General features: G+C 73.5%; 120 protein-coding genes, 2 tRNA genes and 1 pseudogene (1 of these 123 cut by a window edge). 91 read left to right on the top strand and 32 right to left on the bottom strand.

Annotation, left to right across the window (positions count from 1 at the left end; genetic code table 11):
* The 3 genes from Q0858_RS05810 to ilvC all read left to right on the top strand — a co-directional run.
* Positions 1-1,240, top strand: the 3' portion of a protein-coding gene (locus Q0858_RS05810) for an acetolactate synthase large subunit (protein ID WP_299051914.1). 587 nt of this gene lie to the left of the window's left edge; 1,240 of the gene's 1,827 nt are visible here — the last part of the coding sequence; its start codon lies off the left edge, out of view; its stop codon occupies positions 1,238-1,240.
* Positions 1,240-1,782 (top strand): acetolactate synthase small subunit, encoded by a 543-nt coding sequence (gene ilvN / locus Q0858_RS05805; RefSeq protein WP_299051913.1) that lies wholly within the window; start codon positions 1,240-1,242, stop codon positions 1,780-1,782. Before Q0858_RS05810 ends, ilvN begins: the two co-directional genes overlap by 1 nt.
* Positions 1,783-1,862: 80 nt before the next feature.
* Positions 1,863-2,894, top strand: coding sequence for a ketol-acid reductoisomerase (gene ilvC / locus Q0858_RS05800; protein ID WP_299051912.1), 1,032 nt, complete (start codon positions 1,863-1,865; stop codon positions 2,892-2,894).
* 69 nt (positions 2,895-2,963) lie between these two features.
* Here ilvC and Q0858_RS05795 read toward each other — a convergent pair whose 3' ends face one another.
* Positions 2,964-3,911 (bottom strand): hypothetical protein, encoded by a 948-nt coding sequence (locus Q0858_RS05795; protein WP_299051911.1) that lies wholly within the window; start codon positions 3,909-3,911, stop codon positions 2,964-2,966.
* 189 nt (positions 3,912-4,100) lie between these two features.
* Between Q0858_RS05795 and Q0858_RS05790 the strand changes: the two genes are divergently transcribed.
* The 3 genes from Q0858_RS05790 to Q0858_RS05780 are packed head-to-tail and all read left to right on the top strand — an operon-like array spanning position 4,101 to position 5,570.
* Positions 4,101-4,652, top strand: a complete 552-nt coding sequence (locus tag Q0858_RS05790) for a dihydrofolate reductase family protein (protein WP_299051910.1) — start codon at positions 4,101-4,103, stop codon at positions 4,650-4,652.
* 1 nt (position 4,653) lies between these two features.
* Complete coding sequence (locus Q0858_RS05785; RefSeq protein ID WP_299051909.1) at positions 4,654-5,223, top strand: dihydrofolate reductase family protein; 570 nt, start codon at positions 4,654-4,656, stop codon at positions 5,221-5,223.
* Positions 5,220-5,570: a nuclear transport factor 2 family protein gene (locus Q0858_RS05780; RefSeq protein WP_299051908.1), complete on the top strand. Its 351-nt coding sequence runs from the start codon at positions 5,220-5,222 to the stop codon at positions 5,568-5,570. Before Q0858_RS05785 ends, Q0858_RS05780 begins: the two co-directional genes overlap by 4 nt.
* Here the strand turns inward: Q0858_RS05780 and Q0858_RS05775 are convergent.
* Entirely contained in the window at positions 5,551-7,155 is a 1,605-nt protein-coding gene (locus Q0858_RS05775) for an ABC-F family ATP-binding cassette domain-containing protein (protein ID WP_299051907.1), read from the bottom strand. The genes Q0858_RS05780 and Q0858_RS05775 overlap by 20 nt on opposite strands.
* Before the next feature lie 123 nt (positions 7,156-7,278).
* Positions 7,279-8,004 carry a hypothetical protein gene (locus Q0858_RS05770; RefSeq protein ID WP_299051906.1) on the bottom strand — a complete coding sequence of 242 codons (726 nt, stop codon included), beginning with the start codon at positions 8,002-8,004 and terminating at the stop codon, positions 7,279-7,281.
* 89 nt (positions 8,005-8,093) lie between these two features.
* Between Q0858_RS05770 and efeU the strand changes: the two genes are divergently transcribed.
* The 3 genes from efeU to efeB are packed head-to-tail and all read left to right on the top strand — an operon-like array spanning position 8,094 to position 11,444.
* On the top strand, positions 8,094-8,975 hold the full coding sequence (gene efeU, locus Q0858_RS05765) for an iron uptake transporter permease EfeU (protein WP_299051905.1): 882 nt from the start codon (positions 8,094-8,096) through the stop codon (positions 8,973-8,975).
* Between the two features lie 12 nt (positions 8,976-8,987).
* On the top strand, positions 8,988-10,157 hold the full coding sequence (gene efeO, locus Q0858_RS05760; protein ID WP_299051904.1) for an iron uptake system protein EfeO: 1,170 nt from the start codon (positions 8,988-8,990) through the stop codon (positions 10,155-10,157).
* 12 nt (positions 10,158-10,169) lie between these two features.
* A complete protein-coding gene (efeB, locus tag Q0858_RS05755) occupies positions 10,170-11,444 on the top strand; it encodes an iron uptake transporter deferrochelatase/peroxidase subunit (protein WP_299051903.1) in 1,275 nt (424 codons plus the stop codon).
* Positions 11,445-11,926: 482 nt separating this feature from the next.
* On the opposite strand, the gene Q0858_RS05750 is transcribed toward efeB, so the two are convergent.
* Positions 11,927-12,496, bottom strand: a complete 570-nt coding sequence (locus Q0858_RS05750; protein WP_299051902.1) for a class I SAM-dependent methyltransferase — start codon at positions 12,494-12,496, stop codon at positions 11,927-11,929.
* 404 nt (positions 12,497-12,900) lie between these two features.
* On the opposite strand from Q0858_RS05750, the gene Q0858_RS05745 reads away from it, so the two are divergent.
* The 7 genes from Q0858_RS05745 to Q0858_RS05715 are packed head-to-tail and all read left to right on the top strand — an operon-like array spanning position 12,901 to position 17,890.
* A complete protein-coding gene (locus tag Q0858_RS05745; protein ID WP_299051901.1) occupies positions 12,901-13,026 on the top strand; it encodes a hypothetical protein in 126 nt (41 codons plus the stop codon).
* A 21-nt stretch (positions 13,027-13,047) separates the two neighbouring features.
* A complete protein-coding gene (locus tag Q0858_RS05740; protein ID WP_299051900.1) occupies positions 13,048-14,145 on the top strand; it encodes a 3-isopropylmalate dehydrogenase in 1,098 nt (365 codons plus the stop codon).
* A gap of 33 nt (positions 14,146-14,178) precedes the next feature.
* Positions 14,179-15,255 carry a branched-chain amino acid aminotransferase gene (locus Q0858_RS05735; protein ID WP_299051899.1) on the top strand — a complete coding sequence of 359 codons (1,077 nt, stop codon included), beginning with the start codon at positions 14,179-14,181 and terminating at the stop codon, positions 15,253-15,255.
* 26 nt (positions 15,256-15,281) lie between these two features.
* On the top strand, positions 15,282-15,950 hold the full coding sequence (locus Q0858_RS05730) for a YoaK family protein (protein WP_299051898.1): 669 nt from the start codon (positions 15,282-15,284) through the stop codon (positions 15,948-15,950).
* 17 nt (positions 15,951-15,967) lie between these two features.
* Positions 15,968-16,594 carry a DUF1684 domain-containing protein gene (locus Q0858_RS05725; protein WP_299051897.1) on the top strand — a complete coding sequence of 209 codons (627 nt, stop codon included), beginning with the start codon at positions 15,968-15,970 and terminating at the stop codon, positions 16,592-16,594.
* A 1-nt stretch (position 16,595) separates the two neighbouring features.
* A complete protein-coding gene (locus tag Q0858_RS05720; RefSeq protein WP_299051896.1) occupies positions 16,596-17,633 on the top strand; it encodes a hypothetical protein in 1,038 nt (345 codons plus the stop codon).
* Positions 17,630-17,890 (top strand): hypothetical protein, encoded by a 261-nt coding sequence (locus Q0858_RS05715; RefSeq protein WP_299051895.1) that lies wholly within the window; start codon positions 17,630-17,632, stop codon positions 17,888-17,890. Before Q0858_RS05720 ends, Q0858_RS05715 begins: the two co-directional genes overlap by 4 nt.
* A gap of 73 nt (positions 17,891-17,963) precedes the next feature.
* Here Q0858_RS05715 and Q0858_RS05710 read toward each other — a convergent pair whose 3' ends face one another.
* On the bottom strand, positions 17,964-18,320 hold the full coding sequence (locus tag Q0858_RS05710; RefSeq protein ID WP_299051894.1) for a DUF2200 domain-containing protein: 357 nt from the start codon (positions 18,318-18,320) through the stop codon (positions 17,964-17,966).
* Between the two features lie 46 nt (positions 18,321-18,366).
* Between Q0858_RS05710 and Q0858_RS05705 the strand changes: the two genes are divergently transcribed.
* From Q0858_RS05705 to cimA, 4 genes are all read left to right on the top strand, one after another.
* A complete protein-coding gene (locus Q0858_RS05705; protein WP_299051893.1) occupies positions 18,367-18,906 on the top strand; it encodes a DUF1990 family protein in 540 nt (179 codons plus the stop codon).
* 13 nt (positions 18,907-18,919) lie between these two features.
* The gene (locus tag Q0858_RS05700; protein ID WP_299051892.1) at positions 18,920-19,318 is read left to right on the top strand and encodes an MmcQ/YjbR family DNA-binding protein; all 399 of its coding nucleotides are present in this window, start codon (positions 18,920-18,922) and stop codon (positions 19,316-19,318) included.
* A gap of 64 nt (positions 19,319-19,382) precedes the next feature.
* Positions 19,383-21,254, top strand: a complete 1,872-nt coding sequence (locus Q0858_RS05695) for a serine/threonine-protein kinase (RefSeq protein ID WP_299051891.1) — start codon at positions 19,383-19,385, stop codon at positions 21,252-21,254.
* Positions 21,255-21,441: 187 nt separating this feature from the next.
* On the top strand, positions 21,442-23,043 hold the full coding sequence (cimA, locus tag Q0858_RS05690; RefSeq protein WP_299051890.1) for a citramalate synthase: 1,602 nt from the start codon (positions 21,442-21,444) through the stop codon (positions 23,041-23,043).
* Between the two features lie 97 nt (positions 23,044-23,140).
* Here the strand turns inward: cimA and Q0858_RS05685 are convergent, their stop codons facing one another.
* Positions 23,141-23,731, bottom strand: coding sequence for a TetR/AcrR family transcriptional regulator (locus Q0858_RS05685; protein WP_299051889.1), 591 nt, complete (start codon positions 23,729-23,731; stop codon positions 23,141-23,143).
* Between the two features lie 101 nt (positions 23,732-23,832).
* Here Q0858_RS05685 and Q0858_RS05680 point away from each other — a divergent pair, with 101 nt between their 5' ends.
* The 4 genes from Q0858_RS05680 to Q0858_RS05665 are packed head-to-tail and all read left to right on the top strand — an operon-like array spanning position 23,833 to position 26,015.
* Positions 23,833-24,381 (top strand): NAD(P)H-dependent oxidoreductase, encoded by a 549-nt coding sequence (locus tag Q0858_RS05680; protein WP_299051888.1) that lies wholly within the window; start codon positions 23,833-23,835, stop codon positions 24,379-24,381.
* Positions 24,382-24,438: 57 nt separating this feature from the next.
* Positions 24,439-24,987, top strand: a complete 549-nt coding sequence (locus Q0858_RS05675; protein WP_299051887.1) for an NUDIX hydrolase family protein — start codon at positions 24,439-24,441, stop codon at positions 24,985-24,987.
* 21 nt (positions 24,988-25,008) lie between these two features.
* The gene (locus tag Q0858_RS05670; RefSeq protein WP_299051886.1) at positions 25,009-25,557 is read left to right on the top strand and encodes a GNAT family N-acetyltransferase; all 549 of its coding nucleotides are present in this window, start codon (positions 25,009-25,011) and stop codon (positions 25,555-25,557) included.
* 50 nt (positions 25,558-25,607) lie between these two features.
* Positions 25,608-26,015 carry a VOC family protein gene (locus tag Q0858_RS05665; RefSeq protein ID WP_299051885.1) on the top strand — a complete coding sequence of 136 codons (408 nt, stop codon included), beginning with the start codon at positions 25,608-25,610 and terminating at the stop codon, positions 26,013-26,015.
* Positions 26,016-26,201: 186 nt separating this feature from the next.
* Here the strand turns inward: Q0858_RS05665 and Q0858_RS05660 are convergent, their stop codons facing one another.
* From Q0858_RS05660 to Q0858_RS05650, 3 genes are read right to left on the bottom strand one after another with little or no spacing between them, the layout of a single operon-like run.
* A complete protein-coding gene (locus tag Q0858_RS05660; RefSeq protein ID WP_299051884.1) occupies positions 26,202-26,810 on the bottom strand; it encodes an energy-coupling factor transporter transmembrane component T in 609 nt (202 codons plus the stop codon).
* Between the two features lie 7 nt (positions 26,811-26,817).
* Positions 26,818-27,516 carry an ABC transporter ATP-binding protein gene (locus Q0858_RS05655; protein WP_299051883.1) on the bottom strand — a complete coding sequence of 233 codons (699 nt, stop codon included), beginning with the start codon at positions 27,514-27,516 and terminating at the stop codon, positions 26,818-26,820.
* Positions 27,513-28,118, bottom strand: coding sequence for a biotin transporter BioY (locus Q0858_RS05650; RefSeq protein WP_299051882.1), 606 nt, complete (start codon positions 28,116-28,118; stop codon positions 27,513-27,515). The genes Q0858_RS05655 and Q0858_RS05650 overlap by 4 nt, the downstream gene beginning before the upstream one ends.
* Before the next feature lie 99 nt (positions 28,119-28,217).
* Between Q0858_RS05650 and Q0858_RS05645 the strand changes: the two genes are divergently transcribed.
* On the top strand, positions 28,218-28,766 hold the full coding sequence (locus tag Q0858_RS05645) for a TetR family transcriptional regulator (protein ID WP_299051881.1): 549 nt from the start codon (positions 28,218-28,220) through the stop codon (positions 28,764-28,766).
* Positions 28,767-28,866: 100 nt separating this feature from the next.
* On the opposite strand, the gene Q0858_RS05640 is transcribed toward Q0858_RS05645, so the two are convergent.
* From Q0858_RS05640 to Q0858_RS05615, 6 genes are all read right to left on the bottom strand, one after another.
* Complete coding sequence (locus tag Q0858_RS05640) at positions 28,867-30,666, bottom strand: IucA/IucC family protein (protein WP_299051880.1); 1,800 nt, start codon at positions 30,664-30,666, stop codon at positions 28,867-28,869.
* Positions 30,663-31,214, bottom strand: a complete 552-nt coding sequence (locus Q0858_RS05635) for a GNAT family N-acetyltransferase (protein ID WP_299051879.1) — start codon at positions 31,212-31,214, stop codon at positions 30,663-30,665. Before Q0858_RS05635 ends, Q0858_RS05640 begins: the two co-directional genes overlap by 4 nt.
* On the bottom strand, positions 31,214-32,527 hold the full coding sequence (locus tag Q0858_RS05630; protein ID WP_299051878.1) for a SidA/IucD/PvdA family monooxygenase: 1,314 nt from the start codon (positions 32,525-32,527) through the stop codon (positions 31,214-31,216). Before Q0858_RS05630 ends, Q0858_RS05635 begins: the two co-directional genes overlap by 1 nt.
* Positions 32,524-33,981, bottom strand: a complete 1,458-nt coding sequence (locus Q0858_RS05625; RefSeq protein ID WP_299051877.1) for a pyridoxal-dependent decarboxylase — start codon at positions 33,979-33,981, stop codon at positions 32,524-32,526. Before Q0858_RS05625 ends, Q0858_RS05630 begins: the two co-directional genes overlap by 4 nt.
* A gap of 105 nt (positions 33,982-34,086) precedes the next feature.
* Positions 34,087-35,409 (bottom strand): MFS transporter, encoded by a 1,323-nt coding sequence (locus Q0858_RS05620; protein ID WP_299051876.1) that lies wholly within the window; start codon positions 35,407-35,409, stop codon positions 34,087-34,089.
* A gap of 37 nt (positions 35,410-35,446) precedes the next feature.
* Positions 35,447-36,373, bottom strand: coding sequence for a 3-methyladenine DNA glycosylase (locus tag Q0858_RS05615; protein WP_299051875.1), 927 nt, complete (start codon positions 36,371-36,373; stop codon positions 35,447-35,449).
* Between the two features lie 387 nt (positions 36,374-36,760).
* Between Q0858_RS05615 and Q0858_RS05610 the strand changes: the two genes are divergently transcribed.
* The 6 genes from Q0858_RS05610 (at position 36,761) to Q0858_RS05585 (ending at position 40,901) form a co-directional block, all read left to right on the top strand.
* Positions 36,761-37,153 (top strand): hypothetical protein, encoded by a 393-nt coding sequence (locus Q0858_RS05610; protein ID WP_299051874.1) that lies wholly within the window; start codon positions 36,761-36,763, stop codon positions 37,151-37,153.
* 47 nt (positions 37,154-37,200) lie between these two features.
* Complete coding sequence (locus Q0858_RS05605; protein WP_299051873.1) at positions 37,201-38,013, top strand: fumarylacetoacetate hydrolase family protein; 813 nt, start codon at positions 37,201-37,203, stop codon at positions 38,011-38,013.
* 27 nt (positions 38,014-38,040) lie between these two features.
* A complete protein-coding gene (gene gltX, locus Q0858_RS05600; protein WP_299051872.1) occupies positions 38,041-39,510 on the top strand; it encodes a glutamate--tRNA ligase in 1,470 nt (489 codons plus the stop codon).
* A gap of 31 nt (positions 39,511-39,541) precedes the next feature.
* Entirely contained in the window at positions 39,542-40,621 is a 1,080-nt protein-coding gene (locus Q0858_RS05595) for a type II CAAX endopeptidase family protein (protein WP_299051871.1), read from the top strand.
* Between the two features lie 56 nt (positions 40,622-40,677).
* Positions 40,678-40,749: transfer RNA gene (locus Q0858_RS05590), tRNA-Gln, on the top strand.
* A 79-nt stretch (positions 40,750-40,828) separates the two neighbouring features.
* Positions 40,829-40,901: transfer RNA gene (locus Q0858_RS05585), tRNA-Glu, on the top strand.
* 105 nt (positions 40,902-41,006) lie between these two features.
* On the opposite strand, the gene Q0858_RS05580 is transcribed toward Q0858_RS05585, so the two are convergent.
* Complete coding sequence (locus Q0858_RS05580; protein WP_299051870.1) at positions 41,007-42,023, bottom strand: site-specific integrase; 1,017 nt, start codon at positions 42,021-42,023, stop codon at positions 41,007-41,009.
* A gap of 96 nt (positions 42,024-42,119) precedes the next feature.
* Complete coding sequence (locus tag Q0858_RS05575) at positions 42,120-42,656, bottom strand: helix-turn-helix transcriptional regulator (protein WP_299051869.1); 537 nt, start codon at positions 42,654-42,656, stop codon at positions 42,120-42,122.
* 88 nt (positions 42,657-42,744) lie between these two features.
* On the opposite strand from Q0858_RS05575, the gene Q0858_RS05570 reads away from it, so the two are divergent.
* From Q0858_RS05570 to Q0858_RS05545, 6 genes are all read left to right on the top strand, one after another.
* On the top strand, positions 42,745-42,921 hold the full coding sequence (locus tag Q0858_RS05570) for a helix-turn-helix domain-containing protein (RefSeq protein ID WP_299051868.1): 177 nt from the start codon (positions 42,745-42,747) through the stop codon (positions 42,919-42,921).
* A gap of 9 nt (positions 42,922-42,930) precedes the next feature.
* Positions 42,931-43,743 carry a hypothetical protein gene (locus Q0858_RS05565; RefSeq protein WP_299051867.1) on the top strand — a complete coding sequence of 271 codons (813 nt, stop codon included), beginning with the start codon at positions 42,931-42,933 and terminating at the stop codon, positions 43,741-43,743.
* A gap of 95 nt (positions 43,744-43,838) precedes the next feature.
* A complete protein-coding gene (locus Q0858_RS05560) occupies positions 43,839-44,072 on the top strand; it encodes a hypothetical protein (RefSeq protein WP_299051866.1) in 234 nt (77 codons plus the stop codon).
* Positions 44,073-44,250: 178 nt separating this feature from the next.
* Positions 44,251-45,042, top strand: a complete 792-nt coding sequence (locus Q0858_RS05555) for a hypothetical protein (RefSeq protein WP_299051865.1) — start codon at positions 44,251-44,253, stop codon at positions 45,040-45,042.
* A 137-nt stretch (positions 45,043-45,179) separates the two neighbouring features.
* Positions 45,180-45,593, top strand: coding sequence for a hypothetical protein (locus Q0858_RS05550; protein WP_299051864.1), 414 nt, complete (start codon positions 45,180-45,182; stop codon positions 45,591-45,593).
* Positions 45,590-45,994, top strand: a complete 405-nt coding sequence (locus Q0858_RS05545) for a hypothetical protein (RefSeq protein ID WP_299051863.1) — start codon at positions 45,590-45,592, stop codon at positions 45,992-45,994. The genes Q0858_RS05550 and Q0858_RS05545 overlap by 4 nt, the downstream gene beginning before the upstream one ends.
* Positions 45,995-46,452: 458 nt before the next feature.
* Here the strand turns inward: Q0858_RS05545 and Q0858_RS05540 are convergent, their stop codons facing one another.
* A complete protein-coding gene (locus Q0858_RS05540) occupies positions 46,453-47,310 on the bottom strand; it encodes a hypothetical protein (protein WP_299051862.1) in 858 nt (285 codons plus the stop codon).
* 433 nt (positions 47,311-47,743) lie between these two features.
* Between Q0858_RS05540 and Q0858_RS05535 the strand changes: the two genes are divergently transcribed.
* Both Q0858_RS05535 and Q0858_RS05530 read left to right on the top strand, forming a co-directional pair.
* The gene (locus Q0858_RS05535) at positions 47,744-49,372 is read left to right on the top strand and encodes an Ada metal-binding domain-containing protein (RefSeq protein WP_299051861.1); all 1,629 of its coding nucleotides are present in this window, start codon (positions 47,744-47,746) and stop codon (positions 49,370-49,372) included.
* Entirely contained in the window at positions 49,360-49,851 is a 492-nt protein-coding gene (locus Q0858_RS05530; protein WP_299051860.1) for a methylated-DNA--[protein]-cysteine S-methyltransferase, read from the top strand. The genes Q0858_RS05535 and Q0858_RS05530 overlap by 13 nt, the downstream gene beginning before the upstream one ends.
* Before the next feature lie 178 nt (positions 49,852-50,029).
* Here the strand turns inward: Q0858_RS05530 and Q0858_RS05525 are convergent, their stop codons facing one another.
* The gene (locus Q0858_RS05525) at positions 50,030-50,749 is read right to left on the bottom strand and encodes an IclR family transcriptional regulator (protein ID WP_240236629.1); all 720 of its coding nucleotides are present in this window, start codon (positions 50,747-50,749) and stop codon (positions 50,030-50,032) included.
* 123 nt (positions 50,750-50,872) lie between these two features.
* Here Q0858_RS05525 and leuC point away from each other — a divergent pair, with 123 nt between their 5' ends.
* From leuC to Q0858_RS05505, 4 genes are all read left to right on the top strand, one after another.
* Complete coding sequence (gene leuC / locus Q0858_RS05520; protein WP_299051859.1) at positions 50,873-52,294, top strand: 3-isopropylmalate dehydratase large subunit; 1,422 nt, start codon at positions 50,873-50,875, stop codon at positions 52,292-52,294.
* A gap of 12 nt (positions 52,295-52,306) precedes the next feature.
* Positions 52,307-52,906: a 3-isopropylmalate dehydratase small subunit gene (gene leuD, locus Q0858_RS05515; RefSeq protein ID WP_299051858.1), complete on the top strand. Its 600-nt coding sequence runs from the start codon at positions 52,307-52,309 to the stop codon at positions 52,904-52,906.
* A 47-nt stretch (positions 52,907-52,953) separates the two neighbouring features.
* Complete coding sequence (locus Q0858_RS05510; protein ID WP_299051857.1) at positions 52,954-53,553, top strand: hypothetical protein; 600 nt, start codon at positions 52,954-52,956, stop codon at positions 53,551-53,553.
* 81 nt (positions 53,554-53,634) lie between these two features.
* Entirely contained in the window at positions 53,635-54,453 is an 819-nt protein-coding gene (locus Q0858_RS05505) for an alpha/beta hydrolase (protein WP_299051856.1), read from the top strand.
* A gap of 7 nt (positions 54,454-54,460) precedes the next feature.
* Here Q0858_RS05505 and cofC read toward each other — a convergent pair whose 3' ends face one another.
* Positions 54,461-55,099 (bottom strand): 2-phospho-L-lactate guanylyltransferase, encoded by a 639-nt coding sequence (cofC, locus tag Q0858_RS05500; protein ID WP_299051855.1) that lies wholly within the window; start codon positions 55,097-55,099, stop codon positions 54,461-54,463.
* Between the two features lie 100 nt (positions 55,100-55,199).
* Between cofC and Q0858_RS05495 the strand changes: the two genes are divergently transcribed.
* Together Q0858_RS05495 and Q0858_RS05490 are read left to right on the top strand one after the other, a co-directional pair.
* Positions 55,200-55,991 (top strand): lysophospholipid acyltransferase family protein, encoded by a 792-nt coding sequence (locus Q0858_RS05495; protein ID WP_299051854.1) that lies wholly within the window; start codon positions 55,200-55,202, stop codon positions 55,989-55,991.
* On the top strand, positions 55,988-56,989 hold the full coding sequence (locus Q0858_RS05490; RefSeq protein ID WP_299051853.1) for an NAD(P)H-dependent glycerol-3-phosphate dehydrogenase: 1,002 nt from the start codon (positions 55,988-55,990) through the stop codon (positions 56,987-56,989). Before Q0858_RS05495 ends, Q0858_RS05490 begins: the two co-directional genes overlap by 4 nt.
* Before the next feature lie 232 nt (positions 56,990-57,221).
* On the opposite strand, the gene Q0858_RS05485 is transcribed toward Q0858_RS05490, so the two are convergent.
* Entirely contained in the window at positions 57,222-58,316 is a 1,095-nt protein-coding gene (locus tag Q0858_RS05485; protein ID WP_299051852.1) for a PLP-dependent aspartate aminotransferase family protein, read from the bottom strand.
* A gap of 38 nt (positions 58,317-58,354) precedes the next feature.
* Here Q0858_RS05485 and Q0858_RS05480 point away from each other — a divergent pair, with 38 nt between their 5' ends.
* Entirely contained in the window at positions 58,355-59,488 is a 1,134-nt protein-coding gene (locus tag Q0858_RS05480) for a D-alanine--D-alanine ligase family protein (protein WP_299051851.1), read from the top strand.
* Between the two features lie 2 nt (positions 59,489-59,490).
* On the opposite strand, the gene Q0858_RS05475 is transcribed toward Q0858_RS05480, so the two are convergent.
* From Q0858_RS05475 to Q0858_RS05455, 5 genes are read right to left on the bottom strand one after another with little or no spacing between them, the layout of a single operon-like run.
* Entirely contained in the window at positions 59,491-60,480 is a 990-nt protein-coding gene (locus Q0858_RS05475; protein WP_299051850.1) for a zinc-binding dehydrogenase, read from the bottom strand.
* 8 nt (positions 60,481-60,488) lie between these two features.
* Complete coding sequence (locus Q0858_RS05470; protein ID WP_299051849.1) at positions 60,489-60,848, bottom strand: hypothetical protein; 360 nt, start codon at positions 60,846-60,848, stop codon at positions 60,489-60,491.
* On the bottom strand, positions 60,845-61,708 hold the full coding sequence (locus Q0858_RS05465) for a hypothetical protein (RefSeq protein WP_299051848.1): 864 nt from the start codon (positions 61,706-61,708) through the stop codon (positions 60,845-60,847). Before Q0858_RS05465 ends, Q0858_RS05470 begins: the two co-directional genes overlap by 4 nt.
* On the bottom strand, positions 61,708-62,541 hold the full coding sequence (locus Q0858_RS05460; protein ID WP_299051847.1) for a citryl-CoA lyase: 834 nt from the start codon (positions 62,539-62,541) through the stop codon (positions 61,708-61,710). Before Q0858_RS05460 ends, Q0858_RS05465 begins: the two co-directional genes overlap by 1 nt.
* On the bottom strand, positions 62,538-63,716 hold the full coding sequence (locus Q0858_RS05455; RefSeq protein ID WP_299051846.1) for a CaiB/BaiF CoA-transferase family protein: 1,179 nt from the start codon (positions 63,714-63,716) through the stop codon (positions 62,538-62,540). The genes Q0858_RS05460 and Q0858_RS05455 overlap by 4 nt, the downstream gene beginning before the upstream one ends.
* A 172-nt stretch (positions 63,717-63,888) precedes the next feature.
* Here Q0858_RS05455 and Q0858_RS05450 point away from each other — a divergent pair, with 172 nt between their 5' ends.
* Both Q0858_RS05450 and Q0858_RS05445 read left to right on the top strand, forming a co-directional pair.
* Positions 63,889-65,364 carry an amidohydrolase family protein gene (locus Q0858_RS05450; RefSeq protein ID WP_299051845.1) on the top strand — a complete coding sequence of 492 codons (1,476 nt, stop codon included), beginning with the start codon at positions 63,889-63,891 and terminating at the stop codon, positions 65,362-65,364.
* A gap of 40 nt (positions 65,365-65,404) precedes the next feature.
* Entirely contained in the window at positions 65,405-66,235 is an 831-nt protein-coding gene (locus tag Q0858_RS05445) for an IclR family transcriptional regulator C-terminal domain-containing protein (RefSeq protein ID WP_299051844.1), read from the top strand.
* Positions 66,236-66,245: 10 nt separating this feature from the next.
* Here Q0858_RS05445 and Q0858_RS05440 read toward each other — a convergent pair whose 3' ends face one another.
* Positions 66,246-66,749, bottom strand: coding sequence for a DUF3515 domain-containing protein (locus tag Q0858_RS05440; RefSeq protein ID WP_299052947.1), 504 nt, complete (start codon positions 66,747-66,749; stop codon positions 66,246-66,248).
* A complete protein-coding gene (locus Q0858_RS05435) occupies positions 66,746-66,982 on the bottom strand; it encodes an Lrp/AsnC ligand binding domain-containing protein (protein ID WP_299051843.1) in 237 nt (78 codons plus the stop codon). Before Q0858_RS05435 ends, Q0858_RS05440 begins: the two co-directional genes overlap by 4 nt.
* A 133-nt stretch (positions 66,983-67,115) precedes the next feature.
* Between Q0858_RS05435 and Q0858_RS05430 the strand changes: the two genes are divergently transcribed.
* A complete protein-coding gene (locus Q0858_RS05430; RefSeq protein WP_299051842.1) occupies positions 67,116-68,096 on the top strand; it encodes a thiamine-phosphate kinase in 981 nt (326 codons plus the stop codon).
* On the opposite strand, the gene Q0858_RS05425 is transcribed toward Q0858_RS05430, so the two are convergent.
* Positions 68,019-68,999, bottom strand: coding sequence for an EamA family transporter (locus tag Q0858_RS05425; protein WP_299051841.1), 981 nt, complete (start codon positions 68,997-68,999; stop codon positions 68,019-68,021). The two genes, Q0858_RS05430 and Q0858_RS05425, sit on opposite strands and share 78 nt — an antisense overlap.
* 71 nt (positions 69,000-69,070) lie before the next feature.
* Here Q0858_RS05425 and Q0858_RS05420 point away from each other — a divergent pair, with 71 nt between their 5' ends.
* On the top strand, positions 69,071-70,048 hold the full coding sequence (locus Q0858_RS05420; protein ID WP_299051840.1) for a LysR family transcriptional regulator: 978 nt from the start codon (positions 69,071-69,073) through the stop codon (positions 70,046-70,048).
* 123 nt (positions 70,049-70,171) lie between these two features.
* Here Q0858_RS05420 and rpmB read toward each other — a convergent pair whose 3' ends face one another.
* Positions 70,172-70,357, bottom strand: coding sequence for a 50S ribosomal protein L28 (gene rpmB, locus Q0858_RS05415; RefSeq protein ID WP_299051839.1), 186 nt, complete (start codon positions 70,355-70,357; stop codon positions 70,172-70,174).
* 125 nt (positions 70,358-70,482) lie between these two features.
* Here rpmB and Q0858_RS05410 point away from each other — a divergent pair, with 125 nt between their 5' ends.
* From Q0858_RS05410 to Q0858_RS05315, 20 genes are all read left to right on the top strand, one after another.
* A complete protein-coding gene (locus Q0858_RS05410; protein WP_299051838.1) occupies positions 70,483-72,153 on the top strand; it encodes a DAK2 domain-containing protein in 1,671 nt (556 codons plus the stop codon).
* Positions 72,154-72,162: 9 nt separating this feature from the next.
* Positions 72,163-74,412, top strand: a complete 2,250-nt coding sequence (locus Q0858_RS05405; protein ID WP_299051837.1) for an ATP-dependent DNA helicase RecG — start codon at positions 72,163-72,165, stop codon at positions 74,410-74,412.
* Complete coding sequence (gene rsmD, locus Q0858_RS05400; RefSeq protein WP_299051836.1) at positions 74,409-74,993, top strand: 16S rRNA (guanine(966)-N(2))-methyltransferase RsmD; 585 nt, start codon at positions 74,409-74,411, stop codon at positions 74,991-74,993. Before Q0858_RS05405 ends, rsmD begins: the two co-directional genes overlap by 4 nt.
* Positions 74,994-75,464: a pantetheine-phosphate adenylyltransferase gene (coaD, locus tag Q0858_RS05395; RefSeq protein ID WP_299051835.1), complete on the top strand. Its 471-nt coding sequence runs from the start codon at positions 74,994-74,996 to the stop codon at positions 75,462-75,464.
* Positions 75,465-75,644: 180 nt separating this feature from the next.
* Positions 75,645-76,193: a DUF177 domain-containing protein gene (locus Q0858_RS05390; RefSeq protein WP_299051834.1), complete on the top strand. Its 549-nt coding sequence runs from the start codon at positions 75,645-75,647 to the stop codon at positions 76,191-76,193.
* 141 nt (positions 76,194-76,334) lie between these two features.
* Positions 76,335-76,520 (top strand): 50S ribosomal protein L32, encoded by a 186-nt coding sequence (rpmF, locus tag Q0858_RS05385; RefSeq protein WP_299051832.1) that lies wholly within the window; start codon positions 76,335-76,337, stop codon positions 76,518-76,520.
* 19 nt (positions 76,521-76,539) lie between these two features.
* Positions 76,540-77,259: a ribonuclease III gene (gene rnc, locus Q0858_RS05380; RefSeq protein WP_299052945.1), complete on the top strand. Its 720-nt coding sequence runs from the start codon at positions 76,540-76,542 to the stop codon at positions 77,257-77,259.
* Between the two features lie 12 nt (positions 77,260-77,271).
* Positions 77,272-78,147 (top strand): bifunctional DNA-formamidopyrimidine glycosylase/DNA-(apurinic or apyrimidinic site) lyase, encoded by an 876-nt coding sequence (gene mutM / locus Q0858_RS05375; RefSeq protein WP_299051830.1) that lies wholly within the window; start codon positions 77,272-77,274, stop codon positions 78,145-78,147.
* 169 nt (positions 78,148-78,316) lie between these two features.
* Positions 78,317-78,511 (top strand): hypothetical protein, encoded by a 195-nt coding sequence (locus Q0858_RS05370; protein WP_299051828.1) that lies wholly within the window; start codon positions 78,317-78,319, stop codon positions 78,509-78,511.
* Positions 78,512-78,654: 143 nt separating this feature from the next.
* The gene (gene smc, locus Q0858_RS05365; protein WP_299051826.1) at positions 78,655-82,230 is read left to right on the top strand and encodes a chromosome segregation protein SMC; all 3,576 of its coding nucleotides are present in this window, start codon (positions 78,655-78,657) and stop codon (positions 82,228-82,230) included.
* A 59-nt stretch (positions 82,231-82,289) separates the two neighbouring features.
* Positions 82,290-82,910: a LysE family translocator gene (locus tag Q0858_RS05360; RefSeq protein ID WP_299051824.1), complete on the top strand. Its 621-nt coding sequence runs from the start codon at positions 82,290-82,292 to the stop codon at positions 82,908-82,910.
* A 59-nt stretch (positions 82,911-82,969) separates the two neighbouring features.
* The gene (locus tag Q0858_RS05355) at positions 82,970-84,331 is read left to right on the top strand and encodes a TrpB-like pyridoxal phosphate-dependent enzyme (protein ID WP_299051822.1); all 1,362 of its coding nucleotides are present in this window, start codon (positions 82,970-82,972) and stop codon (positions 84,329-84,331) included.
* A gap of 367 nt (positions 84,332-84,698) precedes the next feature.
* Positions 84,699-84,896, top strand: a complete 198-nt coding sequence (locus Q0858_RS05350) for a hypothetical protein (RefSeq protein WP_299051820.1) — start codon at positions 84,699-84,701, stop codon at positions 84,894-84,896.
* An 83-nt stretch (positions 84,897-84,979) separates the two neighbouring features.
* Positions 84,980-86,164 (top strand): signal recognition particle-docking protein FtsY, encoded by a 1,185-nt coding sequence (gene ftsY, locus Q0858_RS05345; protein WP_299051818.1) that lies wholly within the window; start codon positions 84,980-84,982, stop codon positions 86,162-86,164.
* A 200-nt stretch (positions 86,165-86,364) separates the two neighbouring features.
* The gene (locus tag Q0858_RS05340; protein ID WP_299051816.1) at positions 86,365-87,672 is read left to right on the top strand and encodes an ammonium transporter; all 1,308 of its coding nucleotides are present in this window, start codon (positions 86,365-86,367) and stop codon (positions 87,670-87,672) included.
* Positions 87,669-88,007, top strand: a complete 339-nt coding sequence (locus Q0858_RS05335) for a P-II family nitrogen regulator (protein WP_299051815.1) — start codon at positions 87,669-87,671, stop codon at positions 88,005-88,007. Before Q0858_RS05340 ends, Q0858_RS05335 begins: the two co-directional genes overlap by 4 nt.
* Before the next feature lie 126 nt (positions 88,008-88,133).
* A complete protein-coding gene (locus Q0858_RS05330; protein WP_299051814.1) occupies positions 88,134-90,374 on the top strand; it encodes a [protein-PII] uridylyltransferase in 2,241 nt (746 codons plus the stop codon).
* An 89-nt stretch (positions 90,375-90,463) separates the two neighbouring features.
* The gene (ffh, locus tag Q0858_RS05325; RefSeq protein WP_299051812.1) at positions 90,464-92,020 is read left to right on the top strand and encodes a signal recognition particle protein; all 1,557 of its coding nucleotides are present in this window, start codon (positions 90,464-90,466) and stop codon (positions 92,018-92,020) included.
* Between the two features lie 137 nt (positions 92,021-92,157).
* The gene (locus tag Q0858_RS05320) at positions 92,158-92,409 is read left to right on the top strand and encodes a hypothetical protein (protein WP_299051810.1); all 252 of its coding nucleotides are present in this window, start codon (positions 92,158-92,160) and stop codon (positions 92,407-92,409) included.
* A gap of 728 nt (positions 92,410-93,137) precedes the next feature.
* Positions 93,138-94,211, top strand: a complete 1,074-nt coding sequence (locus Q0858_RS05315; protein ID WP_299051808.1) for an amidohydrolase family protein — start codon at positions 93,138-93,140, stop codon at positions 94,209-94,211.
* A 3-nt stretch (positions 94,212-94,214) separates the two neighbouring features.
* On the opposite strand, the gene Q0858_RS05310 is transcribed toward Q0858_RS05315, so the two are convergent.
* On the bottom strand, positions 94,215-94,850 hold the full coding sequence (locus Q0858_RS05310) for a hypothetical protein (RefSeq protein ID WP_299051806.1): 636 nt from the start codon (positions 94,848-94,850) through the stop codon (positions 94,215-94,217).
* Between the two features lie 197 nt (positions 94,851-95,047).
* On the opposite strand from Q0858_RS05310, the pseudogene rpsP reads away from it, so the two are divergent.
* From rpsP to Q0858_RS05210, 21 genes and pseudogenes are all read left to right on the top strand, one after another.
* A pseudogene (gene rpsP / locus Q0858_RS05305) lies at positions 95,048-95,506 on the top strand (30S ribosomal protein S16); the annotation flags it as partial.
* Positions 95,507-95,670: 164 nt separating this feature from the next.
* Positions 95,671-95,913 (top strand): RNA-binding protein, encoded by a 243-nt coding sequence (locus Q0858_RS05300; protein ID WP_299052943.1) that lies wholly within the window; start codon positions 95,671-95,673, stop codon positions 95,911-95,913.
* A 22-nt stretch (positions 95,914-95,935) separates the two neighbouring features.
* The gene (gene rimM, locus Q0858_RS05295; RefSeq protein ID WP_299051804.1) at positions 95,936-96,496 is read left to right on the top strand and encodes a ribosome maturation factor RimM; all 561 of its coding nucleotides are present in this window, start codon (positions 95,936-95,938) and stop codon (positions 96,494-96,496) included.
* 10 nt (positions 96,497-96,506) lie between these two features.
* A complete protein-coding gene (gene trmD / locus Q0858_RS05290; protein ID WP_299051802.1) occupies positions 96,507-97,676 on the top strand; it encodes a tRNA (guanosine(37)-N1)-methyltransferase TrmD in 1,170 nt (389 codons plus the stop codon).
* A gap of 225 nt (positions 97,677-97,901) precedes the next feature.
* Positions 97,902-98,252 (top strand): 50S ribosomal protein L19, encoded by a 351-nt coding sequence (rplS, locus tag Q0858_RS05285; RefSeq protein WP_299051800.1) that lies wholly within the window; start codon positions 97,902-97,904, stop codon positions 98,250-98,252.
* Positions 98,253-98,307: 55 nt separating this feature from the next.
* Entirely contained in the window at positions 98,308-99,138 is an 831-nt protein-coding gene (gene lepB, locus Q0858_RS05280) for a signal peptidase I (RefSeq protein WP_299051799.1), read from the top strand.
* Positions 99,135-99,833, top strand: a complete 699-nt coding sequence (locus tag Q0858_RS05275) for a ribonuclease HII (RefSeq protein ID WP_299051797.1) — start codon at positions 99,135-99,137, stop codon at positions 99,831-99,833. The genes lepB and Q0858_RS05275 overlap by 4 nt, the downstream gene beginning before the upstream one ends.
* 127 nt (positions 99,834-99,960) lie before the next feature.
* The gene (locus tag Q0858_RS05270; protein ID WP_299051796.1) at positions 99,961-100,338 is read left to right on the top strand and encodes a YraN family protein; all 378 of its coding nucleotides are present in this window, start codon (positions 99,961-99,963) and stop codon (positions 100,336-100,338) included.
* Position 100,339: 1 nt separating this feature from the next.
* Positions 100,340-100,609: a magnesium chelatase domain-containing protein gene (locus Q0858_RS05265; RefSeq protein ID WP_299051795.1), complete on the top strand. Its 270-nt coding sequence runs from the start codon at positions 100,340-100,342 to the stop codon at positions 100,607-100,609.
* A 12-nt stretch (positions 100,610-100,621) separates the two neighbouring features.
* A complete protein-coding gene (locus tag Q0858_RS05260) occupies positions 100,622-102,025 on the top strand; it encodes a recombinase family protein (protein ID WP_299051794.1) in 1,404 nt (467 codons plus the stop codon).
* The gene (locus Q0858_RS05255; RefSeq protein ID WP_299051793.1) at positions 102,025-102,585 is read left to right on the top strand and encodes a hypothetical protein; all 561 of its coding nucleotides are present in this window, start codon (positions 102,025-102,027) and stop codon (positions 102,583-102,585) included. The genes Q0858_RS05260 and Q0858_RS05255 overlap by 1 nt, the downstream gene beginning before the upstream one ends.
* A gap of 321 nt (positions 102,586-102,906) precedes the next feature.
* Positions 102,907-103,116, top strand: a complete 210-nt coding sequence (locus Q0858_RS21510; RefSeq protein WP_366915993.1) for a DUF6011 domain-containing protein — start codon at positions 102,907-102,909, stop codon at positions 103,114-103,116.
* Positions 103,117-103,124: 8 nt separating this feature from the next.
* On the top strand, positions 103,125-103,430 hold the full coding sequence (locus Q0858_RS05250) for a hypothetical protein (protein WP_299051792.1): 306 nt from the start codon (positions 103,125-103,127) through the stop codon (positions 103,428-103,430).
* Positions 103,427-103,747, top strand: a complete 321-nt coding sequence (locus Q0858_RS05245) for a hypothetical protein (protein ID WP_299051791.1) — start codon at positions 103,427-103,429, stop codon at positions 103,745-103,747. Before Q0858_RS05250 ends, Q0858_RS05245 begins: the two co-directional genes overlap by 4 nt.
* Complete coding sequence (locus Q0858_RS05240; protein WP_299051789.1) at positions 103,747-104,319, top strand: hypothetical protein; 573 nt, start codon at positions 103,747-103,749, stop codon at positions 104,317-104,319. The genes Q0858_RS05245 and Q0858_RS05240 overlap by 1 nt, the downstream gene beginning before the upstream one ends.
* Positions 104,316-104,543 (top strand): hypothetical protein, encoded by a 228-nt coding sequence (locus tag Q0858_RS05235; RefSeq protein ID WP_299051787.1) that lies wholly within the window; start codon positions 104,316-104,318, stop codon positions 104,541-104,543. Before Q0858_RS05240 ends, Q0858_RS05235 begins: the two co-directional genes overlap by 4 nt.
* Positions 104,540-104,923, top strand: coding sequence for a helix-turn-helix domain-containing protein (locus Q0858_RS05230; RefSeq protein ID WP_299051785.1), 384 nt, complete (start codon positions 104,540-104,542; stop codon positions 104,921-104,923). Before Q0858_RS05235 ends, Q0858_RS05230 begins: the two co-directional genes overlap by 4 nt.
* Before the next feature lie 113 nt (positions 104,924-105,036).
* Positions 105,037-105,393 (top strand): hypothetical protein, encoded by a 357-nt coding sequence (locus Q0858_RS05225; protein ID WP_299051784.1) that lies wholly within the window; start codon positions 105,037-105,039, stop codon positions 105,391-105,393.
* 532 nt (positions 105,394-105,925) lie between these two features.
* Positions 105,926-106,531, top strand: coding sequence for a hypothetical protein (locus tag Q0858_RS05220; RefSeq protein WP_299051782.1), 606 nt, complete (start codon positions 105,926-105,928; stop codon positions 106,529-106,531).
* On the top strand, positions 106,531-106,929 hold the full coding sequence (locus Q0858_RS05215) for a hypothetical protein (protein WP_299051780.1): 399 nt from the start codon (positions 106,531-106,533) through the stop codon (positions 106,927-106,929). The genes Q0858_RS05220 and Q0858_RS05215 overlap by 1 nt, the downstream gene beginning before the upstream one ends.
* 192 nt (positions 106,930-107,121) lie before the next feature.
* The gene (locus Q0858_RS05210) at positions 107,122-110,106 is read left to right on the top strand and encodes a hypothetical protein (protein ID WP_299051778.1); all 2,985 of its coding nucleotides are present in this window, start codon (positions 107,122-107,124) and stop codon (positions 110,104-110,106) included.
* 124 nt (positions 110,107-110,230) lie between these two features.
* On the opposite strand, the gene Q0858_RS05205 is transcribed toward Q0858_RS05210, so the two are convergent.
* Positions 110,231-110,968 (bottom strand): hypothetical protein, encoded by a 738-nt coding sequence (locus tag Q0858_RS05205; RefSeq protein ID WP_299051776.1) that lies wholly within the window; start codon positions 110,966-110,968, stop codon positions 110,231-110,233.
* Between the last annotated feature and the right edge of the window lie 504 nt (positions 110,969-111,472).

Here is a 111,472-nt window from a genome sequence, read left to right as displayed (position 1 = left end):
CGAGCTGCACCTGCCCGGCTACCGCCCGGTCACCAAGCCGCACGCCAAGCAGATCCGCGAGGCCACGCGGCTGATCCTCGAGGCCCGCCGCCCGGTGCTGTACGTCGGCGGCGGCACGATCCGCGCCGGCGCGCACCGCGAGCTCGCCGAGCTGGCCGCGCTGACCGGCATCCCCGTGGTCACCACGCTGATGGCGCGCGGCGCGTTCCCCGACTCCAACCCGCAGCACCTCGGCATGCCCGGCATGCACGGCACCGTCGCCGCGGTGGCCGGTCTGCAGCGCAGCGACCTGATGATCAGCCTGGGCGCCCGCTTCGACGACCGCGTCACCGGCAACCTGGACTCGTTCGCCCCGAACGCCAAGGTCATCCACGCCGACATCGACCCCGCCGAGATCGGCAAGAACCGCCACGCCGACGTCCCCATCGTCGGCGACTGCCGCGAGGTCATCGTCGAGCTGATCGCCGCCCTGCGGTCGGCGTACGACCAGGGCGAGTCCGGCGACTACGAGGCGTGGGTCGAGTTCCTCGCAGGGGTGAAGAAGAAGTACCCCCTCGGGTACGACGCCCCCGCCGACGGCAGCCTCGCCCCGCAGTACGTCATCGAGCGCCTCGGCGCCATCGCCGGCCCCGACGCGATCTACACCTCCGGGGTGGGCCAGCACCAGATGTGGGCGGCGCACTTCATCGACTACGAGAAGCCCAACACCTGGCTGAACTCGGGCGGTCTCGGCACGATGGGCTACTCCGTGCCCGCCGCCATGGGCGCGAAGGTCGGCTGCCCCGACACCACCGTCTGGTCGATCGACGGCGACGGCTGCTTCCAGATGACGAACCAGGAGCTCGCGACCTGCGCCATCGAGGGCATCCCGATCAAGGTCGCCATCATCAACAACCAGTCCCTCGGCATGGTCCGGCAGTGGCAGACGCTGTTCTACAACCAGCGCTACTCCAACACCGACCTGCAGCGTCAGGGCGGCCAGTCGAGCGGGCCGGTCCGCATCCCCGACTTCGAGAAGCTCGCGGAGGCGTACGGCTGCGTCGGCCTGTCCTGCGACACGCCCGGTGACGTCGACGCCACCATCAACAAGGCGATGGAGGTGGACGACGTCCCGGTGGTCGTGGACTTCCGTGTGCACCGCGACGCCATGGTCTGGCCGATGGTCGCCGCCGGCACCAGCAACGACGACATCAAGTACGCGCGCGACATGGCGCCGGAGTTCGAGGAGGACGACGTCTGATGTCGACCCACACCCTGAGCGTCCTGGTCGAGGACAAGCCCGGCGTCCTGGCCCGGATCGCCGGCCTGTTCAGTCGCCGCGGCTTCAACATCGACAGCCTCGCCGTGGGCCCGACCGAGCACGCCGACGTCTCGCGCATGACGATCGTGGTCAGCGTCGAGTCGTTCCCCCTCGAGCAGGTCACCAAGCAGCTCAACAAGCTCGTCGAGGTCATCAAGATCGTCGAGCTCGAGCCCGCGCAGGCCGTGTCCCGCGAGCTGCTCATGGTCAAGGTCCGTGCCGACGCGACCACCCGCGGCCAGGTGCTGGAGTGCGTGCAGCTCTTCCGCGCCAAGGTCGTCGACGTCGCCCCCGACGCGGTGACCATCCAGGCCGTCGGCAACGTGGACAAGCTGGCCGACTTCCTGCGGGTGCTCGAGCCCTTCGGCGTCCGCGAGCTCGTCCAGTCCGGGATGGTCGCCATCGGCCGCGGCTCCCGGTCCATCTCGGAGCGCACCATGCGCCCGGTGCCGACCCCGGCGCCGCCGCCGCGCGCGGTCTGACACGGTTCAGACCACCCGGATCACCCAGACCCGCGTCGCCCACCCCGACGTACGCACCCAAGAAGAAGGAGCCCACCCTCGTGGCGCAGATGTTCTACGACGACGACGCCGACCTCTCCCTGATCCAGGACAAGTCCGTGGCCGTGATCGGCTACGGGTCCCAGGGACACGCCCACGCCCTGTCGCTGCGCGACTCCGGCGTCGACGTGCGGATCGGTCTCCAGCCCGGCTCGAAGAGCCGCGCCAAGGCGGAGGCCGAGGGCCTGCGGGTCGTCACGCCCGCCGAGGCCGTCGAGGAGTCCGACGTCGTCGTGATCCTGGCTCCGGACCAGCACCAGCGGAAGCTGTACGCCGAGGAGATCGAGCCCCACCTCGCCGAGGGCGACACCCTCGTCTTCGGCCACGGCTTCAACATCCGTTTCGGCTACATCACCCCGCCCGAGGGCGTGAACGTCTTCATGGTCGCCCCCAAGGGCCCCGGCCACCTCGTGCGCCGCGAGTACGTCGACGGCCGCGGCGTCCCCGTCCTCGTCGCCGTCGAGAAGGACGCCTCGGGGAACACCTGGGACCTCGCCCTCTCGTACGCCAAGGGCATCGGCGGCCTCCGCGCCGGCGGCATCAAGACCACCTTCACCGAGGAGACCGAGACCGACCTGTTCGGTGAGCAGGCCGTCCTCTGCGGTGGCGCGTCCCAACTCGTCCAGTACGGCTTCGAGACCCTCATCGAGGCCGGCTACCAGCCCGAGGTCGCCTACTTCGAGTGCCTCCACGAGCTGAAGCTGATCGTCGACCTCATGTACGAGGGCGGCATCGCCAAGCAGCGCTGGTCCATCTCCGACACCGCCGAGTACGGCGACTACGTCTCCGGCCCCCGCGTCATCACGCCGCAGGTGAAGGAGAACATGCAGGCCGTCCTCGCCGACATCACCAACGGCTCGTTCGCCCAGCGGTTCATCGACGACCAGGACGCCGGCTCCCCGGAGTTCAACGCGCTCCGCGAGAAGGGTGCCCAGCACCCCATCGAGAGCACCGGCAAGGAGCTCCGCAAGCTCATGGCGTGGGTCAAGAGCCACGACTCGGACTACGTCGAGGGCAGCTCGGCGCGCAGCTGAGCCCCACTGACGCAGGCTGCACCAGTGCCGCAGATCGCACGCACCAGATGCGTGCGATCTGCGGCACTGTCACGTCACAGGGCAGGCCGGGTCGGTGCACGGGTGGACGTCGATCGTGATCCCGCGTGATCGCAGGAAGGCGACCACCTTCGCGATGGTGGTGCACCCGGCGCCGTACACCTGGTGGTAGCCGAGCCTGACCGTCGTCCCGCCCGAGGCCGCGGTGTCGAGATCCCGAGCGAGGTCCGACTCCCGCTGCTCCCATCGCGCGTGGACGGCGTGACCGTCGAGCTCGATGGTCGCCAGTGCGCCGTAGGTGGCGTCCCGGTAGACCACGCCGGCTGCGGTGACCTCGCGGTGCTGGCGCATCGCCCGGGGCAGACCGTGGGCACGCTCGAGAGCCAGGTAGCCGTGCTCCAGCACGGAGTGCGTCCCGTCGGCCGCGTCGCGCAGGACGGACTCGAGCCACCCCCTGCGGGCGATGCGCGAACGCGCCGCCAGGGCGTCCAGCAGTCGCTCGGCGGTGGTGCGACGACTGCCGCACGCCCCGGCCAGGGCCGCGATGGCGTCGAGGTCGCTGCCCGCCGCCGCGGCGACGTCCAGCACGGCCTCCTCGTAGCGCATCCGGGGTGGGCTCTGGTTCCACCTGACCTTCTCGTCGAGACGACACACGAAGTGCACCTTCACGCCCGGGACGGGTCGCGGCCGGCCTCTCCGCCGATCGATGGCGACGTGGATCAGCTCGTCCGGCCCTCCCGCCTCAGCCACGGCCGAGGCCCCGAAGAGGGCTGCGGGCCAGTGACCCAGCACCGCAGCCCAGGCCAGCTGGCGCCACGACGGTTCGCCGGTGTGGTCGACGAACAGGCCGGGGCGGAGCAGGGACCACTCCCGACGGCGCCGCATCCGGTCGAGGTCATGCTGCTGCAGGCCCGCCTCGAGGGCCTGCGCCCGCGAGATCACGCCGTCCTGACGCGCGAGCAGGTCACTCACGGCGTCGGGGAGCGGCGGACGGGGCACGCGGTGACTCTCGCCCGTACGGAGCGTCGCGACACCTGCCCCCTCCTGGCCTGTGGAGGACGGAGAGCGCCGCAGGTCGCACGCACCGGGTGCGTGCGATCTGCGGCGTTGTCTCCCGCGACCGATGAGTTCGGCGGACCGGTCTGGTCGGACAGCTCGGAAGCAGCAACCGCACCCGAGGAGCAGCCAATGGCCCAGATCGTCGTCACCACCTTCCTGTCGCTCGATGGGGTCATGGACTCACCCGGCGGGGGCGAGCACCCGCGGGCGGGGTGGACCTTCCAGGAGGTCGCCTTCGACGAGGCGGCGTACGCGATCAAGGGGCGGGAGACCGAGGAGGCGACCGCGCTGCTGCTGGGGCGGGTGAGCTACGACGAGTTCGCGCCGGTGTGGCCGTCGATGGAGGAGTTCGCGCACTACAACGCGATCCCCAAGTACGTGGTCTCCTCGACGCTCAGCGACCCGGAGTGGAACAACACCTCCGTGCTGCGTTCCCTCGACGAGGTCGCCGCCCTGAAGCAGGAGCACGAGGGGCAGATCCAGGTCCACGGCAGTGCGCGGCTGGCCCAGGGCCTCGCCGCCTCCGGGCTGGTGGACTCCTACCACCTGCTCACGTTCCCGGTGGTGCTCGGCACGGGCAAGCGGCTGTTCGACGGCCCCGACCAGCCCCGGCTGCGGCCGGTCGAGCAGGCGACGTACGGCAACGGCGTCACCCTCGGCGTGTACGACGTCGTCCGCTGACGTGGCCGGCCGACTCATCTACTCGGTCATCGGCAGCCTCGACGGCTACCTGGCCGACACCGAGGGCAGGTTCGACTGGGCGGTCCCGGACGAGGAGGTCCTCGCGCACGTGAACGACGTCGAGCGGGGCGTCGGCACCTACCTGTACGGCCGCCGGATCTACGAGCTGATGACCGCCTGGGAGGACGACCCGGCGGCGGCCGCCCAGTCCGAGCAGTCCGCTGCGTTCGCGGACATCTGGACCCGCGCCGAGAAGCACGTCTACTCGACCACCCTGCGCGAGGTCACCACGGAGCGGACCACCCTGCACCGGCGGTTCGACCCCGACGAGGTGCGGGGCATCAAGGAGGCCGCACCCTCCGACCTGCACGTGTCGGGACCCACCCTGGCGCAGCACGCCTTCGCGGCCGGGCTCGTCGACGAGATCCAGGTGGTCGTGGTGCCGGTCGTCGTCGGCGGCGGTCTGTCGTACCACCCGGCCACGCCCACCACCCTCACGCTGCTGGACACCCGCCGCTTCGGCAACGGGATGGTCTGGCTGCGCTACGACGTCCGAGGAGGACAGCGATGAGCAGCGACACCCGCACCACCGCCGAGAGGTTCCTGCGCGCCGTCGAGCACGACGTGCCCGCCTGCCGGGGCCTGATGTCGGTGGACGCCGTGTGGGAGCTCAACGGCACGGTGCAGACGACCGGCCCCGAGGAGTTCGTCACCCGCCAGCAGGAGGACCTGGCCACCGGGGCCACCCGGACGACCGTCGAGACCCTCGTGGTGGAGGGCGACCTCGCGGCCTGGGTCGGCTGGGTGGACTTCAGCCCCCACGAGGGGGCCGCGTTCCGGATGCGGGTCTCCGAGTGGCTCACCGTCGACGACGGCCGGGTCAGCCGGGTCCGCAGCGTCATGGTCCCGGCGGGCTGACCCCGCCCAGCTCCAGCCGCCGGTCCACTCCCACGTCGGCGAGGAACCGCTCGTCGTGGCTGACCACGACCAGCGCCCCGCGGTACGACGACAGCGCGGCCACCAGCGCGTCGTACGACGCGAGGTCGAGGTTGTTCGTCGGCTCGTCGAGCAGCAGCAGCTGCGGGGGAGGGTCGGCCAGCAGCAGGGCGGCCAGGGTCGCCCGGAAGCGCTCGCCGCCCGACAGGCCGCCCGCGGGCTGGTCCGCCGCGGCGCCGCGGAAGCCGAACCGGGCCAGCCGGGCGCGGACGGTGTTGGCGTCCGCGTCGGGCGCACGGTCGGCGACGTTCTGCGCGACGGACAGCACGGGGTCGAGGACGGCGTACCGCTGCGGGAGCAGCCCGTGCGCCACGGGGAGCCGGACCGATCCCGCCGACGGGGCCAGGTCCCCGACGAGGGTGTGCAGCAGCGTCGACTTGCCGGCGCCGTTCGGGCCGACGACGGCGAGGCGCTCAGGCCCGTCCAGCGCGAGGTCCACCGGCAGGCCGGTCCGCAGCACCAGGTCGGACGTCTCCAGGACCACCCGGCCGCGGGGGACCTCCGTCCCGGGCAGGTCGACGCGGATCGTGGCGTCGTCGCGGACGCAGGCCTCCGCCTCGGCGAGGTGCTGGCGGGCGTCCTCGAGACGCGCGTCGTGCAGCGCGCGGTAGTCACCGGCGTTCTTCTCGGAGCGGTTGCGCCAGAAGTCCTGTGCGCCCTTCCCCATGTTCGAGCTGACGGCGTTGCGCGCGCCCTGCCGCTTCCGCTGGGCCAGCAGCCGCTCGGCCTCGACCCGGTCCCGCTGCTGTCGGCGTACGTCGGCGCGCGCGGCGGCCGCGGCGCGGACGGCCGACTCCTGCTCGGACGCCACCTGGGCGCGGTAGTCGCTCCACCCGCCGCCGTACCAGGTCACCGCGCCGTCCCGGAGATCGCCGACCCGGTCGACGAGCTCCAGCAGGTCGCGGTCGTGGCTGACGACCAGCAGGGGCCGCGCCCACCCCGCCACGACCTCGTGCACCCGCGCCCGGGCGGACGCGTCGAGGTTGTTCGTGGGCTCGTCGAGCAGCAGCACGTCGGGCTGCGACAGCAGCGCCCGGGCGAGCCCGAGGCGCACGACCTCACCGCCGGACAGCTGCGCCAGGGACCGCGACAGGACGTCGTCCGGCAGCCCGAGCCGGGCGAGGGCGGCGGTGGCGCGCTCCTCGACGTCCCAGGCGTCGCCGACGGTCTCGAAGTCGGCCTCGGCGACCGACCCCGCCTCGATCCGTCGCAGCGCGGCGATGGTCGTCGCGACACCGAGGAAGGCGGCGACGGGTTCGTCGGACGCCCAGGTCAGGTCCTGGCGCAGGTGCTCGACGCGGCCGGCGACGCGGACCCGGCCGCGGTTGGGGGAGAGCTCGCCGGCGAGGACGCGGAGCAGCGTGGTCTTGCCCGCACCGTTGGCGCCGACGAGCGCGCTGCGCCCGGGCGGCAGGGCGAGGTCGACGCCGGAGAGGGCGGTGGTGTCGTCGGGCCAGGTGACCTCGACGGACTCCAGGGTGGCGACGGCGGGGACGGGTGAGGGCATGGGTGCTCCAGGGAGTTCGCGCGGACGGGCGGCGGACTCAACCGAGCAACGGAACCTCACGGGGCAGGCGGCAGGACGTCCACCACGGTAGGAGCAGCCCCGTACGGCGCGCGACCGGTTTTCTCAGCGCCGGCGGGCAGCCCGCTCCCACAGGCCCAGGAGGCGCAGGTCGTCGCGCGCCTCCGCCGCGATGCGGCGGACCACGCGGTCGGACCCGTACCCGCCGAGCGGTGCGCCGTCCACGGCGGACGGTGCCGACAGCTGCATCACCTGGGTCCGGACGACGGCGGCACCGCGGCGGGAGACGACGTCGACCAGGAGGACGGGGTCGGTCCCGCCGTTGGTGCCCAGCACCTGGCTGCGCACCAGGGTGCCGACCGGCAGCGGCGGCGACGCCTGGAGCCCGGCGGTCGTGGGCGCCCGCTCGGAGGAGGTCACCCGCAGGCCGTCGACGCGGACGCACGGACCCTCCGCGCGGAGCCGCCGGATCCAGGCGCCGGCCGCGGCGGCGTCGTCGTGCACCGTGAGGTCGCGGGTGACGGTCAGCCCGCCCACCCGGCGGAGGTCGGAGGCCTGGTCGCGCACGCCGGGCGCCGGCGGCGGGCTCGGCCGTCCCTGGGGTCCGACGCAGAGGGTGCCGAAGGTCGCCCCGAACTCGGCCCTGACCCGGGCCGGGATTGCTCCGGGGGTCTCGGACCCCGCGTCGGGCTCGGGGTAGACCCCGATGGATCCGCTCGGCTCCTCCTCGGGTGCGGGTGCGGGTGCGGGGGCGTCGCTCGTCGTCGTGCACGCCACCAGCAGGAGCGCCGAGGCCGCTGTGCCCAGTGTCCGTGCCACTCGTGACGCCACGTCGCGAGCCTAGGTCGCACCCGAACCTGTGAGGATTCACAGGTTGGTTTGGTGAGGCATACCTAACTCAGCCGCTAGCGTTGTCCTCCGTGCTCGCCAACTTCCTCATCGGCCTGCGCGAGGGCCTCGAGGCCGGCCTCGTCGTGTCGGTGCTCGTTGCCTACCTCGTGCGGTCCGACCGTGCCCACCTGCTGCCGCGGGTGTGGAGCGGCATCGCTCTCGCCGTCGCGGTGTCCCTCGGGTTCGGGGCGCTGCTCACCTTCGGTCCGCGGGGCCTGACCTTCGAGGCCCAGGAGGCCATCGGCGGCACGCTGTCCATCGTCGCCGTCGGCTTCGTGACCTGGATGGTGTTCTGGATGGCCCGGGCCGCGCGCTCGCTGTCGGGTCAGCTCCGGGGCCAGGTGGACGTCGCCGCCGAGGGTGGCTGGTTCGCGCTGGCGCTGATCGCCGCACTGGCGGTCGGGCGTGAGGGCCTCGAGACCGCGCTGTTCCTGTGGTCCGCCAGCCAGGCCGCCACCGACGGCGCGGGCGCCGCCACCCCCACCTGGGAGCCGCTCCTCGCGGCGCTGCTGGGCATCCTGGTCGCCGTCGCGCTCGCCTACCTGCTCTACCGCGGGGCGATCCGCCTGAACCTGACCCGCTTCTTCACCGTCACCGGTGCCTTCCTCATCGTCGTCGCCGCCGGCGTCCTGTCGTACGGCGTCCACGACCTCCAGGAGGCCGGGATCCTGCCGGGCCTGAACTCCTTCCTGTTCGACGTCTCCGCGCAGGTCCCCGCGGGCTCCTGGTACGGCGTCCTGCTGAAGGGCACCTTCAACTTCTCCCCGGCCACGACCTACCTCGAGGCCGCCGTCTGGGTCGCCTACCTCGTGCCGACCATGACGCTCTTCCTGCTCGCCGCCCGGCGTCGTCGTACGGCGAGCCCGCCGGCGAAGCCCGCCGCCCCCGCCCCCGTCCCCACCAGCAGCTGAGGTCCGACCCCGATGACTCGCCGTCCCCTGACCGCCCTCGCCCTCCTGGCGCTCGCGGTCCCCGCCCTCGCGTCCTGCACCGAGAACGCCCCCGCCGCCGAGGGTGGGGGCGACGACCGCACCGTCACCGTCACCTCCTCGGCCGACGCCTGCGAGGTGTCCACGACCGAGGCGCCCGCCGGGACGCTCAGCTTCGACGTCACGAACGCCGGGGACGAGGTCACCGAGTTCTACCTGCTCGGCGAGGACGGCCTGCGGATCGTCGCCGAGGTCGAGAACGTCGGCCCGCAGCTGTCGCGCCAGCTCGTCGTCAACGCCCCCGCCGGGGAGTACATGACGGCCTGCAAGCCGGGCATGGTCGGCGAGGGGATCCGCTCGGCCTTCACCGTCACCCCCAGCGACGAGGAGGTCGAGGTCTCCGCGGACGAGCAGGAGCTCGTCGACGCGGCCGAGTCGTCGTACCAGACCTACGTGCAGGACCAGTCCGACCAGCTGCTGGTGAAGACCCGCGAGTTCGCCGAGGACTACACGAGCGGCGACGACGACGCGGCCCGCGCGATGTACCCCGACGCCCGCACGCACTGGGAGCGCATCGAGACCGTCGCCGAGTCGTTCGGCGACCTCGACCCGCGCATGGACGCCCGCGAGGCCGACCTGGAGCCCGGTCAGCGCTGGACCGGCTGGCACCGCATGGAGAAGGACCTCTGGCCGCAGCGCGCCGGCGACTACACGCCGCTGACCGACGCCCAGCGGCAGACCTTCGCCGACGACCTCGTCGCGAACACCGAGGAGCTGGACGAGCGGATCGGCGAGCTCGAGTTCACCGTCGACCAGATCGCCAACGGCTCCCGCGGTCTGCTCGAGGAGGTCGCCACCGGCAAGGTCACCGGCGAGGAGGAGTACTGGTCGCGCACCGACCTGTGGGACTTCCAGGCCAACGTCGACGGCGCCCGCGTCGGGTACGACGGCGTCGCCCCGATCGTCGAGGGCAAGGACGCCGAGCTCGCCTCGCAGCTCGAGCTCCGGTTCACCGACCTGCAGGAGCTGCTCGACGCGCAGCGGGTCGGCGACGGCTTCACGTCGTACGACGACCTGACGAAGCAGGAGGTCCGCGAACTCGCCGACGCCGTGAACGCGCTGTCGGAGCCGCTGTCGCGCCTGACCGCCGTCGTCGTGGCCTGAGGCGGGGACCCGGTGCCTCCACTCAGCCGTCGGGGCCTGCTCGGCGGCGGCGTCGCCGCCGCGGGCCTGGCCGGCGCGGGCCTGGTCGGTGCGGGGATCGCGTCCGCCACCGACGGCCCCGGCGAGCCCGGCGCCGGGGGCACGCCCGAGACCTACCCGTTCCGCGGCGAGCACCAGGCCGGGATCGTCACGCCGGCCCAGGACCGGCTCCACTTCGCGGCCTTCGACGTCACCACCGACGACCGGGAGGCCCTCGTCGCGCTGCTCACCGCGTGGACGGCGGCCGCCGAGCGCATGACGACCGGTGGCCCGGCCGGGCCGGTGGGTCCCGTCGAGGGCTCCGCCGACCTGCCGCCCGACGACACCGGCGAGGCCATCGGGCTGCCGGCCAGCGGGCTGACGCTGACCTTCGGGTTCGGTCCGTCGCTGTTCCGCGACGCCGACGGCCGCGACCGGTTCGGGCTGGCCGACCGGCTCCCGGCGTCGCTGAAGGACCTGCCGCACTTCCCGGGCGACGTGCTCGCCCCCGGACGCAGCGGGGGAGACCTGTGCGTGCAGGCGTGCGCGCAGGACCCGCAGGTCGCCGTCCACGCCATCCGCAACCTCGTGCGGATCGGGTTCGGGACCGTCCGGGTCCGCTGGTCGCAGCTGGGCTTCGGGCGCACGTCGAGCACCAGCACGGCCCAGGAGACCCCGCGCAACCTGTTCGGCTTCAAGGACGGCACCGCCAACGTCCTCGCCGAGGAGACCCAGGCGCTCACCGACCACGTCTGGGTCGGCGAGGACGACGACCCCGCCGGCGGCTGGCTGGCCGGCGGCTCGTACCTCGTCGCCCGCCGCATCGCCATGACGATCGAGACCTGGGACCGCCAGACCCTCGCCGAGCAGGAGTCGATCGTCGGGCGGACCAAGGGCACTGGCGCCCCGCTGTCGGGCGGCGAGGAGCACACGCCGATCGACTTCGACATGCCCGGTAGCAACGGGCAGCCCGTCGTCCCCGTCGACTCCCACGTCCGCGTCGTCCACCCCGACCAGCACGGCGGCGCCCGGATGCTGCGCCGCGGCTACACCTTCGTCGACGGCACCACCGACCTCGGCGGCCTCGACGCCGGCCTGTTCTTCCTCGCCTTCGTCCGCGACCCGCTCACCGACTTCGTGCCCGTCCAGCAGGCGATGGCCCGCAGCGACGCGATGATGGAGTACCTCCGCGTCACCGGCTCCGCCGTCTTCGCCGTCCCGCCCGGTGTCGCCGAGGGCGAGCACGTCGGGCAGTCGCTCTTCGCCTGAGTCGTGCGGGGTCTCGTGGCTCGGGCCTAGCGGTCCTCGCACCTCGACCTCCGGGCTCGCCGAGGGCGACGGCCGGAGATCGAGGTGCGAAGCCGGCTACGGCTGAGCCACGAGATCCGGTGAGGGGTCCACGGTCGTCGCACGAGATTCGGTGAGGGGTCTGCGGTCGTCGTGCGGGGTCTCGTGGCTCGGGCCCGGCGGCCCTCGCACCTCGACCTCCGGTCCGTTCGGTGACCGAGGTGTTCCGAGCCCTGGCGAGGAGCCACGGGATCCGGTGGGGGGTCTGCGGTCGTCGTACGGGTCTCGTGGCTCGGGCCTAGCGGCCCTCGCACCTCGACCTCCGGTCCGTTCGGTGATCGAGGTGTTCCGAGCCCTGGCGAGGAGCCTCGAGATCCGGTGGGGGGTCCTCGGTCGTCGTACGGGGTCTCGTGGCTCGGGCCCGGCGGCCCTCGCACCTCGACCTCCGGGGTCGCGGCGTCGCGTCAGCGGCGGGTGGCGAGCACCGCGGAGGCGTCGGGGGCGACCATGACCTCGGCGGCGGTGAAGCGGTCGTCGGTGAGCCACTCCTCGCGGAGGTAGTCGACGCGGCCGCCGGTGATCGGCGGCCACGACTCGCAGGGGACGAAGTCGTCGAGGACGACGATGCCGCCGGGGCCGACGAGGTCCGCGATCGCGTCGACCCGGACGCCCGCGGGGTCGCCGGCGTCCACGAAGAGCAGCGAGAACGGCGCCCGGTCGCGCAGGGTCGACCAGTCGGCGCCGATGACCTCGACCTGGTCGTCGTCGACGAAGATCTCGGCCGCGGCGTCGGCGAGCTTCTCGTCCAGCTCCGCGGTCACCAGGCGGACGTCGTCGCAGCGCACGCCCGAACGCAGCCAGGCGGTCCCGACCCCGGTGCCGGTGCCGAACTCGGCCATCGTCCCGGTCCGGGTGGCCGCCAGCGTGGCCAGCAGGCGGCCGGTCTCGTTGCGGCAGAACGAGGCGTAGCCGGCACGCCGGGAGACGTCGAAGGCGCGGCGCACGATGTCGGGAAGCTCGGGAGGCGCGCTCATCCGCCGAGTCTGTCGGAGGGGTCCGGCGTGAGACGGTCGTCCCACATCGTGAACTTGCGGGAAAACACCCGAGACAGACGCGGGGAGCCCGGGTAGCGTGCGACGCACTATGCGGAGCGTTCTCGTACTCATCGTGCGCCGCGGCGGGGCCTGACAGAGAGGCCACCTCGCCGCGGTGTTCGGCGTTGCGTGAGGCCTCTCGACCCCTTCAGCTCGACCCCGGTCCCCTCTCTGGACCGGCGGCTCCGTGCCGGGTACGACAGGCCCACCCGTCTCCTGGCTCGGCCGAGAGCGGTGCCACGCGATCCGTGGCACGTCGCCCTCGCCTCCCGGCGCGGAGCCCTCCACTCTCGACACACCCCCGACGGACCACGCCGTGGTCCGAGACCAGGAGACGACCTGCCATGTACGACATGTATCCCGACTGGGGCCCCGCCCGTCACCACCCCGAGCACCCCTCGAGCAGCGACGCGCTGCAGGAGGCGATGGACCGCCGCGACCAGGGTGGACCCCGCCCCGACGACAACTGAGGACTCGCTAGCGTCCGGGGCATGAACGACGCCGCCACGACCCCCGTCAGCCCGCCCACCGGCTCCGTCCCGCTGGCGGTGATCCCCGGTGACGGGATCGGCCCCGAGGTGACCACCGAGGCCCTCAAGGTCCTGGGTGCGGTCGCCCCGGCCGGTGTCGAGTTCACGCCCACGACGTACGACCTCGGTGCGGAGCGCTACCTCGCGACCGGCGAGGTCCTCCCGGACACCGTCCTCGAGGAGGTCCGCGGCCACGACGCGATCCTCCTGGGCGCCGTCGGCGGGAAGCCGGGTGACACCCGGCTCCCCGCCGGCGTCCTGGAGCGGGGGCTGCTGCTGCGGCTCCGCTTCGAGCTGGACCACTACGTCAACCTGCGGCCCACCCGGCTGTTCCCCGGCGTCGTGTCGCCGCTCGCCGAGCCGGGCGACGTCGACTTCGTCGTCGTCCGCGAGGGCACCGAGGGCCCCTACACGGGCAACGGCGGCGCCCTGCGCGTCGGCACCCCGGCGGAGGTGGCCACCGAGGTCTCCGTCAACACCGCGTACGGCGTCGAGCGGGTCGTCCGCGACGCCTTCGCCCGGGCGCAGTGCCGCCCGCGCAAGAAGCTGACGCTGGTCCACAAGACCAACGTGCTCGTCCACGCCGGCGCCATCTGGAGCCGGGTCGTGAACGAGGTGGCCACCGAGTTCCCCGAGGTCTCCGTGGACTACCTCCACGTCGACGCCACGATGATCTTCCTGACCACCGATCCCGCCCGCTTCGACGTGATCGTCACCGACAACCTGTTCGGCGACATCGTCACCGACCTGGCCGCCGCCATCTCCGGCGGCATCGGGCTCGCCGCCTCCGGCAACGTCAACCCGGACCGGACGGCGCCCTCCATGTTCGAGCCCGTGCACGGCTCGGCCCCCGACATCGCCGGTCAGCAGAAGGCCGACCCCACCGCGGCGATCCTGTCGACGGCGCTCATGCTCGACCACCTCGGCCTGCCCGACGAGGCCGCGGCGGTCGAGCGCGCCGTCCTCGACGACCTCGCCGCCCGCACCCCGGGCGAGTCCCGGCGTACGGCGGAGGTCGGCGACGCGATCGCCGGCCGCCTCACCCGCCACGACGGGTGATCCCCACTCCCGAGAACGGATAGCGTGCCCGTCATGCAGATCAGCACCACCCCGAACCCCTCGCCGGTCCCCGACGAGCGCCTCGCCGAGATCCTCGCCGCGCCCGGTTTCGGCACCCACTTCACCGACCACATGCTCACGGTCGAGTGGACGCCGGACGCCGGCTGGCACGACGCCCGGATCACGCCGTACGGCCCGCTCAGCGTCGACCCGGCGACCGCCGTCCTGCACTACGCGCAGGAGATCTTCGAGGGGATGAAGGCCTACCGCCACGACGACGGCTCGGTGTGGACCTTCCGTCCCGACGAGAACGCCGCCCGCATGGTGCGGTCGTCGCAGCGGCTCGCGCTGCCCGTCCTCGACGCGGGGGACTTCGTCTCCTACGTCGACGAGCTGGTCCGGGCCGACGAGCGCTGGGTGCCGGACGGGGAGGGGGAGAAGAGCCTCTACCTGCGGCCCTTCATGTTCGCCTCGGAGGTGTTCCTCGGGGTGCGCCCGGCGCAGCACGTGACCTTCATGGTCATCGCCTCGCCGGCGGGCGCCTACTTCAAGGGCGGCGTCCAGCCGGTCTCGCTCTGGCTGACCGAGGACTACACCCGCGCCGGCCGCGGCGGCATGGGCGCGGCGAAGACCGGCGGCAACTACGCCTCGTCCCTGGTCGCCCAGCAGGAGGCCATCGCCGCCGGCTGCGACCAGGTCGTCTTCCTCGACGCCGAGCACGGCACGTACGTCGAGGAGCTCGGCGGCATGAACATGTACTTCGTCCACGCCGACGGGCACATCTCCACCCCCGAGACCGGCACGATCCTCGAGGGCATCACCCGCGCCTCGGTCATCGAGCTCGCGGGCAAGATGGGCCACCACGTGGAGGAGCGCCGCTTCTCGATCGACGAGTGGCGCGACGGCGTGACGTCCGGCGAGATCACCGAGATCTTCGCCTGCGGCACCGCCGCCGTGATCACCCCCGTCGGGGAGCTGAAGTGGGAGGGCGGGGGCGTCCCCGCCACCGGCAACGGCTCACCGGTCGCGCTCGCGATCCGGCAGGCGCTGGTCGACCTGCAGTACGGCCGCGCCGAGGACACCTTCGGCTGGATGCACCGGGTCCTCTGAGCACCTCGCCGACCAGGGGCCCACGGGTGGGGGCGCTGCCCCTGGTCCTCGCACTGACCTTCGCGACCGGCGTCGTCGACGCCGTCGGGTTCCTCGGGCTCGACCGCGTCTTCGTCGGCAACATGACCGGCAACGTCGTCGTCCTCGGCATGGGTCTCGCCGGGGCCGACGACCTGCCCGTCGTCGGCCCGGCGCTCGCGCTGGTGGGCTTCGCCCTGGGGGCGTTCGTCGGCGGCCGGCTGGTCCGCGGCAGCGGGTGGTCGCGGCGCACCGCGGTCCTGGTCGGCGTGACCGGCGTCGTCGTCGCGGCGACCGCGGTGCTCGTGCTGCTCGCCGGCGACGACCCGGCGTACGGCGTGACCGTGGGGACGACGACCGCGCTCGGCGCGGCCATGGGCCTGCAGGCCGCCACCGCCCGCGCGGTCGGGGTCAAGGACGTCACCACGGTGGTCGTCACCTCCACGATCACCGGCCTGTTCGCCGACGCGGGCCGCAGCGGGTCGTGGCGCGACGCCGGGCGCCGGTCGACCGCGGTGGTGCTGATGCTCCTCGGCGCGCTGGTCGGCGCCCTGCTCCTGCTGGTCCACGCCGCGGCCGGGCTGGCACTCGCGGCGGCCGTGACGCTGGTCGTCGCGGTCCTGGGTCTGTGGCCGGCCCGGCGTACCTCCCCGAACGCCGTCGGCGCGACCGGCTGACGGGTAGCGTCGCGCGGGTGTCCAGCCCCCTCACCCTCGTCGACTGGCGCGACCGCATGGCGGCGCTCTTCACCGCCGTCCGTGCCGAGCCCGACCCTGCCGCCGGGCACGCGCTGTGGCGCCAAAGGCGGGCCGAGCTCTTCGCCCACCACCCCGACAGCCCGTTGCGTGACCAGCCCGAGCTGCAGGAGAAGGGCCTCTCGTACTGGCCCTACGACCCGGCGCTGCGCTTCGAGGCGGCCCTGGCCGACGTCGCCCCCGACGCCGCCGGTCCCGACGAGCTCGGCGTCGACACCGGCGACGACGGCGGCACCACCCTGCGCCGGATCGGGCGGGTCGACCTGCCCGGGCTCGGGTCGCTCGACGTCTGGCGCCTCCACCAGTACGGCGGCGGGCTGTTCGTGCCGCTGCGCGACGGGACCTCGGGGGTACCCGGTGACGACAGGGCGTCGTCGTACGGCGGGGGCAGGTACGTGGTCGACACCGCCAAGGGCGCCCACCTCGGCGTCGGCGACGGCACGCTCACGCTCGACCTGAACTTCGCCTACCACCCCTCCTGCCGCTACGACCCACGCTGGCGCTGTCCGCTCGCGCCGCCGGGCAACCGGATCGAGGCCCGCGTCGAGGCGGGGGAGCAGTACTGAGGTGAGCACCTCGTCGCGTCACGCCGACCTCGACTACCGACCGGTCGAGCGCGGCCTCGGCCTGGGCGGCCGGCTGCGGGCGATCGCGCGGAACCCGAGGTTCGTCATCGGCGGCACGGTCTGCGTGCTGGTCCTCGTCATCCCCGCCGTCGCCCTGGTCGTCATGGTCTGGGGGGGCCACACCGAGGACGGCGGTCTGCTGTTCTTCCTGGGGCTCCTGGTCGCCGGCGGCCTGTACGCCGTCGTCGACGTCCTCCGCCAGGCCGGCGGTCCCGGTCGCCTGGAGCAGTTCGCCGAGGTCAACGGCCTGCGCCACCTCAGCGGCGCGGTGGCCACCCACTACCTCGGCAGCCGGTTCGCGGACGGATCCCACGTCGTCGACGCCGCCGTCCGCTCGGAGACGACCTCGACGGTCGTCGAGGTCGGCGACCTCTTCCCGGTCACGTCGCTGCGGTCGACCCAGGAGCACCGCAGCCGGACCGCCTACCTCCGGGTCGTCGTCCCGGGCGCGCTCCCGGTGGGTCCCGCCGCGGCCCGGACGATCGTCGACCCCGGGCTCGAGAAGGAGCTCGTCGCGCTGCTCGGCCCCGTGGCCGTCGAGGTCGGCTGGCGCGAGGTCACGGTGTACGCCGCGCGCGGCCTGGACCCGACGGGGAAGGGGCGGCTGCGCGAGGCTCTCCGGCTGGCGGAGCGGGTCGCGGCCTCGGCGTCCGCCGTCGCGGTCCCGGCGGGCTTCGCCGCCCAGCGCGGCCCGTCGGGCGTCGCGATCCCGGCCCCCGGCGCGCCGGAGGCCCCTGCCGGGCGCCGCCTCCACCCCGTGCTGCTCGTGCTGGGGACGCTCGCAACGCTGGTCGTGCTGCCGCTGCTGTTCGCCGTCGTGATGTCGAGCCTCGAGCCGATCATCCGGGGCAACAGGGGCGTCGCGACCCTTGTGGTGGGCGCCGCCGTCGTCGTCCTGCTGGCGGTGGTGTCGCTGCTGGTGCGGCTCGCGAGCACCCACCGTCGGCGCAGCGGCGGAGGCCGGCGGGCCCGACCGTGACCGACCTGACGCCCCGGCTGCGGCGACGGATCGAGGCGGACTTCGGGGGCTCCGCCGACGAGGTCGCCGCCGCCGTCCGGGGTGCTCGGGACACCGAACGGACCCAGGCAGCGATCGTCCTGATCGCCCAGGGGGACCAGGACCGGCTGGCGTACGCCCTGCGGATCGCCGCCCTCGACTGGCGCGACCTGCTGATGGACGCCGGTCTGGCCCACACCGACTGGCCCGACCGCCTCGACGAGGCGCTGGGCGACTGAGCGGTCCCTCCCGCCCCGGCGCCCATCACGAGCTGAGCGTGCGCCCACGCTGGTCGAGCAGCACGCGATCCCGTCAACCGGCGGTGGCTCCCCGCCGCAGCACCTTGTCCATCGCCTTCCCCCGGGCGAGCTCGTCCACGAGCTTGTCGAGGTAGCGGATCCTCCGCATGAGCGGGTCTTCCACCTCCTGCACCTTCACGCCGCACACCGAGCCGGTGATCAGCGAGACGTGGGGGTTGAGGTCGGCGGCGTCGAAGAAGTCGGCGAACGTCGTCCGCTCCGCGAGGTGGCGTTCCAGGGTGGCCTGGTCGAAGCCGGTCAGCCACCGCACCACCTCGTCGACCTCGTCCTTCGCCCGGCCCTTCTTCTCGGCCTTCGTGACGTAGTGCGGGTACACGTCGGCGACGGCGGTGGCGAAGATCCTGTGCACGGGCCCCACGGTAGTCCTGGAAGGGCCCGCCGAGGGAGCATGACGTGTGCAGGTACACCGGCTCGACGACGCGACGGCGGCCCGGCTCGCGGCCGCGGACCTCACCTACGACCGGTCCGCGACGCCCCTGCTGGGCGCGGCACGCGGCGTACGACGCTTCGAGCGCTCGGCCCGGTTGACGCGGACGGACCTCGACGGCACCGCCGCGGACCTCCTGGCCTGGCGGCTCCAGGCGGCGGCGGGCCTCCGCGTCCGGGCCTCCGACGTCCCGCTGCGCGTGGGCACCGTGGTCCTGCTCGGTCTCGGCCCGCGGTGGCTGCGGATCGAGGCGCCCTGCCGGGTGGTGGCGCTGGTCGACGAGCCGACCCGGCGCGGCTTCGTGTACGGCACCCTGCCCGGCCACCCCGAGTGCGGCGAGGAGAGCTTCGTGGTCGAGGAGGACGACGAGGGGCTGCGGGTCACGGTGGCGGCGACGTCCCGGCCCGCCACCCTCCTGGCCCGGCTCGGGGGTCCGGTGACCCACCGCGTGCAGGACGCCATGACGGCCCGCTACCTGCGCGTCCTCGACGGTGTCGGCGGCCGCTGACACACTCGCGGGCATGGCGCACGACCGCATGTACGACGACGGCGACCCGCTGCTCGCCCGCCTGCGCGAGCTGGCGCTCGCCCTCCCCGAGGCGCACGAGAAGGAGGCCTGGGGGCGGCCCACCTTCCGCGCCGGCAAGATCTTCGCGATCTACGGCGGTGGGGTGAAGGTGGCTCCCGGGGAGCACGAGCCGCACGAGCGCGCCGTCCTGGTGAAGCCCGAGCCGGGCGAGGTGAACGCCCTCGACGAGGACCCCCGCTTCTTCGTGCCCGCCTACTACGGCCCCTTCGGCTGGCGGGGTCTCGACCTCGACGGCGACGACGTCGACTGGACCGAGGTCGCCGAGCTGCTCGACGCGTCCTTCCGGCAGGTGGCCAGCCGCTCGGCGGTGAAGGAGCTCGACGCTCGCTGAGCGCCACCTGAAGATGACACCCAGGGTCACGGACCCGGGCGCCCCGCGCCGGTAGCGTGGGCGCGTGACCGCAACCCCCTGGGCTCGCCCTCCCGGCGAGATCGTCGTGGACGGCTACACGCTGCTGTCCAAGATCGGGGAGGGCGGCATGGGGGTCGTCCACCTCGCCCAGCGCGGGAACGGGCCCCGGGTGGCGCTGAAGGTGCTGCGTCCCCACGTCGTCGGCGGCGACGAGGGACGCGCCCGCCTGGCTCGCGAGGTGGCCTCGCTGAGCCGCGTCCGCTCCCGCCGTGTCGCGGAGATCGTGGACGCCGACCCGTGGGGCGAGATCCCGTACGTGGCGACCCGCTACGTCCCCGGGCCCGCACTGCACGACTTCGTCGCCGACGAGGGTCCGATGACCGGCGGGGCGCTGCGTCGCTTCGCCGCCGGCCTCGCCGAGGCGCTGCGCGCCGTCCACGACGTCGGCGTCCTGCACCGCGACATCAAGCCCTCGAACGTCCTCGTCGAGGGTCGCGACCCCGTCCTGATCGACTTCGGCCTCGCGCGCCTCGCCGAGGAGGACCAGCGCCTCACCCAGACCGGGTGGCTGCTCGGCACCCCCGGCTACCTCGCGCCCGAGATCCTCGAGGGCGACGACCCGACGTCCGCGGCCGACGTCCACTCGTGGGCGGCGACCGTCGTCTTCGCCGGCACCGGGCGCTCGCCCTTCGGCCGCGGCCCGGCGATGGCGGTGATGGACCGGGTCCGCCGCGGCGCCCACGACCTGTCCGGGCTGCCCGCGCCCGCGCGGCGGCTGCTCGAGCCCGCGCTCCACCCCGACCCCCTCGTCCGACCCACCCTCGACGAGATCGCCGTCGAGCTCGAGGCGCCCCGCCCGCCCGCCCCGGCGCCCGTGCCCGCGGTCGACGCGGTCGAGGAGCCGCCGCTGACGCTGCCGTACGCCGCCGTCCTCCGCGACGAGCGCGACGCCCGCGACGCCGAGGACGCCGGGGCGCACACCACCGTCGAGCCGCTCCCGCCGACCGCGGTCGAGACGGTGTACGACGATCGGTACTCCAACGCGGACGACGCTGGCGACGCGGACGACGACCTCGAGGACGAGGACGGCGGCTACGAGGACGGCTACGACGAGGGCTACGACGACGGGTACGACGAGCGCCCGGTCCTCGGGCTCGCGCCGCAGCGGGCGCCGTACCAGGAGCCGCCCCCGATCGACCCGCGCCTGCGCCCGGCCGAGGACCGGCGTCCGGCGTACGACCCCTACGGCTCCCGCGATCCCTACGGCTCCCACGACCCGTACGCGGCGTACGCGCCCCACCCCGACGTGCCGCCGCGGCCGACGGCGGCGCAGCGGTTCCGCTCGACGTCCCTGGTCGCCCTCGGTGGCCTGGGGGTCGGCGCCGGAGTCGCGGCGTACCCCTGGCTCGCCCTGATGCTCCTCGTCGTCGGCGTGTGGGTCGCTCGCGCCGCCTCGGCGGCCGGCGGGTCGGTGGCCGCGCGGCGGATGGTCCGCGGTCGACGCTGGTACGACGTCCCGCGCGCCGGCGCGCTCCTGCCGTGGCACCTCGTCGCCACCGTCCCGGTCACGGTGCTGCTGTGGCTGTGGTCGCTCGGGTTCGCCGGGTGTGCCGCCGTCCTGGCCTGGGGTGTCGGGGGAGGAGGCGCCACCGTGCTCGGCCTGTTCGGCGTCGTCCTCGCGCTGTGCCTGTGGACCGGACCGGGCGGCGGTCGCGTGCGCGGCCCGGTGCGGGGACTGCTGAGGCCGGTCGCGGCCGACGCCGCCTCGTGGGGCGTGGCCGTGCTGCTCGTCGGCGGCGCAGGGCTCGCACTCGCCCTCCTGGTCGCCTCCCAGGGCACGTCCTGGCTGCCCGCCGACGCGGCGCCGTGGGACGGCTGGCGCCTCCCGCGGCTGCGCGACCTGCTCGGGGCCTGACGACCACCTGACGGTCCCACCCTGGGCCGTGGACCCGATCCGTGCCAGACTGCCGGACGTGCGTCACCTCATCGCCATTCCCTAGCGCGTCCGCGAACCTCCGCCGACGCGCCCACCTCCTGTTCCCGCAGGGGGTTTTTTGTTGCCCGAGACCACCCGCTGCACCCGAGACGAGAAGGCCGAACCGATGAACCTGCAGGGCGAGTTCCACGTCTACGACACGACGCTGCGCGACGGCGCGCAGCAGGAGGGCCTCAACCTCTCCGTCGCCGACAAGCTGACCATCGCCCGGCGCATCGACGAGCTCGGCGTCGGCTACATCGAGGGCGGCTGGCCGGGCGCGAACCCGAAGGACACCGAGTTCTTCCGCCGCGCGCAGACCGAGCTCGACCTGCGGCACGCCCGTCTCGCCGCGTTCGGCGCCACCCGCCGCGCCGGGGCGAAGGCCGCCGACGACCCGCTGGTGGCCGCGCTGCGCGAGTCCGGCGCGCAGACCATCACCCTCGTCGCGAAGTCCCACGACCGCCACGTCGAGCTGGCGCTGCGGACCACGCTGGAGGAGAACCTCGCGATGGTCCGCGACACCGTCACCCACCTCCGCGCCGAGGGCCGCCAGGTCTTCGTCGACGCCGAGCACTTCTTCGACGGCTACCGCGACAACCGCGACTACGCCCTCGAGGTCCTGCGGACCGCCTGGGAGTCCGGCGCCGAGGTCGTCGCGCTGTGCGACACCAACGGCGGGATGCTGCCGCCGTGGGTGACCGAGGTCGTCCAGGACGTCATGACCGTCGCGAACGAGTCCGGCGGCCGCGTCGGCATGCACGCCCACAACGACACCGGCTGCGCCGTCGCCAACAGCCTCGCGGCCGTCGCCGCGGGCGCCACGCACGTCCAGGGCTGCCTCAACGGGTACGGCGAGCGCACCGGCAACGCCGACCTCGTCACCGTGGTGGCCAACCTCGAGCTGAAGACCGGCCGGCAGGCGCTCCCGGAGGGCCGGCTCGCCGAGGCCACCCGCATCGCCCACGCGGTCGCCGAGAACACCAACATCCCGCCCGCCTCGCGCCAGCCCTACGTCGGCTCCTCGGCGTTCGCCCACAAGGCCGGGCTGCACGCCAGCGCCATCAAGGTCGACCCGAACCTCTACCAGCACATGGACCCCGCCGGCGTCGGCAACGACATGCGCCTGCTCGTCTCCGACATGGCCGGCCGCGCGTCGATCGAGCTGAAGGGGCGCGAGCTCGGCTTCGACCTGTCCGCCGACAAGGAGCTGCTGACCACCATCACCGACCGGGTGAAGGAGCTCGAGGCGGCCGGGATGAGCTTCGAGGCGGCCGACGCCTCGTTCGAGCTGCTGCTGACCGACCTCGCCGGCGGTGGGCGGCCGACGTACTTCGAGATCGAGTCGTGGCGCGTCATCACCGAGAGCGGCGGGACCACCTCGGGCAGCGAGGCCACCTCCGAGGCCACCGTGAAGCTCCGCGCGGGCGGCGAGCGCCACGTGGTCACCGGCGAGGGCAACGGTCCGGTCAACGCCCTCGACCAGGCGCTGCGCGGCGCCATCGGCCGCGCCTACCCGGAGGTCGCGAAGTTCGACCTCGTCGACTACAAGGTCCGCATCCTCGACCAGGGCCACGGCACCGACGCCGTCACCCGCGTCCTCATCGAGACCGCCGACGGAGAGACCACCTGGGTCACCGTCGGCGTCGGCCACAACGTCGTCGAGGCGTCCTGGGCGGCGCTCCTCGACGGCCTCACCTACGGCCTGCGCCGGCACCACGTGGGCTGAGTCGAGTCGGCACGTCTGCGCAGCCTGGAGGGCTCGAGTCGGCACGTCTGCGCAGCCTGGAGGGCTCGAGTCGGCACGTCTGCGCAGGCTGGGGCCGTCAGTCGGCGACGATCCTGCGGGCGAGGTCGGTCCACGAGGCGACGACCCGCTCGACCGGGAAGTCCGCGCGGTGCAGGTCGGGGTCCAGCAGCGGCACCTCGAGCGGCGCGAGCAGCGCGGTGGCCAGCATCGGCAGGTCGCCGGTGACGCCGAGCTCGCGCAGCAGGTGCCGGACGTGGAGCACCGTGAACGCGTGCGCGGGCTGCGAGCGGACGCCGAAGCCGCCGGCGGCGCGGATCAGGTCGGCGTGCACGAGCGTGGTCTCCAGGCGAGACCGACCGAGGGCCACGAGGCGCTCCCACGGGGGTGCGCCCGGACCCAGCGGGGGCTCCCCGGAGATGACGGCGGCCTGCCAGGCCCGCTCGGAGTCGTCGAGGACGGCGGTCATCAGGCCCTCACGGGAGGCGAAGCGGCGGAACACCGTCCCCTTGCCGACCCCGGCCTCGGCGGCGACCGCGTCCATCGTGATGCCGTCGACCCCGCAGCGGGACACCAGCGCCCGGGCCGCGCCGAGCAGCAGCGCGCGGTTGCGGGCGGCGTCGCTCCGCTCGGGCTGCGGGTCCCCGAGCAGGGGGAGCAGGTCGGCCATGGTGCGCCCACGGTAGTGGCTGACCGGAGCGGGGAATAGAAACGGACTCTGGTCCGGTTAGGGTCGTCGTACTCGCACCCCACCCCCTCCGAGGAGATCCCATGACCACCACCGTCGCCGTCCTCGTCGGCAGCCTCCGCGCCGACTCCGTCAACCGCCGCGTGGCCGAGCGCCTCCGCGACGACGCCCCCGAGGGCGTCCGCCTCGAGATCGTCGAGGGCCTCGACCTCCTGCCCTTCTACAACGAGGACGTCGACGTCCCCGGCCGCACCCCCGAGGCCGCCGTCCGACTGCGCGACCAGGTCGGCGCCGCCGACCGCGTGCTCGCTGTGACCCCCGAGTACAACGGCACGATGCCCGCCGTCCTCAACAACGCCCTCGACTGGCTGTCCCGCCCGTACGGCGCCGGTGCCGTCGTCGGCAAGCCCTTCGGCGTCGTCGGGGTCACCCCCACGCCGTACGGCGGCAAGTGGTCCCACGCCGACGCCGCCCGCTCCGCCGGTATCGCGGGCGCCGCGGTCGTGGAGGACGTCACCGTGTCCCAGTCGTCCATCGACGTGGACGTGCTGGGCGACGAGGCCGTGCAGCAGCGCCTCAGCGACGCGCTCGCGACCCTCGTCGCGGCCGAGGCGCAGCCCGCCGCTGCCTGACGGTCCAGGAGGACCGGGGCTGCTCCGAGCCAGCCGCGGGTGGGGGAGGATAGGCGCATGTCGTCCGTGCGCACCCCCGACCCCAACCCCGGCTGGCTCTCGGAGATCGCCCTGGAGGAGACCCGCTCCCGCGTCCCGATCCTGTACGTCGAGGCAGTCCCGGTCCGGCTCTCGCCCGACGGCGTCGTCGAGCAGGTCGGCGTGCTGCTCCGCGGCTCGCCGACCACCGGCGTGATCACCCGGACGCTGGTCTCGGGCCGCGTCTACCACGGCGAGTCGATCCGCAGCGCCCTCATGCGGAACCTCGAGAAGGACCTCGGCCCCATGGCCTTCCCGATGCTGCCGCCGAGCCCGGTGCCGTTCACCGTCGCCGAGTACCTCCCGCTGCCCGGCGTCAGCGCCCTCCACGACCCGCGCCAGCACGCCGTCGCGCTGGTGTACGTCGTCCCGGTCACCGGCGACTGCGACCCGCGGCAGGACGCGCTGGAGCTGACGTGGCTGACGCCCGACGAGGCGATGAGCCAGGAGCTGCGCGGCGAGCTCGAGGGCGGGCGCGGGCTGCTGCTGACCCAGGCGATGGCGCACGTGGGCGCCAACCTCGCCTGAGGCCCGGCGGGCACCACCGGCATGGCCGTGCGCCAGCGGACCTGCGCCACCGCGGACCTCGACGCCCCCGCGCTCGCGGCCGTCCGCAGGCTCCTCGACGACGCGTTCGTCGACGACCCCGACGGCCCGTTCGGTGACGACGACTGGGACCACGCCCTGGGCGGCCACCACGTCCTCGCCTGGGACGGCGGTGAGCTCGTGGGCCACGCCGCCCTCGTGTGCCGCCGCCTGCTGCACGGCGACCGCACCCTGCGGACCGGGTACGTCGAGGGCGTCGTCGTCCGCGCCGACCGGCGCCGGCAGGGCATCGCCGACGCGCTGATGACCGAGGTCGAGCGACTGCTGGCCGGGTACGACCTCGGGGCGCTCGGCGCGACCGACGACGGCCGCCCGCTGTACGAGCGCCACGGGTGGGTCCCGTGGCGGGGGCGGTTGTCCGCGCTCACCCCGTCGGGCGTCGTCCCCACCCCGGACGAGGAGGGGCACGTCCTGGTGCTGCCGCGGGTCGACGTACCGCTCGACCTGGACGTCGGCCTGACCTGCGACTGGCGGCCCGGCGACCTCTGGTGAGGCCTGCGATGGGCCTGGACGTCGCTCGCCGGCGGTGGCAGCGTGGGCGCATGAGCGCGCTGACGCCGTACCTCTGCGTCGCCGACGGCCACGCCGCGATCGAGTGGTACGTCCGGGTGCTCGGCGCGGAGGTGACGTCCGACGTCGTCGCGATGGACGACGGTCGCGTGGGCCACGTGGAGCTCACCGTCGACCTCGGCGCCGGTCCGGCGCGCTGGATGATGTCCGACGAGTTCGAGGCCGCTGGGGTGGCCCGCCCCGCGCCGGGGCGCGGCAGTGACGTCACGCTGCACGTCGAGGTCGGGGACGCCGTCCGCCTCGACGCCCTCGCCGCAGCCATGGCCGACGCCGGCGCCGACCTCCAGCGCGGACCCGACGACAACCCGCACGCCGGCCGCGTCGCCGTCCTCCGCGACCCCTTCGGCCACCGCTGGTTCCTCGCTGCGCCGCTCGGCTGAGCCGCCGTTGGCGCTGTTCCCACGCGTCTCACCTGCCACTGGTTACGCCAGCCGACCCGCGAAACCCCGTCCTGGCTGACGAAACTTCGTCAGCCCAGTCGGGGTTTCGCCAGCCGGCTGGCGAAAGCCGGGACGCCTGGGGCTCCTGTGACTCGCCCCGTACGGCGGACGACCGGACGACCGGGCTCAGTCGTCGCCGATGCCGCGGGCGTGGAGGGCCTGGCCGGTGGCGCGGGCGTGGGCGACGGTGCGGAGGGCGAGCGGGACGAGGAGGGCGCGGGGGTCGCGCTCGAGGCCACGGGCGCGGGCGGCGTCGCGGGTCTCGCGGGCGAGGTCGAGGGTGGCGGGGACGCTGCGCAGCATGAGCGAGAAGGCGAGCGCCACGCCCTCCGGCGACACCCCCACCCGGCGGAGGGGGCGCAGGCCGCGGGTGATCGCGTCGAGCATCGCGTCGATCGGGGTGGTGGTGGTCAGGACGGTCGCGAGCAGCACCAGGGTCGCGACGTCCGCCATCCGCTCGACCGCGCGCTCCCAGCCCTGGGCCCAGGCCAGCCAGGCGCCCAGGAGGACCACGACGAGCAGCACGCCCCGCAGGGCCCGCCACACCGGCCGGACGCCGCCGCTCGCCCACGCCAGGACCCCGGCCGCCCCCGCGACGAGGGGGAGGGCGGTGACCGGGCCGCTGACGAGGACGACGACCACCCCGAGGACGACGAGTCCGAGCAGCTTGGTGCCCGCCCCGAGGCGGTGGAGCAGCGTGGTGCCGGGCCGGTGCAGCCCCAGGAGGTCGCTCACGCGGGCCTCACGCGGTCGCCCGGTAGTGCTCGACGACCTCGGGGGCGGGCCCGTCGCGCACCACGCGCCCGCCGTCCACGAGGAGCGCGCGGTCGCACCGGGCGGCCAGCTCCAGGTCGTGGGTCACGAGCAGCAGCTGCAGGTCGAGCCCGAGCAGCAGGTCGCCGACCCGCCGGGCGTTCGCGAGGTCCAACAGGGTCGTCGGCTCGTCGGCGACCAGCACCGACGGCCCGGTCGCGAGCACGCCGGCCAGCGCGAGCAGCTGGCGCTGCCCGCCCGACAGGGCGTGGACGCTGCGGTCCCCGAGTCCCGCCAGGCCGTAGGCGGCGAGCACGTCCTCGGCGGCGCGGCGCCGTACGGCCGGGTCGCGGTGGGTACGACGCAGCGACAGCGCCACGTCCTCCGCGGCCGTCGGCATCACGAGCTGGGCGGCCGGGTCGGTGAACACGAACCCCACCCGCCGCCGGACCTCGCGGCCGGACTCGACGACGTCCAGACCGTCGACCAGCACGCGCCCGGCGGTGGGCTCGACCAGTCCGTTGACGAGCCGGGCGAGGGTGGACTTGCCCGACCCGTTCGGCCCGATGAGCGCCACGCGTCGCTCGACGAGGTCCAACGAGGTCGCCTGCAGCACCTCGAGCGGCCCGTCGACGGTCTCGACGACCACCCGGACGGACTCGAGGCGGACTCCGGGCGTCGGCGTCACGCGGGGGCGCGGTCCTTCCGGGCCGCGGCCGTACGACGGCGGGGGAGCAGGTCGGCGAAGGCGCGGTGGACCGCCGTCGCCACCACGCCCACGGCGAGGTTCTTCACGACGTCACCGGGCCAGAAGACGAGGTCGACGGCGAACGCCTGGCCCCACGTCAGGTCCGCCAGCAGCACCAGGCCCGTGATGCCGAGGGTGTGGATGAAGGCGAAGCTGCCGGCCAGCCCCGACAGCGTGATGAGCGGGATGCTGGTCGCGGCCCGACGTCGGGGCAGCCGCTCGACGAGGAACCCGGTGAGCGCCGCGGCGAACGGGAAGCCGAGCAGGTAGCCCGCGGTCGGCCCGACGAGGACGGGGAACCCGGAGGCGCCGCCCGAGAAGACGGGCAGCCCGGCGGCGCCGACGACGACGTACAGCAGCACGGCGAGGAACCCGCGGCGCGCCCCGAGGCAGGCGCCCGCCAGCAGGACGGCGAACGTCTGCAGCGTGATCGGCACGGGCGTCCCGGTGGGGATCGCGGGGAGCAGCGCGCACACCGCGATCAGCGCGGCGAACCCGGCGATCAGCGCGACGTCGGCGGGGGCGGAACGACGGGTGGCCATGGTGCTCCTGCGGGAGGGGCGCGGCGGGGGCTCGCGACGGGGACCTGAACGGCGTTCAGGTTAGGGTGGACGTCCCGAGGGGTCAACGGAGGGGGTCCGATGCCGCGTCACCGCCGCACCGACGTGGTCGCCCGCGCCGTCGACGTCCTGGACCGCTACGGCCTCGCCGACCTCACCATGCGCCGCCTCGCCGCGGAGCTCGACGTCCGGCCCAGCGCGCTCTACCACCACTTCCCCGACAAGCAGCACCTGCTCGGCGCCGTCGCCGACGCGCTCCTGGCCCGCGGTGCCGTGGCGCCCACGGACGGCGACGACGTCGAGGCGGCCTGCCGCCGCGTCCGCGACGCGCTGCTGGCCTACCGCGACGGCGCCGAGGTGGTGGCGACGGCCCTCGCGTTCGGGCTCGGCGGCTCCGCGGCGTACGACGCCCTCGCGGCTGCCGTCGCCCGCGAGCAGGTCGACGATCGCCTGGGTCGCACCGCCGCCCGGGCACTGCTGCACCTGGTGCTCGGGCACACCGGTGAGGAGCAGACTCACCTGCAGGCCCACTCCGCCGGCGCGCTCGCGGGCGACCCGCGACGCACCTCGGACTTCGGCGCCGCGGTGGGGCTCGTGGTGGCCGGGCTGCGGGCCTCGGTCAGCGGATAGCCCACCGGGTCTCGTGGCTCACAGGCTCGTTCCTCGCCGTTCGCACCTCGACCTCCGACGACGGGCTTGCCGGCTCGCACGTCGACCTCCGACGACGGGCTCACCGGCTCGCACCTCGACCTCCGACGGCGTCGCGACCGATCGGGCTCTCGATCTCCCCGGCGTACGCCAGCGACCCGGCCTGGTCGGCGAGGTCGACCATCTGCAGCGTGTTCAGCAGCTGCAACCGGTTGAGGCAGGAGTGCCGGAACGTCGGTCGCCGCAGGTCGTAGCGGGCCGCGGCCTCGGCGAGCTCGGGGTGGTCGGCGGCGTGGCGGTCGACGACCTCCCCCACGAGCGCCCAGAAGTCCGCGGCGTCCAGCAGGTCGTCCGCGTGGAGGATGCCGGCGAGGTGGCGCAGGAAGCCGTCCATCACGTCGGTGTGCAGGGCGAGCGAGCGCACGTCCTGCTCGATCGCGTCCGAGACCCGGTCGACCCCGGCGGGGAGGGGCCGGCCGTCCATGACCATGACCTCCTCGCCGATGTCCTTCATGACGACCCGGTCGACCACGCCGTCGCGGAGCACGAGGATCAGGTTCTCCCCGTGCGGCATGAAGGCGAGCTCGTGGGCGAGCAGGCAGTGCACCAGGGGGCGGACGTACGCCTCCAGGTAGCGGCGGACCCAGGCAGCGGCGTCGAGGCCCGAGGCGGCGACGAGCGCCCCGACCAACGACGCGCCGGCCGCGTCGCGGTGCACCAGCGAGGTCATCGACGCCAGCCGCTCGCCCGGCCCGACCAGGCCGTCGGGGGACTCCCGCCACAGCGCGGCGAGCATCTTGCGCTGCGGGGAGCGCTCCTCGACGTGGTGGTAGACGTCGCCGGTCCAGCCGACCGCCGCGACCTCCCGCAGCACCGTGAACCCGCAGGCCTTCAGCTCCGGGTCGCCGGCCACGACGTCCGCGACCCAGTCGTTGATCGCCGGCGTCGCCTCCATGTACGCCGGGGACAGGCCGCGGACGAACCCCATGTTCTGCACCGACAGCGCCGTCTTCACGTAGTGCCGACCCCGGTGGGTCAGGTTGTAGAAGGTGCGGATCGACTGCTGCGGCCGGTAGGCGTCGGGACCCTCGCCGAGCAGCACGAGGTCCTCCCGCGCCAGGTCGGGCGCGAACGTGATCGCGACCTTCCGCCACTGCCACGGGTGCAGCGGAAGCCAGAGGTAGTCGGAGGCGTCGAGCCCCCGGTCGGCCAGCACCCGGGTGAAGCGTGCGCGGGTCGCCTGGTCGAGCTCGGCGTCGTACAGGCCGGTCTCGGTGAGGCCCCGGCCGAGCGACAGCCGGGCGCCGGTGCGGCGGGCCGCGAGCCACAGCAGGTGGACGTCGGGCCCGGCCTCGGGCGCGTACGCCGCGTGGTCGTCCGGCGAGAACCCGATGCGGCCGTTGTTCGCGACGAACCCGGGGTGGCCCTCGGTCATCGCCGCCTCGACCGTCTGCAGGTCCGCGTGGGCGAGGTCCGCGGCGGACTCGGTGCGGTGGGCCAGCTTCCAGCACGCCGCGGCGAGGGTGGCGGCGAGCTCCTCGAGGTAGAGCGGCTGCATCCGCGGCGGGATCCCGAGCGCCTCGGCGTGCTCGACGACGAACGCCTGGGCGTCGAGGTCGGCCGGTGCGCCGTCGACGGTCCGGACCAGCGAGGACTCGTCGACCAGCCAGTGCTCCAGCGGCAGCACCTCGGCGCGGAAGGTGAGCACCGACCGGCCGTCGGGGGAGGCCAGGCGCCACCCGTCGGTCCCGCCCGCGGGATCGTGCTCGGGGGCGAGGAGGCGCTCGTGGGTGTACTCGGCGACGGCCTTGGCCACGAGGTGGCGCTGGGCGGCGGCGAGCAGGTCGGGCGCGTAGTGCGCGGGGTGCGCGGGGTGCGTCACGGGCGCACCCCCGCCAGGGCCGAGTCGAGCCACGCCTCGCGCGTGCAGGCCGAGAGGGCCGCCGTCTTCGTGCCCAGCGGCACCTCCGCGAGGACGACGAACCCGGCCTCGGCGTTGAGGCGCCGGATGCCGGCGTTGCGGGCGTCGGGCTCCACGACCACCCGCGTGACCGCCGGGTCGTCGAAGCAGTGGGTCATCGTCGCGGCGAAGCAGCGGCGGGTGAAGCCGGGCACCGGGTCCGCGCCGTCGGCCGGGGGTGCGACGAGCACGTGCATGCCGAGGTCCCCGGGCGTCAGCTCGGGCCGGTCGCGGACCTCGGAGGCGCCCGAGCGGGCCGGGTCGTAGGTCTCGACCAGGAACGCCGGCACGCCGTCGACCCGCCCGAGCCAGCAGTCGTGGTGCGGGTCGGCCGCGAGGTCGTCGTACGCCGCGACGACCTCGTCGGAGTCCAGGCCCTGCATCTGCCAGTACACGGAGCGCGGGTGCGTCACCCAGGCGTGCAGCAGCGCCAGGTGGGCGCGGTGGTCGAGGGGCTCGATCGAGGTCATCACCGGGTCCTCTCGCCGGCGGGGGTGCGCAGGTGGTCGGGCACGCCGAAGCTCTGGACGGCGACCCGCTTCTCGACGGCGTACACCTCGCGGCCGGTCATCGTGTTGACCAGCACCGAGCTGCGGTGGGCGCCCATGCCGAGGTCGGGGGCGACGAACCCGTGGGTGTGCTCCTCGGCGTTCTGCACGAACACCTCCCGCTGCTCGTGGTCGACGGCGTACGTCGGCCCGGCGAGGAACCGTCCGTCCTCGTCGAGGCGCAGCCGGTCGCGGACCCCGTCGAGGAACGACGGCGCCGCCCCGGCGGCGTACCCGGTCGCGAGGACGAGGCCCTCGGTCCGCAGCCCGAACGACTCGCCGGTCTCGGTGTGCCGCAGCCCGAGGTCGTACGCCCTCCCGTCCCACGTGGCGGCCTCCAGCGAGGTCGCGGCGACGAGCGTCGAGTGCGGGCCCTGCCCGGTGGCGCGCAGACGGTAGTGCAGGGCGGCGATGGCGTCGATCGTGTGGGTGCTGATGCCCTTGTAGAGCACCGGCTGCTCGGCGAGCAGCCGCTCACGGGTGCCGGCGTCGAGGCCCTGGAAGTACGCCGTGTACTCCGGCGAGGTCATCTCGAGCGTCAGCCGGGAGTCGTCCATCGCCCAGAAGCGGGGGCTGCGGGTCAACCAGGTCAGCACCGGTCCGCCGGCGCCTGGCTCGGACGCCGCCGTCAGCAGGTCGAGGTAGACCTCGGCCGCCGACTGCCCGCTGCCGACCACGGTCACCGAGTCGAGCGCGAGCAGCTCCTCGCGCCGGGCGAGGTACTCCGCGGTGTGCAGCGCCGGACCGCCGGCGTCGGTGACGCACGCGGGGACGCGCGGGGTGGTGCCGACGCCGAGCACGAGCCGTCGGCCCCGGAACACGTCACCGACCTCCGTCGTCACGACGTACGCGTCGCCGTCGTGGTCCACCGACACCACCCGCTGGCCCAGCCGCACGGATCCGAGACCGTCGGCGGCCCAGCGCAGGTAGTCGCTGTACTCGCTGCGCAGCGGGTGGAAGTCCTCGCGGATGTAGAACGGGTAGAGCCCGCCGGTCTGCTTGAGCCAGTTCAGGTACGACCACCGGTTGGTCGGGTCGGCCATCGAGACGAGGTCGCCGAGGAAGGGCACCTGGAGCGTCGAGTCGGGCAGCAGCATCCCGGGGTGCCAGGTGACCTCCTCGCGGGCCTCGAGGACGACGCCGTCGAGGTCGTCGACGGGGTCGGCGAGCGCGGCGAGCCCGAGGTTGAAGGGCCCGGCGCCGACGGCGACGAAGTCGTGGACGGTGTCGATCATGCGGACCACCGGCTCTCGGCGACGAGCAGCTCGCGGCCGACGGCGCCGACCAGGTCGAGGACGCCGGTGACGTCGGCGTCGGTGGCCGCGGGGTTGAGCAGGGTCAGCTTGAGCCAGTCGCGGCCGTCCGCCCTGGTGGCGGCCACCAGCGCCTGGCCACGGTCGTAGAGGGTCTGCCGGATCTGCGGCACCAGGGCGTCGGCGTCGTCCTCGGTCATCGACGGGGGGCGGAAGCGGAAGACCAGGGTCGACAGGTGCGGCGCGAGCGCCGGCTCCAGGTCGGGGTGGGCCACGAGGTGGCGGTGGCTGCGGGTGGCGAGGTCGACGACGGTCTCGACGTGGGTGCCGATCAGGTCCGGGCCGAGCGTCCGCAGGGTCAGCCACAGCTTGAGGGCGTCGAAGCGCCGGGTGGTCTGGAGGCTCTTGTCGACCTGGTGGGGCCGCTCGTCGCCGGCGGGGTTGAGGTAGTCGGCGTGCCAGGCGGTGTGGACCAGCAGGCTCCGGTCGCGCACCAGCAGCGCGCTCGAGGAGACCGGTTGGAACCACGTCTTGTGGTGGTCGACGGTCACCGAGTCGGCCCGCTCGATGCCGTCGAGACGGTGCCGCAGGCGGGGCGAGACGAGCAGGCCCCCGCCGTACGCCGCGTCGACGTGCATCCAGGTGCCGTACGCCGCGCAGAGCCCGGCGATCGCGGGCAGCGGGTCGATGGCGCCGAAGTCGGTGGTGCCGGCGGTGGCCACGACCGCCATGGGGACGAGCCCGACCTCGCCGAGGCCGGCCAGCATCCGCTCCAGGGCGGTGGGGTCGAGGCGACGGTCGTCGTCGATCGGGACCGGCAGGACGGCCTCGGCCCCGAGGCCGAGCAGGCGCGCGGACTTCTGCACGCTGAAGTGCGCGTCGGCGCTGGCGAGCACCCGCAGCCGGTGGAGCTGGCCGCGGGCGGGCCCGGCCAGCGCGGCGTCGCGCGCCAGGTGCAGGGCCTGCAGGTTGGACGCCGAGCCGCCCGAGGTGAACACGCCGTCCGCCTCGGGCCCGAACCCGATCCGGGCGCAGGTCCAGTCGACGAGGTGGCGCTCGACGAAGGTGCCGCCGACGGACTGGTCGAAGGTGTCCATCGAGGAGTTCACCGCCGAGACGAACACCTCGGCCGCGAGCGCCGGGAGGACGACGGGCGGGTTCAGGTGGGCGGCGTACGCCGGCTCGTGGAACCACACGGCGTCGTCCAGGTAGACCCGGCTCATCTCGGCGAGGGCCTCGCCGAGGTCGCCAACGGGGCGGTCGAGGTCGACGTCGGCCACGAGCTTCGAGGCCTGCTCCGGCGACGTGCCGGTCGCGGGCCCGTCGACGTGGCGGACGGTCGCCGCGAGGTGGTCGACGCTGACCCGCATCGCGGAGACGTAGTCGTCGACGCCGTCGGGGCCGAACAGGTGGTGGGGGCGGGGGGAGAGCGGCACCGAGCGCTCCTCGGGTGGGGGATTAGGTGAGGCTTACCTTAGTGACAGGTGTCCACCGAGCGCCACGTGACCCCTCACACCCCCCGCGAGCCCCCCGCCCGCCCCTCAGCGCAGGACCGAGTTCTTGGTCTCCGGCAGCGTCAGCACCACGAGGAACGTGATCGCGGCGCCCCCGGCGACGTAGATGAAGAACCAGTCGCTGCGGCCGGCGTCCCCGAGGTACTGGATGACCAGCGGGGCGGTGCCGCCGAAGATCGCGACGGTGAGGTTGTACCAGGCGCCGATGCCGAGACCGCGCAGCTCGGTCGGGAAGAGCTCGCTCATGATGGCCGGCGCGATCGAGGCCATCATCGCGTAGAGCCCGAGGCCGAAGCAGAAGACGACGAGCATGCTGCCGAAGCCGGCGCCGGGGCTGACCAGGGTCGAGACGGGCACGATCAGCAGGGCCATCGCGCCCGACCAGACCAGCATCTGCGGCTTGCGGCCGAAGCGGTCGGCGGCCCAGCCGAAGGGGTACTGCAGCACCACGAACAGCGCCGTCCCGACCGACAGCGCCCAGAACACGACGCTGGCGTCGATGCCGTTCGCGGTGACGGCGTAGGGCGTCATCGCGGAGAAGAACACGTAGTACGACAACGTGTTGAGCAGGGTGAACCCGACCAGCTGGCCGACCGCCTTGGGGTGCTCGCGCACGGTCGTCATGAGGGGGTTCTTCAGCGCGCGGGCCTTCTCGGCGTTCTCCTCGTACTGCTCGGTCTCCGCCATGTCGCGACGCAGCCACATCCCGACCACCCCGAGCAGCGCGCCGATGAGGAACGGGATCCGCCAGCCCCAGCTCGAGAGCTGGTCGTCGGTCAGGGTCACCGCCAGCAGGGCGCCCAGCAGGGACGCGATGAGCACCGCGGTCCCGGTGGAGATGTAGAAGAACGAGGAGTAGCGCCCGCGGCGCGCCGGCGGGGCGATCTCGGCGAGGTACGCCGAGGCGTTGGAGACCTCGCCACCCAGCGACATGCCCTGGGCGATGCGGGCGAGCAGCAGCAGGATCGGGGCGAGCCAGCCGACCATCGCGTACGTCGGCAGCAGCGCGATGACCAGCGAGCCGCCGGCCATGAGGGTGATCGTCAGCAGCATCGCCTGCTTGCGGCCCTTCAGGTCGGCGTACCGACCGAGCAGCACGCCGCCCAGCGGGCGGAAGAAGAACGCGAGGGCGTAGGTCGCGAAGGTCCCGATGAAGGCCAGCGACTCGTTCTCCGCCGAGAAGATCTGGGTCGCGAAGTAGATCGAGAACGTCGCGTAGACGGTCCAGTCGAACCACTCGACGGCGTTGCCCACGCTGGCGGCGATGAGGGTGCGGACGGGGAGCTTGTGCGGCTCCTCCTCCGCTGTCGCCTGGGTCGCTCTCGTGCTGGACGGGTCGTGCTCGCTCATGCGTGCTCCTCCGAGAGGGGTCCGGGCCCCCGATGGTCTACCGGTCGCCAGGTGCTCCTGTCGAGGACCCGCGCGGGGCGAGGTCCAGCAGTTGCTCGCACTCCGCGGCCAGCCGCGCCCGCAGCGGGGCGGCCCGCTCCGCGAAGCCGGCCTGCGCGGCGGCGTACGCACGCTTGCCGTCGGCGGTCTCGATCGGGACCGGCGTCGCGTCCACGTCGGCGACGCCGGTGAGGTCGTACGGCGAGGCGCGCATGTCGAGGACGCGGATGTCGGCGGCGAGCGCGAAGCAGTCCAGCACGAGGCCGGACTCGACGAGGGGGCTGAGCCGGTAGGCGTGCTTGTAGAGGTCCATCCCGGCGTGCAGGCAGCCGGGCTGCTCGAAGTCCGGGCGGTCGCCGGAGGCGGGCCGCAGGGTGTTGAGCGGACGGGCGGTGTCGGTGAAGAAGCGGAACGCGTCGAAGTGCGAGCAGGCGATCCGGTGGCCCTCGACGACGCGGTCGGTCCCGGCGGCGCCCAGCCGGAGCGGCAGCGCGTGGCGGACGTCGCCGTCCGCCTGCCCGTGCACCATCGCCCACTCGTGCAGCCCGAAGCAGCCCGTGTGGGCCGGACGCCGCTCGGTGGCACGCAGCAGCCGCCGCAGCGTCCCGACGAGGACCCGGCGATCGGCCAGGAAGTCCTCGCCGACGCTCACCCGCCCGGTGGCGGGCTCGGCGCCGTAGCCCCGCCACCCGGCGTGGGGCACCCCCGCCGGCAGCGCGACGCCGTACCCGGGGTGCCAGCGGCGCAACCGCCCCGGCCGCTCGGCGTAGTAGGTGAACAGGAAGTCGTGGACCGGGTGCCTCTCACCGCGCGCCCGACGTGCGGCGTACGGCCCCACGAGCCGCTCCCACCGCTCCTCGTGCGCCGCCGTCCGCTCCGCGACCTCGGCGTCGTCGAGGGCGACGAGCGGGGGAGCGGTGAGCACCCGAGGAGCCTACGAGCCCCGGTGGTCGAGCAGCACGCGAGCGCAGCGAGCGCGCGTCGTCGAGACCTCGGTGAGGGTCTTTCGGTCGGGTGCGGGGTGGTCTCGACGACGCGGAGCCGCTGGCGCGGCTCTGCTGCTCGACCAGCTGATCGCTGCGCCGGTCGCCGCCGTGAGCGGTCGCGCGGGGACCCCAGGTGGTCGAGCAGCACGCGAGCGCAGCGAGCGCGCGTCGTCGAGACCTCGGTGAGGGGCCGGGTCGGGTGCGGGGTGGTCTCGACGATGCGGAGCCGCTGGCGCGGCTCTGCTGCTCGACCAGCTGATCGCTGCGCTGATCGCCGCCCTGAGCGGTCGCTCGACCACCGGTCACGCGCGGGTTATCGTGCGCGCGTGCGACCGACGGCGCCCCTCGCCTCCGCCCTCTTCCTGCGCGCGGTCGCCACGGGGTGCTCGTGGGGTGGGGAGGTGCAGGAGCTGCCCGACGGGACGCAGGTCCTGGTCAGCGGACCGGGCGGCGGCGGCGAGGACGCCCTCACCGCAGGACCGCTCGAGGTCGTCGACGGGTGCCTGGGCGTCGGCGGCCTCGTCGTGGTCTGGGCGCACGGCACCGAGGTCGTGGACGGCGAGCCCGCCATCACGCTCCCGGACGGCGAGCGGGTCGCGCTGGGCGACGTCGTCGAGCTCGGCGGGGGCGCGCACGCGTACGACGAGCTCGGCGGGCCGGCGCCGCGCGTGCCGGAGGAGTGCCGGGGCGGCGGCGACATCTGGGTGGCGGCCGGCTGACCCGCCGCCGCGACGCGGCGACCGTGAGCCTCGGTAGGGTCGCCTGCGTGCGTATAGCGAGGTTCACGACGGGCGAGGAGCCGGCGTACGGCGTCGTCACCGGTGAGGTCGACGCCTACGGGCAGCCGGCCGAGGACACGGTGGTGGTGCCCTTGTCGGGCGACCCCTTCTACGTCGGCATCAAGCCGACGGGGGAGGAGGTCCCGTTCAGCCAGGTGCGGCTGCTGGCGCCGGTGATCCCGCGCAGCAAGGTCGTGGGCATCGGGCGCAACTACGCCGCCCACGCGGCCGAGATGGGCAACGACCTGCCCACCGAGCCCCTGATGTTCATCAAGCCGAACACCAGCGTCATCGGGCCGGGCGACCCCATCTACTACCCCCGCCAGACCGGCAACCTGCACTTCGAGGGCGAGCTGGCCGTCGTTATCGGCCGCATCTGCCGCGACGTGCCGGCGGAGTCGGCGACCGACGTGATCTTCGGTTACACCCTCGGCAACGACGTGACGGCGCGCGACCTGCAGCGCAGCGACGTGCAGTTCACCCGCGGCAAGGGGTTCGACTCCTTCTGCCCGCTCGGGCCGTGGATCGAGACCGACCTCGACCCCCACGACTTCGCCGAGGGTCGCGCGATCCAGACGCACCTCAACGGCGACCTCAAGCAGGACGGCAACACGAAGGACCTGATCTTCGACATCCCGACGCTGGTCGAGTACGTCAGCTCCGTGATGACCCTGCTGCCCGGCGACGTGATCCTCACCGGCACCCCCGACGGCGTCGGCCCCATGGAGATCGGCGACGAGGTCGAGGTCTCCGTCGCCGGCCTCGGCGCGCTGGCCAACCCCGTCGCCGTCCGCAGCTGACACCCCCGACCCAGGAGCCCCGTCCGCATGACTGACGTCCGCGTCCGCTTCCCCCCGAGCCCCACCGGGTTCATCCACGTCGGCAACATCCGCAGCGCGCTGTTCAACTACGCGTTCGCGCGCCACCACGGCGGCACGTTCGTGCTCCGCGTCGAGGACACCGACCTCGCCCGCAACACCGACGAGGGCTACGACTCGATCCTCGACTCGCTGCGCTGGATGGGCCTGGACTGGGACGAGGGGCCCGAGGTCGGCGGCCCGTACGGCCCGTACCGCCAGTCCGAGCGCTTCGACGTCTACGCCGACGTCGCCGCCCGCCTCCGCGAGGCCGGGGAGGCCTACGACTGCTTCTGCACCACCGAGGAGGTCGACGCCCGCCGCAAGGCGGCCGGCTCCAAGGTCCAGGGGTACGACGGCCACTGTCGCGACCTGTCCGACGTCCAGCGGGCCGCTTTCGAGGCCGAGGACCGCAAGCCCGTCCTGCGCCTGCGGATGCCCGACGAGCCCCTGGTCTTCGACGACCTGGTGCGCGGCACCGTCACGTTCCAGGCCAAGGACGTGCCCGACTTCGCGCTGCTGCGCGCCAACGGCGCCCCGCTCTACACGCTGGTCAACCCCGTGGACGACGCCCTGATGCGCATCACCCACGTCCTGCGCGGTGAGGACCTGCTGTCCTCCACGCCCCGCCAGATCGCGCTGTACCAGGCGCTCGAGCGCATCGGCGTCGGCCAGGGCGTGCCGGAGTTCGGCCACCTGCCGATCGTCATGGGCGAGGGCAACAAGCGGCTCTCGAAGCGCGACGCCGGCTCCGGGCTCGCGGAGTGGGTCGACGCGGGCTTCCTGCCCGAGGGCCTCATCAACTACCTCGCGCTCCTCGGCTGGGGCATCGCGGAGGACCGCGACGTCTTCACCCTCGAGGAGATGGTCGAGGCGTTCGACATCCGCCGGGTCAACCCCAACCCCGCGCGGTTCGACCGCAAGAAGCTCGCCGCCATCAACGCCGCCCACATGCGGCGCCTCTCGGTCGAGGAGGTCACGCACCGGGCACTGCCGTTCCTGCAGCGCGCCGGTGTGGTCGGCGACCCGATGACGCCGGGCGACGCCCAGCTGCTCGAGCAGGCCATGCCCCTCGTGGCCGAGCGGATCAACACCCTCGGCGAGGCGCCGGAGATGCTCGGCTTCCTCTTCGTCGACGAGGCCGACTTCGCCCTCGACCCCACGGACGCCGAGAAGCTCCTCGACGACGACGGACGACGGGTCGTCGACGCGGCGTACACCGCGCTGGAGCCGCTGGGCGAATGGTCCACGTCGGCGATCCAGGACGCCCTCCAGGCCAGCCTGGTCGACGGTCTGGGACTCAAGCCGCGCCTGGCCTTCGGCCCGGTCCGGGTGGCGGTGACGGGCAAGCGGGTCAGCCCGCCGCTGTTCGAGTCCCTCGAGCTGCTGGGCCGCGAGCGCGGGCTCGCACGACTGGCCGCGGCGCGCACACCCGCCTGACAGACTCGTCCCCACCGAACGAGGGGACGTGATGAGCGAGCAGGTGCAGCCCGCCCGGCCGATGTCGTACGACGAGTCGTACCGCCAGCAGCCCGGGCCGTCGTACGAGAAGCCCGTCGACCCGCTGAGCCTCGGCGACGAGGAGTTCGACGCGCGGTACGGCGACGCCTACCCGTCGCTGCGCTTCCACCAGCTGCTGCGCAGCGGCCCCCGCTTCGGGTTCTGGTGGAGCGTCCTGGGCGTGCTCACGATGGGCGTCACGATGCTGGTGCTCGCGCCGATCGTGTGGCTGGTCCCCTTCGTGGTGTGGCTCGTCGCGACCGGCCAGGACTGGGCCGCGTGGCTGACCGCGCTCGGCACGCTCAGCGACCCCACGCCGTCGATGCTGGCCTACCTGATGCTCACGCTGGCGTCGCTGATCCCGGCGGCGTGGTTCGTCGCCCGGGTCATCCACGGGGTGAGGCCGCGCTGGCTGACGTCGGTGGGTCCGCGGATGCGGTGGGGCTTCTTCGCGGTCTGCCTGGGGCTGTCGGTGGTGGCGCTGGTCGCCACCCTCGTCGTGGGTGCGGTGCTGCCCTCGGGCGACACCGCCGGCACGGACACCTCCGGCGGGGTCAACCCGTTCACGACGACGACCCTGTGGTTCGTGCTGATCGTGGTGCTCCTCGTGCCGTTCCAGGCGGCGGGGGAGGAGTACCTGTTCCGGGGCTACCTCACCCAGGCCCTGGGAGGGGTCTTCGGCCGCGTGTGGGTCGCCGTCCTCGTGCCGGCGCTGCTGTTCGCGCTGGCGCACGGCAGCCAGAGCGTCCCGGTCTTCTTCGACCGCTTCGCCTTCGGGGTGGTCGCGGGCCTGCTCGTGGTCTGGACCGGTGGGCTCGAGGCGGCCATCGCGATGCACGTCCTGAACAACGTCCTGGCCTTCGGCCTGGCGCTCGCCTTCGGTGACATCGGCAGCTCGCTGACCCCCACCGGCGGCAGCTGGTGGATGATCCCGAGCACGCTGACGCAGTCGCTGGTCTACCTCGGTCTGGCGGTGTTCGTGGCCCGCCGGATGGGCCTCGCGACGCGTGCGTCGGGACGCGCTTTGGTGGCCTCGCAGCGTCGCGTGTAAGGTCATCTCTCGGTTCCAGACGGAGGCCTCACGGCCGCCCGACGGGGCTGCAGCAGTGGGATATGGTGTAATTGGCAGCACGACTGATTCTGGTTCAGTTAGTCTTGGTTCGAGTCCAGGTATCCCAGCGAGATCGCCCTCCGAGGCAGCAATTCGGGGGCGATTTGGTGCGTCAGGGGCTGGTTGACTAGGGTTCCTGATCGTCACGCCCCCGTTGTGTAGCGGCCTAGCACGCCGCCCTCTCAAGGCGGTAGCGCCGGTTCGAATCCGGTCGGGGGTACAGCACAGAAACGGCCCCTGACCTGCGGAGACGCGGGTCAGGGGCCGTACTGCCTTCCGGCGTGACATGCCGCCAGGCCGCACACAGGCCGCAGCAGGTCGAGATCTACCCCAGCGAGCGCACCTCGGCGGGTGCTCCGCGGCGGGCGGAGAGCAGCAGGTCGAGCCGGTCGGCGACGTCATCGCTGTGGTCGTCGTACAGGTGGCCGTATCGGTCGAGCGTGAAGGCGACCGAGGAGTGCCCGGCCCAGGTGCTGACCTCCTTCGGGTTCGCTCCGGCCGCGACCATGATCGAGACGAACGAGTGCCGCAGGTCGTGGACTCGGAGGCCCTCCAGCCCGGCGCGGCGTAGTGCGGGCTCCCACACCTGCCGCCAGAACGTCATCCGCCATAGCGGCCCACCCTGAGCCGCCGTGAAGAGCAGCGCGTCGGGGCCGGGGTCGACGTGCTCGGCGAGGTGGGCCTCCACCTCGCGCATGACGGACCGGGCGACCGGGACCACCCGGCGGGACCGTGCCGTCTTCGGCTCACCGAACGCGACCTTGCCGCTGACCTGAGTCGCTGTCTCGGCCACGGTGACCCGCGAGCGGAGGACGTCGACCCGGGAGCGTCGGAGCCCGGCTAACTCGCCCCAGCGGAGCCCCGCGAACGCGCCGAGCAGCACGAGGGCCCGGTACTCCGTGGGCACAGCCTCGGCGAGCGTGAACGCCTCCTCGGACGACAGGAACCGCTGCTCGGTCGCCTTCTCGGTCGGCAGCGGGACCGACGTCGCCGGGTTCACCGACAGACGTCGGTCAGCGACCGCGGCGTCGAGCATCCCGCGGAGCGCGAACACGGCCTTGCGGACCGACGCGGCTGACATGCCGCTGTCGACCATGCGACCCACCCAGGCCCGCACTTCGGCGTTGCCGATGCTGGCGAGCCGCCGGTCACCGAACGCCGGGACGACGTGCAGCCGTACGACGGACTCAAGCCGCGCCCGGGAGGTGGGCCGGAGGTCGGAGCGGGTCGGGAGCCACGTCTCGGCCCAGTCGGCGAGCAGGATCGCCGAGCGCGACGGGTCCAGCCACGTCCCCTCGGCGAGGGCCCTCTCCTGGCCGTTGAGCCACCGATCGGCGTCCACCTTCCGCGGGAACGTCCGCGACCGCTCACGACCGTCGGGCCCCCCGGTACCGAGCCCGCCACCTGCCCGGGCCCCGCTTCTCCACGTGTGCCACGTCTACCCCTTCTGCCGTTGTTGTGCCACGCGAACGGCCCTGGCCGCTCCGCGCAAGTAGTCCTGTGCTGCGCGGATGATCTCCGCCTGGCCGTCGAGGTCGTCGGCGTCCAACTGCCCCGCGACCTCCCGCAGGAACGGGCCGAGGGTCATCCCGGCGGGCTCCCGGAGCCGCCCCACGTGCTCGCGGTAGACGCCGTGGTCACGGACCGTGTCGAGCGGCTGCCTACCCACGAACCACGCGCGGAGCCGGGCCGGGCTCTCACCACGGGTCCCGACCTTCACCGGGGTGCCGTCACCGGGCGCGAGGAGAGCGAGCGGCGGGCAGTCCAGCGCCAGAGCGACCCCGTACAGGTCATCGAGGGTCACGTTCCGCTCGCCGCTCTCTAGCCGCGCCAGATTGCTCTGACTCAGGGTCATGCCGACCTGACCGAGTCGGGCCGCGAGCGCCGCCTGAGTCCAGCCGCGGGCAGTGCGAAGGGTGCGGATCCGCTCGCCGACGGCACTCCGCGCGCTCATGTGTTCTCCCGGAGATCGCATAGCAGGATCCTAACACCGGGTGAGGCGTGCACACTCGTTCTGACACTGACGAAGGAAAGGGCAGAGGGCGATGAGTGATGACCGGCTGATGAGCCTGCGGCAAACCGCCGACTACCTCGGCGTAAGCCCGGGGGCGCTCTACCAGATGCGCCACACCGGCGACGGACCTCCGGGCTTCAAGGTCGGGGCTCGCGTCCGGTACCGCCGGGCCGAGGTGGACGCCTGGCTTGACGCCCGCCGCGACGCCCCCCGTCCGGTGGCCTGACCTCACTCCATGAAGCCCCTGACGTGGCTTCGCGCCGTCCGCGACGACCCCGAGGCGACTCAGGGTGTCCTCGCGGTCGCGCTCGCGCTCGCAGCCACGGCGAAGGGCACAGGACCTGAGGCCGGGACCCTGTACGCCTCGACGGCATCGCTCGCGCGCTGGACAGGGTTCTCGACGGCACAGGTCAGGCGGCACATGGCGACCCTGACCGGGCTCGGCCTCATCCGGCAGGAACGCCGCGGCGGGCGACGGGGAGGGAAGGCGTACGCGACGACATGGGTCCTGTGCTGCCAACCGATCACCGATGAGCACATGGGCGCAGACCCCCAACCGCTCACCGATGAGCACATGGGAGCCGTTCCCAACTGCTCATCTGACGGCCCCAACCGCTCACCCATGATCACCCAAGAGAGGGGAGTACCAAGAGAGAACTACCGGCCCCCCAGCCCCCCGAGCCTCACCGCCGTTGACGGCTCGGCCGGAGGGTCGGCCCGTGACGACGACGAGCAGCACCGCGAGCGGCAGATGGCCTCGCTCGGCGACCGTCTCGACCGGGAGATCGGCGACGTGCTCGACGCCGCTGCTGCCGTTACCGCCATCGCTGAGGAGGCGTTCGGGATCGACGTCCGCCGGATCGCCCCGGCCGATCTCCGGGCCCTGGCCGACCGGCTCGCTGCCGTCCCGGCCGAGCACCGCGAGGGCGTCGTGATCGAGGTCATCGGCGGGGACCCGCCCGACCACGTGGCGTCACCGTTCGGGTTCATCCGGCACCGGCTCGACCGTGCCGCGTACCGCTGGCCCGCGAGAGATCACCCGGCGTGACGAGCAGGACCAGGACGACGAGCCAGAGACCGAAGAGCCGACCGACACCAGGAGCAGTGATGTACCAGCACCAAGCACCCAGGAACGACGACCGAATGACGGAGGACCGGCGTCTGCGGCTGCGGGACCTGGAGACCACCCGTCGGGACCTGACTCCGCTGGAGCAGGGCGAACTCCGCACCTTCCTGAGGTACGGCACCCCGGCCGATGCCGAGCGCGCCCGTCGACGGCTCGACCAGGCGAGCGGCGCCGAGCAGCAGGCCCGCAAGATCGCGGCGGACGCCGTGACCGACCTGTTCGACCGGTACGACGGACGGAGGACCCGGTGACCTTCACTCGCCGTGGGCTCGTTGCCCGCGCCCGTCGTCGACTCGGTCCGCCCCGGATCACCGCCACGCCGCGGGAGATCCGCGACCGGCAGCGGTACGGCGAGACCGCCTCCGACTCGTCCACGATCGACCCGCTGCGGGCACGTCTCGCAGCCGCGACCAGGAAGGCCCTCGGCCGATGAGCGACACCAGCACCCCGACCCAGGCACCCACGGCACCGACGACGGCAGCGAGCCCCGCCCGAGACCTGATCGCGGACCTTATCGACGCCCTACCCGAGGTCGTGGCGATCGACGCCCAGCGAGCCGATCTAGACCAGCGGCGAGCGGTCGCTGCCCGCAGCATCGGCGCGGACCGCGAGCGCTACGAAGCCGCGCTTAAGGCCCACCGCGCGGAGGTCGCTTCTGCGCTGGCCGAGGGCCGGGCTCCGGAGACGATGGAGCCGACCCTCGGGGTGTCCGACCACGAGCGCCTCAGCGTGCAGACGACGCTGCTGCGGGAGGCCGAACGGCTCGACGTCGCACGCTCCGCGGCCATCGCCCGCCACGGTGACTCGATCGACGCCGAGGTGCAGGCCCGGGCCGCTGCTCTCGCCGACCAGGCCCGCGATCACGTCACCGCGCTCGCGGAGATCGCAGAGCAGGCCCGGGCCCTCCAGGGCGTCCAGAGCCTGACCTCGACCGCCAGGGTCACCACGGAGGAACGGGACAGCGGGCGGCGTCGAGACCTGACCCCGGCTCCACCGGTCGACATCGCCGCGGTCGTGCACGCCGTCGAGCACTCCGCCCCGCTCGTCCGACCACCCCAGCCCCGCCGCCTCGGCATGGACCCCGGGACCCTCCACACCGCCGCGGACTCTGCCCCCGAGCCCGCTCCAGGTGAGGCACAGCGGCAGCGTGGTCTCCGCAGCGCCGGCCCCGCACGGCTGCTGTCCGGCCCCGTCCGTTCCGGATGGCGCAGCCGCCCCTAGACCCCGGCCCAGAGCGGGGGCCGGAAGCCGCGCGGTCCTCCTCGCTCCCGCGCGGTTTCCGGCAGCACACCCCCGAACCTGTGCACACGAATGACAGGTCCCAGCACCTGTGGCACCCGAAAGGCACGCCCTCGGCGATGACCGGATCTGACCGCCCTCGTCCGGGCTGGGATCTCGCGCTGGCCTCCCTGCTGCTCGACGGCTCGACCCCGAACGCGGCCCAGGCCGCGAGCGTCACCGAGCGGACCGTCCGCAGGTGGCTCGCTGACGACGACTTCCGGGCGCTGTACCGAGCCCGCGCCCGGGCGGCTGCGGAGTCCGCGACCAGTGACCTCCTCTCGGCCCAGCGGGAGGCCGTGCAGGCGCTTCGTGAGGGCATGAGGTCCGGCTCCCCGGCAACTCGGGTCCGGGCCGCTCGCGCGGTCCTGGAGGTCGCCCAGCGCGTCACCGCCGACGAAATTGACCAGCGACTCACCGACCTCGAACGGAGGGCATCAGGATGGACCGACCCCGACGTCATCTCGCACGGCTCACGCGGCTGGAGCGCGTGACCGAGGCCGAGGTCCGTCGCCTCGACGAGCCACAGGTCTCGGACTGGTTCGCGACCCTCACCGACGCCGGCGCGCGGGAACTCGCCGGGCTTGCCCTCGTGGTGCTGCTCGCCGACGAGCCGACCGTCATGCCGCAGCCCTACGATTTGCACCGCTACGCCCGCGACCTCTCCCCACGGTGGGGCCACCTGATGCCCGACGACCTCACCGCCGAGGACGCGCGGCTCGCGGCGGGGTGGGTCCACGAGATCGACAAGGCGAAGGCCCAGACCGACGTCACGGTCGAGCACCTCCAGGCCCTCGCGCACCCGGGATACCGGCCATGGCCCCGGTGGTGGCCCCTGTTCCCGCCCGAGGATCCCGACGCGGGGGTCGAGGGTCGTTGTCTGAGAGGCGCGTGACGCCCCTGCGCCCCTCGCCCGGGACCGAGAGGGCGCGGGCGAGCCCCTAGGCTGAGGGGTCGTGCTCGTCGAGGCGGTCGCCCCGCCATAGAACTGCCACCCATGCACCGCACCGCCGACAGATGTAAGCCGCGCCGTCATCTAGCGCGTGGAGTGACCTGCGGGGCAACGATCGTCCGCAGCATCCGCACGATGTCAACTGATCATCCATCGCGCTGACAGTACGTCACCATCAGGTGAGCGACGGGTTGCTTTGTCGGAGCGACCGCGCGGCCCGCCAGCCAGGCACGCACGTCGCCGGGCGTCGGTCTCCCGTCTGCCTTCGCTGTGAACGCCCGCGCCGAGATCCCGGCCCAGAGCGGGGCCGGGATGCTGCGTGCTTTGTTCCTTGGGTCTCGCCCGAGGACACACCCGCCGGGCACCTGCCGGGCCGCTGGACGGCCGGGCAGGTGCCAGCGCTAGCCGATGCCCAGGGCTCCAGCGCCGAGAGCCGAGAGCAAGCCGCCGAGGGTGCCGGTCGTCGTGCTCTCGACCATCCTGTGCAGCAGCGCGGTCGCCCGCTGCGCTCTGGTCGGGTCTTGGCGCTGCTCGATCTCCGCGGCGTGCCGCTCGACCTCCTGAGCGTCGACGCCCTGGAGGGTGAGCGCCGGCAACGCTTCCCTGACCGCCCCCGCGAACTGGACGGCCTGCTCGTGGTTGAAGGTCGACAGGTTCGCGGTCGCGTTGCTGCCGTCCCCGATGGCCGCAGCGACGCTGTTCCCTGAGCCGGAGATGTGGAACACCTGCCCGCCTGTCGGCCCGCTGCCACCGAGGAACGCGGCCACGTCGCCTCCGTCGTCGAGGCACTCCCTGCCCAGGTCTGTCGTCCACAGCACCTGTGCCGTGCCGCCCGCAGTCTTGACGAGGCCCCGCTCCGCGAGGAACTCCGCGGCCTCGCGGGTCTCCTGCCCAGTGAAGGGCTTCAGGTCCGGGGCGGCGTCGAACGTGGACCGCCGGACGCGCGCGTGGGGATTGTCGGCCCCCTGTTCGTCCGTCCAGCGGAGCAACAGGTCGCGGCAGAGCCGACGCCGTAGGCCCCGGTCGTTCCGGCGAGCGAGCATGGCCTCCACCTCGCTATGACCGTCCGCGGTGAGGTCGTGCCCGTTGCGGCCGTCGCTGACGATCAGGCCCCGGTCTTCGAGGCCCGTGATCGTTCGCAGCACGTTGTCGTACCCCAGGTCGTCCTGGAGGTCGAGCGGGACCGCTGTGTGGTCGTCAACGTGGTCGTACAGGTACTCCAGGACGCGCATGTCCAGATCGTCCTGAGAGGTCGTCATGTGGTTCTCCTGCCAAGAGAGGGAGCCACAACCTACGCGCGGGCACCGACACCGCCGTGGGGTCGCTCTCTGGCTCCCAGGGACGGCCTCAGGGGCCCGCCGGGGCCGGGCGAGCCTCCGGGCCTCACTGAGGCCGCACACAGGCCGCACGAGGCCGCAAGAGGCCGCGAGATCGAGTGAGACCGAATGAGACCTCCCGGAGTGGCATCGCCGCAGGTCAGGTCAAGAGTTCGGGGTGTTCGTGCAGGTCAGGTGAGGGGCAGCGACAGGCCGAGGCTTGCCCTCTCAAGGCGGTAGCGCCGGTTCGAATCCGGTCGGGGGTACACACCCAGCAGGCCCGGTCACCACGACCGGGCCTGCTGCCTTTCCCGGCATGCACGGCCGTGTCCGAAACCCGCCAGAAGCTGTCGGTGGCGCGGGGCAGGATGGGGTCATGACCACCGCCCCCGCCGCGCCGGGCGACCTCGACCCCGGGGCCTGCTACCGCGCCGCGGCCAGCCGCGACCGCCGCTTCGACGGCGTGTTCTGGGTCGGGGTCACGAGCACCGGCATCTACTGCCGCCCCTCCTGCCCGGCGCGCACCCCGGCCCCGCGCAACATGACCTTCCACCGCAGCGCCGCCGCGGCGCAGACCGCCGGCTTCCGGGCGTGCAAGCGCTGCCTGCCGGACGCCGTCCCGGGCGACCCGGAGTGGGACCTCGCCGGGGACGTCGCCGGGCGGGCCATGCGGCTCATCGCGGACGGCGTGGTCGACCGGGAGGGCGTCGAGGGGCTCGCCGACCGTCTCGGGTTCACGCCCCGCCACCTCGGGAGGGTGCTCGGCGACCGCTTGGGCGCCGGACCGCTGGCCCTGGCCCGTGCCCGCCGGGCCCAGACCGCGCGGACCCTGCTCGAGACCACCGACCTGTCCCTCGCGGACGTCGCGTTCGCGGCGGGGTTCGCGAGCGTGCGCCAGTTCAACGACACCGTGCGGGAGGTGTACGACACCACCCCCGGTGACCTGCGCCGCCGCCGCGCCGCGGCGGCAGGCCCCACGACGCCGGGGGAGGTCCGGCTCCGCGTCCCGGTGCGGACGCCGTACGCCGGGCTGGCCGTGTGGCGCTTCCTGGCCGCCCACGTGGTCGCGGGCGTCGAGACGACCACCCCGGGGACCGAGGGGGCCGAGGGGGCCGAGGGGGCCGAGGGGGCCGAGGGGGCCGAGGGGGCCGGCGGTGCCGAGGGGGCGACGTACGCCCGGACGTTGCGGCTGCCCCACGGCCCGGGGACCCTCCGGGTCCGCCTGCGCGACCTCCCCGGCCCGGGGGTCGGCCAGGTCGAGGCCTGGCTGCGGCTGACGGACCTGCGCGACCTGCCCGCCGCCACGGCACGCACGCGACGGCTGCTCGACGCGGACGCCGACCCGCTCGCCGCCGACGCCACCCTCGGCGCCGACCCCGTCCTGGGTCCCCTCGTCGCGCGACAGCCCGGTCTGCGGGTCCCCGGCCAGGTCGACGGCTCCGAGACGGCCCTGCGCACCGTCGTCGGCCAGCAGGTCAACCTGGCCGGCGCCCGGACGGTGCTGGGGCGCCTCGTGGCCGCGCACGGCGAGACGGTGAGCACCGACGAGCCCGGCCTCACCCATCTGTTCCCGTCGCCGGAGACCCTCGCCGCCGTCGACCCCGGGACGCTGCCGATGCCCCGCGCCCGCGGCCGTGCGCTCGTCGGACTGGCGGCCGCCCTGGACGACGGCAGCGTCGACCTCGAGGGCGGCACCGCGCGGGCCGACGTGCGCGCCGCGATGGTCGCCCTGCCCGGCATCGGTCCCTGGACCGCCGACTACGTCGCCATCCGCGCCCTGGGCCACCCGGACGTGTTCCTGCCCGGCGACCTGGCCGTCCGCAACGCCCTGCGCGACCTCGGCCACCCCTGCGACGCGAAGGGCGCCGCCGCGATCGCGGAGGCCTGGCGACCCTGGCGCTCCGTCGCGCTGCTGCACCTGTGGCACACCGTGGTCGACCCGATGTTCCCGAGCCCACAGCCACCCCCGTCCGAGCGTCCCGAGGAGGACCCGTGTGGACCGTGATCGACACCCCCATCGACCCGTTGCGCATCGTCGCGTCCGACACCGCCGTGCGCGCGATCGAGTTCAGCCCGTTCGGTGACCCGCCCGGCGGTCTCGAGCTCGGGGACCGCGCCGACGACCACCCGGTCCTCGTGGAGGCCGCCCGGCAGCTCGCCGCCTACTTCGCGGGGGACCTGAAGGACTTCGACCTGCCCCTCGACCCCGTCGGCACCGACTTCCAGCGCCGGGTGTGGACCGAGCTGAGCCGCATCGGCTACGGCGAGACCGCGTCGTACGGCGAGGTCGCGAAGCGGCTGGGTCTCGTCGCCGGCGCCTCGCGGGCGGTCGGTGCGGCGAACGGCCGCAACCCGATCCCGGTCGTCGTGCCCTGCCACCGCGTCATCGGCGCCAACGGCACCCTCACCGGCTTCGCAGGTGGCATCGAGCGCAAGCGGACCCTGCTCGACCTGGAGACCGGCGGCGGCTCGGCGTTGTTCTGAGGCTCGCTGGGCGGGGTGGCTCGGTGGGCGGGGTGCCGCGGCGCCCCGCGGCGGCTCACCACGCTAGGCAGGTGAGCCGATGCTTGGCGCGGTGAGCTCGCCGCGCTACCCGTCGGCTCGCCCACCTGGCGTGGTGAGCGGCCATGACGCGGCGTGGCCCCGGACGACCGCGAGGCGGCTACTCCGCCTGGCGTCGCAGGGACTCGCTGAGCCGTTCGGCGGCGGCGAGGACGGCGGGGGCGTGCATGCGGCCGGGCTGCCGCGAGAGGCGCTCGAGCGGGCCGGAGACCGACACGGCGGCGATCGTCTTGCCGCCGGGGGAGCGGACGGGTGCCGAGACCGAGGCGACGCCCTGCTCGCGCTCGCCGACGGACTGGGCCCAGCCACGGCGGCGGATGCCCGACAGCGCGGTGGCGGAGTACGCCGCGTTCTGCAGGCCGCGGTGCATCCGCTCGGGGTCCTCCCAGGCGAGGAGGACCTGCGCGGCGGAGCCGGCGCGCATCGTCAGCTGGGAGCCGACGGGGATCGTGTCGCGCAGGCCGCTGGGGCGCTCGGCTGCGGCGACGCAGACGCGCTGCTCGCCCTGGCGGCGCCACAGCTGGGCGGACTCGCCGGTGATGTCGCGCAGACGCGCGAGCACGGGGCCGGCGGCGGCGAGGAGGCGGTCCTCGCCGGCGGCCGCCGAGAGCTCGGCCAGGCGGGGGCCGAGCACGAAGCGGCCCTGCATGTCCCGGGCCACGAGCCGGTGGTGCTCCAGCGCCACCGCGAGGCGGTGCGCCGTCGGTCGGGCCAGGCCCGTCCCGGCCACCAGGCCGGCCAGCGTGGCCGGTCCGCTCTCGAGCGCGGCGAGCACCACCGCGGCCTTGTCGAGGACCCCCACACCGCTTCCGCTGTCCATATGGCAATACTGCAGTCTCAGATCCTGGGACGCAAGCGTACGGTGATGCGCGACGCTGGAACCGCGGGATCCGCGGCCCGACGACACGACACGAGGCCCCTGCACGGGGAGCATGGAGGAGACATGGGCAGGACACTGGCCGAGAAGGTCTGGGACGAGCACGTCGTCCGCACGGCACCCGGAGAGCCGGACCTGCTCTACATCGACCTCCACCTCATCCACGAGGTCACCTCGCCCCAGGCGTTCGAGGGCCTCCGCCTGAACGACCGCACCGTGCGCCGTCCCGACCTCACCCTCGCGACCGAGGACCACAACGTCCCCACCCTCGACTGGGACAAGCCGATCGCCGACCCCGTCTCCCGCACCCAGGTCGAGACGCTGCGCAGGAACGCCGAGGAGTTCGGCGTCCGCCTGCACGCCCTGGGCGACAAGGACCAGGGGATCGTCCACATCATCGGCCCGCAGCTGGGCCTCACCCAGCCCGGCATGACCATCGTCTGCGGCGACTCCCACACCTCGACCCACGGCGCGTTCGGCGCCCTCGCGTTCGGGATCGGCACCTCCGAGGTCGAGCACGTGCTCGCCACGCAGACCCTCATGCAGACCCGGCCGAAGACGATGGCCGTGACCGTGAACGGCTCGCTCCCGGACGGCGTCACCGCCAAGGACCTGGTCCTCACCCTCATCACCCACACCGGCACCGGCGGCGGGCAGGGCTACATCGTCGAGTACCGCGGACCCGCCATCGAGGAGCTCTCGATGGAGGGCCGGATGACGATCTGCAACATGTCGATCGAGTGGGGCGCGAAGGCCGGGATGATCGCCCCCGACCAGACCACCTTCGACTACCTCGCCGACAAGCCCGAGGCGCCCCAGGGCGCCGACTGGGACGCCGCCGTCGAGCACTGGCGCAGCCTCGTCACCGACGACGACGCGACGTACGACGAGGAGATCGTCCTCGACGCCTCCACTATGACGCCGTTCGTCACCTGGGGCACCAACCCCGGCCAGGGCGTGCCACTCGGCGAGGCCGTGCCCGACCCCGCCTCGTTCGACGAGCCCGGCGACCGCGTCGCAGCCGAGAAGGCGCTGGAGTACATGGCGCTCACCGCCGGCACCCCGATGCGCGAGGTGAAGGTCGACACCGTCTTCGTCGGCTCCTGCACCAACGGCCGCCTCGAGGACCTGCGCCTCGCCGCCGAGGTCATCAAGGGCCGCACGGTCGACCCCGACACCCGCCTGCTCGTCGTCCCCGGCTCCGCCAAGGTCCGCCTGCAGGCCGAGGACGAGGGCCTCGACGTGATCTTCAAGGAGGCCGGCGCCGAGTGGCGCGGCGCGGGCTGCTCGATGTGCCTTGGCATGAACCCCGACCAGCTCGCCCCCGGCGAGCGCAGCGCCTCGACGTCCAACCGCAACTTCGAGGGCCGCCAGGGCAAGGGCGGTCGCACGCACCTCGTCTCCGTGCCCGTGGCCGCCGCGACCGCCGTCCGCGGCACGCTGTCGAGCCCCGCGGACCTGCCCGAGCTCACCCCGACCGACGCCTGAGAGGGACCACCGATGGACGCGTTCACCACCCACACCGGCGTCGGCGTCCCGCTGCGCCGCAGCAACGTCGACACCGACCAGATCATCCCCGCCCACTACCTGAAGCGGGTCAGCCGCGACGGGTTCGAGGACGGCCTGTTCGCCGCTTGGCGCGACAACCCCGACTTCGTGCTCAACCGCGACGAGTTCTCCGGCGGCTCGGTGCTCGTCGCCGGGCCCGACTTCGGGACCGGCTCCTCCCGTGAGCACGCCGTCTGGGCCCTGCAGAACTACGGCTTCCGCGCCGTCATCTCGCCGCGCTTCGGCGACATCTTCCGGGGCAACGCGGGCAAGGCCGGCCTGCTCGCCGCGCAGGTCGACGACAAGGTCGTCAGCCGGCTGTGGGACCTCCTGGAGGACAAGCCGGGCGCGGTCGTCACCGTCGACCTCGAGTCGCGCACCGTGCGCGCGGGCGAGGGCACCGACGCGATCGAGGACTCCTTCGACATCGACGACTACACCCGCTGGCGGCTGCTCGAGGGCCTCGACGACATCGGGATCACGCTCGGGCACGCGGACGACATCACGGCGTACGAGGAGAAGCGGCCGAGCTTCAAGCCCGCCACGCTCTGACGCGTCGCCTGAGGCCCCCGCGGGAGGAGGGGTGGCAGGCTGCCGGGATGGACGCGCCGGTCTACGTCGTCACGGACATCGAGGTCGACGGGCCGTGGCCCGGGCCGCACTCGATGCGGTCCTTCGCCTCGGTCGCGGTCAGCGCCGACGGGGAGGTCCACGGGGAGTTCACCGCCGTCCTCGAGCCGCTCCCCGGCGCCCAGCCGAACCCTGACACGTACGCCTGGTTCCAGACCGTGCCCGAGGCGTGGGCGGCGGCGACGCGCGACCCCCGGCCGGTGCCCGAGGTGATGGCGGCGTACGTCGCCTTCGTCCGGGCCCTCGACGGGCCGCGGCACTTCGTGGCCTCACCGCTGGGGTTCGACGGGGGCTGGATCGACCACTACCTGCGGCGGTTCACGTCGTACGGGGTGTGCCAGGGCCCGTACGAGACCGACCGGTTGTTCGACGGCCCCGGCGTGTGCCTGCACAGCTTCGCCTGCGGCGTGGTCGGGGGCGACCCCGCCGACTTCTCCGTGCACCGCCTGCCCCGCGCGTGGTTCGGCGAGGTCCCCCACACGCACGCGGCCGTGGACGACGCCCGCGGCTACGCCCACCTGCTGGTCGAGGTCCTGCGCCGCCGCGCGGAGCACCCTCCCACCATGTGAGACGTGGGGGAAGAGTGCATGGTCCGCCGTCGTTCTGGTGACTGTCTTGCACACGAGACGTTCCCGACGGAAAGGTGCACCATGCCCGAGATCGAGACCAACGGCATCACCCTCAGCTACGAGGACACCGGCGGCTCCGGCCGTCCCGTCGTCCTGATCCACGGCTGGCCCCTCTCGGGCGCCTCGTGGTCGGAGCAGGCCCCCGCGCTGACCTCCGCCGGCTACCGCGTCATCAGCTACGACCGCCGCGGGTTCGGCGCCTCGGAGAAGCCCGAGACCGGCTACGACTACGACACGTTCGCCGCGGACCTGGACGGCCTGCTGACCGGCCTCGACGTCTCCGACGCGACGCTGGTCGGCTTCTCGATGGGTGGCGGCGAGGTCGCCCGGTACCTCTCGACGTACGGCGAGGACCGCGTCCGGTCCGCCGTGCTCGCGGCGGCCGTCCCGCCGTACCTGCTGAAGAGCGACGACAACCCCGACGGCGGGCTGCCCGAGGAGGGCATCCACGACTTCGAGCAGTCGGTCACCACCGACCGCGAGGGCTTCCTCGACGGGTTCGTGACGAACTTCTTCACCGCCGGCGACGAGCTGAAGGTCACCGAGGAGCAGCGTCAGGAGGCCCTCGAGCTGGCCAAGCCGGCCCGCGACGAGGCCGTCCTGCTCTGCATCAACGCCTTCGGTCGCACCGACTTCCGCGAGGACCTGACCAAGATCACCGTTCCGGTGCTCGTGCTCCACGGCGACTCCGACGGCGTGGTGCCCTTCGAGGCCTCCGGCGAGCGGTCCGTGGCTGCGCTGAGCAACGCCTCGGTGCACGTGGTCAAGGGTGGCCCGCACGGGTTCAACGTGTCGCACTCCGAGGAGTTCAACGAGGCCCTGGTGGGCTTCCTGGGCTGACGCCCCGCTAGATCTCCAGTCGCGCGACGGCCGCGGCGCTGTGGGCCCCGAGCCCCAGCGCCGCGGCCGTCCGCACGTCGGCGGCCGTGTCGACGTCGCGGCGCAGGCCCGCGAGGACCCCGCCGAGCGGCGTCGCGCCGGCGGCCGTGTGGGCGACGGCCGAGCCGCCGCCGAACCGCGGCGCGAACCCGTCGTACGACGGCGCGGCGTACAGCGTGGTGCCGACCCCGTCGGCGTCGACGACGTACGACGGCCCGTCGACGTCCTCCGCCGCCGCGAGGGCCTCGTCGAGGTCGGCCGGGCGCAGCGCCGGCAGGTCGGCGCACAGGGCGACGGGGCGCAGGTCGGGCCAGCGGCGCCGTGCCTCCGCCGCGGCCTGCACCAGCGAGCCGTTCAGGTCGCCGCCCACGCCGTCCGGCACGACGCGGCAGCCGAGCATGGCGAACCGGTCCGCGAACCGGGCGTCGTCGGTGACCGCCAGCACGACGGCGACCCGGGAGGCGAGGCGGGCAGCGCTCGCCGTGTCGAGCGCGAAGGCCGTCGCCAGCTCGCGCCGGGCCTCGTCGGGCAGCGCCAGCCGGCTCTTGCCGACCGACGGGGGCTTGGCCGGGACCAGGCAGACCCAGCCGCCGCTCGCACCGCTCACCGGCCGCATTCTTCCAGTACCGACCAGTAGGCTGCTGCCGGCGTACCCGCGGTCCGCGGGACGTCCGAGACGGATGGTGGTGCGACGCGGGGGGAGCAGGGTGGCGGTCCGGCCGAAGTACCAGCGCAAGGGCTGGGCGCTCCTCGTGGGCGGCGCGATCATCAAGGCGGCGCTGCTGACCTTCACCCGGCACACCTGGGTGCACGGCGAGCGGATCCCCGCCCGCGGCGGCTGCGTCATCGCGCTGAACCACCTCAGCCACGTCGACCCCCTCGTCGCGGCCCACATCGTCTGGGACCACGGCCGCCTGCCGCGCTACCTCGCCAAGGACGGGCTGTTCCGCAACCGGTTCCTGGGCGCCCTGATGCGCAACGCCCGCCAGATCCCGGTCAGCAGGGACGGCGCCGCCGCGGCGGACGCGTTCGGCGCCGCGGTCGAGGCGGTCGAGGCCGGCGAGTGCGTGGTGGTCTACCCCGAGGGCACGCTGACCCGCGACCCCGGCCTGTGGCCCATGCTCGGCCGCACCGGCGCCGCCCGCATCGCGCTGCGCACCGGCTGCCCCGTCATCCCCATCGGCCAGTGGGGCGCGCAGGACCTGCTGGCGCCGTACGCGACGAGGCCGCGGCTGCTGCCCCGCACCCGGGTGACGCTGCGGGTCGGCGAGCCCGTCGACCTCTCGGCGTACGCCGACCGCCCGCTCGACGCCCGGACGCTCGTCGAGGCGACCGAGACGATCATGACCGCGATCACCGGACTGGTCGCCGAGATCCGGGGCGAGCAGCCCCCGGCGGAGCGGTTCGACCCGCGCCGGGCGGGCCTGCCGGCCCACGGCAACCCGCACACCGACGACGACGCAGCCGGCGGCAGCCGGGGAACAGGTGGGGCGCGATGAGCAAGGTGGCGGTCTTCGGGGCGGGCTCGTGGGGGACGGCGTTCTCCGTCGTCCTCGCCGACGCCGGCAACGACGTGTCGATCTGGGGGCGCCGCGAGGAGCTGTGCGCCGAGATCAACGAGCGTCGGGAGAACGCCGAGTACATGCCCGGCGTCGAGCTCCCGCCCAGCATCGAGGCGACCCATGACCCGGAGAAGGCCGCGGCCGGCGCCGACGTCGTCGTGCTCGCCGTCCCGTCGCAGCGGCTGCGGGAGAACCTCGTCGACTGGGCCGGCGCCCTGCCGGGCGACGCCGTCCTGGTGTCGCTGATGAAGGGCGTCGAGCTCGGCAGCCTGCGCCGGATGAGCGAGGTCATCACCGACGTCACCGGCGCCGGTCCGGAGCGCATCGCCGTCGTCTCGGGCCCCAACCTCGCCCGCCCCATCGCGTCGCGTGAGCCCGCCGCCTCGGTCGTCGCCTGCACCGACGAGGACGTCGCGCGGGGCCTCCAGGGTCTCGTCCACACCCGCGCGTTCCGGCCGTACACCTCGACGGACGTCGTCGGCTGCGAGGTCGGCGGCGCCTACAAGAACGTCGTCGCCCTCAGCGTCGGGATGGCCGTCGGCCTCGGCTTCGGCGACAACACGACCGCGTCGGTGATCACCCGCGGCCTCGCCGAGACCGCGCGTCTGGCGGGGGCGCTGGGCGCCCAGCAGCTCACCCTGATGGGCCTGGCGGGGCTCGGCGACCTCGTCGCCACCTGCTCCTCGCCGCTGTCGCGGAACCGGACGTTCGGCGAGAAGCTCGGTCAGGGGATGAGCGTCGACGAGATCGTCGCCTCCACCCGTCAGGTCGCGGAGGGCGCCAAGTCCTGCGCCTCGATCCTCGCGCTGTCGCGCGAGCACGGCGTCGACGCCCCGATCGCCGAGGCCGTCAGCGCCGTCCTCGCCGGCCACATCACCCCGATCGACATGGTCAACGCCTTCATCGCCCGCGACACCAAGGCCGAGACCGACTGACGCCGAGTCGGCCCGGACGTGCCCTCGGTGGGGCGCGAGTCGGCCCGAAGGTGCCCCCTGGGGGACGCGAGTCGGCCCGAACGTGTACGGCCGGGCCGACTCGGTCGTCGTACGGCGTGCGTTCGGGCCGACTCGGCGGTCGCACGGCGTGCGTTCGGGCCGACTGGGCGGTCGTACGGGGTGCGTTCGGGCCGACTGGGCGGTCGTACGGGGTGCGTTCGGGCCGACTCGGCTAGGAGTGGGCGGCGTCGAGGGCCTGGGCGAGGTCGTCCCAGAGGTCCTCGACGTCCTCGATGCCGACCGACAGGCGCAGCAGGCCCTCGGGGATGGTCTCGGGCTCGGAGCGCCAGCGACGACGCCGCTCGAGGGTGGACTCCAGGCCGCCCAGCGAGGTGGCGTAGACCCACAGCCCGGTCGAGTGCTGCACGAGGTCGGCGCGGGGCCCGGAGTCGAGGACGAGGGCGAGCATCCCACCGAAGCCCGGGTAGCGGACCTCGACCACGTCGTCGCGGTCGGAGAGGCGCCGGACCAGCTCCTGGGCGGTGGCCTGGGCGCGCTCGACGCGGAGCGGCAGCGTCCGCAGGCCGCGCAGCGCGAGCCACGCCTCGAGGGTCCCGGGGGTGTTGCCGTACGAGTCACGACGCTGCTTCAGGACGCCGTACAGCTGCTCGTCGGCGACCACGACGGCGCCCATGAGCAGGTCGGAGTGGCCGCCGATGTACTTGGTCACCGAGTGCAGCACGATGTCGGCGCCGAGCTCGAGCGGACGCTGCAGCACCGGGGTCGCGAACGTGTTGTCGACGACCAGCCGCGCTCCCGCGGCGTGGGCCGCCTCCGCGATCGCCGGCAGGTCCGCGACCTCCATGGCCGGGTTGGTGGGGGACTCCATCCAGACCAGGGCGGCGTCCTCGCAGGCCGCGGCGACCGCGGCGGTGTCGGTGACGTCGACCAGGCGCGCCTTCAGCCGGCCGCGCAGCTCGAGGTCGCCCAGCTGCGTGAGCGAGCCGAGGTAGGCGTGCCGCGGGGCGACGACGACCTCTCCGTGGCCGACGAGGTCCAGCAGGGTCGCCACGGCGGAGAGGCCGCTCGGGTAGGCCAGGCAGCGCCCGCCCTCCAGGCCGCCGAGCGCCGCCTCGAACGCCGACCAGGTCGGGTTCACGTAGCGCCCGTACTCCCGCTCGCCCCCCGCGGCGTACACCGACGCCATCGTGATCGGCTCGTTGAACGGCTGGTCCGGGTCGTGGGCGGGTCGACCCAGGCGAGCGGCGCGGGTGGCCATCCGGGTCCGGGACAGGTCGACGGGGGTCTGCAGGTCGTCGCGGTCCATGCGGCCAGCCTCCCACGAGCCCCGATAGGGTCCCGACGATGCCTCAGGACGACGCCACGACCCCACCCGGCCCGACCGCGGGCCGCCGTACCCGCGTCGCGGTGGTGTTCGGTGGCCGCTCCGGTGAGCACTCCATCTCGTGCATCTCGGCCGGCTCCGTGATCGCGGCCCTTGACCCCGGGCGGTACGACGTCGTACCGGTCGGGATCGCCACCGACGGCCGCTGGGTGCTGGAGTCCGCCGACCCCTCACGTCTCGCGCTCGGCCCCGGCGGCGAGCTCCCGCGGGTGAGCAGCGACGCGGAGGTCGCCCTCGTCCCCGGCCAGGGCCTCGTCGCCGCCGACCCCGCGCAGGTGCCCGGCGTCCTCGGCGAGGTCGACGTCGTCATCCCCGTCATGCACGGCCCGTGGGGCCAGGACGGCACCCTGCAGGGCCTGCTCGAGATGGCCGGTGTCCGGTACGTCGGCGCCGGGGTGCTCTCGAGCGCGGTCGGCACCGACAAGCACGTGATGAAGCAGCTGTTCCGCGCCGCCGGGCTGCCGGTCCTGCCGTGGGTCGTCGTCCGCCCCCGCGCGTGGGAGCGCGACGCGGCCGCCGTGCGCGCCGAGGTCGACGCCCTGGGCTACCCGGTCTTCGTGAAGCCGGCCCGCGCCGGCTCGAGCCACGGCATCACCCGCGTCGGCTCGCCGTCCGAGCTCGACGCCGCGATCGCCGAGGCCGCTCGGCACGACCCGAAGGTGCTCGTCGAGGCCGCGGCCGAGGGTGCCCGCGAGATCGAGGTCGGCGTCCTCGACAGCCTGGACGGCGGTGCGCCGCAGGTCAGCGTGCCCGCCGAGATCCTCGTCGGCGAGGGCCACGAGTTCTACGACTTCGAGGCCAAGTACCTCGAGGAGAGCTTCGCCGTCCCCGCCGACGTGGACGACGACCTGCGCGCCGAGATCACCGACCTGGCCCGGCGCGCCTTCGAGGCCCTCGAGGTCGAGGGGCTGGCCCGCGTCGACTTCTTCGTGCTGCCCGACGGCTCCGTGATCGTCAACGAGGTCGAGACCATGCCCGGGTTCACGTCGTTGTCGATGTTCCCCCGCATGTGGGCCGCGACCGGGCTCGACTACCCGGCCCTGCTCGACCGGCTCGTCGAGCTCGCGCTCACCCGCTCCACCGGCCTGCGCTGAGGTCAGGGGGCCAGCACGACGCGCGAGCCTGCGGTGCCGTCGCCGACGGCCGCCCAGGCGCGCGGCCCCTCCGCGAGCGGCACCACCTCGTGGGCGACCCGGACCTCGCCGCGCCCGGCCAGGTCGAGCATCGCGCGCAGGCCCTCGTCGCGCTCGGAGGCCGACAGGGCGTTGTTCGTGTGGCCGAGGACGACGGCGGACCGGCTGCGCAGCAGCGCGGAGCCGAGCGTCGCCGTCTCCCCGGCGGCGCTGCCGAGGTTGACCAGCCGGCCGCCCGGCGAGATCGCCGCCAGCGCGGCCTCGGCGGGTGCGCCCCACACCGGGTCCACGACCACGTCGAGCCGGCCGCCGCAGGCCTCGGCCAGGCGCGCAGCGACCTCGCCCACCGGACCCGTGGTGTCGACGACGACGTCGGCCCCGGCGGCGCGCGCCCGGTCGGCCGCCGTCCCCGGGCGGCACCCCGCGACGACGCGGGCGGCGCCCAGCGACCGGGCCGCCCCCAGAGCGGCCTGGCCGACGGCGCCCCCCGCGCCCAGCACGAGGACGTGCTCGCCCGCCGCGAGGCGCGCCCGCAGCACGAGGCACGCCCAGGCGGCCACCGCGGAAAGGCCCAGCGCCGCCACCGTCGCGTCGTCGGGGGAACCGTCGGGTGCGTCGGAGGTCGGCAACGGGGTGACCGCACCGTCCGGGACGACGACCCTCTCGGCGTGCGCGCCGTCGCCGGGCGCCATCCCCGCCGTGGTGGACACGAACACCCGCGACCCGACCAGGTGGGCCGCGGACGCCTCGACCACCCCGACGCCCTGCACCCCCGGCACGTACGGCGTCGCCGGCGCCCCGAAGTACGACGTCCCCGACGCGCACAGCAGGTCGAGCGGCACCACCGGGGCGGCCGTCAGGCGCACCAGGGTCGTGCCCGGGCCGGACGTCGGCTCGGGGCGGGTGTCGACGACGGGTGGCTGACCCGGGGAGACCACGACGAGGGCGCGCACCAGTGCGCCTAGGTGGAGATGTCGGGGTAGGGGAGCGTCACGTGGGCGAGCGCGGCGCCGTACGCCCGCTGGTACTCCATCGGCCCGTGGTCGCGCTCGAACATCGCGATGAACAGCGTGAGCGTGAGGAACGGGTGGGCGCCCATGCCGAACAGTGCGACGTGGTCGTGGGTCCGCAGCGCCTCGCGCTCGTCGTCGGTGAACGCCAGCCACGTCGACTGCTCGCCGGTGGTGGCGCCCAGGATCCGGTTGGCCATCTCGGCCTCCCACCACTCCACGAGCCCCACCGGGTCGGTGCGGTAGCGCTCGACGAGCTCGGGGTCGCGGTCGACGGTGAAGAGGAACTTGTCGAGCAGGTACCTGCTCATCGGGGGTCACCTCCGGGATACCAGGTGAAGTAGGCCTCCATGGTGTGGAACAGGTCGAGCGAGTCCACGTGGTCGGCGGCCACGCCGTCGCCGGCGGCGCCCATCATCAGCATGAAGTCCATGAAGCCGTGGGTGGCGTTGCCCGGCAGGTGGAGGCTGTCGAGGGTGACCTCCTCGAGGCACCCGGTGAGGTCTCCCCGGGCGATCCAGTCCACCGCGCGCCGGTCGAACTCCGGGTCCGGGCCCTGGGGCCCGAACTGACGGGGACCGCCGAGCTCGAGCGACAGGTGGCCGGTGCCGATGATGGCCACGCGCTGGTCCGACGGCCAGGACTCGACCATGGTGCGGATCTGCTTGCCGAGCTCGACGAAGCGCCACGGCGGCGGCAGCGGCGGGGCGAAGATGTTGGTGTAGATCGGCACGATCGGCAGGTCGGCCTCGGGCCGCAGCGTGATGATCGGGCAGGTGATCGAGTGGTCGATCCGCAGCTCGTTGCTGAAGGCCAGGTCGAACCCGGAGTCGAGGCCCTGCCGCAGGATGTGCGCGGAGAGCTGCTCCTCGCCCGCGAGGTGGAGCCGGGGGAGCCCGAACTCGCGCTCCTCGTTGTACCAGTTGGCGTCGTACGCCGGCGCCTTGCCGACGAGGAACTGCGGCATGTTGTCGAGCCACAGCTGGTGGAAGTGGTCGCTGCCGACCATGACCAGGACGTCGGGCCGTGCGGCCGTCAGCGTCTCGCGGAAGCGCTCGATCTTCTCGACCCACGCGTCGGCGAACGGCGGCCGGTCGTCCCCGGTCGCCGTGCTCGCGCGGTAGTAGAAGGGGTGGTGCGTCGACGCGATGACCGCGCACACGGTCGCCATCAGGCCTCCTCGGTCTCGGGCGTAACGTCGGGGTCGACGTACACCGCGTTGCGGTCGATCGCCAGGTAGGCGTCCATGCCGATCGGACGGCGGCGCTCCTCGGCGATCTGGCCGAGCAGCCCGGCGGCCCGGGCGAGCAGGGCGAAGCCGCGCAGCATCTCGACGGGCAGGCCGAGGTCGGCCAGCGCGGCGCCGCACACCCCGGCACCGTTGAGCGGCAGCCGGCGTCCCAGGACCTGCTCGTGGGTGCGCCCGACCGCCTCGAACAGGCGCAGGTGCGGCCCGCGCAGGCCCTCCTCCTCGGCGATGCGCAGCAGCACCGGGGTGCGGGGGTCGCCCTGCTTGTGGACCGGGTGGCCGATGCCCGGCACGAAGCGGCCGGCGTCCTTGGTCCGTCGTACGGCGGCCAGCGCGAGGGCGTCCCACGCGTCGGTGTCGTCGGCGTCCGCCGGGGCGTCCTCGTCGTCCAGGACGGCGTGCAGCCACTGCCCGCAGTCCTCGGTCACCCCCAGGAAGCGGGAGCCACCGCCGAGGAGGCCCGCGGCCAGCGCCCCCTGCAGGGAGTCCGGCGCCGACAGGTAGGTCAGCCGGGCGGCGATCGCGGTCGGCGTGAAGCCGTGGTCCGCGAGCGCCACCAGCACCGCCTCCAGCACCCGGACCTCGCCGGGGGAGGGCCGGCGCATGGCCACCAGCCAGAAGGCGAGCTCGCCGAAGCCGACCTCGCCCATCAGCTCGGCGGTCAGGTCGTGGCCCAGCAGTCGGATCTCGTCGGCGCTGGAGGTCCCCAGCGAGGTGGGGAACTGCAGGCGGGTCTGCTCGGGGGAGTCGCTCACGGGCTGTCCTCCTCGAGCCACGCCCGGATCTCGGCGCCGTGCTGGTCGAGGCCCGGGGGTGGCAGGACGTAGTCGGGTGGGGTCTCGGAGAAGCGGATGGGGTGGCGGACCGACGGGACCATGGCCTCGCCCTCGCCGACCTCGACCACGGGGTCCAGGCCCACCGAGGTCGCGAACGCGACGCCGGCGTCGACCGAGTTGATCGGCCCGCAGGGGACGCCGGCGGCGATGATGTCGGTGAACCAGTCGTCGGCGCTGCGCGTCGCGAGCCGCTCGACGAGCAGCGGACGCAGCTCGTCGCGGTGGGCGTTGCGGGCCTCGTTGCGCGCGAACCGCTCGTCGTCGGCGAGCCCGGGGACCCCGAGCACCTCGACCAGCTTCCGGAACTGCCCGTCGTTGCCCGCGGTGACGATGAGGTCCTTGTCGCGGCAGGGGAGCGGTTCGTAGGGGAAGAGGCTCGGGTGGCTGTTGCCCATCCGGTGCGGCACCGTGCCGCCGGCGACGTACGCCGAGGTCTGGTTGACCATCCCCGACAGCGCGGAGGCCATGAGGTTGACCTCCACGTGCTGTCCCCGGCCCGTCTCGTGGCGCTTCTCGAGCGCGGCCAGCGCACCGATGGTGGCGTGCATCCCGGCCATCACGTCGAAGACCGAGATGCCCGCCCGGTACGGCGCCCCGTCGGGCGACCCGGTCAGGCTCATCAACCCCGAGATCGCCTGCACGATCAGGTCGTAGCCCGGCAGCTTCGCTCCCTCCGCGCTGCTGCCGAACCCGCTGATCGAGGCGTAGACGATCCCGGGGTTGGTGGCCGCCACCGAGTCGTAGTCGAGGCCGTACTTCGCCAGCCCTCCCGGGCGGAAGTTCTCCAGCATGACGTCCGCCCGCGCGGCGAGCCGCTGCCCGACGGCGACGTCGTCCGGGTTCTTCAGGTCGAGCGCGATCGAGCGCTTGTTGCGGTTGACCCCGAGGTAGTAGGTGCCGACCGTCGTCCCGGTGGCGTCGGTGCGGACCGGCGGCACCCAGCTGCGGGTGTCGTCGCCGCCCGGGCTCTCGACCTTCACGACCTCCGCCCCCAGGTCGGCCAGCAGCATCGAGGCGTACGGCCCCGCCAGGATGCGGGAGAAGTCGGCCACCAGCAGCCCGGCCAGGGGCCCGCTGCGCTCCGGGGTCGTCATCGTGGCCTCCGCCTGGTCGTTCCGTGGTCTGCGGACACCTGTACGCAGCATCACCCCGTCGTGCTGACCCTTGTCAGAGGGCCGTTGACAGCCCGAGGTGACGACGGCCACAGTGGCAACTCCCGAGCCGACCGTCAAGCGGACAGTCGTCCGCACTTCCGGAGGATGCCCCATGAGCCAGCCCGTCAGCCCCGACAGCGCCGTCCTCCTGCGCGGCGGCACCGTCGTCACCATGGACGCCGGGCGCCGCGTGCTGCACGGCGCCGACGTCCTGGTCGTCGGTGACCGCGTCGCCGAGGTGGGCCACGACCTCCAGGCACCCGCGGGCGCGACCGAGGTCGACGCCTCGGGCGGCCTGGTGATGCCCGGCATGATCGACACCCACCGCCACATGTGGCAGACCGCCATGCGCGGGTACGGCGCCGACTGGTCCCTGACCCAGTACTTCGTCTGGTACTACCTCGAGCACGGCCGTCGCTTCCGGCCGCAGGACGTGCACGCCGGCAACACGCTGTCCGCCTGGGACGCGCTCGAGGCCGGGGTCACCACGACCGTCGACTGGTCGCACGGGCTGCAGTCCGTCGAGCACGCCGAGGCCGCGGCGCAGGCGCTGGAGGCGGTCCCCGGCCGGTTCGTGCTGGCGTACGGCAACATCGCGGCGGCCCCGTGGGAGTGGACGACGCAGCCCGACGTCCAGGACTTCCTGCGCCGCACCCGCGACCGCGGGCGCCTCGGCGTCCAGCTCGCGTTCGACGTCACCGGTGACCCGGAGTTCCCCGAGAGGGCGGCCTTCGAGGTGGCCCGCGACCTCGACGTCCCGGTCACCACGCACGCCGGCGTCTGGGGCGCCACGAACGACGACGGCATCCGGCTGATGCACGACCACGGCTTCGCCGGGCCCGACACCGTGTACGTCCACGCCGCGACGCTCACCAGCGACTCCTACCACCGCATCGCCGCCAGCGGCGGCTCGATCTCGGTGTCCACCGAGTCCGAGCAGAGCGCCGGGCAGGGCTACCCGCCCACCTGGCAGGTCCGCCGCCACGGCATCGACGTCTCCCTGTCCCACGACACGAGCGTGTGGTGGAGCGCCGACCTGTTCAGCGCGATGCGGACCACGCTGGGCGCCGACCGGTCGCGCGAGCACCTCGAGGCCCACGCCGAGGGCGACACCGTCACCCAGCTCCACCTGCGCGCCGAGCAGGTCGTGGAGTGGGCGACCCTCGGCGGCGCGAAGGCCCTGGGCCGCGACGACCTCGGCAGCATCGAGGCGGGCAAGACCGCCGACCTGGTGCTGCTGAAGAACGAGCACTCGGCGTACTCGTTCCCGCTGCTCAACCCCTACGGCCACATCGCCTTCCAGGCCCAGCGCGGCGACGTCCACACCGTGCTGGTCGGTGGCCGGGTCGTGAAGTCGGAGCACCGCCTCGTCGGCGCGGACCTCGCGGCCGTCCGGCGCGACGTCGAGGCCACCGTGGAGCACCTGCGCTCCGAGATGGGCGAGGACGTCTGGGCGGCCGGCATGGACCCGGCGATGCCGGACGACGACGGCGCGGTGCTCGACAACCCGTACCAGTACACGCAGTTCAAGTCCGACGCCACGCACGGCGCACGGGGCACCATCTTCGGGGAGCCGACCGGGTCCTGAGCCGAGGGCTAGACGGACGGCCGGTCGACGAGGAGGTGTCGTGGCGGGACGAGGAGCAGGACCCGACTTCGTGGAGGCCCTCGCGCGGGGGCTCGACGTGCTGCGCGGGCTGGGGACGGCGCACACGTCGATGACGCTGAGCGAGGTCGCCGAGTCGACCGGGCTCGCGCGACCCACCGCCCGGCGGCTGCTGCTGACGCTCACCGAGCTCGGCTACGTCCGCGCCGACGGCGGCTCCTACGCCCTGACCCCGCGGGTCCTCGACCTCGGGACGGCGTACGTGTCGTCGTTGGGGCTCTGGGACATCGCGCGGCCCCACCTGGAGGCGCTGGTGGCGCGCACGGGGGAGTCGTCGTCGATGGCGCAGCTCGACGGCAGCGACATCGTGTACGTCGCCCGCGTGGCCGTGCCGAAGATCATCGCCCTGCGCGTGGAGATCGGCACGCTCTTCCCCGCCCCGCAGACCTCGCAGGGCAAGGTCCTCCTGGCCGCGCTGGCGCCCGACGAGCTGGAGCGCGTGCTGGCGACCCCCAGCCGCGCCGGCCTCCCGCCGTACATCGGACGGAGCCCGGAGCGCCTCGCCGAGGAGCTCACCGAGGTCCGCGCCCGGGGCTGGGCGCTGGCCGACGAGGAGCTCGCCCCCGGCGTGCGCTCGGCCGCGGTCGGAGTCCGCGACGGCACCGGCACCGTGCGGGCGGCGATGAACGTCACCGTCCACGCCGCCGAGACCAGCCGGGAGCGGCTCGTCGACGAGCACCTGCCGCTGCTGGTGCGCACCGCGGGGGACGTCAGCGCCGAGTGGGCGCTGTGGCAGTCACGACCCCACACCGAGGTGGCCGGGCCGGGACGACGGGCCTCCGGGGACGCCTGAGCACCGCGGGTCAGTCGCGCGGGTCCGCCACGACGCAGGGGTTCGGGTTGTCGATGGTCGCCTTGATCGCCGGGGCGATCTCGATGAGCACCTGGACCGGCGGACGGTAGTCGGCCGGGATCCGCAGCTCGAGCGCCGGTGAGAACCCGATGGTGGTGGCGACCGCCTCGGCGGTTTGGTCCTCCATCTGCTCGTCGGGCACGAACCAGTCGACGCCGGCCACGTCCTGGCAGGCCGACGCCACCCGGCTGAAGCCCAGCGGGGTGCCGACCCCGCAGGTCAGCAGGATGGGCGGGTCTCCCCAGGCCACCGCCTCGGAGCCGGTGGAGACCACCTCGCGGCGCCGTGCGTTCGCGAGCTCGTCGGGCAGCGCGTCGACCAGGTCGGCGCAGGCACGCGCGTCCGCACCCTCGACGTCCGGGGTGTCCACCTCGAGGGTCGGGGCGCAGGCCGTGGCCGTGGCGAGGAGGAGGGCAGCGGCGAGGAGGGCCGCGGCGCGGGGGCGGCGGCTCAGATGTGGACGACGGGGCAGGTCAGCGTCCGGGTGATGCCGTCGAGCGTCTGCACCTTCGCCACGACCAGCTTGCCCAGCTCGTCGACGTTGCGGGCCTCGGCGCGCACGATCACGTCGTACGGGCCGGTGACGTCCTCCGCCATGGTGACGCCCTTGACCTTCGCGACCGCGGCGGCGACCTCGGCGGCCTTGCCGACGTCGGTCTGGATCAGGACGTACGCCTGGACGACCATGTGAGCTCCTTGTCGAAGGCACGACGGGGTGGGATCGGTCGCTCCGGAGGGGTCCGGGGTGACCGGTGTCACGGGTCAACCTACCCCGCAGGTCGGCGCCGCTGGCAACGGCCTGCTCTGCTGTGATGGACCCATGGCCCCCGCAGATCCGACCCCGTCCGTCCCGAGGGACGCGACCCTCGCCGACCTCGGGGAGTTCGGCGTGATCGAGGCCCTCACGGCGATCTTCGAGCAGGGCGACCACGTCGACGTGGGGCCCGGTGACGACGCGGCGGTCCTGTGGTGCGACGACGACCAGGTGCTGGTCTCGTCGGACCTGATGGTCCAGGACCGCCACTTCCGCCGCGACTGGTCCGAGGCCGCCGACGTGGGCCACCGGGCGGCGGCGCAGAACCTCTCCGACATCAACGCGATGGGCGGTCGGGCCCACAGCCTCACCGTCGGCCTGGCCGTGCCGGCCGACCTCCCCGTCGCCTGGGTCCTCGACTTCGCGCGCGGGTTCGCCGAGGAGTGCGCGCTGGTCGGTGCCAGCGTCGTCGGCGGCGACCTGACCCGCGCCGACGCGATCGTCGTCGCCGTCACCGTCATCGGGCGCTGCCGGCTGGACCCGGTCCTGCGCTCCGGCGCCGAGCCGGGCGAGGTGGTCGCGATCGCCGGACGGCAGGGCTGGGCCGCGGGCGGCCTGGCCGTGCTGAGCCGCGGCTTCCGCTCCCCGAGGGCGCTCGTCGAGGCGCACCGCCGCCCGCAGCCGCCGTACGACGCGGGGCCGGCGGCCGCCGACGCCGGCGCGACCGCGATGCTCGACGTCTCCGACGGCCTGCTCGGCGACCTCGCCCACCTGGCGCGCGCCTCCGGCGTCTCGATCGACCTGGAGCGCGCGGCGCTGGACGTGCCGGAGGCGCTGCAGGCGGTGGCCGCCGCGACCGGGTCGGACCCCACGGAGCTCGTGCTGACCGGGGGCGACGACCACAGCCTGGTCGCGACCTTCGGCTCCGCGGACGAGGTCCCCGCGGCCTTCCGGGTGATCGGGCGGGTGCTAGCCGCGGACGGCGACCCGCGGGTCACCGTCGACGGCGTCGCCCACGAGGGCGCCGGCGGGTGGACCCACTTCTGAGCCCCGGCCCCGGGATCCGCGGACGGCTCCCACGAGGGTCGGCAGCAGCACCCCGGTGATGACCAGGACCCCACCGAGCACCTCCACCAGGGCGGGGACCTCGCCGAGGACGAGCCAGGCCGAGGTGAACCCGGTGACGGGCACCAGCATCGAGAACGGGGCCACCGCGCTGGACGGGTGGCGCCGCATCAGGGCGGTCCAGATCCCGCTGCCGATGACGGTGGCGACCAGGACGGTGTAGGCCAGGCCGAGGTTCGCCGGCAGGGCCTCGGCGGTGAACGCGGTGGCGAGCGACGCCCCGATCCGGTCGGGCCCCTCGACGGCCAGGGACAGCAGGGCCATCGGGACGGGCGGCACCACGGTCATCCACATCATCAGCGCGAAGGGCGACTCCGGCTGCGCCTGGCGGGAGCACACGTTGCCGAAGGCCCAGCCCAGCCCGCCGCCGAGGACCAGGGCGACCGGCACGAACGAGACCGTCAGCCCCCGCCACGCCGCGATCACGGCGAGCCCGGTGACGGCGATCCCGACGCCGACCATCGCCGTCCTGGACGGACGCTCGCCGAGCAGGCCGGCGGCCAGCAGCACGGTGAAGGGTGCCGAGGCCTGCAGCACCAGCGAGGCCAGACCGACCGGCATCCCGGCCTCCAGCCCGGCGTAGAGAAGCACGAACTGCGCGATGCCGAACCCCGCGCCGTACCCCAGCAGCCAGCGCAGCGGCACCCGCGGTCGTCGGACGAACAGCAGGGCGGGGACGGCGAGGACGGCGAAGCGCAGCGCGACGAGGAACATCGGCGGGTAGTGGCCGAGGGAGGCGTCGATCGCGATGAAGTTGACGCCCCACGTGACGGCGACGAAGGCGGCGAGCAGGACGTCGCGGGTGGGCATCGCGGTGATCGGCACCCTGGGAGCCTCGCGGATCCGATCGTGAAGATCCATCGAGGATCGGTTCACCGACGATGTAGCGTCGATTCATGGTCGACCTCGAGCCGCGCCGGCTGTCCCTGCTCTGCGAGCTCGCCCGCCGGCGCAGCGTCACCGCGGTCGCCCAGGCGCTGCACCTCACCCCGACCGCGGTCTCGCAGCAGCTGAAGGTCCTCGAGCGGGAGGCGGGGACCGCGCTGCTCACCCGGGTGGGTCGCGGGGTGGAGCTCACCGACGCGGGGGAGGCCCTCGTCCTCGCCGCCCGCGACCTGGAGGAGGCGCGGGCCCGGGTCGAGGCGACCTGGGACGCCTACCGGCACCGTGTCGCCGGCGTCGTGAGCCTGAGCGTCTACCCGACCGCCGGTCAGGCGCTGCTGCCCGGCCTGCTGCTGCGGCTCGCGGTCCACCCGGAGCTGCGGCTCGACGTCGCCGAGGCCGACATGGTGGGCGACGCGTACGCCGCCCGCACCGAGAAGGTGGACGTCGTCCTCGCCCACCGCGCCTGGGTCGACGGGACGTGGTCGGACGGCCCGGCGAAGGACCTGGTCGTCCGCGACCTCGCCTCGGAGCCCCTCGACGTCGTGGCTCCGCCGGGCCACCGGCTCGCAGGGCTGACGGAGGTCACCGTGGCCGACGTGGCCGACGAGACCTGGGTCGGGGTCCCGGAGGGCTGGCCCTTCGACCGGGCGCTGATGGCCTGGTTCGCCGCGGCCGACCGGCTGCCCCGGGTGGGCCACCGCTACACCGACCTGCGCGTCCAGGAGGCACTGGTGGCCGCCGGCCACGGCGTGGCGCTGATGCCGCGGCAGGCCGTCGAGCACGCGGTGGGCGGCGCCGGGGACGCCCGGCTCGTCCTGCGCCCGGTCCGCCCGGCGCGCACCCGCGCCGAGCGCCCGGTCCGGCGCATCGCCGCCCTCGCCCGCCCCGACCGCGCGGTGCGCGTCGCCGTCGCCACCGTTCTCGAGGCCCTCGTCGCGGAGGCCGCCGAGGTCCCGGGCTGGGACCCGCCCGACGGCGCCGCTGGTTGAGGTGCGAGCCCGGAGGGACGAGCGGGCGGGCCTCGGAGCCCGGCGGGACGACGCCGGCCTGCGAACGCGACAGCCCCCGACGCCGGGGGCGTCGGGGGCTGTCGTGAGGTTCGCGTCAGCTTCTCAGCGGGTGACCTTGCCGGCCTTGATGCAGCTGGTGCAGACGTTCATGCGCTTCGGGGTGCCGTTCACCGTGGCGCGGACGCGCTGGATGTTCGGGTCGAAACGACGCTTGGTGATCTTCCGCGACCACGGCCGGTTGTGACCGAAGCCCGGGGACTTGGCGCAGATGTCACAGACGGCGGCCACTGTCAGCTCCTGGGATCGAGGTACGAAGTACGTGCGCACGGCACCACCAGGGCGCCGAGGCAACCGCAGAAGCGTAGCCGAGCCGGTCGGCCCCGGGCCAATCAGCACCCTCTAGCCTGTCGCGCGTGGAGGGCACCCCGGGCGAGACCAGCGAGGTCCCTGCCCTCGTGCGCTTCCTGGACGAGGCTACCGAGGCGCTGGCCGCCGCGCGCGAGGAGATCGACGCCCTCAACGTCTACCCCGTCCCGGACGGTGACACGGGCACGAACCTGTACCTCACCCTCTCCGCGGCCCGCGACGCCGTGCGGGCGCTGCCGGGAGCCGACCCCGACGCCCGGCACGAGGTCGCGGCGCCCCCGCCGCTGGCCGAGGTGTGGGCGGTCATGGCCCGGGGCGCTCTCCTCGGCGCCCGCGGGAACTCCGGGGTGATCCTCAGCCAGATGCTGGGCGCGGTCGCCGCGACCGTCGCCGCCGCGACGTCCTCCCCGGCGGGACGTCGTCCCGGCGCGGTGCTCGCCGACGCGATGGCCGGCGCCGTGGACGCGAGCTACGCCGCCGTCGGCGAGCCCGTCGAGGGCACGATCCTCACCGTCGCCCGCGCGGCCGCCGACGCCGCCGCCGAGACCGCCCCCACCGCCGGCGTACGACGGGTGGTCACCGCCGCGGCCGCCGCGGCGCGGGAGGCGCTGCGGCACACCCCCGAGCAGCTCGCCGTGCTCGCCGAGGCCGGCGTGGTCGACGCGGGCGGTCGCGGGCTGGTCGTCGTCCTCGACGCCGCCGAGCACGTGCTGACCGGACGGCGTCCCGTCACGGCACCCGCGACGCTGGCGACCCACCGCATCCCCGTCGTCGGGCACGTCACCGCGCCCGCCCCCGCCGGGGGCGCCGCCCGCCCCGCGCCGCCGGCGTACGAGGTGGTCTACCTGCTCCGCGCCCCCGACGACGCCGTCCCCGCCCTGCGCCGGCGGCTGTCCGGGCTCGGCGACTCCCTCGTCGTGGTCGGCGGCGACGGGTTGTGGAAGGTCCACGTGCACGTCGACGACGCCGGCGCCGCCGTCGAGGCGGGGCTGGCCGCCGGGACGCCGTCGGAGATCGCCATCACCGCGCTCCCCGCCACCGCCGAGGCCGAGCGGGTCGGGCGCCGTGTCGTCGCCGTGGCCGCCGGGGAGGGTCTCGAGCGGCTGTTCGCCGAGGCCGGCGCCGTCGTCGTCCCCGGGGGCCCCGGGCGCCGTCCCTCCGCGGGGATGCTGCTGGAGGCGATGGGCGCCGGCGACGTCGCGGAGGTCGTCGTCCTGCCCAACGACGCCGACACCGTCGCCACCGCGGAGCTCGCGGCGGGCACGCTGCGTCAGCGTGGGGACGTGCAGGTCGTCGTGGTCCCGACCCGCTCCCAGGTCCAGGGCCTCGCCGCGCTCGCCGTCCACGAGCCCGCCCGGACGCTCGCCGCCGACGTGCTCGAGATGACCGCGACGGCGCGGCACGTGCGGCAGGGGGCCGTCACCGTCGCGGCCCGCCGCGGCATGACGATGGCCGGGCCCTGCGAGCCCGGCGACGCCCTGGGCGTCATCGCCGGCGACTTCGCCGTCGTCGGGCCCGACGTCGGGACCGTCGCCCGCGAGGTCGCCGAGCGGCTCCTCGCCGGGGGCGGCGACCTGGTCACCCTCGTCGCGGGCCAGGAGGACGACGGCACCACCGCCGCGCTGGCGTCGTACCTCGAGGAGCAGCACCCCGCTGTCGACGTCGTGGTGTACGACGGGGGCCAGGACCGCTATCCCGTGCTGCTCTCGGTGGAGTAGGAGGACGTCATGGGGGACACCACGCTCGAGTCACCGGTCGCCGCCGTGTTCGGCCGCGCGACCGTCACGCGCAAGCGCGTCGAGGACGACCTCGGCCTGCGCACCGTCGGCGACCTGCTGTGGCACCTGCCGCGGCGCTACCTCGAGACCCAGGGCGACACCGAGCTCGGTGCCCTGACCGAGGGCCAGGACCTCATGGTGGTCGCCAAGGTCCTCGCCACCGACGTCCGCAGCCACCGTGCCAGGCCCCGCCTCGCCTTCCGCACCACCGTGCGCCTCGCCACCGCCGGCGGCGGCCCGACGCTGGAGGCGACGTTCTTCGCGAAGAACGGCCCGCACGCCGAGTCGCTCGCCGCGGACATGCCGCCCGGCTCGCGGGGCGTGTTCACCGGACGCACCAAGCAGTTCCGCAGCCAGTGGCAGCTCTCCAGCCCCCACAAGGTGATGTTCGAGGGCTCCCCGGCCCAGGTCGACCCCGCCGTCGCGGAGACCCTCCGCGGCCTCCTGCCCGTCTACCGCGTCAGCGGCAAGATCGACTCCTTCACGATCCTCACCGCCGTCCGGACCGCGCTCGACATGGTGGGCGAGATCCCGGACCCGCTGGACCGCGCCGACCGCGAGCGGTTCGACGTCCTCGACCTGACCACGGCGTTCCAGTGGGTCCACGCCCCGGCCGACTGGGCGCAGCTCACCCGCGCCCAGCAGCGGTTCCGCTTCTCGGAGGCGCTCATCACCCAGCTCGTCCTGGCGCGCCGCCGGGCCGCCGTACGACGGCTGGGGGCGCGGGCCCGGACGGGCGGCGGCGGGCTGCTCGAGGCGTTCGACGCCCGGCTGCCGTTCACCCTCACCGCAGGGCAGCGCGAGGTCGGGGCCGACGTCGAGGCCGACCTGGCCCGCGACCACCCGATGAACCGCCTCCTGCAGGGCGAGGTCGGCTCCGGCAAGACGCTCGTCGCGCTGCGCGCGATGCTCCGCGTCGTCGACTCCGGCGGCCAGGCCGCGCTCCTGGCCCCCACCGAGGTCCTCGCCCAGCAGCACCACCGCTCCATCACCGCCATGCTCGGCGACCTCGCGAGCGGCGGGATGCTCGGCGGCCACCCCGACGGCACGGCCGTCGAGCTGCTGACCGGCTCGATGACGAAGGGCCAGCGGCGCGAGCCGCTCCTGCGGATCGCCTCGGGGGAGGCCGGCCTGGTCATCGGCACCCACGCCCTGCTGGAGGACCACGTGTCCTTCGCCGACCTCGGCCTCGTCGTCGTCGACGAGCAGCACCGCTTCGGCGTGGAGCAGCGGGCGGCGCTCACCGACAAGGCCGGCACGCCGCCCCACGTGCTGGTCATGACCGCGACCCCCATCCCGCGCACCGTCGCCATGACGGTCTTCGGCGACCTCGAGACGTCCGTCCTGGCCGAGCTTCCCGCCGGCCGCGCGCCGATCCAGACCAACGTCGTCCCCCTCGCCGACCAGCCGCGCTGGCTCGACCGTGCCTGGGAGCGGGTGCGCGAGGAGGTCGGCAAGGGCCACCAGGCGTACGTCGTCTGCCCCCGCATCACGGCCGGGGAGCAGGAGGAGGGGGAGTCCGACCCCTCGCAGGCCGCCGACGACGCCGACTGGTTCGACGAGCCCGTCGACGAGGCGCCGAAGCGGACCCTCGCCGCCGTCGAGGAGGTCGCCCCCCTCCTCGCGGAGGGTCCGCTCGCGGGGCTGCGCGTGGCCACGCTGCACGGGCGGATGCCTCCGGAGGAGAAGGACCGCACCATGCGGGCCTTCGCGGCCGGCGAGATCGACGTCCTCGTCTCGACCACCGTCATCGAGGTCGGGGTCGACGTCGCCAACGCCACCACGATGGTGCTGCTGGACGCCGACCGCTTCGGCGTCTCCCAGCTGCACCAGCTGCGCGGCCGCGTCGGCCGCGGCGGGCTGCCGGGCCTCTGCCTCCTCGTCTCGTACGCCGAGGCGCAGACCCCGGCCCGCGAGCGGCTCGCCGCCGTCGCCGCCACCTCCGACGGCTTCGAGCTCAGCCGCGTGGACCTCGCCCAGCGACGTGAGGGCGACGTCCTCGGACGCTCCCAGTCCGGCTTCCGCTCCGGCCTGCAGAGCCTGCGGGTGCTGCGCGACGAGAAGACCATCGTCGCCGCGCGCGAGGCCGCCGTCGCGATGCTCGACGAGGACCCCGACCTCACCACACGGCCGGCGCTGGCCGCCGGCGTGGCGGAGCTCGAGGCCAGCACGGCCTCGGAGTTCATGGACCGCTCGTGACCCGCCTCATCGGCGGCACCGCCGGCGGCCGGCGCCTGCGCACGCCGCCGGGCGATCGGACGCGCCCGACCTCCGACCGGGTCCGCGAGGCCCTGTTCTCCGCCCTCGAGGCGCGGCTCGGCGGGTTCGACGGGCTCCGCGTGCTCGACCTGTACGCCGGCTCGGGCGCCCTCGGCCTCGAGTCCTGGTCCCGCGGCGCCGCCGCGGTGACGCTCGTCGAGCGCGACCGCGCCACCGCCGGGCTGGTCCGCCGCAACGCCGCCGACGTCGGCTGCGGCGTCGCCGAGGTCGTCACCGCCTCGGTGGCCACCGCGCTCGGGCGTCCGCCGGCCGCGCCGTACGACCTGGTGCTGGCCGACCCGCCGTACCCGGTGGGGGAGGAGGAGCTCACCGCAGCCCTGGCGGCCCTGGTCGACGGCGGGTGGCTCGCCGAGGACGCCCTCGTCGTCGTCGAGCGGTCCGCCCGGGGCCCCGGGCCGACCCTCCCGGCGGGCCTCGAGACCGAGCGCGGACGCACCTACGGCGAGACCGCCCTCTGGTACCTCCGAGCCGGCGGCGACCCGGTGGGGGAGGATGGCTGAGTGGTCCGCGTCGTCTGCCCCGGCTCCTTCGACCCCGTCACGCTCGGCCACGTCGACGTCGTACGACGGGCGGCGGCGCTGTTCGACGAGGTCGTCGTCGCCGTGGGCACCAACCCGTCCAAGAACCAGCTCTTCACCCCCGACGAGCGCCTCGGGATGCTGCGCCGCACCGTCGGCGAGGTCGACAACGTCCGCGTGGAGGGCTTCTCCGGCCTGCTGACCACCTGGTGCGCCGAGCAGGGCGTCACCGCTGTCGTGAAGGGCCTGCGCGGGGCGGCGGACTACGACTACGAGGAGCCGATGGCGCACATGAACGCCCACCTCACCGGCCTCGAGACCGTCCTGCTGCCCACCGACCCCCGGTGGGGGTTCGTGTCGTCCAGCCTGGTCAAGGAGGTCGCCCGCGGCGGCGGCGACGTCTCCGCCCTCGTGCCCCCCGTCGTCCTCGACGCCCTCCGCGACCGCCTGTAGGCCTCGAGTCGGCACGTCTGCGCAGCTGTACGGCCTCGAGTCGGCACGTCTGCGCAGCCGTACGACCTCGACTCGGCGCATTTGGGCGTGGCGCAGCCCGCCGACTACCATCGAGTGCTGATCTGCTCGCACCCGTAGACAAGGACCGCCCTGCACACCCTGGACCCGAGAGCGCCGCTCGTGATCGACACCCGCGAGCTGAGTCGCCGACCCGGGTCGCAGCGCGAGGTGACGCGGACGGTGCCCGCTCCGGAGGACCTGGGCATCGAGGTCCTGGCCGTGCCCGTGGGGTCGCCCGTCGAGCTCGACCTGCGCCTCGAGGCGGTGGTCGAGGGCGTGCTCGTCACCGGGACCGCCTCGACCCGGCTGGCCGGCGACTGCGTGCGGTGCCTCGAGCCGATCACCGACCCCGACGTGGTCGACGTGGACGCACGGTTCCAGGACCTCTTCCTGTACGACGACGAGTCGCGCCGCGCGACCCCCGACGACGAGGACGACGGCACCCAGCGGATGCAGGGCGACCTGCTCGACCTCGAGCCGGTGCTCCGCGACGCCGTGGTGCTGGGGCTCCCCTTCCAGCCGCTGTGCCGGGAGGACTGCCCGGGGCTCTGCGCCGAGTGCGGCGCCCGGCTCGCGGACGACCCGGAGCACGACCACGGCGAGCCGATCGACCCCCGGTGGACGGCACTGGCGGCGCTCAGTCCCCAGGACGGGCCCGAGAAGGCCTGAGGCCCTCCCGGACGCCCCGGCGGGGGCGCCGTCGGCACCAGCGGAACGACCCGGCATCCTTGGGTGCCGCACCAGACCAGCACGACCCAGCACCAGCAGCACAGAAGAGGGCCGAGAACCGGCCCGGGCGAGGAGATCGACATGGCAGTCCCGAAGCGGAAGATGTCGCGCAGCAACACCCGGCACCGCCGGTCGCAGTGGAAGGCCGTCGCGCCGACCCTGGTGAGCTGCGCCAACCCGGCGTGCGGCGAGAAGCACCTCCCGCACCGCGCGTGCGGCGCCTGCGGCCAGTACGGCGCTCGCAACGCCCGTCGCCAGGTCCTCTGAGCGACGCGCAGCCGAGCCGCTGAACTACATCGCGCTCCGCACCGCACTCGGCGACCCCGTCCTGGACGTCGAGCTGCTGGAGCGTGCCCTCACGCACCGGTCGTACGCCTACGAGAACGGCGGGCTGCCGACCAACGAGCGCCTGGAGTTCCTCGGGGACTCCGTGCTCGGCGTGGTCGTCACCGAGACGCTCTACCTGACTCATCCGGACCTCTCCGAGGGCCGGTTGGCGAAGCTGCGGGCCGCGGTCGTGAACGCCCGCGCGCTCGCCGGGGTCGCCCGCGGCATCGGCCTGGGTGAGCACGTGAAGCTCGGTCGCGGCGAGGAGAGCACCGGCGGTCGCGAGAAGGCCTCGATCCTCTCCGACACCGTCGAGGCCGTGATCGGCGCGATCCACCTCTCCGGCGGCCTCGCGGTGGCCGCGGAGGTCGTCCACCGGCTCTTCGACCCGCTGATGGCCACCGCTGCCGAGCTGGGCGCCGGCCTCGACTGGAAGACCTCCCTGCAGGAGCTCGCCGCCGAGGACGACCTCGGCGTGCCCGAGTACATCATCACCGACGAGGGCCCCGACCACGCGAAGACCTTCACCGCCCGGGTCCGCGTCGCCGGGGGCCTCTACGGCAACGGGATCGGCCGCTCCAAGAAGGAGGCCGAGCAGGCCGCCGCGGAGACGGCGTACGGCGAGCTGGTCTCGCGCCGCTCGCCCACCGAGACCGACCCGTCGTCCGGCGAGGCCTGAGCCCCACCCACCGTGCCCGAGCTCCCCGAGGTCGAGGTCGTCCGCGCCGGACTCGAGCGCTGGGTCACCAGCGCCCGCGTCGTCTCCGTCGAGGTCCTCCACCCACGTCCGGTCCGCCGTGACCCCCGAGGTCCCGCGGGCTTCGCGCTGGCCCTGACCGGTCGCCGCCTGGGCGTCGCCCGGCGGCGCGGCAAGTACCTCTGGGTGCCCCTCGACGACCTCGACGGCCGTCCGACCCACGACGCCCTGATGGCCCACCTCGGCATGAGCGGCCAGATGCTGGTGCAGCCCGCCGACGCCCCCGACGAGCGTCATCTGCGCGTCCGGATGCGGCTCGAGGGCGCCGCCGAGGGCCGCGAGCTGCGCTTCGTCGACCAGCGCATGTTCGGCGGTCTCGCGCTCAGCGACGGCGGGTACGACGTCCCGCCCGAGATCGCCCACATCGCCCTCGACCCCCTCGACGGGGCGTTCGACGACGACGCCTGGGTCCGCCGGGTCCGCCGCCGCACGGCCGGCGTCAAGCGCCTGCTCCTCGATCAGACCCTGATCTCCGGCGTCGGCAACATCTACGCCGACGAGTCCCTGTGGCGCGCCCGCCTGCACGGCGACCGGCCGGGCGAGCGGCTCACCGCGAAGCAGTGCCGCGACCTGCTCGGCCACGTCCGCGAGGTGATGAGCGAGGCGCTCGCCCAGGGCGGCACGTCCTTCGACGCCCTGTACGTCGACGTCAACGGCTCGTCGGGCTACTTCGCGCGGTCCCTGTCGGCGTACGGCCGCGAGGGACTGCCCTGCCTGCGGTGCGGGACGCCGCTGCGCAGGATCGTGTTCACCAACCGCTCCTCGTTCTTCTGCCCGCGGTGCCAGCCGGCGCCGCGCGCGCGACGTTGACCCCGGCCCGGGCGGGGTGTCACTCTGGTCGACGGCCCACACCACGGGCCGCGACACCGCACAGCTCGGCGCAGACCCGCCGTCGGGTGCCCCTGGGAGCAGTCCCGGGAGCGCTCCCCAGCACAGCCACGTGCACCCACGTACACCCACGCACTTCCCCGGAGGACCCATGGCCAAGGCGCTGCTCGGACACCTCGGACGCGACACCGCTCCGACCGCCCGCCTCGACTCCGAGAACGCCCGCCTCCGCGGGCGCGTCGCCGACCTCGAGGCGCTGGTGCGCCACCTGTCGGAGGAGAACGACCGCCTCGTCGCCGACCTCGCACTGGTGCGCGAGCGCGACGCGGTGATGCAGCCCGCCTGAGGCCGCCCCGCTCCCCGAGCCGGATCCGCCCCGCCGAGCGGCGTGGGTCCCGCAGCGCCGTCCGTGCCCGCGGCTAGGGTGAGGCGGCCGAGCCCTTCCCCGAGACGCGACGCCCCTGCTGTGCGCTGTCCGAGGAGAGTTCCGTGTACCTGAAGAGCCTGACGCTGAAGGGCTTCAAGTCCTTCGCGTCCTCCACCACGCTCCGCCTCGAGCCCGGCATCACCTGCGTGGTCGGGCCCAACGGCTCCGGCAAGTCGAACGTCGTCGACGCCCTGGCCTGGGTGATGGGCGAGCAGGGTGCGAAGTCGCTGCGCGGCGGCAAGATGGAGGACGTCGTCTTCGCCGGCACGTCCGGCCGCCCGCCGCTGGGCCGTGCCGAGGTGCAGCTGACCATCGACAACTCCGACGGGGCGCTGCCGATCGAGTACGCCGAGGTCACGATCAGCCGCACGATGTTCCGCAACGGCGGCTCGGAGTACGCCATCAACGGCTCGTCGTGCCGGCTGCTCGACGTCCAGGAGCTGCTGAGCGACTCCGGCATCGGCCGCGAGATGCACGTCATCGTCGGCCAGGGCCAGCTCGACTCGATCCTGCACGCGACCCCCGAGGACCGCCGCGGGTTCATCGAGGAGGCCGCCGGCGTCCTCAAGCACCGCAAGCGCAAGGAGAAGGCGCTCCGCAAGCTCAACGCCTGCGAGGGCAACCTCACGCGGCTGGCCGACCTGCTCACCGAGATCCGGCGCCAGCTGAAGCCCCTGGGCCGTCAGGCCGAGGTGGCCCGCCGCGCCCGGTCGGTGCAGGCCGCCGTCCGCGACGCCCGCGCCCGCCTCCTCGCCGACGACGTCGTCGGCGCCCGTGAGGCCCTCGCCCGCGACCTCGCCGACGAGACCGCCCTGCGCGAGCGCCAGGCGGACGTCGAGCGACGGCTCGCCGCCGCCCACGAGCGGGAGGCCGCCCTCGAGGCCGCGCTGCGCGAGGACCTGCCCGCGCTGTCCGCGGCCCAGGAGACCTGGTTCGGGCTGACCGGCCTGACCGAGCGGCTGCGCGGCACCCGGTCGCTCGCCGCCGAGCGGCTCCGCAGCGCCCGCTCCGACCAGGCGGCCCCGGCGTCCACGGGTCGCGACCCCGACGAGACGGATGCCGAGGCGGCCGCCGCGCGGGAGGCGGAGCAGCGCATCGCCGCCGACGTCGCCGCCCGTCGTACGGCGCTGGAGGAGGCCGTCACCGCCCGCACCGCCGCCGAGGACGCCGCCGCCGCCGAGGAGCGCGCACTGGTCGGCCTGCAGCGGGCCGCCGCGGACCGGCGCGAGGGCCTCGCCCGGCTGACGGGGAAGGTCAACGCCCTGCGCTCCCGCGCCGCAGGCGCCGACGCGGAGATCGGGCGGCTCACCGACGCCCGGGCCGAGGCCGAGGCCCGCGCCGAGCGCGCCCAGCGCGACTTCACCGCCCTGGAGACCCGCGTCGCCGGGCTCGACGCGGGGGAGGAGGGCCTCGACGCCGAGCACGAGGCCGCGAGCGCCGCCCTCGACGACGTCACCGAGCGCCTCGCCAAGCTCGCCGGCGAGGTCGCCCAGGCCGACCGCGACCGCACGGCGCTGGCCGCCCGCAAGGACGCGCTCGAGATCGGCCTGTCCCGCAAGGACGGTGCCGGTGCGCTGCTGGCGGCGAGCGAGCAGCTGGACGGCGTGCTGGGGTCCGTCGCCGCGCTGCTCACCGTGCGCAGCGGCTACGAGGCCGCCGTCGCCGCGGCCCTCGGTGCGGCGGCCGACGCCGTCGTGGTGGCCGGCACCGGCGCGGCGACCGACGCCATCACCCACCTCAAGACCGAGGACCTCGGCCGAGCCGGCCTGCTCGTCGTCGACCCGTCGGAGGCCGCCGGCTCCGGGGACCGCCCCCCGCTGCCGCCCGGCGCGACGTACGCCGTCGACGTGGTCACCGGCCCCGAGGGCACCGCCGCACCGCTGCGGCGGCTGCTGGGCGACGTCGTCGTGGTCGACGGGCTCGAGGCCGCGCGCAGCCTGGTGGACGACGCGCCCGCGCTGGTCGCCGTCACCCGCGAGGGCGACGTCGTCGGTCGTCACTTCTCGGCGGGCGGCTCGGCCAGCCAGCCCAGCCTGATCGAGGTCACCGCCGCCGTCGAGGAGGCGGGCGAGCAGCTCGCCGAGGCGACCGCGGCCTCGCAGCGGCTGACCTTCGAGACCTCCCGGCTCGAGGCGGAGCGCGAGGACGCACGGCGCCGGGTGGACGTCGCCCTCGCCCGCCTCCACGAGTCCGACGCCACCCTCGCCGCGGTGGCGGAGGAGCTGGGCCAGCACGGCTCCGCCGCCCGCGCCGCCCGGGGCGAGGCCGACCGCCTCGCGGCCGCCATCGCCGGCGCCGAGCAGGCCCGCGCCGCGGACCTGGAGGGCCTGGCCGACCTCGAGACCCGCCTGTCCGAGGCCGAGACGGCCCCCGAGACCGAGCCCGACACGCAGCGGCGCGACGAGCTGGCCCAGGCCGCCCGCGACGCCCGCCAGGCCGAGACCGACGCCCGGCTCGCCCTGCGCACCGCCGAGGAGCGGGGCCGGGCCCTGCACGGACGCGCCGAGGAGCTCACCCGGGCCGCAGCCGCCGAGCGGCAGGCCCGTGCCCGGGCGGTCGAGCGCCGCGAGCGGATGCGCCGCCAGGCCGCCACCGCCGCCGCGGTCGAGCGCACCGCCGGTCTCGTGCTGGAGCGGCTGGCCGGCTCCGTGGAGGTCGCCGCGGCGGCCCGGGCCGAGATCGAGGCGGGGCGCGTGGAGCGGGAGACCGCGCTGCGGGAGTGCCGTGCGACCCTGCGCGAGCTCGGCGCCCGGCACGACGAGCTGGTCGGGTCGGCCCACCGCGACGAGATGGCCCGCACCGAGCAGAGGATGAGGCTCGAGCAGCTCGCCGAGCGGGCGCTCGCCGAGACCGGTCTCGACCCGGACGCCCTGGTCGCCGAGTTCGGCCCGGAGGTCGGCGTCCCGGTGGCGAGCCCGGAGAGCGAGCAGCCGGGCGAGGACGACGAGCCGACCTCCGTCGAGACCGTGCCCTTCGACCGCGACGAGCAGGCCGCCCGTCTGCGTCGCGCGGAGCGGGAGCTCGCTCAGCTCGGCCGGGTCAACCCGCTGGCGCTGGAGGAGTTCTCCGCGATGGAGGAGCGGCACCGCTTCCTGTCCGAGCAGGTCGAGGACCTGCGGCGGACCAAGGGCGACCTGCTCGACATCGTCCGCCAGGTCGACGGCCGGGTCGAGGAGGTCTTCACCGAGGCCTGGAAGGACGTGTCGGCGGCGTTCGACCACGTCTTCTCCCGGCTGTTCCCGGGCGGCGAGGGCCGGTTGCTGCTGACCGACCCGCACGACATGCTCGCCACCGGCGTGGACGTCGAGGCGCGCCCGCCCGGCAAGAAGGTCAAGCGGCTCTCGCTGCTCTCGGGCGGGGAGCGCTCCCTGGTCGCGGTCGCGTTCCTGGTGGCGCTCTTCAAGGCCCGGCCCAGCCCCTTCTACATCCTGGACGAGGTCGAGGCCGCCCTCGACGACACCAACCTCGGCCGCCTCTTGGAGATCTACGAGGAGCTGCGGGAGACCTCCCAGCTGCTCGTCATCACCCACCAGAAGCGGACGATGGAGGTCGGCGACGCGCTGTACGGCGTCACCATGCGCGGCGACGGGGTCTCGACCGTGATCTCGCAGCGCCTGCGCGAGGCCGAGCCGGCGTAGGGCCCGCCTGCCGGACGGACCCTCGACGGCGCCCGCGGAGGGGTGGGAGTCTCTGGCCCGTGACCGCCGCCACCTGGACCGGGTTCCTGCTGACCGCGGCCGTGATCGTGGTGACGCCCGGGACCGGATCGCTGTACACCGTCGCCACCGGCCTCGCCCGTGGCAGCCGGGCGGCCGTCCTCGCGGCCGTCGCCTGCACCCTCGGCGTGCTGCCCCACCTGCTCGCCGCCGTCACCGGTCTCGCGGCCCTGCTGCACGCCAGCGGGGTGGCGTTCGCCGTCCTGAAGTACCTCGGCGTCGCCTACCTGCTCCTGCTGGCCGTCGCGACCTGGCGGGGCCGACGCGAGCCGCTCGAGCTGGGCGAGGGCGCCACCTCGACGCCGCGCGTGCTCGGCGAGGGGATCACCCTCAACCTGCTGAACCCCAAGCTGACGCTGTTCTTCTTCGCCTTCCTGCCGCAGTTCGTCCCTGCCGGCACGCCCCACGCGTCCGCCCGGATGGCGCTGCTCGGCGGCGTCTTCGCCGCCCTGACGTTCGTCGTCTTCTCGGCGTACGGCGTGGCCGCGGGCACCCTGCGTACCCGGGTGCTCGCCCGCCCCCGCCTCGTCGAGCGGCTCCGCGCCGCGTTCGCGGCGTCGTTCGCCGTCCTCGCCGGCCGCCTGGCGCTCGAGTCCCGCTGAGCCCGGCCCGCCCCCGCCGTCCCTGCCCTGTCCCGCCCCCACCCCCGAGGAGAGCCGTCGTGACGACCGAGCGCAGCACGTTCCTGCTGGACGAGACCGAGATCCCGACCCAGTGGTACAACATCGTCCCCGACCTGCCGGAGCCCCCGCCGCCGCCGCTGCACCCGGGCACGCACGAGCCGGTCGGCCCCGACGACCTCGCGCCGCTGTTCCCGATGGCCCTGATCGAGCAGGAGGTCTCCACCGAGCGCTGGGTCGACATCCCCGGCGGCGTGCTGGACGTCTACAAGATCTGGCGGCCCTCGCCCCTGGTGCGGGCGCGGCGGCTCGAGAAGCTTCTCGACACCCCGGCGAAGATCTACTTCAAGTACGAGGGCGTCAGCCCCGCCGGCTCCCACAAGCCCAACACCGCCGTGCCGCAGGCCTGGTACAACCACGCGGAGGGCGTCCAGCGCCTCACCACCGAGACCGGGGCCGGGCAGTGGGGCACCTCGCTCGCCTTCGCGACCGCGCAGTACGGCATGGACTGCGAGGTGTGGCAGGTCCGCAGCAGCTACGACCAGAAGCCCGCGCGCCGCACGATGATGGAGATCTACGGCGCCACGCTCCACCCGAGCCCCTCGGACCTCACCGAGGCGGGCCGCGGCATCCTCGCCGCCACCCCGGACTCCCCGGGCTCGCTCGGCATCGCGATCTCCGAGGCCGTCGAGGCCGCGGTCGGTCGCGAGGACACCCGCTACGCGCTCGGCAGCGTCCTCAACCACGTGCTGCTGCACCAGACGGTCATCGGCGAGGAGGCGCTGCGCCAGCTCGAGATGGCCGGCGACACCCCCGACGTCCTCGTCGGCTGCACCGGCGGCGGCTCGAACTTCGGCGGGCTCATCTTCCCGTTCCTGCGCGAGAAGCTCGCCGGGCGGATGGACCCGACGATCCGGTGCGTCGAGCCGGCGTCCTGCCCGACGCTGACGCGGGGGGAGTACCGCTACGACTTCGGGGACGCCGTCGGCATGACCCCCCTGATGAAGATGCACACCCTGGGCCACGGCTTCGTCCCCGACCCGATCCACGCGGGCGGGCTGCGCTACCACGGCATGGCCCCGCTGGTGTCCCACGTGTACGAGCTCGGTCTGGCCGAGGCGGAGTCCATCGGGCAGGTGGAGTGCTTCACCGCCGCGCTGATGTTCGCCCGCACCCAGGGCATCGTCCCCGCCCCCGAGCCGACCCACGCGATCGCCGCCGCGATCCGCGAGGCCACCAAGTGCAAGGAGGAGGGCGTCTCCCGGACGATCCTCACCGCGCTCTGCGGCCACGGCCACCTCGACATGGGGGCCTACGAGTCGTTCCTCGCCGGCCGCATGACCGACCTCGAGCTCACCGACGACGCCATCCAGGCGGCCATGGCGGGGGTCCCGACCCTCTGAGGCCGAGGCGGCCGAGAAGCCACGTCGAGACCGCCGGTCGTCGTACGGCGGTCTCGACGACGCGCGCTCGCTGCGCTCGCGGGCTGCTCGACCAGCGTGTGCCCCGGCGGAGATCGAGGTGCGGGGCCGGCCACGGCAGAGCCGCGAGATCCGACGAGACGGGACCCTCGTCCGGGGTCGCGACGCCCCCGGGCGAGATCTCCGTCACGTCCCGGAGGGCCCTCCACAGGGCTGTCCACAGACGGTCGCCACGGGGGTCCCGGACGGCCCGGACCGAGGTTTACCGAAGGCTCACACCGGTGTGTTTCACTGGTGTGAGTCGAGGCCAGGGGGGCCCGGCACCCGAAGTCCGAAGGGCCTGAAGTCCGTGTTGTTCATCGTCTTCGCGATGTTCCTGATCCTGCTCGTCGCCACCGCCGTCGTGGTGTTCGTGGCCTACCCCTACCGCGGTTCCGAGGTCCCCGGCGCGCCGTGGTTCGGCGACGCCGTCCGCCGCTGGTCGAACCGCCTGAAGCCCCTGTCCGAGGACGAGCAGCGCGGCCTGCGCGACCACTCGCGCCGCTGACGCAGGCTCCTCCACCGGGGCCGGGCGGCGCCTGAGCGCCGCGCCCGCGAGCCCGTCGTACCGGTCTGGTTACATGGTCGGCCATGGGCTACATCGCTGACTGGGTGCTGCTGGTCGTCGGCCTCCTGCTCGTCGCCGGCGTCACGGGGGTCGCACTCCTCTCGGGCAGCCGCCGACGCCGCGGGACCGACGAGGACCTGACGCCCGGCGGGGGCACCGACGTCCTGGCGCCACCGCGCACGGACACCGACGAGACGACCGCCACCGCGCCGGCGACCGACGTCGCCGAGCCGGAGGCCGAGCCCCCGCCGGTCCCGGAGGCCCCGGCCGCTCCGACCCAGGAGAAGCCCGAGGGTGCGGCGTCCCGCCTCGTCCGGCTGCGTCAGCGGCTGTCCCGCTCCCAGGGCGGTCTCGGCAAGGGCCTGCTCGCGCTGCTGTCGCGCGACCGGCTCGACGAGGACACCTGGGAGGACATCGAGGACACCCTCCTCGGCGCCGACATCGGTGTGGCCCCGACCCAGCAGCTCGTGGAGCGCCTGCGCACCCGGCTCCGCGTCGAGGGCGGCGGGTCGCCCGACGTCCGCGCGGTGCTGAAGGAGGAGCTGCTCGCGCTCGTCGACCCGTCCATGGACCGGCGTCTCGCCGTCACGGGTGAGGGCGAGGAGCCCGGCGTCGTCCTCGTGGTCGGCGTGAACGGCTCCGGAAAGACCACGACGGTCGGCAAGATCGCGCGCCTGCTGCGGGCCGAGGACATGTCCGTCGTCATGGGCGCCGCCGACACCTTCCGCGCCGCGGCCGTCGAGCAGCTCGGCACGTGGGGCGAGCGGGTCGGGGTCGAGGTCGTCCGCGGCCCGGAGGGCACCGACCCCGCCAGCGTCGCCTTCGACGCCGTCAAGCGGGGGAAGGCGGAGGGTGTCGACACCGTCCTCGTCGACACCGCCGGCCGCCTGCAGAACAAGGCCGGCCTGATGGACGAGCTCGGCAAGGTCAAGCGGGTCATCGAGAAGCAGTCGCCGGTGACCGAGGTGCTGCTGGTCCTCGACGCCACCACCGGCCAGAACGGCATGGTGCAGGCCCGGGTGTTCTCGGAGATCGTCAACGTCACCGGCATCGTCCTGACCAAGCTCGACGGCTCCGCCAAGGGCGGCATCGTCGTCGCGGTCCAGCGCGAGCTCGGCGTCCCCGTGAAGCTCGTGGGCCTGGGCGAGGGCCCCGACGACCTGGCACCGTTCGACGCCGAGGCGTTCACCGAGGCTCTTCTCGGGTGATCCACAGCCCGACGAAACGTCGATGTAACACACCCCGGAGAGGTGTTTCCTGACGGAAACACCGACTCGACCCCGGTGAAACCTCGGGATCAGAGGGTCGGAGACACATCGGGCGGTGCGGTGCGACAGCGAGGTCGCACTCGGCCGCCCTCCTCTCCGTCCCGCTCCCTGGAGGTCCCGTGGCTGGGTATCACGCCTTCATGCTCGTCGCGACAGCGCTCGTCATGATGATGACCGTCCCGGCGCTCGCGCTGTTCTACGGCGGCATGTCGCGCTCGAAGTCCGTGCTCAACATGATGATGATGTCGTTCGTCGCGGCAGCCATCGTCGGTCCGCTCTACGTGCTCATCGGCTGGTCGATGGGGTGGTCGGAGGGCAACTGGTTCTTCGGCAACCCGTTCGACCAGCTCCTGCTGGACGGCCTCACGACCGACGCCTACGTCGGCATGGCCTTCCAGATGACCTTCGCCGTCATCACCGCCGCGCTGATCAGCGGTGCCCTCGAGGGCCGGCTCAAGTTCTCCGCCTGGGTCCTCTTCGTGCCGATCTGGTCGGTGCTCGTCTACTTCCCGATGGCCTACATGGTCTTCGGGTGCCAGGACAACTCGCTGATCTGCGGCCAGATCGGCGCCCAGGACTACGCCGGCGGCACCGCCGTCCACATCAACGCCGGCATCGCCGCCCTGGTGCTCGTCCTGCTCCTGGGCAAGCGCCGCGGCTGGCCCCGCGACACCATGCGGCCGCACAACCTCACGCTCACCATGCTGGGCGCCGGGCTGCTGTGGATGGGCTGGTACGGCTTCAACGTCGGCTCGATCGTCTTCGCCGACGGGTACGACGAGGCGCAGTTCCTCGCCGAGACCGGCCGCACCTTCGCCAACACCACCCTGGCCGCGATGACCGCCATCCTCGGCTGGCTGCTGGTCGAGCGGATGATCTCCGGCAAGGCCACCACCCTGGGCGCGGCGTCCGGCGTCGTCGCCGGGCTCGTCGCCATCACCCCCGCGGCCGGCGCGGTCGACATCGGCGGCGCCATGGCCATCGGCGTCATCGCCGGCGGTGTCTGCGCCGTCGCGGTCGGCTGGAAGTACAAGCTCGGGTACGACGACTCGCTCGACGTGGTCGGCGTCCACCTGGTCGGCGGCGTCCTCGGCACCGTGCTGATCGGCCTGTTCTCCACCGCCGACGGTGCCGGCGGCATCGACGGCCTGCTCTACGGCGGCGGCGTCGGCTCCCTGGTCGACCAGGTGCTCGGTGTGCTCGTCGCGGTCGCGTACGTCGGTGTGCTCACCCTCGTCATCGGCCTGGCCATCAAGTTCACCATCGGCCTGCGCCTTGACGACGAGGACGAGGCCACCGGCATCGACCTCGTCGCCCACGGCGAGAGCGCCTACGACCTGCACACCGGGATCGGCGGCGGCGTGTCCTCCGGGCTCGCGGCCAACGCCCCGATCAAGCCCGAGGCCTCCACCCGGGCCCCGTCGACCACGAAGGAGACCTCCCAGTGAAGCTCGTGACCGCGGTCATCAAGCCGCACAAGTGGGAAGAGGTCCGCGAGGCCCTCGAGACCTTCGGCGTGACCGGCATGACGGTCAGCGAGGTCAGCGGCTACGGCCGCCAGAAGGGCCACACGGAGGTCTACCGGGGCGCGGAGTACGACATCGCGCTCGTGCCCAAGCTCCGCATCGAGATCGTGGTCGAGGACGGCGACGCCGACGACATCGTCGGGATCGTCGTGCGGACCGCGCAGACCGGACGCATCGGCGACGGGAAGGTCTGGGTCTCCTCGGTCGACACCGTCGTCCGGGTCCGCACCGGCGACCGCGACACCGCCGCGATCTGACCCGCCTCCCACCGACGACCGGACCGGCCTGCACCCGGGACGGCACCACACCCGGCCCCGTCTCGCCCCGGCGAGGCGGGGCCGAGGTGTGCCGTCCCCGCCCCTGCACCAGGGAGGATCACCGACATGAGCGCCGCTGACCGTGCCGCCCGCACCGAGGCGGCCGACGCCCTGTGCGCCGCGGCGTACGCCGACGCCGGCGGGCCGTCGTCCGGGGTGGCGCTCGTGGCGGTCGGGGGCTACGGGCGCGGCGAGCTGGCGCCCTGCTCCGACCTCGACGTCGTCCTCGTGCACGACGACGACCTCCCCGCCGGTGCGCTCGACGCGGTGCTCGAGAAGCTCTGGTACCCCCTGTGGGACTCCGGGAGCCGGATCGACCACTCGGTCCGGTCGCTGAGCGAGATGACCACCGCGGCCCACGACGACCTCAAGGTGATGCTGGGCCAGCTCGACGTCCGCCACCTCGCCGGCGACCACCACCTCAGCCTGCGGCTGCGCACCGAGCAGCTGGCCCACTGGCGCCGCGACGCCCGGCGCCGGCTGCCCGAGCTCAAGGCGCTGACCCACGCCCGCCACGTCCGGGCCGGCGAGCTCGCGCACTCCTCGGTGCCCGACCTCAAGGAGTCCCACGGCGGGCTGCGCGACGCGACCGTCCTGCGCGCGCTCGTCGCGAGCTGGCTGGTCGATGCCTCCCAGGCCGACTCCGACGCCGTACGACGGGGGCTGCTCGACGCCCGCGACGAGCTGCACGCCGTCACCGGACGCGCCGTCGACCGCATCGCGCCCGAGCACTGGCCGGCGCTCGCCGAGCGGCTGGAGCTGCCCGACGCGGTCGCCGCGCAGCGCCACGTGCGTGAGCTGGGCCGCCGCCTGACCCACTTCTCCCGGCTGGCCTGGCGCCGGGTCGACGCCGTCCTGGCCGGTCCCGGTGGCCGCGGCGCCCGCCGGCCCCGCCTGCAGGTGCTCGCCCCGGGGGTCGCCCTGGCGGCCGGCGAGGTGGTCCTCGACCGCAGCGCCCGGCCGGAGTCCGACCCCGCGCTGCTGCTGCGCGCCTGCGCGGAGGCCGCCGAGCGTGACGCCCCGCTGGCCCCCGCGACCGCGGCCCGGCTGGCCCGGGAGGGCGCGCCGCTGGGTGACCCGTGGCCGGCGGAGGCCCGCCGGCTGCTGGTGCGGATGCTCGCCGCCGGGCCCGGCCTGCTGCCGGTGTGGGAGACCCTGGAGGAGACCGGCGCGCTGTCCGCCGTCCTGCCGGAGTGGGAGCGGATCCGGCTCTTCCCCCACGCCTCGGCGGTGCACCGCTTCACCGTGGACCGGCACTCCGTCGAGACCTGCGTCGAGGCGGCGGGACTGATCCGCAGCGTCGGGCGGCCCGACGTCCTCGCCGTCGCGGCGCTGCTCCACGACATCGGCAAGGGCGGGGTCGGCGACCACTCCGTCGAGGGCGCGCCGATCGCCCGGCGCATCGCGCAGCGCCTCGGGTTCGACGAGGACGAGTGCGACGTCGTCGCCACCCTGGTGCGCCAGCACCTGCTGCTGTCGCAGACCGCCACCAGCCGCGACCCCGACGACCCGGTCACCCTGGCCCACGTCGCCGACCGGGTCGGCACCCCCGAGGTGCTCTCGCTGCTGGTGGCGCTCACCGAGGCCGACGCCCGCGCCGCGTCGGCGCAGGCGTGGTCGTCGTGGCGGGCGGGCCTGGTGCGTCGTCTCGCCGCCGGCGTGCTCGCCGTCCTCCTCGCCCGCCAGGCCGGCACCTCGGCGCCGCGGGTGGCCGACCCCGAGGTCACCGTCCCCGACGCGGTCCGCGGCGACCCCCGCCGGGCGGCGTTCACGGTCGAGCCCGTGGCCGACGGTGCCCGGGTCACCGTGGTCTCGGGGGACCGGGTGGGGCTGCTGGCGGACGTCTCCGCCGTCCTCGCCCTGCAGCGGGTCCGGGTGCGGGCCGCGCGCGCGTGGTCGCAGGACGCCTGGGGCGTCTCGGCGTGGGACGTCAGCGAGGAGGTCGACCCCGCGGTGCTGCGCGAGCGGTTCGCCGCCCTGGTCGAGGGGCGCCTGGACGTCGGCCGCCGGCTGCGGCTCGACGGGAGCCCCGACGTGCTGCCGCCCACCGTCGAGGTCCACCACGAGGCGTCGCGCACCTCGACGGTGCTGGAGGTGCGGGCGAGCGACCGGCTGTCCGTCGTCCACCACGTCTGCGCGACGCTGGCGGGCCTGGAGATCGCCGTCCGCTCGGCCCACGTGGACACCCTCGGGCCGCAGGCAGTGGACGTCTTCTACCTGCAGGAGGCCTGGGCCGGGGCGCTCGCCGACGACCGCGCCGCGGACGCGGCCCACGCCGTACGCGCTGCCCTCGCCGGCTCCGGATAGGCTGGGCCACCGCCCGAGCCGGGGTCCCTCGGACCCTCCCGCGGGCCCTGCGACATCGACCCAGTCACCGACCCAGGGACCTCACACACGTGTTCGCCACCCTCTCCGACCGCCTCGCCGACACCTTCAAGAACCTGCGGGGCAAGGGACGCCTCTCCGACGCCGACATCGACGCCACCGCGCGCGAGATCCGCATCGCGCTGCTGGAGGCCGACGTCGCGCTGCCGGTCGTCAAGGAGTTCACCGCGGCGGTGAAGGAGCGCGCCCGCGGCGAGGAGGTCAGCGGTGCGCTGAACCCGGCGCAGCAGGTCATCAAGATCGTCAACGACGAGCTCCAGGCGATCCTGGGCGGCGAGACCCGCCGGCTGCGCTACGCGAAGTCCGGCCCGACCGTCATCATGCTCGCCGGCCTCCAGGGCGCCGGCAAGACGACGCTGGCGGCGAAGCTGGCGAAGTACCTGAAGGACCAGGACAAGACGCCGATCCTCGTCGCCTGCGACCTCCAGCGACCCAACGCCGTCCAGCAGCTGCAGGTCAACGGCGAGCGCGTCGGCGTCCCCGTGTTCGCGCCGGAGCCCGGCAACGGCGTGGGCGACCCCGTGTCGGTGGCGACCGCGTCGATCGAGCACGCGAAGCGCTCGCTGCACGACGTCGTCATCGTCGACACCGCGGGCCGGCTCGGCGTGGACGCCGAGATGATGCAGCAGGCCGCGGACATCCGGGACGCCGTCCGGCCCGACGAGGTCCTCTTCGTCGTCGACGCGATGATCGGCCAGGACGCCGTCTCGACGGCCCAGGCGTTCCTCGACGGCGTCGGCTTCGACGGCGTCGTCCTCACCAAGCTCGACGGCGACGCCCGCGGTGGTGCGGCGCTGTCGATCCGCTCGGTCACCGGCAAGCCGGTCATGTTCGCCTCCTCGGGCGAGAAGATGACCGACTTCGACGTCTTCCACCCCGACCGCATGGCCTCGCGCATCCTCGACATGGGCGACGTCATGACCCTGATCGAGCAGGCCGAGAAGACCTTCGACGCCGCGCAGGCGGAGAAGGCGGCCGGCAAGCTCCTCGGCGGCCAGGGCGACTTCACCCTCGACGACTTCCTCGAGCAGATGCAGCAGGTCCGCAAGCTCGGCTCGCTGTCCTCGATCCTCGGGATGCTGCCCGGCATGGGCCAGATGCGCGAGCAGCTGGCGGACTTCGACGAGCGCTCCATCGACCGGATCCAGGCGATCATCCAGTCGATGACCCCCGCCGAGCGGGCCAACCCCAAGATCATCGACGGCTCCCGCCGCGCCCGCATCGCGAAGGGCTGCGGGCAGCAGGTCAGCGACGTCAACCAGCTCGTCGACCGCTTCTTCGAGGCCCGCAAGATGATGCAGCAGATGGCGAAGGGCGGCGGGATCCCCGGCATGCCCGGCATGCCGGGCATGCCCGGCATGGGCGGCGGGCGGAAGGGCAAGGCGAAGCCCGCGGCCCGGAAGGGCAAGGCGCGCCGCTCGGGCAACCCGGCCAAGGCGGCCGCAGCCAAGCCGGCCCCCGCCGCGAAGGGCTCCCCGTTCGGCAACCCCGACGGCGAGCCGGTGGACTACGAGAAGGCGGCGAAGGACCTCAACCTGCCGTCCGACCTCTCGAAGTACCTGCGCTGAGCGCCGCCGCCCGGGCCGCGCCCGCGACCGTCCTCGTCGTCGACGGCGCCAACGTCGTCGGTGCCCGGCCGGACGGCTGGTGGAAGGACCGCCCCGGCGCCGCCCGCCGCCTCCACGACTCGCTGCTGGTCGCACCCGTGCCCCAGGAGCAGGTGGTGCTCGTGCTGGAGGGCGGCGCCAAGGCCGGCGTGAGGGCCGGCAAGGACGCCCACGTCCGCGTCGTCCACGCCCCCCGCGACGGCGACCGCGAGATCGTCGCCCAGGCCACCGCGGCCGTCGGGGCCGGCTCCCGCGTCACCGTCGTCACCGCCGACGTCGTCCTCCAGGGCCGCGTCCTCGCGGTCGGCGCCGAGTACGTCGGCCCCACCTGGCTCCTCGACCTCCTCTAGGCCGAGTCGGCACGTCTGCGCAGCCAGGAGCCCTCGAGTCGGCACGTCTGCGCAGTCAGGAAACCTCGAGTCGGGCTCTCCTGCTGGTTGTGTGGGTCCGTGGCCCGATCGCGGTCGGGAGGCGTGGTCGCGGTGCTCCGTGACGATTCGCCCCATCCGCGGGACCAAGCTCGTGCGAGACGTCACGGAGTACCGCTCGTCCACAGCTGGCCGGGTCCGCCCCGGTACTCCCCTGGGGAACTGTCGTCCCGGACCGTGCCGGACAGCAGGACCTCAGGAGACTAACCCTGCGGCTCGCCCGGTCACGGTGGACAACGCCTGGCGACCCCGTCGACCACCGGCGCGCCGGGCGCGTGGCGCCGCCACGCCTCGGCGCAAGGCCCCCTGGTCCCGTGCAGAACGCACACAGTTCGACACCGGGCGGGCTCTCTCGCCGCCTCACACCGCACCAGGCCGCACCGGCGCACCCACCGCCGAGGCGAACTGTGTCCTTTCGTGCAGCCGACCCGAGACGACCCAGCGAGCTCCAGCACGAGATGGCGCCACCCACTCATCAAGCAGAAGAGCCGAGTCGGCACGTCTGCGCAGCTCCGCGCCCGGTCGTACGACGTCCCGGCTCGTACGACGTCCCACGACAGCGGTCCCGCCTGGGGAGAACCTGCGCAGACGTGCCGACTCGGCGTCCTGGAGGTGCGCAGACGTGCCGACTCGGCACTAGGTTGCCGGGCATGGGTGCTGCTGCGAGGGTCCGGGGTCCGGTGCTGCCCGACGGGGAGGCGCGCGACCTGTACGTCGTCGACGGGCGCGTGACGTACGAGCCGCAGGCCGGCGCCGAGACCTGGGCCGAGGGGTGGGTGGTGCCGGGGCTCGTCGACGCGCACTGCCACCTGGGGCTGGACGACCACGGCCCGGTCGGGGCCGAGGAGACCGAGCAGCAGGCCGTCGACGACCGCGACGGCGGGGCGCTGCTGATCCGCGACTGCGGCAGCGCGGCCGACACCTCGTGGGTCCAGGAGCGCGACGACCTGCCGCGGCTGATCCGCTGCGGGCGGCACCTGTCGGCGACGAAGCGCTACATCCGCGGCTACGCCCACGAGGTCGAGCCGGACGAGCTGGCGGCGTACGCCGCGCAGGAGGCCCGCCGCGGCGACGGGTGGGTGAAGCTGGTGGGGGACTGGATCGACCGGGACGCCGGCGACCTGACGCCGTCCTTCCCGGCCGCGGCGTTCGCGGCCGCCATCGAGGCCGCCCACGCGGAGGGCGCGAAGGTCACCGCGCACTGCTTCGGCCACGACGTCCTGCCCGGCCTGATCGAGGCCGGCATCGACTGCCTCGAGCACGGCACCGGGCTGACCGAGGACCTCGTCGACGCGATGGTCGCCCACGGCACCGCGCTGGTGCCGACGATCATGCAGCTCGACGAGTTCCCCGGGCACGCGTCGGCGGGGGAGAAGCGCTTCCCGGACTACGCCGCCACGATGGCGGACCTCTACAGCCGCATGCCCGCCACCCTCGGTGCGGCGTACGACGCCGGGGTGCCGATCTACGCCGGCTCCGACGGCGGCGGCATCTCCCGGCACGGGAACCTCGCCGGCGAGGTGCAGGCGCTCACCCGCATCGGGATGAGCCCGTACGACGCCCTGGGGGCGGCCAGCTGGCGCGCCCGGGAGTGGCTCGGCCACCCCGGGCTGGAGGAGGGGGCACCGGCCGACCTGGTCGTCTACCCGTCCGACCCGCTCGCCGACCTGTCGGTGCTGCGGCGGCCGTCCGCGGTGGTGCTGCGGGGCGTCCGGGTGCTCTGACGCTCAGCCCGCAGCGGGCTTCCGCGGCGCGCCCGAGGCGTAGAGCACGACGAGCAGCACCAGGACGGCGAAGCCGCCGAAGCCGAGGCCGATGCCGGCGACCAGCATCACCGCGAACCCGGCGAACGCGCCGCCGGCCGGGGCGGGTCCGACGCGGACCTCGGTGGCACCGGGGGCGGAGGACGAGCAGGTCAGCTCGAGGGAGTCCCCGCCCGGGTCGACCACGCCGAACCCCGACCACGACCGGGAGCCGTTGCCGTAGGTGTAGCTGGCGGTGGGGGCGTCCACGTCGACCGGCTCGCCCTGCGCGTCGGTCGCCTGGCACGACGGGGGCACCTGGCCCTCCGGCGCCATCAGCAGCCGCGGGCCGTCGTCGTCCAGCTCTACGCCCTGGGCCGAGCCGTCCGCGGGGACGACCGCGTCCTGCTGGGACAGCGGCCCCAGGGCCGACACGAACGCCGTCACGAGCAGCGTCCCCGCCGCCACGAACATCACGAGGGGCAGCGCGAACCACCAGGCGCGGGGACGCCGGCGACGCGGCCTGGCCGGTGGCGTCGGGGAGCCGGGCGGGGGACCGCCGTACGGTCCGGGAGGGGGCTGGGCGCCGTACGACCCGGGCGGCGGAGGCTGCTGGCTCATGGGCGCATCATCCCCGACACCGCCGGGTGCACACCGGATTCGGACCGCGGGCGACGACGTGGCAGACTCGTGGGTCGAGTGCGCGCGCCTCGGTCCCTCTCAGCCGACGCCGTCACTCCCACCGAGGACAGCGACCCGGACCCCACCCGTGGTCGAGGCCCTCACCCGCACACGATTTCCGAGGAGACACCACAGACGTGGCCGTCAAGATCCGTTTGAAGCGCCTGGGCAAGGTCCGGGTCCCGCAGTACCGCATCGTCGTCGTCGACTCGCGCAAGAAGCGCGACGGCCGCGTGATCGAGGAGATCGGCACCTACCAGCCGAAGGACGAGCCGTCGGTCATCACCGTCGTCTCCGACCGCGCGCAGTACTGGCTCGGTGTCGGCGCCCAGCCCACGGAGACCGTCGAGTCGCTGCTCCGGATCACCGGTGACTGGCAGAAGTTCAAGGGCACCAAGGGCACCGAGGGTCGCCTGAAGACGGCCCCCGAGAAGCGCAGCAAGCTCGACATCTTCAACGAGGCGCTGAAGGAGGCCGGCTCCGACACCGTCGAGGCCGCCGCCCCGAAGGCCGAGAAGCTGACCAACGCGGAGAAGGCAGCCGAGAAGGTCGAGAAGGTCGAGCGCGCGGAGAAGGCCGACAAGGCCAAGTCCGACAAGGCTGCCGAGGCCGCCGAGAAGACCCCGGCCGACGAGACCCCCGCGGTCGCCGAGGCCGACACCGAGGCCGCCGAGACCGAGGCCGTCGACGCCGAGCGTCAGCAGGAGCCCGCGGCTGAGAAGGACGGCGCCTCGTCGTGACCGCCCCGGCGAGTCCCGCGATGCTGGCCGAGGCGCTCGAGCACCTCGTCCGCGGCGTCGTGGACAACCCCGACCAGGTGCGGGTCGACGACAAGGATCTGCGCCGCGGGTCGGTGCTCGAGGTGCGCGTGCACCCCGACGACCTCGGCAAGGTGATCGGACGGGGTGGCCGCACGGCCACGTCGTTCCGGACCGTCGTCTCCGCCCTCGCCGGTCGTGGCGGCGCGCGCGTCGACTTCATCGACGTCGACCGCCGCCGCTGACCGGCTCGTACGGCGGCCTGCGATGAGCGAGGCCGTCGAGGTCGTCGTCGGCCGTGTGGGTCGCCCGCACGGCCTGCGCGGCGACGTCAGCGTCGAGGTGCGCACCGACTCCCCGGAGCTCCGCTTCGTGGTCGGTGCGCACCTGCGCGGCGAGCCCGGCCGTGACACCCCGGCCCCGGCCGCCCGGGTCGCCGACCTCGAGCTCGCCTCGGTGCGCTGGCACTCCGGCCGGCTGCTGCTCCGCTTCGTCGGGGCCGAGGACCGCGAGGGGGCCGAGTCCCTGCGCGGCACCCTCCTGCACACCACCCTGGCGCCGGACGAGGTGCCGGACGACCCGGACGAGTACTTCGACCACCAGCTCGTGGGGCTGGCCGTCACCGACGTCGACGGGACGCCGCTGGGCGTGATCGCCCGGGTCGTGCACGGTGGCGCGCAGGACCTCCTCGAGGTCCGCACCCCGTCCGGTCGCACCGGACTGGTGCCGTTCGTGTCGGCGCTGGTCCCCGAGGTCGACCTGGCCGGCGGACGCGTCGTCGTCGCCGACCGCCCGGGGCTGGTGACACCCTTCCCGGACGAGACGTAGGAGACCGGCGATGCGCGTCGACGTCGTCACCGTCTTCCCGGCCTACCTGGCCGCGCTCGACCTCTCGCTGCCCGGCAGGGCGCAGCGGTCCGGCCTGCTCGACCTGCGCGTCCACGACCTGCGGGACTGGACCCACGACCGCCACCGCACCGTCGACGACACCCCGGCCGGCGGCGGTCCCGGCATGGTCATGCGGCCCGAGCCGTGGGGCGAGGCGCTCGACGCCCTCGACCTCGAGGGCGCCACCCTCGTCGTCCCGACGCCGGCGGGGGAGCCGTTCACGCAGGCCACCGCCCGCGACCTCGCCACCCGCGACCGGCTGGTCGTGGCGTGCGGGCGCTACGAGGGCATCGACCAGCGCGTGGTCGACCACGCCCGGACCCGCACCGAGGTCCGGGAGGTCTCGCTGGGCGACTACGTGCTCAACGGCGGCGAGGTCGCGGCGCTGGCCGTCCTCGAGGCCGTCGTGCGGCTGCTGCCGGGCGTCGTGGGCAACCCGGAGTCGCTCACGGACGAGTCCCACGAGGCCGGGCTGCTCGAGGCCCCCGTCTACACGAAGCCGCCGTCGTGGCGCGGCCTCGAGGTGCCCCCGGTGCTGCTCTCGGGGGACCACCGGAAGGTCGCCGCCTGGCGGCGCGCCGCGGCCACCCGTCGTACGGCGGAGCGGCGGCCCGACCTGCTGCACGCCTCAGCCGTGCTGGCCCACGGCGACGAGGCGTGGGCGATCGTGCCCGCCTCGCCCTCCGACGCCCCCGAGCTGCTCACCCTCCAGCGGGCCTGCTGGGTCACCGAGGCGATCGCCAACGACGACCTCGCCATCCCGGCGCTCCACGAGGACCTCGCCGACGTCGAGGCCGGCCTGCGCGACTGGCGGACGTACGTCGTCCGCGCGGCCGGCCGGCTCGTCGGGTCGGTCCGCGGGCGACTCGAGGACGACGGGGCCTGGTCGGTGGGACGCCTGATGGTCGCCCCCGACCTGCGGGGCCGGGGGCTGGGGCGGGTGCTGCTCGAGCACGCCGAGGCGGTCGCCCACCCCGACGCGACGTCGTACCGGCTGGTGACGGGCAAGGACTCCACGGCCAACCTGCGGCGCTACCGGCGGGCCGGCTACCGCGTGGTCGAGGTGCTCGACGACTTCCCCAGCGGCCCGGCCGTGCTGGCCAAGCCCCGCCGCCGCTGAGACCCGGCCCGGTCCGGGAGGCGTTTTCCGCCCCGGAGCGCGGCTGTGGCACACTTCTGGACTGGTCCCGCCGGTCGAAACACGGACCGCCCGCCGCGTGCGCGCGCCGGGGATCCGCGTCGGGCTCCTGCCACAGGGGGAGCGGCGCCGCCGACCGAGGGTCGGACCACCACCAGTACCAGCATCGAGTCCGCGGTCGACCTGTGGCCACTGCGAGGAGCACCCATGACCAACGCCATCACCGCGCTCGACGCCGCCGTCCGCCGTGACGACGTCCCCGCCTTCCGCGCGGGCGACACCGTCAAGGTCCACGTCAAGGTCGTCGAGGGCAACCGCAGCCGTGTCCAGATCTTCCAGGGCATCGTGATCCGCGTGCACGGCTCCGGGATCGGCCGCACGTTCACCGTCCGCAAGGTCTCCTTCGGCGTCGGCGTGGAGCGCACCTTCCCGCTGCACTCCCCGATCTTCGAGCAGGTCGAGGTCGTGACCCGCGGTGACGTCCGCCGCGCGAAGCTGTACTACCTGCGCAACCTGCGCGGCAAGGCCGCCCGCATCAAGGAGCGGCGGGAGATCTGAGCAGGACCCCGGGCTCGCCCGGAGTCGGCTCAGGGTCGCTGGCTAGTCTCTCGAGGTGACCACCCACGACCGCGGCGCGGACCCCGTGGACGACACGGGGGGCGTCGGGTCCTCCGAGGGTCCCGACCCCGCTGACGGGCCGGCCTCCGAGGCGCCCGCCGGACGCCGTCGGGGGCTGCGGCTGTGGCAGGAGACCGCGCTCCTGCTCGCCCTCGCGCTGGTCCTCGCGCTGGTCATCAAGACCTTCTTCCTGCAGGCCTTCTACATCCCGTCGGAGTCGATGGAGCCGGGTTTGGTCGAGAACGACCGGATCCTGGTGCAGAAGGTGTCCTACTGGGGCGGCGGCACGCCGGAGCGCGGCGACGTCGTCGTCTTCGAGGACCCCGGCGGGTGGCTCGACGAGCCGACCCCCACCGACCAGGGCGTCGTCACGTCGCTGATGACCCGGATCGGGCTCTACCCGACCGGCGGCCACCTCGTGAAGCGCGTGATCGGCGTCGAGGGCGACGTCATCGAGTGCTGTGAGGAGGGCACCGGACGGCTCATCGTCAACGGGGTGCCGATCGACGAGAAGGGCTACACCAAGCCCGGGTCGACCAGGAACAGCAGCGGTGAGCGCTGCGCCGGTCCGATGATCGGCAGCTGCTCCTGGACCGCGGGGCCGGTACCCGAGGACGAGATCTTCGTGATGGGCGACAACCGCAACCGCTCGGCGGACTCGACGGTCCACATGTGCCCCCAGAACGCCACGGACTGCACCCCGGGTCGGGAGTTCGTGCCCACCGACCTCGTCGTCGGCAAGGTGTTCGTCGTCGTCTGGCCGCAGGACAACTTCCGCTGGGTGAAGCGTCCCGACGCGTTCGAGTACGTGCCCGCAGGATCGTGACCGGTCGGGTCGCCGGCACGACGGTGCGGCGCGACGCCGGTCTCTACGGCTACGAGCGCGCGCTGCGCCGGGCCGGGCTCGAGCACGTGGCCGGCACCGACGAGGCCGGGCGCGGCGCCTGCGCCGGCCCGCTGGTCGCCGCCGCCGCGGTGCTGCCCGCCTCCCAGGCGGGCGTGGTGCCCGGCCTCGCGGACTCCAAGCTGCTGACCGAGGCCGCGCGGGAGCGCTGCTACGCCCAGGTCGTGCGGCGCGCGCTGGCGTGGTCCGTCGTCGTCGTGCCGCCGGGCGAGTGCGACCGCCTCGGGATGCACGTCGCCAACATCGAGGCCCTGCGCCGCGCCGTCGCCCGCCTCGCCGTCCGGCCGTCGTACGTGCTGACGGACGGGTTCCCCGTCGACGGACTGCCCGCCCCCGCCCTGGCGATGTGGAAGGGCGACCGGGTCGCCGCGTGCGTCGCGGCCGCGTCGGTGCTCGCGAAGGTGACCAGGGACCGCCTCATGACGCGGCTGCACGACGACCACCCGGCGTACGGCTTCGCGGTGCACAAGGGCTACATCACCCCGTCGCACTCGTCGGCCCTGACCGAGCACGGCCCGTGCCCCGAGCACCGCATGCGGTTCGTCAACGTACGGCGGGCCGCCGGGCTCGAGGTCGAGGCGGGCGCCGTGGAGCTCGAGGAGCCCGCCCCCGCCTGAGGCGACCGGGTCGCCCGCGCCGTTCCGCGTCCACAGGCGCCGACCGCGTCGGGTCCTCCACAGGCCCGCGGTCGACGGCCCCCACGACCCCTCGCGCCGCCGCAGGCTGGCGCTCGAGGAGGTCGACATGACGACGACAGCAGCGAGCAAGCAGGCCCTGGGGGCCTATGGGGAGAGCGTGGCGGCACGGCACCTGGTCGAGGAGGGCCTGGAGGTGCTGGAGCGGAACTGGCGCTCGCCGGGGGACCCGGTCGGGGAGATCGACCTGGTCTGCAAGGACGGCGACGCGCTCGTGGTGTGCGAGGTCAAGACCCGCACCGGTGAGGAGGGCGGGAGCCCGCACGAGGCGGTGGACGCCGAGAAGCTGGACCGCCTGCAGAGGCTGGGGGTGCGCTGGGCCGCCGAGCGCGGCTGCACCCCGCCGGAGATGCGGGTCGACCTGGTGGCCGTGCTGCGGCCGCTGCGCGGCGCCGCCGTGGTCGAGCACGTCCGCGGGATCGGCTGACGTGCCCGTCGCCACGGCCCGGACCGTGTCCCTGCACGGGGCGGTGGGCCACCTCATCGACGTCCAGACCGACGTGTCGCCCGGCCAGGTGGGGCTGACCCTCGTGGGGCGGCCCGACGCGTCGCTGTCGGAGGCCCGCGACCGGTGCCGGATGGCCGTGGTCAACTCCCGGCTGCCGTGGCCGGCGACGAAGCGGATCACGGTGCTGCTGTCGCCGGCAGACCTGCCCAAGCGGGGCACCCACTTCGACCTCGCGAGAGTGAGAATATGACACACTTAGATTGTGCGAGCAAGCGTCTACGCGAGGATCAGTCGAGACCGTGAGGGTGCCGGTCTGGGTGTAGCGACCCAGGAGGCTGACTGCCGCGAGCTCGCCGACCGCCTAGGCGCGTCCATCGTCTCCGTGCACACCGACAACGACCTGTCTGCGTACTCGGGGAAGCCGCGGCCCGGCTACCGCGACCTGCTCCGAGAAGTTCAGGATGGGGAGGTCGACGTCGTCCTGGCCTGGCACACAGACCGGCTACATCGCTCCCCGGCTGAGCTCGAGGAGTACATCACCGCCTGCGAACAGCGCGCCGTCTCGACGCACACCGTCAAGGCTGGCCCCGTCGACCTCTCGACCTCCTCGGGGCGGATGGTGGCTCGGACCCTGGGCAACCACGCCCGATACGAGGTCGAGCACGCGGTCGAGCGAATGCAGCGGGCGAAACAGCGCAGCGCCGAGGCCGGTGTCTGGAAGGGCGGTCGGCGTCCGTTCGGGTACGAGGCGGACGGGGTGACGGTTCGAGAGGACGAGGCAGCTGCACTTCGCTCGGCCTGCGACCAAGTCCTGGCGGGCGAGTCGCTGAGGTCGATTGCACGAGCCTGGAACGCTGCGGGCCTGACGACCACCACTGGGAAGCCCTGGGGGCTCTCAGCGCCCCGTAGAGCGCTTCTGCGGCCACGTAACGCCGGCTTGATGGAGCACCGCGGCGAGATCGTGGGCGATGCCCAGTGGCCGGCCATCGTGGACCGCGAGAAGTGGGAGGCAGTTCGCCGCATCCTTCTCGACCCGGCTAGACGGACCAATCCTGAGACCAACGCACCGAAGCATCTCGGCTCCGGGCTCTACCGCTGCGGACTTTGCCACGGCCCGATGAGGGCGGGACACGACCGATATGGCCGTCCGCTCTACCGCTGCGCCGAGCGTGGGGGAGAGGCCGGCCACGCCAGCCGAGACATGGAACAACTCGACGCATACGTATCCGCGGTGCTGGTCGAGCGCCTTCGCCGCGACGACCTCGCTGACCTCCTCTCGGCCCCCGCCGCAGATGTCGACCTGGAAGGGCTGCAGGCGCGCGCCATCGAGTTGGACGAGCGAAAGACGCAGCTCGCCGCACTCTTCGCCGACGGGGACGTTGATGCTCGACAGCTCGCCGAGGGGAGCCGGCGCCTGACGACCGAGCTCGATGGCGTGCGCGAGCAGATCGCGGTTGCTTACAACGGCACGGCATTGGCCGACATCGGGGGAGCGCCCGATCCTGGCCAGGCGTGGCTCGAGTCGACACTCGAGCGACGGAGGCTAGTTCTCGGCGCGCTGATGACAGTCATCGTGCAGCAGTCCGGCCGGGGCAGGCCACCGGGATGGAAGCCCGGCGAGTCGTACTTCCGTCCCGACACAGTCGCGATCGAGTGGGTGGCCTGATGACCTACAACTTCAAGGTGCCAGTTCTGTCGGCTTCGCGATGGGCTGAGGCCGAGACGCGGTCGACGCATTCTGCGGACCTGGATTGGCCGCGCGTAGGTATCTACTGCGAGGACCAGCACGCACTCTGGTTACTCGGGTCGTTCGTCGTCAGTCACGAGGTCGCAGCCGATCGGGGCCACAACTACTGGGCTTGGGAGCGCCGCTATCTCACGGGCGATGGCTACCTGATTCGTCTGCAGAGGCAGGACGGCGGCGAGGGTGTCCAGCAGCTGGCGGCGAATCAGCCGACGAACCCACGGGGGGAGCAGGCGGCTCTAGCTGCAGCCCAAGAGGCTCTGGAGCGGGGGGATTTCGCCGCCGCCGAGAAACTCATGTCGGGCCTCGGGGCGAGCGAGGCGGATTCTCGGCTTCGGATGCCACTGGCGTGTGGGATGTGCGGTGGACCGCGGGTATTTCGGGAGGACCGAGTTCAGTCTGTGGCGCAGCGGTTCTGGGACTTCGGCATTCGCGAGATCGACTTCAAGTCATTCGCGGCACGCATAGATCGCCAGTCCTAAGCCTCCACGCTGCTAGTCTGTAAGCACTGGTCGACGGATCTCCGACGGCGCAGGTCACGTCATCCGAGCAGATGGCTTCAAAGCCATGCTCGGAGGACCCGGTGTCTCAGACACTTCATCATCGTGGACGCGTAGCTGCCCTCAGCAGGTCGCGGAACGCCACCGATCCCGAACTCGTCGACGCGCGCCGCGAACTCGCGGCGGAGCGCCTCGCGGACGTCATCGCTAGGACGGTGGCTTCGGCGCCACCCCTGACCGACGAGCAGCGCAGCCGGCTGGCAGCACTGCTCCGTCCCGCTTGCGCCCACGAGGCAGCCGGCGGTGATCGCGTTGCGTCGTGAACGAACAGAACGCCCCGGCTCCCAGACCGAGGCGTCCCAAGTGTCACTGACGGGCGACACCCAGATCGTATCCGCTGACGACCGCGTTTGGTGCCAGCGATGCGGTGCCCTCCTGACTGCGCCGCGGTCCGTCGAGCGTGAGCTCGGGCCGGTCTGCGTGCACCTCGTCACCGAGGCGGTGGCCTCATGAGGCGCCGGGTGCTCGAGGTCGAGTTCGACGGTGTCGGGTCGCTGATGCGTGGCCACGGCTCTCGTGAACTAATCGCCGAGGTCGTGGGGCGGCCGCCCGTCTGGCGCACGCTGGCCCACGGCTGGTCGGTGCAGGAGCACACCGCCCGCGACGTCGTGGCGCTCGCTGAGGAGCGGGGCTACGACATCGTCGTCCTCGGTCCGCAGGCCACTCGACAGAGGCGCGAGCAGATGTCGGCTCCCGCCGAAGTCACATCAGGCGGTGCGACTTCGTATGACATCCCACCGGCGTCCGAGTCGGAGGGCCTGTGGTGACCGCGATGCAGGAGATCCCGTTGGTACCCACGGGTACGAACGGAGAGGCGGTCGAGGCCACGCCGGCCGAGCTGGACGCCTACGTCGCCCACTTCCAAGCGCGGGTCCTACAGGACGCGATGCGGGAAGCGACGGCGACCTACTGGCGCCGGCGGGCTCAGACGTTCCTCGACGCCCGCGCCCGGCCCGGTGACTTCCTCGGCAACTCCACGCTCGAGCAGCGACGGGCTCGGTGGTGCCGGCTCACTGAGATCGCCAAGGCGTGCGAGGCCAGGGCTCAGGTCGCGCTGATCCAGGACGACGAGGTGATCCGGTGATGACCACCTACTCGGCCCGTGTCATGCGCTTCCGCCGCGGCGTCTACGCCGCCCGTGGACGCATCACGCCCGGCGCCCAGGTGCTGCTCCTGCGGCTGTCGGACTCGATGAACGCCAACGCCATCGTGTCGATCCCGCGCACCCAGCTCGTCGAGGAGTTCGACTGCGCTCCGGCCCGGATCACCGAGTGGATCAACCAGGCGAAGAAGGCCGGATTCCTGAGCCAGGTGAGGCGCCCAAGGCCCGGCACAACGGCGGTCTACCAGGGCCTGGTCGTGGCTCCCAAGGTACGCGAGGGCGTACCTCAGACAGAGGTACGGAAACCCGGTCACGTAGGGGTACGCGAGGGCGTACCCCTAGAAGGGGCCCAGGGGTACGCGAGAGCAGGTACCCAAGAGGTAGACGCTTCGCTGAGGTTGAGCGACACACCTCAGGTCGTGCGTCGCGATGACAAGCGCAGCAACGAGAGGACCGCCTCGAGCAAGGCCGCTGTCGAGGTCGCGGACTGCGAGTGGCATCCGTGGCAGCGCTGCCCCGAGGACTGCCGCAACGTTGATCGGCGCGCGTCATGACCGCCCGTATCTATGACCTGACGTCACGCCTGCCGCAGGCGTGCGACTGCCCGCCCCACCGGCTCGCTTCTCTAGCTGCTCGTCTCCGTCAGTCCAGGGACGCGCAAGCCGGCGAGCTCCTCGTCACCACTGAGACGCTCACCGCGGTCGTTGACGACGCGCTCGAGGTGTTGGACCGCATCCTCACCGACCACGCCCCCACGCACGAGAGGACGAACTCGTGACGATCTTCCGCGGTGGGCCCGGCCTCATCTTGCCGGCGGACTTCGTGGCTTGGCTGGACCGCAACGCGAACCTCAGTCAGCTGCGCGTCGATGCCCGTGGGACGAACCCTCGGGCATCGAAGTACCTGAGCGAGATCCACGAGGTTGCGCTCGAGTACCGCGTGGCGCTCACGGGTGAGCCTGAGCCGGCAGCGGTGGAGCCTGGTGTCGAGCGGTCGCAGTGGCTCTCGACCGGCGAGGTCGCCGACAAGCTGCGCATGACACCGCGCGGCGTCCGTCGGGCGATCGAGGACCGTCGGCTCGAGGCCGAGCGTGTGGGCGAGCGGTACCGGGTCAGCCGGGAGGCGCTCGCCGTCTTCGAGAGCTCTCGGGCGGCCTGATGGACCCCAGGGGGTGGGGCCAAGGGGCCCGGTTGAGAGGACCGAGGGGCAGGTCCCTCGCTGTGCGCGACATCTAAAACGAACCGAGCAGTTAACAAACGAAGGAGGCTCACATGAGCGAGAACAAGCCCCGGAAGCCCGCTGGCCTCGGGTCGGCGGCCAGCCGGCTCTGGTCATCGGTGGTCGACGAGTACGAGCTTGACGAGCACGAGCTTGCGCTGTTGGTCGAGGCCGTCAGAACGGTCGAGGTGTTGGCCAAGTTGGACGAGCGTGTGCGTTGCGATGGGCCCTTGGTGACGACCCCGCAGGGCGAACGCGCACATCCCGCCCTCGTCGAGGCACGTCAGCAGCGCATCGCGCTGGCGCGGTTGCTGGCTGCCTTGCGGATGCCCTCGGGCGACGGGGGCGAGAACCGTCCGCAGCGTCGAGTTGGCGCCCGCGGGGTCTACAAGCTCCGTCCGGCATCGTGAGGCGCCGCGCCCTAGAGGCGACTGACGAGCCTTTCCCCGCGGCTCTGGCTATCGGGCCCTGCATTGAGGTGTGGGCCGACGACCAGCGGCCCGGCCCCTGGTCGTCTGAGAACTGGAAGGCGACCACCGCCTTCCGGAACTGGGCGAACGCCCGAAGGCACCATGAGCGTGAGCACCGTGGCCCGGGCGAGACGTCTCAGACGGTTCATCGAGCGCCGTACTCGGCTGCGTTCTTGGTCGACAGCGGTCGATCAGCCCAAATGGAGGCGTATCTCGCCGCCGGCAGTGCGAGCACGGGTGACCTGGGCCGGCTGCGGGATCAGGCCCGTCAGTTGGGGACCGGGCGGTCGCAGCGGAATGTTTGAACCCTCCGCACATATGAGAGCCCTACCCCGCGGTCCTGCGTCGCCGGGGTCTGGGGTCACCCCCTGGGGGTGCCTAGTTCCCCCGGAGGAACTGGCGTAGAGGCGCAACGGGAACTCGCCACAGGCTCGGAGCATCCAGTCGACAACCCGCGATGCGAGGGGCAGCGATGCGTAAGAAGTTCGCCACGAACGCCGAGATCATGGAGAAGGCGCAGGCCGAGATCGCCGGCGACCTCTACCAGATCCGTCGCGACACCAGTCGCACCGAGGAGTTCAAGAAGGCCGAGGTCGCGAAGTCCTACCAGCGGATGCGCGCGACACGCGACCGACTGGTAGCCGAGCGTGACGCGGCCGTGAAGGACTACCGCCGCACCCTCGAGCGGGACATCTTCGCCGGGCGTGGGAGTACTGATCCGTCGTGGGCCATCTCGCGCCGCGACGCGGCGGACCGGGCCGAGCAGCTGGAGACCCCAGCGCAGGCTGCCGCCCTCCTCGCTCGTGCGGAGCGGCAGGGCGATGAGCCTCTCGCTCGCGCGATCGCCGAGCGCTCCTACGAGATGCGCTGGAGTGATGTCGCCAACCAGTTCCTCGAGACCCGCCCCGACGTCGCACCGCGGTTCGAGGAGTTGTGGGAGCACGTCGAGCCGAACATGCAGCAGGTCCTTCACGATGCGATTCAGCTCGAGGTACGACCTGAAGAGCTCGGGACGATGTCGGACTACGAGATCGATCGACTCGCCAGCAGCTTCGATGCCGCGCAGGCCGCGAGCTGATGGCGGCCAACCAGGCCAAGGGCCGCCCGCAGGGCAACCCGTCCCGTCCGCGCCACTCGGTCGCCGACATCGTGAGTCGCACGATGGCTGCCGGCCTGATGCTGCCGGATCTGACCGAGCAGTTCACCGCGCTGGGTCCGGGCACCCAGGCCCGCCTGTTCCGCATCGTCGACCTCATCGGCGGGATGAGTCATGACGAGAAGGAAGGGACCCGGGTGCAGCTCACCGGCATCCGGCGTTTCGACCACACCACCGAGGAGATGGCCGAGCTCCTGGGCGCGGTCGAGTCGCTGGTGATGAACCTCGACCGGATCGCCACCCCGACCGTCGACGGCCAGCCCAAGGGAACGCTCGCCGAGCAGTTCTTGGCCGACTACGCCGCGAGCCAGGAGGGCTGAGCCATCGCAGTCCGTAAAGAAGAGATCCGCATCCACGCCACGTCGAACCTCGCCCAGCAGGCAGCGAAGGACGCCGCCGCGGTCAAGCTGCTGACGGCGGTACTCAAGGATCTCGGCGCCTCGAGCGCAGACGTCGACCGGATCACCCAGCGCACGTCCCGCGGCGGGCTCGGGTCGCTGTCGCGGGATGCGGTGTCGTCCGAGCGCAGCATCCGCCAGCTCGACTCCGGCATCAACAACCTGACGGGCCGGCTGCGGCTCGCCGGTCAGGTTGCGCTGACCCTGGGTCCGGCCCTCATCCCGATGGCCGGCCTCGCGGTCCCTGCCATCGCCGGCATCGCTGCCCAACTGTCGGTCGCAGCCGGGGCCGGGACGTCGGCCCTCCTGGCGTTCCAGGGCGTGGGCGAGGCGCTGACGTCGATCGAGGCCGCCCGTCTGGACCCGACGGCGGAGAACCTGCAGAAGATGCGCGACGCCCTGTCGGCGCTGTCGCCGCAGGCGCGTGAGTTCGCCCGCGAGGTGGGCAGGCTTCGCCCAGCGATTGCCGCGGCGACGGTCGATGCGTCCGCTGAGGGGTTCTTCCCCGGGCTGCTCGAGGGCATGGACGACCTCGAGTCCGCTCTGCCGCGCATCGAGTCGTTCTTCAACGAGCTCGGCACCGTGACCGGCGACCTGGCCGGCGACAGCCTCGCCTCACTGACCGGGGAACGCTGGGAGTCGTTCTTCTCCTACATCCAGAACAACGCCCGCCCGATCCTCACCGATCTGGTCGGCACGGTCGGCGATGTCACCCACGGTCTCGCCGAGCTGGTCATGGCCTTCGATCCGACCAACCAGGACTTCTCCTCGTGGCTGCGGGTCCAGGCCGGCGACTTCGACGACTGGGCTGCCGGGCTGTCGAAGACCGAGGGGTTCCGGGAGTTCGTCGCCTACTTGAAGCAGAACGGTCCCGAGGTGGCTGAGGCTGCGTCCGCGATCGGTGGGGCGCTGGTCGACATCGCGACCGCTGCCGCGCCGCTGGGTGGTCCGGCGCTGGACGCGCTCGAGGCGGTCGCCAAGGCCGTCTCCGCGATCGCCGACTCCCCGGTGGGGACGCCGCTGATCCAGGCCGCGGCCGGGATGATCCTGTTCAACAAGGCCGTCGCCGCCGGTGCCGGTGCCGGTGCTGCGGGATTCTTCGCGAAGACCCGCGGCAACGCTGCCGCGATGAACTCGACCATCGCCGGCTCCGCGGGCGGGGTCGGGCGTCTCGCGGGCAGCCTTGCTGCCGCTGGTGCTGCGGCGACGATCCTGGGTAACGGGCTGGCGGAGGCGACCGGCGCGAAGATCGACCTCGGCAACTTGACCCGCGACCTCGACGCGTTGACCAAGGGCGCGGACACCAAGCTGCTCGACCAGGTCGGCAACTCGCTCGAGTACATGGCCGGGTGGCAGAACAAGGCCGCCGAGCCCATCCGCGAGGTGTTCAGTGCGTTCGGGCTGTTCGGCAACACCCCGATGGACAACGCGGTCGATAACATCGATGCCGTCGACCAGGCGCTGGCGCAGATGGTGGAGTCCGGGAACGCGGGCAAGGCCGAGAAGGCGATGCAGCGCATCCTGGAGGCGGCTACCGGAGCCCCCGAGGGTGCCTCGATCGCACCCTGGGCGCGCGAGGACGTCATGGCGAACTTCGGGGCCTACCAGACCGCCCTCGACAACGCCGCCGGCGGGAACGGTAGGTACGCCGACTCCGCCAATGAGGCCGGGGATGCCGCCTCAGGTGCCGGTCAGAGCATCGGTGAGATGACCCGGGCGCTGTGGAGGCAGAAGGACGCGGCCCTGGGGGCGTTCGACGCCCAGACCGCGTGGGGTCAGTCCCTCGCCGATGCTGAGGAGGCCGCAGCCAAGGGTGCGCGGGGGATCAGCTCCCACACCGAGGCCGGTCGCGAGAACCGCGCCCTGCTGTCGGGGATGGCGTCGTCGTGGAACGGCATGTCCAACGCGGTCAAGCAGAACACCGACCGCTACTACTCCGCCCGTGACGCCTTCGTGCGCGTCGCCACGCAGATGACGGGCAACGAGCAGGCCGCCAAGCGCCTCGCGCGCCGGTACCTCGACATGCCCAAGAAGGTCGTCTCCCGCCTCGCGCTCGAGGGCGAGCGGCAGACCCGACAGGGCCTCGACGCCACCACCCGCCGCGTCGAGCGCCTCAACAGTCAGCGCGCCCGCCCCAGAGTTGAACCAGAGACCCGCCGCGGCAACCAGATGCTGTCCCGGTTCGACTCACGCATGCGCGAGATCGGCGGCCGACGCCCCACCCCCGTGGTCGGCGCGAACTCTCGGCCCGGCATGTCGACGATCCAGGGGATGGACAACCGGCTCCGCCAGCTCGACCGCACCAAGACCAACCCCGGCGTGGGTGCCGACATCGGCGAGGCCATGCGCAAGACCGGCCAGGCTCGCGACGAACTCAACCAGTTCGGACGCCTGCGCCCCAGCCCCGCGGTGGGGATCAACGACAACGCCTCGGGGCCCCTGTCGGGCATCAGGGCGATGATGGCGTCGATCCAGTCCAAGACCGTCACCGTGACCGTGCAGACGCGGAACGTCCGCGCCAACGCTGCTGGTGGGCTGTACGCCTCGGAGGCAGCCGGCGCGCTGCCGAGGACTGCTAGCGCGATCGCCAACGACCGGATCATGAACGGCGACTACGCCAACGCCCACCGACCGCAGATCGCCACCGGTGGCGTAACCCGCGTCTGGGGTGAGCCCGAGACGAAGGGCGAGTCGTACATCCCCCACGCGAACGACTGGCGCCGACCTGGCGCCCGGTCGATCCTCGAGCAGACCGCGAGCATCCTCGGCGGCCAGGTCGAGTGGTACGCCCGTGGCGGCATCCGGCCGTTGCACGACACCGAGGAGATGCGAGCCCACCAGCGTCGAGAGGCCGAGCGCGCCGGCGTGCAAGCCGCGTTGCGGTCCGGCGGTGGGGGAGGCGGCTATAGCGGCCCGTCCACTGTCCGCGTGGAGGGCCCGCTGCGCGTCCAGGGCACTCTCAACACCCCCTGGGGACCCGCCAAGATCGAGGGCATCGCGGAGGCTGCCGCCGAGCGGGTCCTACAGAACCAGCGATCCAACGACTCGTTCGCTCGCGACTCCGACGCGATGGTCGTTTGGGACGGGTCCGGTGTTTAGGATGCCGGTCGGCCGTCCCGCTGGAACCCCATGTCGAGCGGGGCGGCCCTCTTCTTCCTCCTGACATCGCAACGACCCCACCTGAGATGGAGGGCTCGGGGTGGGGTCGTTGCTTAGTGTGTGACTAGCGCAGGGTGGGGCTTGCGAACGATCGTGCGGGCGCCTTGCCCTTGACGCGGAATGCGCGGGACACGGTGGTGGTGTTGCCGGCGACGTCCGTGGCGGTGGCGGTCCAGCGGCGTGTGGCGCCGCCCTGGGGGCCCTGGACGATCTCGCCGTAGGTCACGGTGCAGTCGCCGTCGATGCCGGAGTTGGCGTCGACGCCGGTGCAGGTGATGGGACGGGCGTCGCGGGCATACGGGGCGGTGCCGGTGCGGGTGAGCTTGATCCGCGGTGCGGTGGTGTCGACCTGGAGCGGGGTGCGGACCCTGGTCTCCTGGCCGTTGGCGTCGGTGACTTTACGGGCGACCTTGAACCCGGGCTGGGTGTTCTCGCGGGTGACCGGCTCGGGGCAGACCAGCGGGGCGGTGCCGCCGCCGCAGGTGTAGGTGATGGTGGCGGGTGTGCGGTACCAGCCGGCCTCGTTCGCCGGGAGCTCGCTGCTGACCTGGCCGGTGATGAACAGCTCGGGCACGTTCACGACCACGTCCTGTGTGACCTGCTCGGCGTCGGCGTAAGTGACGTCGTCAACGGTGCCTCCGGCCTGGTCGGCAGCGATGGTGCAGGTGCCGGGACCGTCGAAGGTGACCTCGTTGGTCTCGACGTCGATGGAGCACACCTCGCCCGCGGACTCGGCGATGGAGAACGTCACCGGGTTGCCGGACGCGCCGCCGGTCGCGGTCGGGGTGTAGGTGTCACCCACGGTTGCGTCCTCAGGGGCTTCAGAGGTGAAGGTGATCTGCTGAGTGGTCGGAGGGACAGCCGCCGGCGTCACGAGGTCCAGTCCGTAGGGGGTAGTGACGTCAGTGGCGATCGTGACCGGTGCGCCATCGTCTGCGGGCAGCCTGACCACTGAACTCGAGTTGTAGGACGTGAAGTAGACGTCGCCGTTGGGCTGGGCCTCGGAGTCGTAGGCGCCCCGGATGGGGGTCAGCACAGTGGCTGGACCTCCGCCGGCGGGAACCAGCTTGATGGTGTTGCCTCCGTCCTCATCGACGACCACGTAGGACCCGTCGGGGCGCTGGGCGACCGACACGGGGTTCAAGAAACCACTCGAGAGGATCGTCTTGGCGCCATCTGGGGCGATGGCGAGGAGGTTCTTACTGGAGCGGTCGGCGACGAGGATGTTGCCAGCGGAGTCCTGGTCGATGAATGCCGGGCCGCCCACTGCGGCGAACTGAACTCGGGCTCCACCGTCGGCGGGATA

Source organism: uncultured Nocardioides sp., assembly GCF_947489365.1.
Taxonomy (GTDB): domain Bacteria; phylum Actinomycetota; class Actinomycetes; order Propionibacteriales; family Nocardioidaceae; genus Nocardioides.
This window is presented reverse-complemented; position numbering and strand designations above follow the sequence as displayed.

Excerpts from the sequence above, each read along its gene's own strand:
- Q0858_RS05435 (WP_299051843.1), bottom strand. The coding sequence starts at position 66,982 with ATGGTCGTCCAGGCGTACGTCCTGATCCAGACCGACGTCGGCAAGGCC.
- ftsY (WP_299051818.1), top strand. The coding sequence starts at position 84,980 with ATGGGCTACATCGCTGACTGGGTGCTGCTGGTCGTCGGCCTCCTGCTC.
- Q0858_RS05645 (WP_299051881.1), top strand. The coding sequence starts at position 28,218 with ATGCCGCGTCACCGCCGCACCGACGTGGTCGCCCGCGCCGTCGACGTC.
- Q0858_RS05780 (WP_299051908.1), top strand. The coding sequence starts at position 5,220 with ATGAGCAGCGACACCCGCACCACCGCCGAGAGGTTCCTGCGCGCCGTC.
- Q0858_RS05700 (WP_299051892.1), top strand. The coding sequence starts at position 18,920 with ATGGCGCACGACCGCATGTACGACGACGGCGACCCGCTGCTCGCCCGC.
- Q0858_RS05685 (WP_299051889.1), bottom strand. The coding sequence starts at position 23,731 with ATGGCCGACCTGCTCCCCCTGCTCGGGGACCCGCAGCCCGAGCGGAGC.
- Q0858_RS05430 (WP_299051842.1), top strand. The coding sequence starts at position 67,116 with ATGGCCCCCGCAGATCCGACCCCGTCCGTCCCGAGGGACGCGACCCTC.
- Q0858_RS05535 (WP_299051861.1), top strand. The coding sequence starts at position 47,744 with ATGACCACCGCCCCCGCCGCGCCGGGCGACCTCGACCCCGGGGCCTGC.
- Q0858_RS05455 (WP_299051846.1), bottom strand. The coding sequence starts at position 63,716 with ATGACGACCCCGGAGCGCAGCGGGCCCCTGGCCGGGCTGCTGGTGGCC.
- Q0858_RS05220 (WP_299051782.1), top strand. The coding sequence starts at position 105,926 with ATGCGTAAGAAGTTCGCCACGAACGCCGAGATCATGGAGAAGGCGCAG.
- Q0858_RS05635 (WP_299051879.1), bottom strand. The coding sequence starts at position 31,214 with ATGACCTCGATCGAGCCCCTCGACCACCGCGCCCACCTGGCGCTGCTG.
- cimA (WP_299051890.1), top strand. The coding sequence starts at position 21,442 with ATGAACCTGCAGGGCGAGTTCCACGTCTACGACACGACGCTGCGCGAC.
- Q0858_RS05525 (WP_240236629.1), bottom strand. The coding sequence starts at position 50,749 with ATGGACAGCGGAAGCGGTGTGGGGGTCCTCGACAAGGCCGCGGTGGTG.
- Q0858_RS05315 (WP_299051808.1), top strand. The coding sequence starts at position 93,138 with ATGGGTGCTGCTGCGAGGGTCCGGGGTCCGGTGCTGCCCGACGGGGAG.
- Q0858_RS05790 (WP_299051910.1), top strand. The coding sequence starts at position 4,101 with ATGGCCCAGATCGTCGTCACCACCTTCCTGTCGCTCGATGGGGTCATG.
- Q0858_RS05550 (WP_299051864.1), top strand. The coding sequence starts at position 45,180 with ATGACCGGATCTGACCGCCCTCGTCCGGGCTGGGATCTCGCGCTGGCC.
- Q0858_RS05470 (WP_299051849.1), bottom strand. The coding sequence starts at position 60,848 with ATGAGCAGGTACCTGCTCGACAAGTTCCTCTTCACCGTCGACCGCGAC.
- Q0858_RS05450 (WP_299051845.1), top strand. The coding sequence starts at position 63,889 with ATGAGCCAGCCCGTCAGCCCCGACAGCGCCGTCCTCCTGCGCGGCGGC.
- Q0858_RS05270 (WP_299051796.1), top strand. The coding sequence starts at position 99,961 with ATGACGACGACAGCAGCGAGCAAGCAGGCCCTGGGGGCCTATGGGGAG.
- Q0858_RS05620 (WP_299051876.1), bottom strand. The coding sequence starts at position 35,409 with ATGAGCGAGCACGACCCGTCCAGCACGAGAGCGACCCAGGCGACAGCG.
- Q0858_RS05225 (WP_299051784.1), top strand. The coding sequence starts at position 105,037 with ATGAGCGAGAACAAGCCCCGGAAGCCCGCTGGCCTCGGGTCGGCGGCC.
- Q0858_RS05240 (WP_299051789.1), top strand. The coding sequence starts at position 103,747 with ATGACCACCTACTCGGCCCGTGTCATGCGCTTCCGCCGCGGCGTCTAC.
- Q0858_RS05670 (WP_299051886.1), top strand. The coding sequence starts at position 25,009 with ATGGCCGTGCGCCAGCGGACCTGCGCCACCGCGGACCTCGACGCCCCC.
- leuD (WP_299051858.1), top strand. The coding sequence starts at position 52,307 with ATGGACGCGTTCACCACCCACACCGGCGTCGGCGTCCCGCTGCGCCGC.
- Q0858_RS05255 (WP_299051793.1), top strand. The coding sequence starts at position 102,025 with ATGACCTACAACTTCAAGGTGCCAGTTCTGTCGGCTTCGCGATGGGCT.
- Q0858_RS05570 (WP_299051868.1), top strand. The coding sequence starts at position 42,745 with ATGAGCCTGCGGCAAACCGCCGACTACCTCGGCGTAAGCCCGGGGGCG.
- Q0858_RS05405 (WP_299051837.1), top strand. The coding sequence starts at position 72,163 with ATGGGGGACACCACGCTCGAGTCACCGGTCGCCGCCGTGTTCGGCCGC.
- Q0858_RS05480 (WP_299051851.1), top strand. The coding sequence starts at position 58,355 with ATGCCTCAGGACGACGCCACGACCCCACCCGGCCCGACCGCGGGCCGC.
- Q0858_RS05650 (WP_299051882.1), bottom strand. The coding sequence starts at position 28,118 with ATGGCCACCCGTCGTTCCGCCCCCGCCGACGTCGCGCTGATCGCCGGG.
- Q0858_RS05740 (WP_299051900.1), top strand. The coding sequence starts at position 13,048 with ATGAACGACGCCGCCACGACCCCCGTCAGCCCGCCCACCGGCTCCGTC.
- gltX (WP_299051872.1), top strand. The coding sequence starts at position 38,041 with ATGACTGACGTCCGCGTCCGCTTCCCCCCGAGCCCCACCGGGTTCATC.
- Q0858_RS05490 (WP_299051853.1), top strand. The coding sequence starts at position 55,988 with ATGAGCAAGGTGGCGGTCTTCGGGGCGGGCTCGTGGGGGACGGCGTTC.
- Q0858_RS05630 (WP_299051878.1), bottom strand. The coding sequence starts at position 32,527 with ATGATCGACACCGTCCACGACTTCGTCGCCGTCGGCGCCGGGCCCTTC.
- Q0858_RS05370 (WP_299051828.1), top strand. The coding sequence starts at position 78,317 with ATGGCCAAGGCGCTGCTCGGACACCTCGGACGCGACACCGCTCCGACC.
- Q0858_RS05560 (WP_299051866.1), top strand. The coding sequence starts at position 43,839 with ATGACGGAGGACCGGCGTCTGCGGCTGCGGGACCTGGAGACCACCCGT.
- Q0858_RS05565 (WP_299051867.1), top strand. The coding sequence starts at position 42,931 with ATGAAGCCCCTGACGTGGCTTCGCGCCGTCCGCGACGACCCCGAGGCG.
- trmD (WP_299051802.1), top strand. The coding sequence starts at position 96,507 with ATGCGCGTCGACGTCGTCACCGTCTTCCCGGCCTACCTGGCCGCGCTC.
- leuC (WP_299051859.1), top strand. The coding sequence starts at position 50,873 with ATGGGCAGGACACTGGCCGAGAAGGTCTGGGACGAGCACGTCGTCCGC.
- Q0858_RS05235 (WP_299051787.1), top strand. The coding sequence starts at position 104,316 with ATGACCGCCCGTATCTATGACCTGACGTCACGCCTGCCGCAGGCGTGC.
- Q0858_RS05510 (WP_299051857.1), top strand. The coding sequence starts at position 52,954 with ATGGACGCGCCGGTCTACGTCGTCACGGACATCGAGGTCGACGGGCCG.
- Q0858_RS05420 (WP_299051840.1), top strand. The coding sequence starts at position 69,071 with ATGGTCGACCTCGAGCCGCGCCGGCTGTCCCTGCTCTGCGAGCTCGCC.
- Q0858_RS05540 (WP_299051862.1), bottom strand. The coding sequence starts at position 47,310 with ATGACGACCTCTCAGGACGATCTGGACATGCGCGTCCTGGAGTACCTG.
- Q0858_RS05215 (WP_299051780.1), top strand. The coding sequence starts at position 106,531 with ATGGCGGCCAACCAGGCCAAGGGCCGCCCGCAGGGCAACCCGTCCCGT.
- Q0858_RS05340 (WP_299051816.1), top strand. The coding sequence starts at position 86,365 with ATGCTCGTCGCGACAGCGCTCGTCATGATGATGACCGTCCCGGCGCTC.
- Q0858_RS05555 (WP_299051865.1), top strand. The coding sequence starts at position 44,251 with ATGAGCGACACCAGCACCCCGACCCAGGCACCCACGGCACCGACGACG.
- Q0858_RS05750 (WP_299051902.1), bottom strand. The coding sequence starts at position 12,496 with ATGAGCGCGCCTCCCGAGCTTCCCGACATCGTGCGCCGCGCCTTCGAC.
- Q0858_RS05745 (WP_299051901.1), top strand. The coding sequence starts at position 12,901 with ATGTACGACATGTATCCCGACTGGGGCCCCGCCCGTCACCACCCCGAG.
- Q0858_RS05575 (WP_299051869.1), bottom strand. The coding sequence starts at position 42,656 with ATGCGATCTCCGGGAGAACACATGAGCGCGCGGAGTGCCGTCGGCGAG.
- Q0858_RS05775 (WP_299051907.1), bottom strand. The coding sequence starts at position 7,155 with ATGCCCTCACCCGTCCCCGCCGTCGCCACCCTGGAGTCCGTCGAGGTC.
- Q0858_RS05505 (WP_299051856.1), top strand. The coding sequence starts at position 53,635 with ATGCCCGAGATCGAGACCAACGGCATCACCCTCAGCTACGAGGACACC.
- Q0858_RS05330 (WP_299051814.1), top strand. The coding sequence starts at position 88,134 with ATGAGCGCCGCTGACCGTGCCGCCCGCACCGAGGCGGCCGACGCCCTG.
- Q0858_RS05665 (WP_299051885.1), top strand. The coding sequence starts at position 25,608 with ATGAGCGCGCTGACGCCGTACCTCTGCGTCGCCGACGGCCACGCCGCG.
- Q0858_RS05680 (WP_299051888.1), top strand. The coding sequence starts at position 23,833 with ATGACCACCACCGTCGCCGTCCTCGTCGGCAGCCTCCGCGCCGACTCC.
- Q0858_RS05465 (WP_299051848.1), bottom strand. The coding sequence starts at position 61,708 with ATGGCGACCGTGTGCGCGGTCATCGCGTCGACGCACCACCCCTTCTAC.
- efeO (WP_299051904.1), top strand. The coding sequence starts at position 8,988 with ATGACTCGCCGTCCCCTGACCGCCCTCGCCCTCCTGGCGCTCGCGGTC.
- ilvN (WP_299051913.1), top strand. The coding sequence starts at position 1,240 with ATGTCGACCCACACCCTGAGCGTCCTGGTCGAGGACAAGCCCGGCGTC.
- Q0858_RS05300 (WP_299052943.1), top strand. The coding sequence starts at position 95,671 with ATGCTGGCCGAGGCGCTCGAGCACCTCGTCCGCGGCGTCGTGGACAAC.
- rpmF (WP_299051832.1), top strand. The coding sequence starts at position 76,335 with ATGGCAGTCCCGAAGCGGAAGATGTCGCGCAGCAACACCCGGCACCGC.
- Q0858_RS05485 (WP_299051852.1), bottom strand. The coding sequence starts at position 58,316 with ATGGACCGCGACGACCTGCAGACCCCCGTCGACCTGTCCCGGACCCGG.
- rplS (WP_299051800.1), top strand. The coding sequence starts at position 97,902 with ATGACCAACGCCATCACCGCGCTCGACGCCGCCGTCCGCCGTGACGAC.
- rimM (WP_299051804.1), top strand. The coding sequence starts at position 95,936 with ATGAGCGAGGCCGTCGAGGTCGTCGTCGGCCGTGTGGGTCGCCCGCAC.
- Q0858_RS05310 (WP_299051806.1), bottom strand. The coding sequence starts at position 94,850 with ATGAGCCAGCAGCCTCCGCCGCCCGGGTCGTACGGCGCCCAGCCCCCT.
- Q0858_RS05675 (WP_299051887.1), top strand. The coding sequence starts at position 24,439 with ATGTCGTCCGTGCGCACCCCCGACCCCAACCCCGGCTGGCTCTCGGAG.
- Q0858_RS05595 (WP_299051871.1), top strand. The coding sequence starts at position 39,542 with ATGAGCGAGCAGGTGCAGCCCGCCCGGCCGATGTCGTACGACGAGTCG.
- Q0858_RS05735 (WP_299051899.1), top strand. The coding sequence starts at position 14,179 with ATGCAGATCAGCACCACCCCGAACCCCTCGCCGGTCCCCGACGAGCGC.